General features: G+C 59.6%; 105 protein-coding genes, 4 tRNA genes and 3 pseudogenes (2 of these 112 running past the window's edge). 73 read left to right on the forward strand and 39 right to left on the reverse strand.

Annotated elements, in window-relative coordinates; all coding sequences use genetic code 11:
- The 3 genes in view from GGD40_RS18055 to GGD40_RS18065 are tightly spaced (at most 30 nt apart) and all read left to right on the forward strand, a layout consistent with a single transcriptional unit that may run on beyond the window.
- Nucleotides 1-133, forward strand: the 3' end of a protein-coding gene (locus GGD40_RS18055; RefSeq protein WP_179744435.1) for an HAD-IIIA family hydrolase. Its footprint begins 527 nt before the window's first position; 133 of the gene's 660 nt are visible here — the last part of the coding sequence; its start codon lies off the left edge, out of view; its stop codon occupies nt 131-133.
- The gene (locus tag GGD40_RS18060; protein WP_179744436.1) at nt 130-537 is read left to right on the forward strand and encodes a Rieske (2Fe-2S) protein; all 408 of its coding nucleotides are present in this window, start codon (nt 130-132) and stop codon (nt 535-537) included. The genes GGD40_RS18055 and GGD40_RS18060 overlap by 4 nt, the downstream gene beginning before the upstream one ends.
- 30 nt (nt 538-567) lie before the next feature.
- Entirely contained in the window at nt 568-1,572 is a 1,005-nt protein-coding gene (locus GGD40_RS18065; protein WP_179744437.1) for a S49 family peptidase, read from the forward strand.
- A 124-nt stretch (nt 1,573-1,696) separates the two neighbouring features.
- Here GGD40_RS18065 and GGD40_RS18070 read toward each other — a convergent pair whose 3' ends face one another.
- Nucleotides 1,697-2,416 (reverse strand): SAM-dependent methyltransferase, encoded by a 720-nt coding sequence (locus tag GGD40_RS18070; RefSeq protein ID WP_179744438.1) that lies wholly within the window; start codon nt 2,414-2,416, stop codon nt 1,697-1,699.
- Entirely contained in the window at nt 2,417-3,031 is a 615-nt protein-coding gene (locus tag GGD40_RS18075) for a Maf-like protein (protein ID WP_179744439.1), read from the reverse strand.
- Nucleotides 3,032-3,265: 234 nt separating this feature from the next.
- Between GGD40_RS18075 and GGD40_RS18080 the strand changes: the two genes are divergently transcribed.
- The 23 genes and pseudogenes from GGD40_RS18080 to GGD40_RS18190 all read left to right on the forward strand — a co-directional run bounded on the left by GGD40_RS18080 (nt 3,266) and on the right by GGD40_RS18190 (nt 25,247).
- On the forward strand, nt 3,266-3,910 hold the full coding sequence (locus GGD40_RS18080) for a DUF177 domain-containing protein (RefSeq protein ID WP_179744440.1): 645 nt from the start codon (nt 3,266-3,268) through the stop codon (nt 3,908-3,910).
- A gap of 101 nt (nt 3,911-4,011) precedes the next feature.
- Nucleotides 4,012-4,191, forward strand: coding sequence for a 50S ribosomal protein L32 (rpmF, locus tag GGD40_RS18085; protein ID WP_006051932.1), 180 nt, complete (start codon nt 4,012-4,014; stop codon nt 4,189-4,191).
- 172 nt (nt 4,192-4,363) lie between these two features.
- Nucleotides 4,364-5,470: a phosphate acyltransferase PlsX gene (plsX, locus tag GGD40_RS18090; protein WP_179703516.1), complete on the forward strand. Its 1,107-nt coding sequence runs from the start codon at nt 4,364-4,366 to the stop codon at nt 5,468-5,470.
- On the forward strand, nt 5,470-6,459 hold the full coding sequence (locus GGD40_RS18095) for a beta-ketoacyl-ACP synthase III (RefSeq protein ID WP_179703517.1): 990 nt from the start codon (nt 5,470-5,472) through the stop codon (nt 6,457-6,459). The genes plsX and GGD40_RS18095 overlap by 1 nt, the downstream gene beginning before the upstream one ends.
- Before the next feature lie 88 nt (nt 6,460-6,547).
- Nucleotides 6,548-7,483 (forward strand): ACP S-malonyltransferase, encoded by a 936-nt coding sequence (fabD, locus tag GGD40_RS18100; RefSeq protein WP_179703518.1) that lies wholly within the window; start codon nt 6,548-6,550, stop codon nt 7,481-7,483.
- A gap of 100 nt (nt 7,484-7,583) precedes the next feature.
- Nucleotides 7,584-8,333 carry a 3-oxoacyl-ACP reductase FabG gene (fabG, locus tag GGD40_RS18105; protein ID WP_179703519.1) on the forward strand — a complete coding sequence of 250 codons (750 nt, stop codon included), beginning with the start codon at nt 7,584-7,586 and terminating at the stop codon, nt 8,331-8,333.
- A 152-nt stretch (nt 8,334-8,485) separates the two neighbouring features.
- Nucleotides 8,486-8,725 carry an acyl carrier protein gene (acpP, locus tag GGD40_RS18110; RefSeq protein WP_004197638.1) on the forward strand — a complete coding sequence of 80 codons (240 nt, stop codon included), beginning with the start codon at nt 8,486-8,488 and terminating at the stop codon, nt 8,723-8,725.
- A 300-nt stretch (nt 8,726-9,025) separates the two neighbouring features.
- On the forward strand, nt 9,026-10,264 hold the full coding sequence (gene fabF, locus GGD40_RS18115) for a beta-ketoacyl-ACP synthase II (RefSeq protein ID WP_179703520.1): 1,239 nt from the start codon (nt 9,026-9,028) through the stop codon (nt 10,262-10,264).
- 69 nt (nt 10,265-10,333) lie between these two features.
- Entirely contained in the window at nt 10,334-10,765 is a 432-nt protein-coding gene (locus GGD40_RS18120) for a protein YgfX (protein WP_306456583.1), read from the forward strand.
- 102 nt (nt 10,766-10,867) lie between these two features.
- Entirely contained in the window at nt 10,868-11,467 is a 600-nt protein-coding gene (gene rpoE / locus GGD40_RS18125) for an RNA polymerase sigma factor RpoE (RefSeq protein WP_035547347.1), read from the forward strand.
- Nucleotides 11,468-11,550: 83 nt separating this feature from the next.
- Entirely contained in the window at nt 11,551-12,183 is a 633-nt protein-coding gene (locus GGD40_RS18130; RefSeq protein WP_179703522.1) for a sigma-E factor negative regulatory protein, read from the forward strand.
- A gap of 4 nt (nt 12,184-12,187) precedes the next feature.
- A complete protein-coding gene (locus tag GGD40_RS18135; RefSeq protein ID WP_179744441.1) occupies nt 12,188-13,231 on the forward strand; it encodes a MucB/RseB C-terminal domain-containing protein in 1,044 nt (347 codons plus the stop codon).
- Nucleotides 13,232-13,266: 35 nt separating this feature from the next.
- Complete coding sequence (locus GGD40_RS18140; RefSeq protein ID WP_179744442.1) at nt 13,267-14,793, forward strand: DegQ family serine endoprotease; 1,527 nt, start codon at nt 13,267-13,269, stop codon at nt 14,791-14,793.
- The gene (locus GGD40_RS18145) at nt 14,790-15,062 is read left to right on the forward strand and encodes a glutaredoxin family protein (RefSeq protein ID WP_179744443.1); all 273 of its coding nucleotides are present in this window, start codon (nt 14,790-14,792) and stop codon (nt 15,060-15,062) included. The genes GGD40_RS18140 and GGD40_RS18145 overlap by 4 nt, the downstream gene beginning before the upstream one ends.
- A 203-nt stretch (nt 15,063-15,265) precedes the next feature.
- A complete protein-coding gene (lepA, locus tag GGD40_RS18150) occupies nt 15,266-17,059 on the forward strand; it encodes a translation elongation factor 4 (protein WP_179744444.1) in 1,794 nt (597 codons plus the stop codon).
- Between the two features lie 18 nt (nt 17,060-17,077).
- Nucleotides 17,078-17,971 (forward strand): signal peptidase I, encoded by an 894-nt coding sequence (gene lepB, locus GGD40_RS18155; RefSeq protein WP_035547337.1) that lies wholly within the window; start codon nt 17,078-17,080, stop codon nt 17,969-17,971.
- Nucleotides 17,972-18,145: 174 nt separating this feature from the next.
- Nucleotides 18,146-19,267: a ribonuclease III gene (gene rnc, locus GGD40_RS18160; protein WP_179744445.1), complete on the forward strand. Its 1,122-nt coding sequence runs from the start codon at nt 18,146-18,148 to the stop codon at nt 19,265-19,267.
- 54 nt (nt 19,268-19,321) lie between these two features.
- On the forward strand, nt 19,322-20,221 hold the full coding sequence (gene era, locus GGD40_RS18165; protein ID WP_179703528.1) for a GTPase Era: 900 nt from the start codon (nt 19,322-19,324) through the stop codon (nt 20,219-20,221).
- A complete protein-coding gene (gene recO, locus GGD40_RS18170) occupies nt 20,208-21,125 on the forward strand; it encodes a DNA repair protein RecO (RefSeq protein WP_179744446.1) in 918 nt (305 codons plus the stop codon). Before era ends, recO begins: the two co-directional genes overlap by 14 nt.
- Nucleotides 21,122-21,886, forward strand: coding sequence for a pyridoxine 5'-phosphate synthase (pdxJ, locus tag GGD40_RS18175; RefSeq protein ID WP_179703530.1), 765 nt, complete (start codon nt 21,122-21,124; stop codon nt 21,884-21,886). Before recO ends, pdxJ begins: the two co-directional genes overlap by 4 nt.
- Before the next feature lie 28 nt (nt 21,887-21,914).
- Nucleotides 21,915-22,328: pseudogene (gene acpS, locus GGD40_RS18180) on the forward strand (holo-ACP synthase); the annotation flags it as partial.
- A 235-nt stretch (nt 22,329-22,563) separates the two neighbouring features.
- Nucleotides 22,564-23,601 (forward strand): beta-N-acetylhexosaminidase, encoded by a 1,038-nt coding sequence (nagZ, locus tag GGD40_RS18185; protein ID WP_179744447.1) that lies wholly within the window; start codon nt 22,564-22,566, stop codon nt 23,599-23,601.
- Between the two features lie 143 nt (nt 23,602-23,744).
- Nucleotides 23,745-25,247, forward strand: coding sequence for an IS1182 family transposase (locus tag GGD40_RS18190; RefSeq protein ID WP_179707906.1), 1,503 nt, complete (start codon nt 23,745-23,747; stop codon nt 25,245-25,247).
- A gap of 152 nt (nt 25,248-25,399) precedes the next feature.
- On the opposite strand, the gene GGD40_RS18195 is transcribed toward GGD40_RS18190, so the two are convergent.
- Both GGD40_RS18195 and GGD40_RS18200 read right to left on the reverse strand, forming a co-directional pair.
- Entirely contained in the window at nt 25,400-26,782 is a 1,383-nt protein-coding gene (locus tag GGD40_RS18195; RefSeq protein ID WP_179744448.1) for a sigma-54-dependent transcriptional regulator, read from the reverse strand.
- 219 nt (nt 26,783-27,001) lie between these two features.
- The gene (locus GGD40_RS18200) at nt 27,002-27,208 is read right to left on the reverse strand and encodes a CsbD family protein (protein WP_035547320.1); all 207 of its coding nucleotides are present in this window, start codon (nt 27,206-27,208) and stop codon (nt 27,002-27,004) included.
- Between the two features lie 356 nt (nt 27,209-27,564).
- Here GGD40_RS18200 and GGD40_RS18205 point away from each other — a divergent pair, with 356 nt between their 5' ends.
- A complete protein-coding gene (locus GGD40_RS18205; protein WP_179744449.1) occupies nt 27,565-28,947 on the forward strand; it encodes an SGNH/GDSL hydrolase family protein in 1,383 nt (460 codons plus the stop codon).
- 98 nt (nt 28,948-29,045) lie between these two features.
- Here the strand turns inward: GGD40_RS18205 and efp are convergent, their stop codons facing one another.
- Nucleotides 29,046-29,603, reverse strand: a complete 558-nt coding sequence (efp, locus tag GGD40_RS18210; RefSeq protein ID WP_035547317.1) for an elongation factor P — start codon at nt 29,601-29,603, stop codon at nt 29,046-29,048.
- A gap of 316 nt (nt 29,604-29,919) precedes the next feature.
- Nucleotides 29,920-31,113, reverse strand: coding sequence for an elongation factor P maturation arginine rhamnosyltransferase EarP (gene earP / locus GGD40_RS18215; protein WP_179744450.1), 1,194 nt, complete (start codon nt 31,111-31,113; stop codon nt 29,920-29,922).
- A 342-nt stretch (nt 31,114-31,455) separates the two neighbouring features.
- Between earP and uvrC the strand changes: the two genes are divergently transcribed.
- The 12 genes from uvrC to GGD40_RS18275 all read left to right on the forward strand — a co-directional run bounded on the left by uvrC (nt 31,456) and on the right by GGD40_RS18275 (nt 41,011).
- Nucleotides 31,456-33,801: an excinuclease ABC subunit UvrC gene (gene uvrC / locus GGD40_RS18220; protein ID WP_179744451.1), complete on the forward strand. Its 2,346-nt coding sequence runs from the start codon at nt 31,456-31,458 to the stop codon at nt 33,799-33,801.
- A gap of 155 nt (nt 33,802-33,956) precedes the next feature.
- A complete protein-coding gene (pgsA, locus tag GGD40_RS18225) occupies nt 33,957-34,550 on the forward strand; it encodes a CDP-diacylglycerol--glycerol-3-phosphate 3-phosphatidyltransferase (protein WP_111929797.1) in 594 nt (197 codons plus the stop codon).
- A gap of 162 nt (nt 34,551-34,712) precedes the next feature.
- A tRNA-Gly gene (locus GGD40_RS18230) sits at nt 34,713-34,788 on the forward strand.
- A gap of 64 nt (nt 34,789-34,852) precedes the next feature.
- Nucleotides 34,853-34,928, forward strand: a tRNA-Gly gene (locus tag GGD40_RS18235).
- Between the two features lie 122 nt (nt 34,929-35,050).
- A tRNA-Cys gene (locus GGD40_RS18240) sits at nt 35,051-35,124 on the forward strand.
- A 133-nt stretch (nt 35,125-35,257) separates the two neighbouring features.
- The gene (locus tag GGD40_RS18245; protein WP_179703536.1) at nt 35,258-35,539 is read left to right on the forward strand and encodes a hypothetical protein; all 282 of its coding nucleotides are present in this window, start codon (nt 35,258-35,260) and stop codon (nt 35,537-35,539) included.
- A gap of 90 nt (nt 35,540-35,629) precedes the next feature.
- On the forward strand, nt 35,630-36,247 hold the full coding sequence (locus GGD40_RS18250; RefSeq protein WP_179744452.1) for a hypothetical protein: 618 nt from the start codon (nt 35,630-35,632) through the stop codon (nt 36,245-36,247).
- A 248-nt stretch (nt 36,248-36,495) separates the two neighbouring features.
- The gene (locus tag GGD40_RS18255; protein ID WP_179703538.1) at nt 36,496-37,914 is read left to right on the forward strand and encodes a dienelactone hydrolase family protein; all 1,419 of its coding nucleotides are present in this window, start codon (nt 36,496-36,498) and stop codon (nt 37,912-37,914) included.
- 121 nt (nt 37,915-38,035) lie between these two features.
- On the forward strand, nt 38,036-38,434 hold the full coding sequence (locus tag GGD40_RS18260; RefSeq protein ID WP_179744453.1) for a hypothetical protein: 399 nt from the start codon (nt 38,036-38,038) through the stop codon (nt 38,432-38,434).
- 45 nt (nt 38,435-38,479) lie between these two features.
- Entirely contained in the window at nt 38,480-39,238 is a 759-nt protein-coding gene (locus GGD40_RS18265) for a TraB/GumN family protein (RefSeq protein ID WP_179744454.1), read from the forward strand.
- 205 nt (nt 39,239-39,443) lie between these two features.
- On the forward strand, nt 39,444-40,427 hold the full coding sequence (locus GGD40_RS18270) for a sensor domain-containing diguanylate cyclase (protein WP_179703541.1): 984 nt from the start codon (nt 39,444-39,446) through the stop codon (nt 40,425-40,427).
- 86 nt (nt 40,428-40,513) lie between these two features.
- Nucleotides 40,514-41,011 carry a GNAT family N-acetyltransferase gene (locus tag GGD40_RS18275; protein WP_179744455.1) on the forward strand — a complete coding sequence of 166 codons (498 nt, stop codon included), beginning with the start codon at nt 40,514-40,516 and terminating at the stop codon, nt 41,009-41,011.
- Between the two features lie 105 nt (nt 41,012-41,116).
- On the opposite strand, the gene GGD40_RS18280 is transcribed toward GGD40_RS18275, so the two are convergent.
- The 3 genes from GGD40_RS18280 to GGD40_RS18290 are packed head-to-tail and all read right to left on the reverse strand — an operon-like array spanning nt 41,117 to nt 43,207.
- A complete protein-coding gene (locus tag GGD40_RS18280; RefSeq protein ID WP_179744456.1) occupies nt 41,117-42,004 on the reverse strand; it encodes a cytochrome c oxidase assembly protein in 888 nt (295 codons plus the stop codon).
- Between the two features lie 9 nt (nt 42,005-42,013).
- Nucleotides 42,014-42,487: a copper chaperone PCu(A)C gene (locus GGD40_RS18285; RefSeq protein WP_179744457.1), complete on the reverse strand. Its 474-nt coding sequence runs from the start codon at nt 42,485-42,487 to the stop codon at nt 42,014-42,016.
- Between the two features lie 18 nt (nt 42,488-42,505).
- A complete protein-coding gene (locus GGD40_RS18290; protein WP_179744458.1) occupies nt 42,506-43,207 on the reverse strand; it encodes an SCO family protein in 702 nt (233 codons plus the stop codon).
- A 411-nt stretch (nt 43,208-43,618) separates the two neighbouring features.
- Here GGD40_RS18290 and otsB point away from each other — a divergent pair, with 411 nt between their 5' ends.
- Both otsB and otsA read left to right on the forward strand, forming a co-directional pair.
- A complete protein-coding gene (gene otsB / locus GGD40_RS18295; RefSeq protein ID WP_179744459.1) occupies nt 43,619-44,368 on the forward strand; it encodes a trehalose-phosphatase in 750 nt (249 codons plus the stop codon).
- Nucleotides 44,369-44,423: 55 nt separating this feature from the next.
- Entirely contained in the window at nt 44,424-45,881 is a 1,458-nt protein-coding gene (otsA, locus tag GGD40_RS18300; RefSeq protein WP_179703547.1) for an alpha,alpha-trehalose-phosphate synthase (UDP-forming), read from the forward strand.
- Between the two features lie 148 nt (nt 45,882-46,029).
- On the opposite strand, the gene GGD40_RS18305 is transcribed toward otsA, so the two are convergent.
- Complete coding sequence (locus GGD40_RS18305; RefSeq protein WP_179703548.1) at nt 46,030-47,865, reverse strand: ABC transporter ATP-binding protein; 1,836 nt, start codon at nt 47,863-47,865, stop codon at nt 46,030-46,032.
- A 696-nt stretch (nt 47,866-48,561) separates the two neighbouring features.
- Here GGD40_RS18305 and GGD40_RS18310 point away from each other — a divergent pair.
- The 3 genes from GGD40_RS18310 to GGD40_RS18320 all read left to right on the forward strand — a co-directional run bounded on the left by GGD40_RS18310 (nt 48,562) and on the right by GGD40_RS18320 (nt 51,401).
- Nucleotides 48,562-49,626, forward strand: a complete 1,065-nt coding sequence (locus tag GGD40_RS18310; protein ID WP_179703549.1) for a glycosyltransferase family 4 protein — start codon at nt 48,562-48,564, stop codon at nt 49,624-49,626.
- Nucleotides 49,627-49,930: 304 nt separating this feature from the next.
- Entirely contained in the window at nt 49,931-50,785 is an 855-nt protein-coding gene (locus tag GGD40_RS18315) for a hypothetical protein (RefSeq protein WP_179703550.1), read from the forward strand.
- A 151-nt stretch (nt 50,786-50,936) separates the two neighbouring features.
- Nucleotides 50,937-51,401, forward strand: a complete 465-nt coding sequence (locus GGD40_RS18320) for a DUF2214 family protein (protein WP_179703551.1) — start codon at nt 50,937-50,939, stop codon at nt 51,399-51,401.
- A gap of 107 nt (nt 51,402-51,508) precedes the next feature.
- On the opposite strand, the gene GGD40_RS18325 is transcribed toward GGD40_RS18320, so the two are convergent.
- The 4 genes and pseudogenes from GGD40_RS18325 to rnhA all read right to left on the reverse strand — a co-directional run.
- The gene (locus GGD40_RS18325) at nt 51,509-53,386 is read right to left on the reverse strand and encodes an ABC transporter ATP-binding protein (RefSeq protein WP_179744460.1); all 1,878 of its coding nucleotides are present in this window, start codon (nt 53,384-53,386) and stop codon (nt 51,509-51,511) included.
- 480 nt (nt 53,387-53,866) lie between these two features.
- Nucleotides 53,867-53,941 (reverse strand) — tRNA-Val (locus GGD40_RS18330).
- 48 nt (nt 53,942-53,989) lie between these two features.
- Nucleotides 53,990-54,724: a DNA polymerase III subunit epsilon gene (gene dnaQ, locus GGD40_RS18335; protein WP_179744461.1), complete on the reverse strand. Its 735-nt coding sequence runs from the start codon at nt 54,722-54,724 to the stop codon at nt 53,990-53,992.
- 102 nt (nt 54,725-54,826) lie between these two features.
- Nucleotides 54,827-55,228 (reverse strand): annotated as a pseudogene (gene rnhA, locus GGD40_RS18340) (ribonuclease HI); the annotation flags it as partial.
- 215 nt (nt 55,229-55,443) lie between these two features.
- On the opposite strand from rnhA, the gene GGD40_RS18345 reads away from it, so the two are divergent.
- Together GGD40_RS18345 and GGD40_RS18350 are read left to right on the forward strand one after the other, a co-directional pair.
- The gene (locus tag GGD40_RS18345) at nt 55,444-55,704 is read left to right on the forward strand and encodes a hypothetical protein (RefSeq protein ID WP_179744462.1); all 261 of its coding nucleotides are present in this window, start codon (nt 55,444-55,446) and stop codon (nt 55,702-55,704) included.
- A 315-nt stretch (nt 55,705-56,019) separates the two neighbouring features.
- Nucleotides 56,020-59,163, forward strand: coding sequence for a DEAD/DEAH box helicase (locus GGD40_RS18350; RefSeq protein WP_179744463.1), 3,144 nt, complete (start codon nt 56,020-56,022; stop codon nt 59,161-59,163).
- Between the two features lie 386 nt (nt 59,164-59,549).
- Here the strand turns inward: GGD40_RS18350 and GGD40_RS18355 are convergent, their stop codons facing one another.
- Nucleotides 59,550-59,837 (reverse strand): helix-turn-helix domain-containing protein, encoded by a 288-nt coding sequence (locus GGD40_RS18355; protein ID WP_179744464.1) that lies wholly within the window; start codon nt 59,835-59,837, stop codon nt 59,550-59,552.
- A 1,380-nt stretch (nt 59,838-61,217) separates the two neighbouring features.
- On the opposite strand from GGD40_RS18355, the gene GGD40_RS36960 reads away from it, so the two are divergent.
- The 7 genes from GGD40_RS36960 to GGD40_RS18385 all read left to right on the forward strand — a co-directional run bounded on the left by GGD40_RS36960 (nt 61,218) and on the right by GGD40_RS18385 (nt 66,197).
- Nucleotides 61,218-61,649 (forward strand): DUF6088 family protein, encoded by a 432-nt coding sequence (locus GGD40_RS36960; protein WP_221303937.1) that lies wholly within the window; start codon nt 61,218-61,220, stop codon nt 61,647-61,649.
- Between the two features lie 531 nt (nt 61,650-62,180).
- Nucleotides 62,181-63,191, forward strand: coding sequence for a hypothetical protein (locus GGD40_RS18360; RefSeq protein ID WP_179744465.1), 1,011 nt, complete (start codon nt 62,181-62,183; stop codon nt 63,189-63,191).
- A gap of 16 nt (nt 63,192-63,207) precedes the next feature.
- Entirely contained in the window at nt 63,208-63,498 is a 291-nt protein-coding gene (locus GGD40_RS18365) for a hypothetical protein (protein ID WP_373565296.1), read from the forward strand.
- Between the two features lie 262 nt (nt 63,499-63,760).
- Entirely contained in the window at nt 63,761-64,153 is a 393-nt protein-coding gene (locus GGD40_RS18370) for a hypothetical protein (protein WP_179744466.1), read from the forward strand.
- A gap of 843 nt (nt 64,154-64,996) precedes the next feature.
- Nucleotides 64,997-65,314 carry an ArsR/SmtB family transcription factor gene (locus GGD40_RS18375; protein ID WP_179744467.1) on the forward strand — a complete coding sequence of 106 codons (318 nt, stop codon included), beginning with the start codon at nt 64,997-64,999 and terminating at the stop codon, nt 65,312-65,314.
- Nucleotides 65,315-65,329: 15 nt separating this feature from the next.
- Entirely contained in the window at nt 65,330-65,764 is a 435-nt protein-coding gene (locus GGD40_RS18380; RefSeq protein ID WP_179744468.1) for a YeeE/YedE family protein, read from the forward strand.
- Between the two features lies 1 nt (nt 65,765).
- Nucleotides 65,766-66,197: a DUF6691 family protein gene (locus tag GGD40_RS18385; protein ID WP_179744469.1), complete on the forward strand. Its 432-nt coding sequence runs from the start codon at nt 65,766-65,768 to the stop codon at nt 66,195-66,197.
- Between the two features lie 157 nt (nt 66,198-66,354).
- On the opposite strand, the gene GGD40_RS18390 is transcribed toward GGD40_RS18385, so the two are convergent.
- From GGD40_RS18390 to GGD40_RS37365, 3 genes are all read right to left on the reverse strand, one after another.
- Nucleotides 66,355-66,720: a response regulator gene (locus tag GGD40_RS18390; RefSeq protein ID WP_179744470.1), complete on the reverse strand. Its 366-nt coding sequence runs from the start codon at nt 66,718-66,720 to the stop codon at nt 66,355-66,357.
- Nucleotides 66,721-66,868: 148 nt separating this feature from the next.
- Complete coding sequence (locus GGD40_RS18395) at nt 66,869-68,413, reverse strand: ATP-binding response regulator (protein ID WP_179744471.1); 1,545 nt, start codon at nt 68,411-68,413, stop codon at nt 66,869-66,871.
- 380 nt (nt 68,414-68,793) lie between these two features.
- Nucleotides 68,794-69,111, reverse strand: coding sequence for a transposase (locus GGD40_RS37365; protein WP_218900925.1), 318 nt, complete (start codon nt 69,109-69,111; stop codon nt 68,794-68,796).
- Nucleotides 69,112-69,193: 82 nt separating this feature from the next.
- Between GGD40_RS37365 and GGD40_RS18405 the strand changes: the two genes are divergently transcribed.
- Nucleotides 69,194-69,394, forward strand: a complete 201-nt coding sequence (locus GGD40_RS18405; protein WP_179742400.1) for a hypothetical protein — start codon at nt 69,194-69,196, stop codon at nt 69,392-69,394.
- On the opposite strand, the gene GGD40_RS18410 is transcribed toward GGD40_RS18405, so the two are convergent.
- The gene (locus GGD40_RS18410) at nt 69,366-69,776 is read right to left on the reverse strand and encodes a response regulator (protein WP_179744472.1); all 411 of its coding nucleotides are present in this window, start codon (nt 69,774-69,776) and stop codon (nt 69,366-69,368) included. The genes GGD40_RS18405 and GGD40_RS18410 overlap by 29 nt on opposite strands.
- A gap of 1,503 nt (nt 69,777-71,279) precedes the next feature.
- Between GGD40_RS18410 and GGD40_RS18415 the strand changes: the two genes are divergently transcribed.
- Entirely contained in the window at nt 71,280-72,041 is a 762-nt protein-coding gene (locus tag GGD40_RS18415) for a YoaK family protein (RefSeq protein WP_179744473.1), read from the forward strand.
- A 400-nt stretch (nt 72,042-72,441) separates the two neighbouring features.
- Here GGD40_RS18415 and GGD40_RS18420 read toward each other — a convergent pair whose 3' ends face one another.
- On the reverse strand, nt 72,442-72,765 hold the full coding sequence (locus GGD40_RS18420; protein WP_179744474.1) for a DUF4148 domain-containing protein: 324 nt from the start codon (nt 72,763-72,765) through the stop codon (nt 72,442-72,444).
- Between the two features lie 472 nt (nt 72,766-73,237).
- Nucleotides 73,238-74,014 (reverse strand): annotated as a pseudogene (locus tag GGD40_RS18425) (MBL fold metallo-hydrolase); the annotation flags it as partial.
- 93 nt (nt 74,015-74,107) lie between these two features.
- On the opposite strand from GGD40_RS18425, the gene GGD40_RS36965 reads away from it, so the two are divergent.
- A complete protein-coding gene (locus tag GGD40_RS36965) occupies nt 74,108-74,263 on the forward strand; it encodes an arsenic metallochaperone ArsD family protein (RefSeq protein ID WP_257030426.1) in 156 nt (51 codons plus the stop codon).
- Nucleotides 74,264-74,327: 64 nt separating this feature from the next.
- Here the strand turns inward: GGD40_RS36965 and GGD40_RS18435 are convergent, their stop codons facing one another.
- Entirely contained in the window at nt 74,328-74,624 is a 297-nt protein-coding gene (locus GGD40_RS18435) for a DUF4148 domain-containing protein (protein ID WP_179744475.1), read from the reverse strand.
- Nucleotides 74,625-75,468: 844 nt separating this feature from the next.
- On the opposite strand from GGD40_RS18435, the gene GGD40_RS18440 reads away from it, so the two are divergent.
- The 3 genes from GGD40_RS18440 (at nt 75,469) to GGD40_RS18450 (ending at nt 78,270) form a co-directional block, all read left to right on the forward strand.
- The gene (locus GGD40_RS18440) at nt 75,469-76,017 is read left to right on the forward strand and encodes a cytochrome b (protein ID WP_179744476.1); all 549 of its coding nucleotides are present in this window, start codon (nt 75,469-75,471) and stop codon (nt 76,015-76,017) included.
- A gap of 190 nt (nt 76,018-76,207) precedes the next feature.
- Nucleotides 76,208-76,870 (forward strand): response regulator, encoded by a 663-nt coding sequence (locus tag GGD40_RS18445; protein ID WP_179744477.1) that lies wholly within the window; start codon nt 76,208-76,210, stop codon nt 76,868-76,870.
- Between the two features lie 50 nt (nt 76,871-76,920).
- A complete protein-coding gene (locus GGD40_RS18450) occupies nt 76,921-78,270 on the forward strand; it encodes an ATP-binding protein (protein ID WP_218900927.1) in 1,350 nt (449 codons plus the stop codon).
- Nucleotides 78,271-79,277: 1,007 nt separating this feature from the next.
- Here the strand turns inward: GGD40_RS18450 and GGD40_RS36970 are convergent.
- A complete protein-coding gene (locus GGD40_RS36970) occupies nt 79,278-79,514 on the reverse strand; it encodes a hypothetical protein (RefSeq protein ID WP_257030427.1) in 237 nt (78 codons plus the stop codon).
- A 53-nt stretch (nt 79,515-79,567) separates the two neighbouring features.
- Entirely contained in the window at nt 79,568-79,879 is a 312-nt protein-coding gene (locus GGD40_RS18455) for a hypothetical protein (RefSeq protein ID WP_179744479.1), read from the reverse strand.
- A 456-nt stretch (nt 79,880-80,335) separates the two neighbouring features.
- Between GGD40_RS18455 and GGD40_RS18460 the strand changes: the two genes are divergently transcribed.
- Nucleotides 80,336-81,697 carry an alkaline phosphatase family protein gene (locus GGD40_RS18460; RefSeq protein WP_257030428.1) on the forward strand — a complete coding sequence of 454 codons (1,362 nt, stop codon included), beginning with the start codon at nt 80,336-80,338 and terminating at the stop codon, nt 81,695-81,697.
- Between the two features lie 508 nt (nt 81,698-82,205).
- Here the strand turns inward: GGD40_RS18460 and GGD40_RS18465 are convergent.
- Entirely contained in the window at nt 82,206-82,619 is a 414-nt protein-coding gene (locus GGD40_RS18465) for a helix-turn-helix domain-containing protein (protein WP_373565297.1), read from the reverse strand.
- A 176-nt stretch (nt 82,620-82,795) separates the two neighbouring features.
- Between GGD40_RS18465 and GGD40_RS18470 the strand changes: the two genes are divergently transcribed.
- The gene (locus tag GGD40_RS18470; RefSeq protein ID WP_179744480.1) at nt 82,796-83,038 is read left to right on the forward strand and encodes a hypothetical protein; all 243 of its coding nucleotides are present in this window, start codon (nt 82,796-82,798) and stop codon (nt 83,036-83,038) included.
- A 393-nt stretch (nt 83,039-83,431) separates the two neighbouring features.
- Here GGD40_RS18470 and GGD40_RS18475 read toward each other — a convergent pair whose 3' ends face one another.
- Together GGD40_RS18475 and GGD40_RS18480 are read right to left on the reverse strand one after the other, a co-directional pair.
- Nucleotides 83,432-84,265, reverse strand: a complete 834-nt coding sequence (locus GGD40_RS18475; RefSeq protein ID WP_306456595.1) for a plasmid partitioning protein RepB C-terminal domain-containing protein — start codon at nt 84,263-84,265, stop codon at nt 83,432-83,434.
- A 94-nt stretch (nt 84,266-84,359) separates the two neighbouring features.
- Nucleotides 84,360-85,949 (reverse strand): recombinase family protein, encoded by a 1,590-nt coding sequence (locus GGD40_RS18480; RefSeq protein WP_257030429.1) that lies wholly within the window; start codon nt 85,947-85,949, stop codon nt 84,360-84,362.
- Nucleotides 85,950-86,189: 240 nt separating this feature from the next.
- Between GGD40_RS18480 and GGD40_RS18485 the strand changes: the two genes are divergently transcribed.
- Nucleotides 86,190-86,327 carry a hypothetical protein gene (locus GGD40_RS18485; protein WP_179744483.1) on the forward strand — a complete coding sequence of 46 codons (138 nt, stop codon included), beginning with the start codon at nt 86,190-86,192 and terminating at the stop codon, nt 86,325-86,327.
- A gap of 1,012 nt (nt 86,328-87,339) precedes the next feature.
- Complete coding sequence (locus GGD40_RS18490; protein ID WP_373565339.1) at nt 87,340-88,344, forward strand: peptidoglycan-binding domain-containing protein; 1,005 nt, start codon at nt 87,340-87,342, stop codon at nt 88,342-88,344.
- Nucleotides 88,345-89,512: 1,168 nt separating this feature from the next.
- On the opposite strand, the gene GGD40_RS18495 is transcribed toward GGD40_RS18490, so the two are convergent.
- The gene (locus GGD40_RS18495) at nt 89,513-90,820 is read right to left on the reverse strand and encodes a hypothetical protein (protein ID WP_179744485.1); all 1,308 of its coding nucleotides are present in this window, start codon (nt 90,818-90,820) and stop codon (nt 89,513-89,515) included.
- Between the two features lie 647 nt (nt 90,821-91,467).
- On the opposite strand from GGD40_RS18495, the gene GGD40_RS18500 reads away from it, so the two are divergent.
- From GGD40_RS18500 to GGD40_RS18520, 5 genes are all read left to right on the forward strand, one after another.
- On the forward strand, nt 91,468-92,337 hold the full coding sequence (locus GGD40_RS18500; protein WP_179744486.1) for a hypothetical protein: 870 nt from the start codon (nt 91,468-91,470) through the stop codon (nt 92,335-92,337).
- Nucleotides 92,338-92,446: 109 nt separating this feature from the next.
- On the forward strand, nt 92,447-92,749 hold the full coding sequence (locus GGD40_RS18505) for a hypothetical protein (RefSeq protein ID WP_179744487.1): 303 nt from the start codon (nt 92,447-92,449) through the stop codon (nt 92,747-92,749).
- Between the two features lie 6 nt (nt 92,750-92,755).
- Nucleotides 92,756-92,908, forward strand: a complete 153-nt coding sequence (locus tag GGD40_RS18510; RefSeq protein ID WP_179744488.1) for a hypothetical protein — start codon at nt 92,756-92,758, stop codon at nt 92,906-92,908.
- 479 nt (nt 92,909-93,387) lie between these two features.
- Entirely contained in the window at nt 93,388-93,693 is a 306-nt protein-coding gene (locus tag GGD40_RS18515) for a hypothetical protein (protein WP_179744489.1), read from the forward strand.
- Between the two features lie 411 nt (nt 93,694-94,104).
- Nucleotides 94,105-94,404, forward strand: a complete 300-nt coding sequence (locus GGD40_RS18520) for a hypothetical protein (RefSeq protein WP_179744490.1) — start codon at nt 94,105-94,107, stop codon at nt 94,402-94,404.
- Between the two features lie 277 nt (nt 94,405-94,681).
- Here the strand turns inward: GGD40_RS18520 and GGD40_RS18525 are convergent, their stop codons facing one another.
- A complete protein-coding gene (locus GGD40_RS18525) occupies nt 94,682-95,788 on the reverse strand; it encodes an IS5 family transposase (RefSeq protein ID WP_373565298.1) in 1,107 nt (368 codons plus the stop codon).
- Here GGD40_RS18525 and GGD40_RS18530 point away from each other — a divergent pair.
- The gene (locus GGD40_RS18530; RefSeq protein ID WP_179744492.1) at nt 95,742-96,665 is read left to right on the forward strand and encodes a hypothetical protein; all 924 of its coding nucleotides are present in this window, start codon (nt 95,742-95,744) and stop codon (nt 96,663-96,665) included. The two genes, GGD40_RS18525 and GGD40_RS18530, sit on opposite strands and share 47 nt — an antisense overlap.
- Before the next feature lie 39 nt (nt 96,666-96,704).
- Here GGD40_RS18530 and GGD40_RS37370 read toward each other — a convergent pair whose 3' ends face one another.
- The 6 genes from GGD40_RS37370 to GGD40_RS18560 form a co-directional block, all read right to left on the reverse strand.
- Complete coding sequence (locus GGD40_RS37370) at nt 96,705-96,890, reverse strand: pirin-like C-terminal cupin domain-containing protein (RefSeq protein WP_179744493.1); 186 nt, start codon at nt 96,888-96,890, stop codon at nt 96,705-96,707.
- Nucleotides 96,891-97,866: 976 nt separating this feature from the next.
- Entirely contained in the window at nt 97,867-99,339 is a 1,473-nt protein-coding gene (locus GGD40_RS18540) for a hypothetical protein (RefSeq protein ID WP_179744494.1), read from the reverse strand.
- 542 nt (nt 99,340-99,881) lie between these two features.
- Nucleotides 99,882-100,058, reverse strand: a complete 177-nt coding sequence (locus GGD40_RS18545) for a hypothetical protein (protein WP_179744495.1) — start codon at nt 100,056-100,058, stop codon at nt 99,882-99,884.
- A gap of 528 nt (nt 100,059-100,586) precedes the next feature.
- A complete protein-coding gene (locus GGD40_RS18550; RefSeq protein WP_257030430.1) occupies nt 100,587-100,853 on the reverse strand; it encodes an SMODS domain-containing nucleotidyltransferase in 267 nt (88 codons plus the stop codon).
- A 15-nt stretch (nt 100,854-100,868) separates the two neighbouring features.
- Nucleotides 100,869-102,176: a nucleotide-binding domain-containing protein gene (locus tag GGD40_RS18555; protein WP_179744496.1), complete on the reverse strand. Its 1,308-nt coding sequence runs from the start codon at nt 102,174-102,176 to the stop codon at nt 100,869-100,871.
- On the reverse strand, nt 102,173-102,793 hold the full coding sequence (locus GGD40_RS18560; RefSeq protein ID WP_179744497.1) for an SLATT domain-containing protein: 621 nt from the start codon (nt 102,791-102,793) through the stop codon (nt 102,173-102,175). The genes GGD40_RS18555 and GGD40_RS18560 overlap by 4 nt, the downstream gene beginning before the upstream one ends.
- A gap of 1,044 nt (nt 102,794-103,837) precedes the next feature.
- On the opposite strand from GGD40_RS18560, the gene GGD40_RS18565 reads away from it, so the two are divergent.
- Nucleotides 103,838-104,425 carry a hypothetical protein gene (locus GGD40_RS18565; RefSeq protein WP_179744498.1) on the forward strand — a complete coding sequence of 196 codons (588 nt, stop codon included), beginning with the start codon at nt 103,838-103,840 and terminating at the stop codon, nt 104,423-104,425.
- Nucleotides 104,403-105,623, forward strand: a complete 1,221-nt coding sequence (locus GGD40_RS18570; protein WP_179744499.1) for a hypothetical protein — start codon at nt 104,403-104,405, stop codon at nt 105,621-105,623. Before GGD40_RS18565 ends, GGD40_RS18570 begins: the two co-directional genes overlap by 23 nt.
- A gap of 178 nt (nt 105,624-105,801) precedes the next feature.
- On the opposite strand, the gene GGD40_RS18575 is transcribed toward GGD40_RS18570, so the two are convergent.
- On the reverse strand, nt 105,802-106,164 hold the full coding sequence (locus tag GGD40_RS18575; protein WP_179744500.1) for a hypothetical protein: 363 nt from the start codon (nt 106,162-106,164) through the stop codon (nt 105,802-105,804).
- A gap of 99 nt (nt 106,165-106,263) precedes the next feature.
- Nucleotides 106,264-110,124 (reverse strand): hypothetical protein, encoded by a 3,861-nt coding sequence (locus GGD40_RS18580; RefSeq protein WP_179744501.1) that lies wholly within the window; start codon nt 110,122-110,124, stop codon nt 106,264-106,266.
- A gap of 252 nt (nt 110,125-110,376) precedes the next feature.
- On the opposite strand from GGD40_RS18580, the gene GGD40_RS18585 reads away from it, so the two are divergent.
- Complete coding sequence (locus tag GGD40_RS18585; protein ID WP_179744502.1) at nt 110,377-111,267, forward strand: hypothetical protein; 891 nt, start codon at nt 110,377-110,379, stop codon at nt 111,265-111,267.
- A 167-nt stretch (nt 111,268-111,434) separates the two neighbouring features.
- Entirely contained in the window at nt 111,435-112,097 is a 663-nt protein-coding gene (locus GGD40_RS18590; protein WP_179744503.1) for a ribonuclease HI, read from the forward strand.
- Nucleotides 112,098-112,124: 27 nt separating this feature from the next.
- On the opposite strand, the gene GGD40_RS18595 is transcribed toward GGD40_RS18590, so the two are convergent.
- Both GGD40_RS18595 and GGD40_RS18600 read right to left on the reverse strand, forming a co-directional pair.
- Nucleotides 112,125-112,622 (reverse strand): hypothetical protein, encoded by a 498-nt coding sequence (locus GGD40_RS18595; protein ID WP_179744504.1) that lies wholly within the window; start codon nt 112,620-112,622, stop codon nt 112,125-112,127.
- Nucleotides 112,619-114,487, reverse strand: partial view of a hypothetical protein gene (locus GGD40_RS18600; protein WP_179744505.1) — the 3' portion only. It continues 183 nt past the right edge of the window; the window shows 1,869 of its 2,052 coding nt (coding positions 184-2,052); its start codon lies off the right edge, out of view; it ends in the stop codon at nt 112,619-112,621. The genes GGD40_RS18595 and GGD40_RS18600 overlap by 4 nt, the downstream gene beginning before the upstream one ends.

The following is a 114,487-nucleotide window of genomic DNA, read 5'->3' on the forward strand; positions in this document are numbered from 1 at the left end:
GATCAACGCGGGCGTCGCCGGTATCGGTGTCACCTATGGCGCGCATCCTGCGGCCTCGCTGACTGCGCTGGAGCCGAAGTTCGTCGCGTCGAGCGTGGGCGCGCTGTCCGGCTGGCTGCGAAAGAACGCATGAGTACGGTCGGCACCGAAGCAGACGCGGCGGAGGCAGTGCGCATCTGCGCGTCCGAGGAACTGGTCGACGGCGGCATGGGCGTGCGGCGTGCCGCCAAACTGGGCGGTGGCGACGTCGTGGTGTTTTTCGTTCGCTATGATGGCCGGGCGTACGGCTACCTGAACCGCTGCGCGCATGTGCCGATGGAGCTCGACTGGGCCGAAGGGCAGTTCTTCGAATCGTCGGGTTTATACTTGATGTGCGCTACGCACGGCGCGATTTACGCGCCTGATACCGGCAAATGCATGGGTGGTCCGTGCCGCGGCGGCAGATTGCGCGCCGTTCAGGTGGACGAATACGATACGCCGGAAGGCCGTGCCGTGTTCTGGCTGCCCGACGGCGAACTGCGTCCGGCCGCACCCTGACTTTCCTCTTCGACCTTTCCACTGCACCGCATGTCCGACAATTTGACTCCTGAGCCGAAGGAACCGTCCCTGACAGGCAGCCCCCGATCGCCTGCCGATGAACCCGGCTGGGAACGCGCGGCGCTCGAACGCATCGCGCTGGCGGCGATCAACGAACAACGCGCGGCGCGCCGCTGGAAAATCTTTTTCCGGTTCGTGTTTCTGATCGTGCTGCTGCTGGTGATCTGGGGCGCGATCGATTTCTCCGGCGACAAGGTTGCGACCACTGGGCGTCACACGGCGGTGGTGGCGCTTGACGGCGAAATCTCGGCCGATACCAACGCGAATGCGGAAGATATCAACACGGCGCTGGAAAGTGCGTTCGACGACGCCGGCACGGCGGGCGTGATCCTGCGCTGCAATAGCCCGGGTGGCAGCCCGGTGCAGGCGGGCATTATCTACAACGAGATTCGTCGGTTGCGCGCTAAATATCCGTCGATTCCGCTGTACGTGGTGGTCGGCGACATGTGTGCGTCGGGTGGTTATTACGCTGCCGCGGCCGCCGACAAGATTTACGTCGACAAGGCAAGCATTGTCGGTTCGATCGGCGTGTTGATGGATAGCTTTGGTTTCACCGGTCTGATGGACAAGCTGGGGGTTCAGCGGCGCCTGCACACATCGGGTGAGAACAAGGGTTTTTTCGATCCGTTCTCACCGGAAACGCCGAAGATGGACGAACATGCGCAAGACATGCTCGATCAGATTCACGCGCAATTCATCGACGCGGTGCGCCAGGGGCGCGGCAAGCGCCTGCATGAAACGCCGGATATGTTCTCGGGGCTGTTCTGGACCGGGCAAAAAAGCGTGGAGCTAGGTCTGGCGGATGGTTTCGGCGACGCCGATTACGTCGCCCGCGATCTCTTCAAGGCGCCGGATATCGTCGACTACACGGTGAAAGAGAGCATTACGGACCGGGTTGCGCGCAAGTTCGGCGCGGCGGTGGGCAGCGGTGCGGTGCATGCCATGGCGCTTGGCGGGAAGATGAGCCTGCGCTGATCGGCCGTGTGTAGCGCGTAACGATGCAATGTGAAAAGCCCCGCACGATCGAATGACGATCGTGCGGGGCTTTTTCTTTGTGCCGCGTTTTTGCGGTGAGCGTTGCCGCTTTATCGGTCGCCGATCAAACGGCCAGAATCAGAAAAATAGCCGGCCGCTTGTGCAAATCGAGCGCCGGCTTCTTCTTCCAGTCGGCCACGCTACGACTGGCAATGGTTTCCGTCTCCAGCGTCAGATCGACCGCCACGCAAACCAGCGTGGACGGCGCGCACGTCGCGAGCAACGTGTCCAGCAAGGCGCGATTCCGATACGGCGTCTCGATAAAAATCTGCGTCTGCTTGCCCTTGCGCGACTGCTGCTCCAGGTCACGCAGACGTTTGGCGCGCTCAACGGCGTCGACCGGCAGATAGCCGTGAAACGCAAAACTCTGACCATTGAGCCCCGACGCCATCAGCGCCAGCAAAATCGAACTGGGTCCGACGAACGGCACCACTTTGACGCCGCGTTCATGCGCGCGCCGCACCAGCAGTGCGCCGGGATCCGCGACCGCCGGGCAGCCGGCCTCGGAGACGAGACCCGCGTCGGTGCCGGCCAGCAGCGGCGCGAGCAGCTTGTCGATCTCGCCGGCCGGCGTGTTGACGTTCAGTTCGCGAATCTCGATGTCCTGGATCGGCCGTTCGGTGCCGACCTTTTTCAGGAAAGCGCGAGTCGTTTTCGCGTTTTCGCCGATGTAATACTGAAGCGCCGCCGCGCGAGCCCTGACGGGTGCGGGCAGGACGGCGTCGAGCGCGTCGGCGTCGCCTTCCCCCAAGGTGTTCGGAATCAGGTATAGCGTGCCGCTCATTTATGCCCCCAGAAGTGGATAGCCCGCTGCGAGCAACATGCGCGACAGTGCAATCAATGGCAAGCCGACGAGCGCGGTAGGGTCGTCGGAGTGGATGGCCGCGAGCAAGGCAATGCCGAGCCCTTCGGATTTGGCGCTGCCGGCGACGTCGTACGGCGTTTCGGCGTGCAGATACGCTTCCAGCGAAGCGTCCGGCAAGTCGCGGAATTGCACGCGGGTGATAACGTCGAGCGCTTGCGCCTTGCCCGAGCGGTTGTCGAACAGGCACAGCGCGCTATGAAACAGCACTTCGCGGCCGCGCATCGCCTGTAATTGGGCGAGCGCCTTGTCGTGCGTGCCGGGCTTGCCGATCTGCAGGCCGTCGTAAGTGGCGACCTGGTCGGAGCCGATCACGAGCGCGGCGTCATTCGCGCCGAGCTTGTCGGCCACCGCGCGAGCCTTGGCTTCGGCGAGCCGCAGCGCGGTGACTTCGGGCGTTTCGCCGGCGAGCGGCGTCTCGTCGATGGCGGGCACGACGACGTCGAACGGCACGCGCAGGCGCTCGAGCAACTCGCGACGGTACGGCGAGCTCGACGCCAGAATCAGGCGTGGCGGGCGGTTGAGGGAGTTTGACATGGTCAATCAGCGGCTAGGGAGGGGGGCGTACGGGGTTGCGCGAAATATGCGCAGGTACGGGCTTAAGTGTTTGACTCGAAAAGACAAAACGGATATGATTTCCGGCTTTTCATCGGTGTGCTTGCGCTACGTGGGTCTGGGCGCGTACAACTTGTGTGTACGAATCTCCAAGACTTACTGGCTGTTTGCGAACCGATTTACCCCGGCGAAATCCTTGCCGACGCAGGAGCGCACATGACTCAACATCCTGGCAACCCTGCTGGTCTGTCCGACCCGCACGATCTCGATCTGTTCGAATTTGCGCGGAGTGGGCGTCAGGCCGCGGGTGTCGTGCGCGTCTCGCAACTGCCGCGCATGTTAAACGAAGTCCCGGCAGAAGCGCCAGACCGCGACACCGCGTTCACCTGGCAAGCCGAAGGCACGACGCAGCCGGAATTGCAGGACGACGGCGCCGAGGGTCCGCAGCCTTATTTGAGGTTAGCGATTCACGGCGCCGCTTGGCTCGACTGTCAGCGGTGCATGACGCCGTATTTGCAGGCATTCGACGTCGACGCAACTTATCGGATCGTCAACACTGAGGCGGAAGCCGAAGAGTTTCCGCTCGACGAGGATGAAGTCGAAGTGATCGTGGGTTCGCGCCAGTTCGATCTCATCGACTTGATCGAAGACGAGTTGCTGCTTTCGTTGCCGGTCGTGCCCAAGCACGAAGTCTGTCCTGAAGTGCACGAGAGCCTCGTCTCTGGTGTGGCCGGAGCAGAAGGCGAGGGCGACGAAGCCGAGTCGGACGAAGCTGGCGAGGGCGATGAGCCCGAGCGGCCCAATCCGTTCGCGGCGCTCGAAAGTCTCAAGCGCGGTGAGCCGGACGACAAGAAGCACTAAACAGTTGCGTGGTTGCGCGATGCGGGCGCATTGGCCATTCGGCCAGTGGCGGAGACCCGATCGGGCTGTGTTAGAATTCGGAAAATTTTTAGGAGTTAGTCATGGCAGTTCAGCAAAACAAGAAGTCGCCGTCGAAGCGCGGCATGCACCGTTCGCACGATTTCCTGACGGCAGCGCCGCTGGCCGTGGAGCCGAGCACGGGCGAAGTGCATCTGCGTCACCACGTTAGCCCGAACGGCTACTATCGCGGCAAGAAAGTCGTCAAGACGAAGAACGACTAATCGTTTCACTGCGTTGCGCCCTTTGGCGTTTCGCGTGGCGATCGGCTCGCTTGACATTTTCCCGGCTCGGCAAAAAGGCGGCATTCAACTGCCGCTTTTTTGCGTCGGTCGCACCTGGCGCTTTAGTGCTTTCTGCGATCCCATGCAGGGCGCCTGAAATTCGTCGCATTCCATGACAGTAAAGCTCACGATAGATTGCATGGGAGGCGACCACGGCCCGTCCGTGACCGTTCCCGCTGCCGTTAACTTCGTTCGTTCGCATCCCGACGCGCAACTGCTGCTCGTTGGCATTGAAGGTGCGATTCGTGCGCAGTTGAAGAAGTTGAAGGCGCAAGACCTGCCGGCGCTGACCGTCGTCCCCGCTTCCGAGATCGTCGCCATGGACGATTCGGTTGAAGTCGCGCTGCGCAAGAAAAAAGATTCGTCCATGCGCGTTGCGCTGAACCGCGTCAAGGAAGGCGAGGCGCAAGCCTGCATTTCTGCCGGCAACACCGGCGCGCTGATGGCGGTATCGCGCTACGTGCTGAAAACGCTGTCGGGCATTGAACGCCCGGCCATCGCGTTTGCCATGCCGAATCCCGACGGCTATACGACCATGCTCGACCTGGGCGCTAACGTCGACTGCGAACCGCAGCATCTGCTGCAGTTCGCGGAGATGGGGCACGCCCTCGTGTCGGCGCTCGAAGGCAAGGAGCGGCCCACCATCGGGCTGCTCAACATCGGCGAAGAAGTCATCAAGGGCAACGACACCATCAAGCGTGCCGGCGAACTGTTGCGCGCGAGTACACTCAACTTTCACGGTAACGTGGAAGGCAACGACATCTTCAAGGGCACGGTCGACGTGATCGTCTGCGATGGTTTCGTGGGTAACGTCGCGTTGAAGACGTCGGAAGGCCTCGCGCAGATGCTGAATGACATCATCAAGGAAGAGTTCGGCCGTTCGTGGCTCACCAAGCTGATGGCAGTGCTCGCTTTGCCGGTATTGATGCGTTTCAAGAAGCGTGTGGACCACCGGCAATACAATGGCGCCGCGCTGCTCGGCCTGCGTGGCCTTGTGATAAAAAGTCACGGGTCGGCGGACGCCTACGGGTTTGAGTGGGCTATCAAACGCGGGTATGATGCCGTCAAAAACGGCGTGCTGGAACGCCTTGCGCGAGCAATGGAAGAGAACGCGAGTTCTCTCGAACAGGCAGCGCGCGACGCGAGTGGTGCGGGTCACGCAAGCCCGATCGCAGGCCAGCCGGCCGAGCCCTACGCTGCGCAATCCTCGAAGGCATAATGGCTCAATCGACAATTTATTCCCGCGTGCTGGGCACCGGCAGCTACCTGCCGCCCGGGCGCGTCACCAATCAGGATCTGGCCGAACGTCTCGCCCGCCAGGGCGTCGAGACCAGTGACGAATGGATCGTCGCCCGTACGGGCATCCATGCGCGTCATTTCGCCGAGCCCGATGTCGCGACCAGCGACCTGGCGCTGATCGCCGCACAGCGCGCGATCGAAGCGGCGGACGTCGATCCGCAAACCATCGACCTGATCATCGTCGCCACCTCCACGCCTGACTTCGTGTTTCCGAGCACGGCGTGTCTGTTGCAGAACAAGCTCGGCATCAAGAACCACGGCGCGGCGTTCGACGTGCAAGCGGTCTGTTCCGGCTTCGCCTATGCGGTCGCCACGGCGGACAGCTTCATTCGCAGTGGCCAGCATCGCACAGCACTCGTGATCGGCGCGGAGACTTTCTCGCGCATTCTCGATTTCAAGGACCGCACCACCTGCGTGCTGTTCGGCGATGGCGCCGGCGCGGTGATCCTGCAGGCCTCCGACGAACCAGGCGTGCTGGCTAGTGCCCTGCACGCCGACGGCAGCCATTCGAACATTCTCTGCACGCCGGGTAATGTGAACGGCGGCGTGATCGAAGGCAGCGCGTTTCTGCACATGGACGGCCAGGCAGTGTTCAAGCTCGCCGTCAACGTGCTCGAAAAGGTCGCGGTCGAGGCGCTCGCCAAGGCGAATCTGTCGGCCGAGCAGATCGACTGGTTGATTCCGCACCAGGCCAATATCCGCATCATGCAAAGTACTTGCCGCAAGCTCGGCTTGCCGCAGGAGCGCATGGTCGTCACGGTGGGCGAGCACGGCAATACGTCGGCTGCGTCCATTCCGCTCGCATTCGACGTCGCGGTGCGCGACGGCCGCATCAAGCGCGGCCAGAACGTGCTGATCGAAGGCGTCGGCGGCGGCTTCACGTGGGGCGCGTCGGTCATCCGCTACTGATAGCGGCGCCCGAGCGCGCCGGTGCGATATCGTTCGATGTCCGCGCCGCGCGCCACCCACATCTGACTCAATCGATTTTGGGGACGTTATGAAATTTGCGTTCGTTTTTCCTGGGCAGGGTTCGCAGACGGTCGGCATGCTCAACGCATTCGCCGATCACGCGATCGTGCGCGAGACGGTTCAGGAAGCCTCCGACGCGCTCAATCAGGACCTCGGCAAGCTGATCGCCGAAGGCCCGGTCGAAGATCTGAATCTCACCACCAACACCCAGCCGGTCATGCTGACCGCCGCTTACGCGATTTATCGCGCGTGGCAGCAGGCGGGCGGCCCGCAGCCGGCCATCGTCGCCGGTCATAGCCTCGGCGAATATACGGCGCTGGTTGCGGCCGGTGCGCTCGCGTTTCGTGACGCCGTGCCGCTCGTGCGCTTCCGCGCGCAAGCCATGCAAACCGCGGTGCCGGTCGGCGAAGGTGGCATGGCCGCGATTCTCGGCCTCGACGACGATACGGTGCGCGCGGTGTGCGCCGAAGCGTCGGTTGCGGGTGTCGTCGAAGCGGTCAATTTCAACGCGCCGTCGCAAGTCGTGATCGCGGGCCACAAGGCGGCGGTCGAGAAGGCCTGCGAAGTCGCCAAGGCGAAGGGCGCCAAGCGTGCGTTGCCGCTGCCGGTGTCGGCGCCGTTCCACTCGTCGCTGCTCAAGCCGGCTTCGGACCAACTGCGCGAGTATCTGGCCAGCGTCAACGTGCTGGTGCCGGCGATTCCGGTCATCAATAACGTCGACGTCGCCGTCGTCAACGAACCGGCTCAGATCAAAGACGCGCTGGTGCGCCAGGCAGCGGGTGCGGTGCGCTGGGTCGAAAGCGTGCAGGCTATCGCGGCTCAGGGCGTCACGCATGTGATCGAATGCGGTCCTGGCAAGGTCCTTGCGGGTTTGACCAAGCGTATCGACGGCAATCTGATCGCCGCTTCGGTGTTCGATCCGGCTTCGCTCGAAGAAACGCTCAAGCTCGTGACGGCCGGCTGAACGCCGCTTCGCAGCGTGTCCGGCAACGGGCGTCGAAGCGTGGCATCGGGACACTGCATCAGCAATCAATCAGCCCTCCGAAGGGCATTCGGACTGACAGATGGAAAAGACTCTCGACAAGCAGATCGCAATCGTGACGGGCGCATCGCGCGGCATCGGCCGTGCGATCGCGATGGAACTGGCGCGCCAGGGCGCGACGGTCATCGGCACGGCGACTAGCGAAAGCGGCGCGGCCGCGATCACCGAGGCGTTTAGCGCGGCCGGCGTGAACGGTCGCGGCGCGGTGCTCAACGTCAACGACGCGGCCGCGGCCGAAGCGTTGATCGACGGCACGGTGAAGGAGTTCGGCGCGCTGCACGTGCTGGTGAACAACGCCGGCATCACGCAGGACCAACTGGCCATGCGTATGAAGGATGACGATTGGGACGCGGTGGTCGACACTAACCTCAAGTCGGTCTTCCGTTTGTCGCGCGCGGTGCTACGCCCCATGATGAAGGCGCGGGGTGGCCGCATCATCAACATCACGTCGGTGGTCGGCTCGGCCGGCAACCCGGGGCAGGTCAACTACGCGGCCGCGAAAGCGGGCGTGGCGGGCATGACGCGCGCGCTGGCACGCGAGATCGGCAGCCGCGGTATCACCGTGAATTGCGTCGCGCCGGGCTTCATCGATACCGACATGACCAAGACCTTGCCGGAAGAGCAGCAAACGGCGCTGAAGACGCAAATTCCGCTCGGCCGTCTGGGTAGCCCGGAAGATATCGCGCACGCCGTTGCCTTCCTGGCGTCGCCGCAAGCGGGTTATATCACCGGCACGACGTTGCATGTGAACGGCGGAATGTACATGTCGTAACCAAATTCGGTTACTATCCGCGCCTTGATGCGTTTGCAAAAGCGTAAGGCGCATGCCTTGACAGCAACCCGATGCGCCGCTTTTTTGCCGGGTCAAACCTGATAAAATGCGCGCACCTGTATTTTTGAACTTCTTTTCCCTTTGGAGGGGTAATGGACAATATCGAACAGCGCGTCAAGAAGATCGTCGCAGAACAACTGGGCGTTGCAGAAGCTGAGATCAAGAACGAAGCTTCGTTCGTGAACGACCTCGGCGCCGACTCGCTCGACACCGTTGAACTCGTGATGGCCCTCGAAGACGAATTCGGCATGGAAATTCCGGATGAAGAAGCCGAGAAGATCACTACCGTTCAGCAAGCGATCGACTACGCTCGCGCGAACGTCAAGGCCTAAGGTCATTCGCGCCTGCGTTTCTGCGTTGGTGGCGTATGACGCCCTGCCGTGTCGGTTGCCGACGCCAGCAGGGTTGGCGCTTTTTGCCGTGCAGGAGCCAGCGATGTTGACAGCGCAACTTTTCGCGCGATTGGCGACTTTCAAGAAAACACCGGGCCGCCCCAAGTTTTCTTGCGTTCCCTTCGGGGGGCTGGTGCGAAGCACCAGATTCGGGGGCGGTTAACAGCCACAGGGCATACAGGGCAAGTTCCTGTGGCCGCTGTGGCTTTTGCTTTTGTCATCTATGAAAAAGGGGTTACCGTGAGCCGCCGTCGTGTTGTTGTTACAGGCCTGGGGCTGATTTCGCCTGTTGGCAATAATGTTGCCGACGGCTGGGCCAATCTGGTCGCCGGCAAGTCGGGTATTGCCAATATCACGAAGTTCGATGCGTCGAACTTCTCGACTCGTTTCGCCGGCGAGGTGAAGGGCTTCAATATCGAGGACTACATCCCCGGTAAGGAGGCGCGCCATATGGATACGTTCATCCATTACGGCGTGGCTGCAGGCATCCAGGCGATGCAGGACAGCGGCCTCGAAGTCACCGACGAGAATTCGGAGCGTATCGGCGTGGTGGTCGGTTCGGGCATTGGCGGTCTGCCGATGATCGAAGCCACGCAAACGGAATATGCGAATCGCGGCCCGCGCCGTATTTCGCCGTTCTTCGTGCCGGCGTCGATCATCAACATGATCTCCGGCCATCTGTCGATCAAGTTCGGCATCAAGGGTCCGAATCTGGCGATCGTCACTGCGTGTACCACGGGTCTGCACTGTATCGGCGAGGCTTCGCGCCTGATCGAATACGGTGACGCCGACGTGATGATCGCGGGCGGCGCGGAATCCACCGTGTCGCCGCTGGGTATCGGCGGCTTTGCGGCGGCGCGCGCGCTGTCGCAACGCAATGACGATCCGGCAACGGCGAGCCGTCCGTGGGACAAGGATCGCGACGGTTTCGTGCTGGGTGAGGGCGCCGGCGTGATGGTGCTCGAAGAGTACGAACATGCGAAGGCGCGCGGCGCGAAGATTTACGCCGAAGTCAGCGGCTATGGGATGAGCGGCGACGCCTATCACATGACCGCACCGCTGGAAGACGGTGATGGCGCACGCCGCTGCATGCTGGCCGCGTTGAAGAACGCGGGCATCAATGCCGATCAGGTGAATTACCTGAACGCGCACGGCACCTCCACGCCGCTCGGCGACCTGGCTGAAACGACCGGCATCAAGCGCGCTTTCGGCGATCACGCCAAAGACATGGTCGTGAACTCGACCAAGTCGATGACGGGTCACCTGTTGGGCGGCGCCGGCGGTCTGGAGTCGGTGTTCACCGTGCTGGCCGTGCATCATCAGGTGTCGCCGCCGACGATCAACATCTTCAATCAGGATCCGGCCTGCGATCTGGACTACTGCGCCAACACCGCGCGGGAAATGAAGATCGACGTCGCGCTGAAGAACTCGTTCGGGTTCGGCGGCACGAACGGCACGCTGGTTTTCAAGCGCACGTGATCGTCTGATCGTTTGGTGATACGCCAGTCGACACCGCCGGTTCGTCCGGCGGTTTCCCCCGAATCGGCTATGCCTGACGGAGCGCCGCAACGGATTACGTTGCGGCGCTCTTTTGTTATGCGCGTTGCGTTGGGGGCGTTCATTCTGACTGCGGTGTGGGCTGTTTATGCGTGCGGTGCATCGCATCTCGGCTCAGCGAAGGCCATGCCGTTGACGCTCGCCGTGTGCGCGCTGCTCATCTTTCGGGCGATCAAACACGAGCGGGCGCAGCCCATCGCGCTGAAAATCGGGCCGGGCGGGCTGTCCGTCTGGGACCGCGCTGGGAGTTTGTCCGCGCAAGGGCGTATTGCCGGTTGTGCGCACTGGAGCGACCGCCTGCTGGTTCTGGCGCTCGCCCCGGAGCAGGGGCGCGTACGCACGTTACTGCTGGCCGCCGACGCTCTCCCGCCCTCTGTCTTCCGCGAACTGGCGGTGCTGGGCCGGCGTGCCGCGGGCGCCTGACTGTAACGACTGTAACCGCTGTTACCGGAGTAACGTCCCATGGTTGATGGGGACGCTACAATGGTCCCCCGCCATGCGCCCTAAAGTTAACGGATTTATCAGGTGAGCGAAAAAGAAATTGATCAGGTGCTGGTCGAGCGCGTCCAGAAGGGCGACAAGGCCGCGTTCGAGCTTCTGGTCACCAAATACCACCGCAAGATTCTCCGGCTGATCTCGCGCCTCGTGCGGGACCCCGCCGAAGTGGAAGACGTTGCCCAGGACGCCTTTATCAAGGCGTATCGGGCATTGCCGCAGTTTCGCGGCGATTCGGCCTTTTATACGTGGTTGTACCGAATTGCGGTCAACACGGCAAAGAACTACCTTGCGACCCAAGGGCGGCGCGCGCCGACATCGACCGAAGCAGATGCTGAAGAAGCTGAAACTTTCTCGGACGCGGACCAACTAAGGGATATCAACACGCCCGAGTCGATGTTGATGAGCAAGCAGATCGCTGAGACGGTCAATGCTGCGATGGCGGTTTTACCGGAAGAGTTGCGCACCGCCATTACTCTTCGTGAAATTGAAGGTTTGAGTTACGAGGAAATCGCTGAGATGATGGGTTGCCCAATTGGCACAGTCAGATCACGAATTTTCCGCGCTCGCGAAGCCATTGCGGCAAAATTGCGTCCGTTGCTTGACACACCTGAAGGCAAGCGCTGGTAAACACCAGCCGGGCCGTACGGGGCAAGGGTGCAATATCTGGATTAGTGGTGTCACTACGGGGTATTCGTAAGATGGGGAGCATCATGGGGTCGGTCTCGGTGCAATCGCAAGCTAGCTCGCGCGGCGAGCGTCTGTCCGCTTTTGTCGATGGTGAGTTGTTCGGCGAAGAGCATCTGAATCTGAACGCGTTTCTTTCCGGGCTAAATAGCGAGGATCGCACCGCGTGGTCGAGCTATCACCTGATCGGCGACGCATTGCGTTCCGACGATCTGGCGGTCAGCCCGGCGACGAGCAGCGCGTTCCTCAGCGGTTTCGCCGCGCGTCTCGACAGCGAGCCGCACGTGCTCGCGCCCGCTGCCATGCCGGTTGCGCGCCGTTTGCTGGCGCTGCGCCGTCGTGTGGTGCCTGCCTTTGCGGTGGCGGCGGCCGCCGCTACGTTGACGTGGATCGTCGTGCCCCAACTGCAAGGCGTGCCGGGCGGTTCGGGCGCGGGGCAGTTCGCGTCGGTCCAGTCGCATGGCGACTCGCTGCAACGCGTGGCCATGGCTTCGGTGCCGGCCGCGACGGTTCAGCCGATCGCGCAAGACGCCAATATCATTCGCGACGCCAGTCTCGACCAGTATCTGGAAGCTCACCAGCAATTCGCGCAACAACCGGTCATGCCGGGCTCGATGCCGCTGATTCGCGCTGCCGCAGTTTCTACGCAAGGCCAATAGTTTGATGCAGACTCCGCGGTTGAATAAAACGACTATCTGGGGGCGGCTGCCGGCATTTCTGTTCTGCGCAGCCGTATTGTTGTCCGCTACACCGCGGGTCTTTGCACAAACCGACGATCCGCTCGTCGCCCGTCGCACGGCCGCGGATCTGCTCGATCGCATCCATCAGGCCGCCCAGCAGCAAAACTACGAGGGCGCGTTCGTCTATCAGCGCGGCAATTACGTGCAGACGTCGCGGATCGCGCATTACGCGACCCGCAATGACGGCGAATTCGAGCAGCTCGAAAGCCTCGACGGCAAGCCGCGCAAAATGCTGCGCCATAACGAAGACCTCTACACGTTCGTGCCGGAACGGCATCTGTGCGTGGTCGAGAAGCGTCAGAACAAAGACTCGTTCCCGGCGCTGCTGGCTGTCAGCGGCGAACAGGTGCTGTCGGTGTATGAGCCGAAGCTGCTGGGCGACGACCGCGTCGCGGGCGTCGACAGTCAGGTGATCGAGCTTGATCCTAAAGACGCCTATCGCTTTGCGTACAAGCTGTGGGCCGACAAGAAGACCGGCCTGTTGCTGCGCGCGCAGACCCTCGACCCGAACGGGCAGGTGCTCGAACAACTATCGTTCTCGCAGATTCGCATCGGCGTGCCGATGGATAAGGCCGGGATCGTCAACGGCATTCGTAATCTGGCTGGGTGGACCGTGGTGCGTCCGCCAGTCGAGCCGGTCGACATGGCCGCGCAAGGCTGGCAGATCACGCCGACGGTGCCGGGCTTCCGCAAGATTCGTGAATTGCGCCGCCCCATGGCCGCACGCGACGCGGGCCAGCCGACCATTCCGGTGGATCAGGCGGTTTTCTCCGACGGCCTCGCGGCCATTTCGGTGTTCGTCGAGCCGGTTGAGAACAACACGCGCAAGGAAGGCGCGGGCAGTAGCGGCGCCACCCATGTACTGGTGAAGCGCCGTGGCGACTTCTGGATTACTCTGCTTGGTGAAGTGCCCCAGACCACATTGCAGCAATTTGCGTCTGCCATAGAATACAAAGCTCCGAAGTAATCCTCCGAATCCTGAATCCCTCGGCTTGCTACGATATGACGACTTTCTCGGTGCGCAAATTCCTCGCGGCCGCGGTAGTGGCGGCGTGTTTGCCGCTCATGCCGCACACGGCGTCGGCGGCTCCTGCCGCGGCCAATCTGCCCGACTTCACTGATCTCGTCGACAAGGTCGGTCCGGCGGTCGTCAACATTCGCACGACCACGCGCGTGTCCAATAGCAGCGGCGCCCGCGGCGGTTTGCCGCCGGGTATGGACGACGGCGATATGTCGGAGTTCTTCCGCCGCTTCTTCGGCATTCCGTTGCCGCAGTCCCCGCAGTCCCCGCAATCGCCGGGTTCGCCGCGCGGTGGCGATAACGGTGGTAGCGGCGGGAGCCAGGACACGCCGGATAACACCGATCCGGAACAGAACAGCGGCGTCGGCTCGGGCTTCATCCTGTCGGCGGACGGCTATGTGATGACCAACGCGCACGTCGTCGACGACGCGGACACCATCTACGTCACGCTTACCGACAAGCGCGAATTCAAGGCCAAGCTGATCGGCGTGGACGATCGGACCGACGTCGCCGTCGTCAAGATCAGCGCCGCCAATTTGCCGACCATCACGATCGGCGATTCGAACAAGGTTCGCGTCGGCGAGTGGGTCGTCGCGATCGGCTCGCCGTTCGGTCTCGAGAACACGGTGACGGCCGGTATCGTCAGCGCCAAGGGGCGCGATACGGGCGACTATCTGCCGTTCATCCAGACCGACGTGGCTGTCAATCCGGGCAACTCGGGCGGTCCGCTGATCAACATGCAAGGCGAAGTGATCGGCATCAACTCGCAGATCTACAGCCGTACTGGCGGTTTCATGGGCATTTCGTTCGCGATTCCGATCGACGAGGCGATGCGCGTGGCCGACCAGTTGAAAACGTCGGGCAAGGTGGTGCGCGGCCGGATCGCGGTGGCGATCGGTGAAGTGACCAAAGACGTGGCCGATTCGCTCGGACTGCCGAAGGCGCAGGGCGCGCTGGTCAGCAGTGTCGAGCCGGGCGGCCCAGCGGACAAGGCGGGCGTGCAGCCGGGCGACATCATCCTGAAGTTCAACGGCCATTCGGTGGATACGGCAACGGATCTGCCGCGCATGGTCGGCGATACGAAGCCGGGCACCAAATCGACGATCACGATCTGGCGCAAGGGTCAGACGCGCGACCTGCCGGTCACGATCGCCGAAATGCAGCCGGACAAGACCACCAAGGCGGATCAGAAGAAGCCGCAGCCGCCTAAACAGCGCGCGACCAACGTGCTGGGTCTGGCCGTCAGCGATATCCCGGCCGACCAGTTGAAGTCGCTGAAGCTGCACAACGGCGTGCAGGTCGATGCGGCTGACGGTCCGGCCGCGCGCGTCGGCCTGCAGAAGGGCGACATCGTTCTGCGGGTGGGCGATACGGACATCACGAGCGCGAAGCAGTTCGACGATCTGAGCGCGCACCTCGATCCGTCGAAGATGGTCGCGCTGCTGGTTCGTCGCGGCGAGAACACTCAGTTCGTGCCGGTCCGTCCCCGAAGCAGCACCCAGAAATGACGAAGGCGGCGCTACTCACGCTCTACGGGCGCGCGTGGTGCCACCTGTGCGACGACATGCGCGTCGCGCTCGAGCCGTTCCTGGCCGAGTTCGGGGCGCAGGTGGAAGTCGTTGATGTTGACAGCGATCCGGTGCTGGAAGCGCGTTACAACGAACTGGTGCCGGTTCTGCTCTGCGATGGCGTCGAACTGTGCCACTATCACCTCGACGTCACACGGGTTCGCGAGGCGCTGGCCGCAAGAATCACGCGCACGGCAGCGACCCCCTGAGTTCGCTCAGGGCTTCAAACAGGGCGCCAACGGGCGCCATTCACACCAGGCTTCACGTCTCTCTCAAGCCGTCTTTTCCGCCCGGACCTCGCAAGATGCGCCGGGCGATAGCCTTTTCGGCTAAAATAGATAGGTTTTTCACCTACTTACAAGGCGTGCTCCGCTATTGTCCGAGCGCGCCTTTTTCGCTTGATCGGTACTGAATGGATCATATTCGTAACTTCTCGATCATTGCGCACATCGACCATGGCAAGTCGACGCTCGCCGATCGCATCATCCAGATTTGCGGCGGCCTGTCCGACCGCGAGATGGAATCCCAAGTGCTCGACTCGATGGATCTCGAGCGCGAGCGCGGCATTACCATCAAGGCACAAACCGCCGCACTGACTTACAAGGCACGTGACGGTCAGGTCTATAACCTGAACATGATCGACACGCCGGGCCACGTCGACTTCTCGTATGAAGTCAGCCGCTCGCTGTCCGCGTGCGAAGGCGCGCTGCTGGTCGTCGACGCGAGCCAGGGCGTGGAGGCGCAGACCGTCGCCAACTGCTACACGGCAATCGAACTCGGCGTCGACGTGATTCCGGTGTTGAACAAGATCGACTTGCCGGCCGCGAACCCCGAAAACGCGATCGCTGAGATCGAAGACGTGATCGGGATCGACGCGACGGACGCCACGCATTGCAGCGCAAAGACCGGTCTCGGCGTCGAAGACGTGCTCGAAGCGTTGATCCTGAAAGTGCCGGCGCCCAAGGGCGATCCGGAAGCGCCGCTGCAGGCGCTGATCATCGACTCGTGGTTCGACAACTACGTCGGCGTCGTGATGCTGGTGCGTATCGTCAACGGCACGCTGCGTCCGAAAGACAAGATCCGCATGATGGCGACCGGCGCGCAGTACCCGGTCGAGCATATCGGCGTGTTCACACCGAAGTCGAAGAATCTCGAATCGTTGTCGGCCGGGCAGGTGGGCTTCATCATCGCCGGCATCAAGGAATTGGCCGCGGCGAAGGTGGGCGACACCGTCACGCTGGTGAACCGTCCGGCGGCTGAAGCGCTGCCCGGTTTCAAGGAAGTGAAGCCGCAGGTGTTCGCCGGCCTCTATCCGGTCGAAGCCAACCAGTACGACGCGCTGCGCGACTCGCTCGAAAAGCTCAAGCTGAACGACGCGTCGCTGCAGTACGAGCCGGAAGTGTCACAGGCGCTCGGTTTCGGTTTCCGTTGCGGCTTCCTCGGGCTGCTGCATATGGAGATCGTGCAGGAACGTCTCGAGCGTGAGTTCGACATGGACCTGATCACCACGGCGCCGACGGTGGTGTACGAAGTCCTGCAACGCGACAACACGATCCTGATGGTCGAAAATCCGGCCAAGATGCCGGAGCCGTCCAAGATCGAAGAAGTGCGCGAGCCGATCGTCACCGTGAATCTGTACATGCCGCAAGACTACGTCGGCTCGGTGATCACGCTGTGCACGCAAAAGCGCGGCAATCAGATCAACATGCAATACCACGGCCGTCAGGTTCAGCTCACGTACGAAATCCCGATGGGCGAAGTCGTGCTCGATTTCTTCGATCGTCTGAAGTCGATTTCGCGCGGCTATGCGTCGATGGATTACGAGTTCAAGGAATACCGCGCGGCGGATGTCGTGAAGGTCGACATGCTGATCAACGGCGACAAGGTGGACGCGCTGTCGGTCATCGTGCACCGTTCGCAAAGCCAGTATCGCGGCCGCGAAGTGGCGGCGAAAATGCGCGAGCTGATTCCGCGGCAAATGTACGACGTGGCAATTCAGGCCACCATCGGCGCGAACATTATTGCGCGCGAAAACATTAAAGCGTTGCGTAAGAACGTGCTGGCAAAATGCTACGGCGGCGATATCTCCCGTAAGAAGAAGCTGCTGGAAAAGCAAAAGGCAGGCAAGAAGCGAATGAAGCAGGTGGGCTCGGTCGAGATTCCGCAAGAAGCTTTCCTCGCGATTCTGCGTGTCGAAGACAAATAAGACGAACAACGGAACTCTATGAATTTTGCGCTGATTCTTTTTGTGCTCGTCATCTTGACGGGCGTCGCATGGGTCGCAGACAAACTGGTTTTCCTGCCGCAACGGCGCCGCGCGGCGGAGGCCGTGGTCGCCGAGTTCGACCGCCAGCAGGCACGCGTCGGCGAGCGTTTCGCCGACGAAAACGCGGCGCAAACGCGCGCCCGTCTGCGTGACGACAAGCTGCGTCAGCCGTGGTGGCTCGAGTATTCGGCGAGCTTCTTCCCGGTGATCCTGGTGGTGTTCGTGGTGCGCTCGTTCGTGGTCGAGCCATTCAAGATTCCGTCGGGTTCGATGGTGCCGACGCTGCTGGTGGGCGACTTCATCCTCGTCAATAAATTCGAATACGGCATTCGCCTGCCGATCACCAACACGAAGATCACCGAAGGCCGTCCGCTCGAACGCGGCGACGTGGTGGTGTTCCGCTATCCGAAAGACGAATCGGTCGACTACATCAAGCGCGTGATCGGCCTGCCGGGCGACACGATCGCTTATCAAGACAAGCAGTTGACGATCAACGGCAAGCCGGTGCCGGAAACGGCGCTGCCCGATTACCTCGACGACGAACGCATGGGCTATGCGAAGCAGTTCGAAGAAGATCTGGGCGGCCGCAAGAACGCGATTCTGAACAATCCCGCGGTGCCGCCGTTCATCGTCGGTGCGGAAGATTATCCGTATCGCGATAACTGCACGTACAACGCACGCGGCGTGATCTGCAAGGTGCCGCCAGGTAATTACTTCATGATGGGCGACAACCGCGACAACAGCGCGGACAGCCGGTACTGGGGTTTTGCGCCGGACAAGAATGTCGTCGGCCGCGCGTTTTTCATCTGGATGAATTTCAGCAATCTGAAACGCATCGGCTCATTCCACTGAGTTCGCCTGCAGCGATTGCACAGCACGCCGCGCGCGTGACCCCACTGAGGTCAGGTTAGTCGCGGCGTGTTATCACGCTACTTTAAGAACACGCGGTAACGTCGCTTCACCACGCTTTTTCCGCAGGCCGCCCCGCGTTTTCGCCGGGTCTGGCGCCCGCGTTATACTCTGCCCATGCCCCTATCTCCGTTGGAAAGCCGTCTGCGCTACGAATTTCGCAATGCGGAATTGTTGCGCCAGGCTTTAACGCACCGCAGTCATAGCTCCACGCATAACGAACGGCTCGAGTTTCTCGGCGATTCCGTCCTAAATTGCGCGGTGGCTGCGCTTTTGTTCCAACGTTTCAGCAAATTGGACGAAGGCGATCTGTCGCGCGTTCGTGCCAATCTGGTCAAACAGCAGTCGCTTTACGAAATTGCTCAGGCCCTGAATATCTCCGAAGGCCTCCGGCTGGGCGAAGGCGAGTTGCGCAGCGGCGGCTTCCGCCGGCCCTCGATCCTCGCTGACACGCTCGAAGCAGTGCTGGGGGCGGTGTTCCTCGACGGTGGCTTTGACGCCGCCCAGACGGTCATCAAGCGCCTTTACGTGCCGATTCTGGATCACATCGACCCGCGCACGCTCGGCAAAGATTCCAAAACGCTGCTGCAGGAGTACCTGCAAGGTCACAAGATCGCACTGCCCACCTACACGGTGGTCGCAACGCATGGTGCGGCGCACAATCAGCAATTCGAAGTCGAATGTACGGTGCCCAAGCTGGACGTGAAGGTGTCCGGTTCCGGCGCGAGCCGCCGCGCGGCCGAGCAGGCGGCGGCCAAGAAGGCGCTTGACGAAGTGATGGCCGCGGCGCCGGCTGTGGTCGCCAAGCCGAAGCGCTCGAAGAGCGCTCGCGCGGCAAAGAACGCTGAGCCGGAGATCGTGCCTGGCGTGACCGGCGTGCAGGCCGCGCTGGATTTGCGCAGTCCGGACCGTAAGAGTGAACGCGGCCTCGGTCGAGGCGAGATTCGTGCGGCGTTCGCAGCGGAATCCGCCGCGGAACGGGCAGCGTCGACCGTTGCGGCCGCGCCTCTCGCAGTGATTCGTGCCTCGCACGTCGAATACAGCGGGCAGGACCGGACTGAACGCGCCGACAAAGCCGACAAAGCGGATAAAGCGGAACGGGCGGATAAAGCCCAAGCCCCGGCCCACTCAGCTACACCCGGTGCAGCCGCCGCCACTCCGAGCGCACCGGCATCTACCGAACACGAACCCGGCGTAGCCGACGCGGTGCATACCCGCGTCGCCGATGCGGGCCATTGATTGCCGTCGGCGCGCCGATCCCGCGCGCCGATCTGAACTAGCCGTAGCCTGAATATGAACGCTCCCACACCCACTGGTTTTCGTTGCGGCATGGTCGCGATCGTCGGCCGTCCGAACGTCGGTAAATCCACGCTGATGAACGCGCTGGTCGGCCAGAAAGTCAGTATCACGTCACGCAAGGCGCAGACCACGCGCCATCGCATCACAGGCATTCATACGCTGGACGATGCGCAGTACATTTTCGTCGACACGCCCGGTTTCCAGACCAAGCACAGCGGCGCCCTGAACCGTTCGCTGAATCGCGCGGTGACGTCCACGCTGACCTCGGTGGATGCGATCCTGTTCGTGATCGAAGCCGGCCGTTTCGGTCCCGACGACCAGAAGGTGCTCGACCTGATCCCGCCGTCGGTGCCGACGCTGCTGATCGCGAACAAGCTCGATCGCGTGTCCGATAAAGCCTCGCTGTTCCCGTTCATGCAGGAGATCAGCGCGCTGCACAAGTTCGCCGAGATCGTGCCGCTGTCGGCCAAGCACGTCGACGACGTCAAGCGTCTGATGGCGACGGTCAAACCGTTCCTGCCGGAAGGCCAGCCGATCTATGGCGAAGACGACCTGACCGATCGCAGCGAGCGCTTCCTCGCGGCCGAAATCCTGCGTGAAAAAGTGTTCCGCTGGACCGGCGACGAGTTGCCGTACACCAGCACCGTGCTGATCGAGAAGTTTGAAACCGAAGGCCGTCTGCGCCGCATCTTCGCGACCATCATGGTCGACCGCGATACGCACAAGGCCATGATCATCGGCCAGAAGGGCGCGAAGCTGAAGCAGATCAGCACCGAAGCGCGCCTCGACATGGAACGGTTGTTCGACGGCCCGGTGTATCTGGAAACCTTCATCAAGGTGAAGAGCGGCTGGGCCGACAACGAAGCCGGACTTCGCGCGTATGGGTACGAATGACGCGTGGATGACGCTGAATTCCGCGGGCGAGCCGGACGATTCGGAGCCGGCCGCACCCGCACGCGAGCCCGCGAGGCCCGCGCGTAGCACCAGAAAATCTTCCAGTAAAAGCAGCCAGGGCAGCGAGGGCGAACCGCACAAGGCGGCGAGCTCTTCGCCGGCGCGCCGTGCGCCGCGCACCTCCGCATCCGACTACCGGATCTCGGAACAACCCGCCTTCGTTCTACATAGCTATCCGTACAGCGAGACCAGTCTGATCATCGACGTGCTGTCGCGCGATCACGGCCGTCTCGCGCTGGTCGCGAAGGGCGCGAAGCGTCCGCACTCGGCGTTGCGCGGCGTCTTGCAGACGTTTCAGCCGCTCGCGCTGTCGTGGTCCGGCAAATCCGAAGTGCGCACGCTGACCGGCGCCGAGTGGGTCGGCGGCATGTTGCCGTTGTGCGGCGGCGCGCTGCTGTGCGGCTTCTACGTCAACGAACTGCTGGTCAAGTTCTGCGCGCGCGAAGACCCGCATCCGCAACTGTTCCATCACTACGTTGTCACCATGACGCGTCTCGCGCACGACGAACCGCCCGTGCAGGTGCTGCGTTCGTTCGAGCGCGTGCTGCTGCGCGAAACCGGTTACGCGATGGCGCTGAATCGCACCGTCGCGCGTAAAGCCGTGGTGGCCGAAGGCCGCTACGTGTTCGATCCGGAGCGCGGCGTGCGCGAAGCCTCCGACGATCTGCCCGCGCAGTGGCCCGTGGTTTCAGGGCAGACCTTGCTCGACATGGAGCAGGACGATTACCATCGTGCGCAGACCGTGGCGCAAAGCAAAACGCTGATGCGCTTTCTGCTCAACACTTACCTTGGCGGCACGCCGCTCGCGACGCGCCAGATCCTGATCGACTTGCAGAACTTATGAGCTTCTTTCTTACGTCGCCGAACGTCATTGACCTGGGCGTGAATATCGATCACGTCGCCACGCTGCGCAACGCGCGCGGCACGTCCTATCCCGATCCGATCCGTGCCGCGTTGATGGCCGAAGAGGCGGGCGCCGACGTCATCACGCTGCATCTGCGTGAAGACCGCCGCCATATCGTCGACGCCGACGTGCGCAAGCTGCGTCCGCTGCTGAAAACGCGCATGAACCTCGAATGCGCGGTCACCCAGGAGATGCTCGACATCGCCTGTGAAGTGCAGCCGCACGACACCTGCCTCGTGCCCGAAAAGCGCGAGGAACTGACCACGGAAGGCGGCCTCGACGTCGCCGGCCAGTTCGAAGCGGTGCGTGCCGCGTGCAAGCAGCTCGCGGAAGTGAACTCGCGGGTGTCGCTCTTCATCGACCCGGACGAAACGCAGATTCGCGCGGCGCACGAAGCCGGCGCGCCGGTGATCGAACTGCACACCGGCCGTTACGCGGAAGCGCACGATCCCGCCGAACAGCAGCGCGAATTCGAGCGCGTGGTTCGCGCGGTGGAATTCGGCGCGACGCTCGGCATCAAGGTGAACGCGGGCCACGGCCTGCACTACACGAACGTGCAACAGATCGCGGCGATCGAAGGCATCGACGAATTGAATATCGGCCACTCGATCGTGGCGCATGCGATCTTCGCCGGCTGGGACAACGCGGTGCGCGAGATGAAGGCGATCATGGTCGCCGCGCGTCTCGGCGCGCGCGCGTAATGCGGCAGATTCGGCGACGGCACCGCACATGACGATCTACGGCATCGGCACGGATATCGTTCAGGTTAGCCGCGTGGCTGCGGTCATGACGCGCACCAACGGCCGCTTTGCCGAGAAGGTGCTGGGGCCGGACGAACTGCGCGTTTATCACGCGCGTCAGGCCCGGTCGGCGGCGCGCGGTCTCGCGTTTCTCGCCACGCGGTTCTCGGCGAAAGAAGCGTTCTCGAAAGCGATTGGCCTGGGTATGCGTTGGCCGATGACCTGGCGTGCGCTGCAAACGCTCAACAAGCCGAGCGGCGAGCCGATGGTGGTGGCCTCCGGCGAGCTGGCCGAATGGCTCGACGCGCGCGGCATCACGGCGCGCGTGACGATCAGCGACGAGCGGGATTACGCGGTGTCGTTCGTGATTGCGGAAACCGGGCAGGAGAGCGGGACGATGCAAACGGAAACGCAAGCGGCACCGGCTGCTCAAACGCAAGTGCAGACGCAACCGCAACCGCCAACTCAAACCCAACCGCCAACTCAAACCCAACCGCCAACTCAAACCCAACCGCCCCCGTCGACCCCAACGCCGGACGCTCCGCACGCTCCCGCCACCGACGAATAAAAATTACTTTGAACGCGGCCTGCATGGGCCGCGTCTCTCTTTGTCTCAAGCTTTTTTCTAGCGGAATTCGATGAAAACCACTCCCGGACCGGTGATGCTCGACGTGGTCGGCAAAACGCTGAACGACGACGACAAGCGCCGCCTTGCCCATCCGATGACAGGTGGCGTGATCCTGTTCGCGCGCCACTACGAGAGCCGCGCGCAGTTGCTCGCGCTGACCGCCGCGATCCGCGACGTGAGCCCGGATCTGCTGATCGCCGTCGACCACGAAGGCGGCCGCGTCCAGCGCTTTCGCACCGACGGCTTCACCGTATTGCCGTCGATGGGCAAGCTCGGCACGTTGTGGGACAGCGACGTGCTGCATGCCACCAAGGTCACGACCGCAGTCGGTTATATCCTCGCGGCGGAGCTGCGTGCGTGCGACATCGACATGAGCTTCACGCCCGTGCTCGATCTGAACTACGGGCAGTCGCAGGTGATCGGCGATCGCTCGTTTCATCGCGATCCGCGCGTGGTGACGCTGCTGGCCAAGAGCCTCAACCACGGCCTCGCGCTCGCCGGCATGAGCAATTGCGGCAAGCATTTTCCGGGGCACGGTTTCGCGCAAGCGGATTCGCACGTCGCGATGCCGGTCGACGACCGTTCGCTCGAAGACATCCTGCGCGACGACGTGGCGCCGTACGACTGGCTCGATTTGTCGCTGGGATCGGTGCTGCCCGCGCACGTGGTGTATCCGCAGGTCGATTCAAAGCCGGCGGGGTTTTCTCGCGTGTGGCTGCAGGATATTCTGCGTAACAAGCTGCGCTTCGAGGGCGCGATTTTCAGCGACGATCTGTCGATGGAAGCCGCGCGCCAGGGCGGCACGCTGACCGAAGGCGCCACGGCCGCATTGCAGGCCGGTTGCGACATGGTGCTGATCTGCAATCAGCCCGATGAAGCGGAGAAGGTGCTGGACGCGCTGCGCTTCACGCCGGCGAAGGAATCGCAGCAGCGCCTGAAGCGCATGCGGCCGCGCGGCAAGGCGCTGAAGTGGAGCAAGCTGGTCGCCGAGCCGCAGTATCTGCAAGCGCAGGCGTTGTTGCGCAGTGCGTTTGCCGGATCGGCTTGAGGTCGGTTCGCGCGGGGCATCGACTGCCTGAGCATTAGCAGCGCGATAAAGAAAACGGCGCCTTCAATTGAAGGCGCCGCAGACTGCTGACAAAGTACCCCCAAAGCCTGGCCTTGCGTCGGGCTTTGTCGTTTAATTGGGGCATGCTGAAGACACCGACGCCCATGCAGCACGAACTCGAGATGGTGACGCTCGAGGAACTCGTGCCGAAGGACCACCTGCTGCGCCAGATCGACGCGGCGGTGGATTTCGAATTCATCCGTGAGAAGGTGGCGCACCTGTATTGCGCGGACAACGGGCGCCCAGCGCTCGATCCGGTGGTGATGTTCAAATTGCTGTTCATCGGCTACCTGTTCGGGGTACGCAGTGAGCGCCAGCTCATGCGCGAGGTGCAGGTCAACGTGGCCTACCGGTGGTTTGCACGCTTTCGGCTCACGGACCGGGTGCCTGACGCCTCGACGTTCTCGCAGAACCGGCGACGGCGCTTCACCGACACGACGGTCTACCAGGAGATCTTCGACGCAATCGTGCAGCAGGCGATCGGGCGCGGCATGGTCGAGGGACGGGTGCTCTACACCGACAGCACCCACCTGAAGGCGAACGCCAACAAGCGCAAGTTTGATCTGGTGCAGCTCGAACAGGCGCCTTCGGCTTATCTGGCGGCGCTGGACGCTGCGGTCGATGCGGACCGGGCAGCGCACGATAAGAAGCCGCTGCGGCGCGACGAACGCAAAGGCCCCGACGACGATGAGGGCTCGAGGTCGGCTGCCACACCGGAGCGCAAGGAAACGAAGGTCAGCCGCACCGACCCGGACAGCGGCTACATGGTGCGCGACGACAAGCCCACGGGCTTCTTCTACCTGGATCACCGCACGGTCGATGCGCGCTATTCAATCGTCACCGACACGCATGTGACACCCGCCTCGGTGCACGACAGCCAGCCGTATCTGGCGCGGCTGGACCGGCAGCGCGAACGCTTTGGCTTCCAGGTGCAGGCGGTGGGGCTGGATGCGGGCTACTTCACGCCGGCAATCTGCCAGGGGCTGGAGGATCGCGGCATTGAGGGCGTGATGGGCTACCGCACGCCGAATCACAAGCCCGGGTTCTTCTACAAACGCGAGTTCAGATACAGCCGGTATCGCGAGGAATACACGTGCCCACGCGGGCAGGTACTGCGCTACAGCACGACAAACCGCGCGGGCTATCAGGAGTTCAGGTCCGATCCGTCGCGCTGCGGCACCTGTGAGGCGCGCGGCCAATGCACGACGAGCGCAAACCATGTGAAGGTGGTCATCCGGCACGTATGGGAGCGCGCGAAGGAGCGCGTCGATGCGCGTCGCCTGACCGACTGGGGCAAGGCGATCTACAAACGGCGCAAGGAAACGGTGGAGCGCAGCTTCGCGGATGCCAAGCAGCTGCATGGGCATCGCTACGCGAGGATGCGCGGGCTGCGCAAGGTGGCCGAGCAGTGCCTGCTCGGCGCTGCGGCGCAGAACATCAAGAAGATCGCGCTGCTGGTGGCACGCCTGCGGGCGTGTTTATGCGTGCGCCAGCGGCCCGGCAATCGCCTGCAGTGGCTCATCGCTGCACTTCTGGCCCGTTTCAACCGCCACGTCGTGCTTCACTGCCAGATTTGCTTTGCCTGAAAAACAAAACCCCACGCTCCGAAAAACGTGGGGTTGGTCAGCAGTCTGCGGCGCCTTCAATTGAAGGCGCCGTTTTTTCATGAACCTCGGCGGCCTGAAACGTGAAACGCGCAGCAGGCAACGACCGCCTCGCGCGTCGCCCAACCCAAACCTCAATTCAACCGCATCCGCTGCAACTTGTTGTACAGCGTCTTCGGACTGATCCCCAGCAGCGACGCCGCACGGTGCCGCGTCCCGCCGACCGCATCGAGTGTCGCGCGAATCAGCATTTCCTCGACGTCCGCGAGCGGTGTGCCGACGGTCACCTGCACGCGGCTGCCGTTCAGATCGCGGCCATTGGCCGAGCCGGCTTCGTCGGCGCGCAGCGATTCCACCACGTCGCCCGACGCGTGATACGCGCGCCGCGCCCGTTCCTGCAACTCACGCACGTTGCCCGGCCATTCGTACGCGAGACATTCGCGGATGAAGTTCGGCCCGACCTGCTTGGCGGCTTCCGCCGTCCCGCGTGCGGCCGCTTCGTGGTTCAGTTCGTCGACGATCGCCTGAGCGATCAGCGCCGGATCTTCGCCGCGCTCCCGCAGCGGCGGCAGGGTGACGGCCGCGGCTTCGAGACGCAGCGCCAGGTCTTCGTGCAGGCTGCCGTCGGCCACCGCTGCGCGCGGCGCTTTGCGCGTCGAGGCGATCAGCCGGAAATCCGTCACGACCTGATGCGTACCGCCGACCCGCATGAAGGTCTGCGAGTCGAGCGCGCGCAGCAGCGCTTCCTGCTGGGCGCGCGGCAATTCAGCAATTTCGTCGATGAACAGCGTGCCGCCGCTCGCCTGTTCGAACAGGCCCGGCTCCCGCTGCTCCGCGCCGTTGAATGCACCGCGCTCATGACCGAACAACACGCTATCCAGCGAGCGATGCGCCGCCGCGCTGGCCGCGGTCCGGCAATCGAACGTGATGAACGGGCCTTTGCGGCGCCGGCTCATGTCGTGCATCGTGCGCGCCGCGACCTGCTTGCCGGTGCCGGCTTCGCCGGAAATCAGCACAGCGGCCTCGGTCGGGGCGATATGTTCGATCGTGTCGTACACGTGCTGGATCGCCCCGCTGCGACCGAGCATCGCGCCGAAACGGCCGAGCTGCCGCAGCGAAGCGCGCAGCGTCTGGACCTCTTCGGTCAACTCGTAGGGCCGCGGAATCCGCGCCAGCAGGCTGCGCAAGCGCGGAATGTTGACCGGCTTGAGCAGATAGTCCCAGATGCCGTGCCGCAAACCTTCGATCGCGCTTTCCACCGTCGCGTTGCCGGTCATCACGATCACCGGCAACGCGCCGCCGGGCGGATGCGCGGGCAGATGCTGCAACACGTCGAGCCCGCTGCCGTCCGGCAGATTCAGGTCGACCAGCACGACATCGGGAATGAAGCGTGTCAACGCCGCCCGCGCTTCGGCGATGGTGGTCGCGGTGTCGACGGAAAAGCCGTCGGCCGCGAGGATGGCGGACAGGCCTGACAGGCTATTGGGATCGTCTTCAACAATCAGGGCGTGTGGCATGGCGAGCGCAATTTTTAAATGGATGGAATACCGATGCATCGCGCCGGGATACGGGCGCGCAGCATGGGCGCGATAGCTGGCCGGTACTGCCGGTCGAATGGGGCGGCGATTCCACTCACATTCGACTCACGTAGTTCTGGTCCTTGGTTTGATCTGAGCCGGCCTGTTTCGACGCGGATGCGCGTCGATAGACCGCCTGTACTTCCTTCACTCGGCCTGTCAAAAATGCCGATTACTGTCGAAGAAACGGCGCACTTCCAATTCCGCCTGTTCACGCGTCTTGCCGTAACGTTCCTGGATCAGCCCGGCGAGTTTGTCGGCACGGCCTTCGGCCTTGGTCAATTCGTCGTCCGTCAATTCGCCCCATGCGGTCTTGGCTTTGCCCAGCATCTGCTTCCACTTGCCTTCAGCGATGTCGTTATTCATGTCGCCTCTCCGGAGTTGAAGAAAATAAAGTCGTACTGGCCTCTCTCGAAGATAAGCAGGGACTGTGCCAAAGGCGTTTGCTCAGCTTTATCAAGGATTTGTCGGATGCAAGCTGAGTCAATTCGCGTCTCGACCAGGCAATTTTAGACAGGCTGCCGGTAAAGTTTTCCTAACCATACACGGCGGCGCAAAAAAGAAAAAGCGCCTAAATTCAGCCGCCATGGCAAGGCTAATTTTTCTTCATGGCGGGTGATCCGGGCGACGTCCCGCGACTGACGGTCTCTTCGCAACGAATGGCGCGTGCCGCTACGCGTTGCTTTGAATCGATTTATCCGCCACAACCGAAGGAGCAGTCCATGATTTGCCAATGTGTCGCATCGCTGGGTCGCCGGATCACCAACACGGCCGTGTGTGCCGCACTGCCGTTCGCGGCCGCCGGCGCAAACGCCGCGGCCGAGCCGGTCTCTTTCCCGACGCCTACCGGCGACATGACGCTATCGCCGTCCGGTCCCCTTGCTGTGCCCGTCCCGCAGTCGCGCGCCATGCCGGTTGAGTCCCCGTCGGCCTTACGCCGGGGCAACGACACGTACACCTATCTGCGCTGCTGGTATCGCAGCAGCGCAGATCCGCTCGAGCCCAACGCGAGCTATGAATGGGCGCTCGATCCGAGCGGCGGTGACTGGTATCGGGTGCCTGGTTTCTGGCGGGCGGACGGCGTGACGCAATGGAAGAACATGTTCTACAGCGTAAGGACGCAAGACACCCTCAACGACGTGTGCCGTAAGACGCTAAACGCGCGGGGTATCCGGGCGGAACTCACGCAGGCGGTGGCGGCCAACAACACGTTGTCGTTCAACTTCACGATCTGGAGTATCGACAGCGCGTGGCAGGAGCCGCGCATCAACAAGCTGATCGTATTCGGCGACAGCCTGTCGGATACGCAAAACACCTTCAATGCAAGCCAGTGGACGCTGCCGAATCGCGCAAGCTGGCATGCGGGACGTTTCAGCAACGGGCCCGTCTGGCCCGAGTATCTGGCCGGCGTGTTGCACCTGCCGATGTATAACTGGTCAGCCGGAGGGGCCGCGACCAATCAGCACTTCGTCGTGCCCGGCCTCGTGCAGCAGGTCGAGTCATGGCGCGACTATATGAAGTTCGCGCCGGACTATCGACCGGGTAACACACTGTTCGCGGTGCTCGCCGGCGGCAACGATCTGGTCAGTTACGGCCGCACGCCCGAACAGGCGGCGAATGCCATGCGCGACAGCCTGGAGCAGCTCGCCGCGGCCGATGCGAGGCGCATCTTGCTCGTCACACTCCCTGACGTATCCCGTGCGCCGGTCGTCGTCGCGCGTGGCGACGCAGTGCGGGTGGCCGCCGAGGTTCAGGATTACAACCGGAGGCTGGTCGAGGTGGCAGCGGCGTTGCGCCTGCGATACGGCGCGACGCTTCAGCTCGAGATATTCGATGCCAATGCGATCTTCGACGACTTGCTGCGCCATCCCGAACAATACGGACTCGACGATACGACGCACTCGTGCCTCGACATTCCGAATCCGTCCGCACTCACTTACCTGAGCGCGCAGATCCCACGCGCGATCTGTGACGACCCGGCGCGCTTCCTGTTCTGGGACGCGCTGCATCCGACGACCGCGACGCACGCGCTGCTGGCACAACGTATCGCATCGTTCGTGCGGGAGCGATTTGGAAACGGAGAGCTTCAGGTTGCCGCACAATAAAAAACGACCCGATCGCTTGCGCGGTCGGGTCGTTTTTGCCATTTGCTCCACGACGCCGGCAGGGCGCCGGCGCGCGACTCAAACGGGCGGCCAGGCGCTTACGCGCGGCTGCGGTATTCGTGCGTACGCGTGTCGATTTCGATCTTGTCGCCGATGCTGCAGAAGAGCGGCACTTGCAGTTCGAAACCCGTGGTCAGCTTGGCGTTCTTCAACACCTTGCCCGACGACGTGTCGCCCTTGACGGCCGGTTCCGTGTAGATGATTTCGCGAACCAGCGTAGTCGGCAGTTCGACCGAGATCGCCTTCTCGTTGTAGAACACGACTTCGCAAGCCATGCCGTCTTCGAGGTAATGGAGGGCGTCGCCCATCATTTCGCCTTCGACTTCGAACTGGTTGTAGTCGGCGTCCATGAACACGTACATCGGGTCAGCGAAGTACGAGTAGGTGACTTCCTTGCGTTCCAGCACGACGACGTCGAACTTGTCGTCGGCCTTGTACACGCTTTCCATGCCTGCGCCGGTCAGCAGGTTCTTGAACTTCATCTTGACGACGGCGGAGTTGCGGCCCGATTTGTTGTATTCGGCCTTCTGCACAACCATTGCGTCTGCGCCGATCATCACGACGTTGCCGGTGCGGAGTTCCTGTGCGGTCTTCATAAAACTGTCCTGTACGAAATGAGTAGCTTCAACTAGTGCTCAACGGCATACGGCGCAAGCGGCTTCGGCGCTTCTCTCACTGCGTGCCGCGCCGCATGGGAGCGGTACGGCGGGAAGCTAGTGCATGAAGCGTGGCCAGTATGCCGCGAGGATTCGCGGGAGGCTGCATGATCTGCCGCCTCGATATGCTTGCGTCCGTTACCTTGCTTTTACCCTGTGCGGGCGTGTACACGAGTGGCGCCGATTCGCAACCTACCTTGCAACCTGCTTTGCTGCGATCGGGCCGCGCTTGCGTCGTCGGCCGTTGGATAACCGCTCATTTTAACTGAGTTTTTGCGAACAAGGCCAGATTTCCAGCGAGGTCGCCTACTTCGGCCAGTTCGACCGCCCAGTCGGCCGCGCGCTGCTTCAGCGCCGGGAGGTGGCGCCGGAACGCCGCCCAGTCCGGCTGTCCCGCGCCGTTCCACGCGTGCCAGAAGCGCGCCAGCGCGTCGCGGGCGTCGGCGGGCAGCGTGCGGGCGTAGTGGGCGAGCGCGGCGTCGAGCTTGGGCAAATGGGCGTCGTCGGCTTGCGGGTAGATATGCCAGACGAACGGTTTGGCCGCCCATTGGGCCCGTACGAACGAATCTTCGCCACGCACGAAATTGATGTCGCTCGCCCAGAGCAGCGCGTCGTAGCCCGGCTGGCTGGTGAACGCGAGCGCGTGTGCGCTGAGGTTGCCGCGTTCGGCGTGCTTGCCGGCGGCGAATTCGGGCAGCCCGAAAAAGCGTGCGACCGCGCCCGAGACGCGGCCTTCCGGCACCAGCAGCACAACCGGCTCGGCGTTGTCGCGCCATTGTTCGAGCAGGCCGTCGACGGCCGGGTTTTCGTACGCGAACAGCGAGACGACCGTGGCCGCGGCGGAGGGCGGCGCGCGGCCGACGGTCTGTTGCCACCATGCGGCGCGTGCCGCCTGCGAGGTTTCGAAGGCCGCGCGCGCGGCGTCGAGATGCCGTTCTTTCAGCACGCCGCCGGTGCCGGGTCCGAGTCCGGGGAAGAAGAACGTCTTGGTCAGCGGATGGCGCGGATGCGGCGACGGCCGCAAATGAAAATCCGCGACCCAGTCTTCGGCGCTCAGATATTCCAGGTTGAACCATACCGGCGCGCGTTCGCGCCGCGCCATCGCGGCGACGTAGACCGGCGGCAGTTCGCAGGCGAAGGCTTCTATCACGACGTCGGCGACGTCGAGCGTGTCACCCGCATGCGCCGGCTGATGCCAATGTTCGACGACGATGCCGCCGATCGTCTGGCGAGCGCGGTCCAGCGCCAGCGACGGGCACAGTTTCTGGAACGCATGCAGATCGTCGACGAATACGCGCACCTGCCAGCCGTGCTCGCTCGCGAGCTGACGCGCAAGACGCCAGCACACGCCGATGTCGCCGAAATTGTCGATGACCGCGCAGAAGATGTCGCAGGCGATCGCGGTGGAAGGGGCTTCGACGGGTCCGGAAGAGCGCGCAGCGGTGGACATGGTGGCCTGGGTTGCGGATGCAAAAAAGGGTGGGGTGACGTCGCGGCGCATGCAGACGCGGCTTGCGGTGAATTGCCTTGGCGCGTTACTTGGCGCTTTGCCGTGGCGCGTTCCCCGGCGCTTTGCCGAGTATTGCACCGGCGAGTTGCCGAGGCGCCGCCAGACAACGCCCCGGCGCATTTCCGCCGCGCTACCGGATTCGCGGCAGCCGGTTCGAACGGGCGTGGAATGCTCTAAACTGGCGATTCTAAAGCACCCGTCCACGACTGCGCACACCGGTTTTGCTCCGGCGCACGGCGCGAGGCGAGGCCCCGCGAGACAGTCCCACCCAACCGATTCTGCATGACCGAACCTGAAGCAACCGACGTCTTCGAGCCGAAAAAAGTGCTCGCCCAACTGCCGCATCTGCCCGGCGTGTATCGCTATTACGATACGCACGGCGCGGTGCTTTACGTGGGCAAGGCGCGCGATCTCAAGAAGCGCGTGTCGAGCTACTTCACGAAGACGCTGCTGTCGCCGCGCATCGCGATGATGGTGACGCGCATCGCGCGGATCGAAACGACAGTCACGCGTTCCGAGGCCGAGGCGCTGCTGCTCGAGAACAACCTGATCAAGGCGCTCGCGCCGCGCTACAACATTCTGTTTCGCGACGACAAGTCGTATCCGTACCTCAAGCTGACCGGTCACAAATTTCCGCGCATGGCGTACTACCGTGGCTCGGTGGATCGCAAGAACCAGTACTTCGGGCCGTTTCCGAGTGCGTGGGCGGTGCGCGAGAGCATTCAGATCCTGCAGCGCGTGTTCCAGTTGCGCACCTGCGAAGACTCGGTGTTCAACAACCGCACGCGGCCGTGCCTGCTGCATCAGATCGGCCGTTGCACCGCGCCGTGCGTCGCGGCGATCAGCGAAGAAGACTATGCGCACGACGTCGCCAACGCGTCGCGCTTTCTGCTCGGTCGTCAGGGCGAAGTGATGAACGAGCTCGAGGGCAAGATGCATGCGTTCGCGAGCGAGCTGAAGTTCGAGCAGGCCGCGGCGGTGCGCAACCAGATGAGTTCGCTGTCGACGGTGTTGCATCAGCAGGCGATCGAAGTCGGCAGCGATAGCGACGTGGATATTCTCGCGGTGGTCGCGCTGGGCGGCCGGGTCTGCGTGAATCTCGCGATGGTGCGTGGCGGCCGGCATCTCGGCGACAAGGCGTATTTCCCGGCGCATGTGGAAAGCGCGTTGACGGTGGATGAGGGCGGCCTCGAAGAAGGCGCTGAGGGCGTTGCGGTGCTGGCGGGCGTGGCAATGAGCGTCGCTGTCTCGGACGCAGCGGACAACGTGAGCGGCGAGACGGAAGCGTCCGACGTGGATGGCGATGCGCTCGCGATCGCGGCAGCGCTGTCGGTGGAAGACGATGATGAGGCGGCGTTAGACGCCGACGCCGACGCCGAACAAGACAACGACGCCCAGAACGCCGGCTCTGACGCCGAAGCACAACCCGCGAAACCGCGCAAAGGCCGCGCGTCCGGCGGGATCGAAGCCGAGGTCCTCGAGGCGTTCATCGCCCAGCATTACCTCGGCAATCGCGTGCCGCCGGTGCTGGTGGTCAGCCACGCGCCGGCCAACCGCGAACTGGTCGACGTGCTGATCGAGCAGGCCGGCCACAAGGTCACCGTGCTGCGTCAGCCGCAAGGCCAGCGACGCGCGTGGCTCGCAATGGCCGAGCAGAACGCGCGGCTCGCGCTGGCGCGCCTGCTCTCCGAACAAGGCTCGCAGCAGGCTCGCACACGCGCGCTGACCGACACGCTCGGCATGGAGTGCGACGATCTCGCGCATCTGCGGATCGAATGCTTCGACATCAGCCATACGATGGGCGAGGCGACGCAGGCATCGTGTGTGGTGTATCACCATCACAAGATGCAGTCGTCCGAGTACCGCCGCTACAACATTACCGGCATCACCCCCGGCGACGACTACGCGGCCATGCGCCAGGTGCTCACGCGCCGCTACGAGAAGATGGTCGCGCAAGCCGCCGCGAATGCCGGCGAGAGCGCTGCTGCGGGTGATGTCGCGAATGATGTAGCGAGCGACACGTCGAGCGACGCCGCCAATGCCACCGACGAGGCCGTCGATTTGCCGGTCGATACGGCCAACGGCGTTGCCTCTGGGCCGGTCTCCGACCCGGCACTCGCGCCGGAAACGACCGGGCCCACGCTCGCGTCCGAAACCTCCGAACCAGCGCCCACGGGCGGCATTCTGCCGACCATCGTGCTGATCGACGGCGGCAAGGGTCAGGTTGAAATCGCGCGCCAGGTGTTCTCCGAGCTGGGCCTGGACATCGGCATGCTGGTCGGCGTCGCGAAGGGCGAAGGACGCAAGGTCGGCCTCGAAACGCTGATTTTCGCCGACGACCGCGCGCCGCTCGAACTTGGCAAGGAAAGCGCCGCGCTGATGCTGGTCGCGCAGATTCGCGACGAAGCGCACCGTTTCGCGATCACCGGCATGCGCGCGAAGCGCGCCAAAACTCGCCAGACCTCGCGGCTCGAAGAACTCGAAGGGGTCGGCGCGAAGCGGCGTCAACGGTTGCTCGCGCGCTTTGGCGGACTGCGTGGCGTGGTCGCGGCGAGCGTCGAGGATCTGGCGAGCGTCGAAGGGATTTCGCAGGCGCTCGCCGAGCAGATCTATCGGCAATTGCACTGATTGCATTGATGACGGTAGCGCGGCCAAGCCCGCTCACCGGCTGCGACCCAGCGCCCAGGCGGCGCGCCGTGCCATGGCCCGTGCGCCGCTTTGCTTGTGGCAGGCCTTGTGACACGGCACAATTGCATCTCCCTTGCCCGACGCTGCGCCTGCCCATGCCGTTTAATTTCCCGATTTTCCTGACCTGGCTGCGGATCGTCCTGATTCCGCTCGTCGTCGGTGTGTTCTATTTGCCCGACATGATGATGAGCCCCGCGCACCGCAATCTGGCGGCCGCGACGATCTTCATTCTGGCCGCGCTGACCGATTGGTTCGACGGCTTCCTGGCGCGCAAGTGGAATCAGACCTCGGCGTTCGGTGCGTTTCTCGATCCGGTCGCCGACAAGCTGATGGTGACCGCGGCGCTGCTGGTGCTGGTGCAACTCACGCGGATCGATTCGGCGATTGCGCTGGTGATCGTCGGGCGCGAGATCGCGATTTCGGCGCTGCGCGAGTGGATGGCGCAGATCGGCGCGTCGAAGAGCGTGGCGGTGAACTCGCTCGGCAAGTTCAAAACCGTGTGTCAGATGGTCGCGATTCCCATGCTGCTGTTCTACGGCCCGTTGCCGTTCGGTGGTGGCGTGGTGGTCGATACGCGCGTGTGGGGCCTGTGGCTGATCTATCTTGCCGCGTTCCTGACCATCTGGTCGATGCTCTATTACATGAAGCTCGCGTGGCCTCAGATCCGCGAACGCGGCGGGGCGGCATGAGTGAAATCTGTTCAGTAAAAGACATTCGCAAAAGGGGTTGACACGTTTCAGTCGATTCTCCATAATCTCGTTTCTCCGATGCACGCAGTTCGAGGCAGCAACGGAAGTAGCAGAGCAGTTACAGGCAGTATTGATGTAGTAGCACGGCAATAGCAGCACAAAGCGGGAGTAGCTCAGTTGGTAGAGCGCAACCTTGCCAAGGTTGAGGTCGCGAGTTCGAGCCTCGTCTCCCGCTCCAAATTTTTGAAGCAATGCGTTGTTTGGCGAAGTGAGAAATGCAGCGCGTTGTGAAGCAGTTCAATGCGGGAGTAGCTCAGTTGGTAGAGCGCAACCTTGCCAAGGTTGAGGTCGCGAGTTCGAGCCTCGTCTCCCGCTCCATACATAAGGGGAAGCAAGGCTTCCCTTTTTGTTTGATGGGCTGAAGGTTTCAGCCTCACCGGTTGTGCCGGTGGCCCACCAGACAAACCTGCGAATCTGCAGCTAGATTCCAGTCCGCTTGCGGCGCGATAGCAAAGCGGTTATGCAGCGGCCTGCAAAGCCGTTTAGGCCGGTTCGACTCCGGCTCGCGCCTCCAGAAGTTGATGTAAAGAAAAGCCCCGACTTGTCGGGGCTTTTCTTTTTGGCGCGTCTTTTTCCACGTGTGGTAATGGATTGTTGAAAGTGGTACACAGCCGTCTTCGATCGCTCAGAAAGTGCGCAGGAAATCCGTGGGTTCAGCAGTCGAATTGGATCAGACCGGCCGCTTGACCGAGGCGGCCAGCGCCACTGAAATGCTGCCTTCCTCCGCCGCGCAAACGCTGCGCATCCTTGCAGTCGGCGATAGTCATACCTGTGTGTGGGATGGAGAAGACCGGTTGTTGGGTGTCGGTATCTCCCGCAGCAAGATGTTCGCGGGACTCGATATGCTTCACTTGGGGCCGGTGCCTTCGAATCCACCGGAAAAGCTGCTGTTTATCGCAAGCCATCCAACCGTCGGCTCGGTGGAGTAGCGGAATCACGCCGCGCGGATTCTCAATGAAACGCTTGGTGTCCTCGCGACCGGGTGCCAGAACATTGCGCATGTCGATCTGTACAGCGGCTTGACCGACCTCTTTGGAAGAACGCGTGCCGAGCATTTTTACGACGGCATCCATCTCGCCGGTTCTTTTCTCGCAACCGCGGCCGACAAACTGCGCGCGGCATCGTCGCTCGGACGACGGGCGCTGGCCGATACGGCATTGACTAGCGTGGTCACGGTCGGATCCGAATGCCGGTTGCGCAATATCGCGACAGGCCTGCCGTACCATGTCAGCAGTATCTACGGATTTCAACCTCAACCGTTCCTCGCCGAACCTTCCGGCAGCCTAAGTTTCCACGACGAGGCGCCGGCCATCGAATTCGACCTGCATAGCGCCTATTGGATCGAAGGGATCGTCGTTCACAACTCGGTCGCAGGGCCGGACCGGGCGCGCTCGCTGGCGGTATCGCTGTCTAACGATCGCGTCGACTACCAGCCGGTATTCGCTCCCGACCAGGCGGCGTGGCCGGTGTTCGGCGCTTGGCAGGACGCACTGACCATTGAGATCGACGCCACCGCTCCGCAGCGATTCGTGAAGCTTCATCTGCGTGAAAAAACCTACTTTCATCTGGATTGCGTTCAGGTTTACGTCAGAAGCTTTTTGTCGGATACGGATTCGCGTGGTGATACACGACGGTAGCGCAAACGCAAAAATTGCCATGGCGCGGATGGATAAGAGCGCCGCGGCCATGAATCGAGAACGAAGCTCAAATCCACGACGGGTCGCGGAAACTCGCCCGCCTATTTCAACAATATTTTGAAACATTACGACTTGTTGTAAATCCAGTAATTCGGTGAATTGAATTGCAGGTGGGGCAAGCTTCGGGTAATTTTTTGCCTCGGTATTGGAAGCATATGTTTCCGTTATTCAAGATAAATAGAAAGAAAATGACACGGACACCACAGCGAATTCTGTTTTTCGTGCTGGCGCTGATGCTCTCGACGCTGACCCGCGCGGCATTCGCCGACGACGCGGCCGATGCGTCGAGGGAACCCGAAGCGCCGCTCAACGAGCGCGTGCTGAGTGTGCCGGGCGATCCCGAGCGGCCGGACACATTGCAGGTGACGGTGTTCACGCCGAGCGGTCCTGGCCCTTTCCCGCTTGCGGTGATGAACCACGGGTCGACGTCGAGCGAACCGCCCGCACAGCAACCGCGTTATCACATCTCGTTCTCTGCTTACTATTTTCTGTCGCGCGGCTACGCCGTCGTCATGCCGATGATGCGCGGCTACGCCGGTTCCCGCGGGACACTAAGCAAGTACGGCTGCGATGAGGTCATGACCGGTCTCGACGCAGCGCGAGACATCCGCGCCGTCATCGACTACATGAGGCAGCAGCCCGGTATCGACGGTTCACGCATCGTGGTGGCGGGGCAGAGCTTCGGTGGATGGAACACGCTCGCGCTAGGCGCGCTCAAGGTGCCCAACGTGCGAGGCTTGATCAGCTTCGCCGGCGGCATGAGAGAGTCGGATTGCGACAGTCAGGATTCAAGTCTGATCGACGCCGCCGGTCAGCTTGGCGCTCAGACCAGCATCCCCTCCATCTGGTTTTTTGGTGACAACGATCGCATCTTTCCCGTCGCCACCTGGCGCGGCATGTACAAGCAATACACCGCCGCCGGCGGCCGTGCCGAACTGGTCGCCTACGGTCCATTCGAGACGGACTCGCACAACATGCTGGGCTCCGGCGCGGCGCTGTCGATCTGGGTGCCGAAGGTCGATGCTTTTCTTGCGAGCATCGGTCTTCCGAACAGCCCGATTTATCCGCAGTACATGCCTGGCCCGCTTCCTCCTCCGAGTCATTACGCAAGTCTCGACGACGTGAAGGCGTTGCCGTATCTCGGCGATCAGGGCAGTGACTACTACAGGAGTTTCCTGGCCAAGCCGCTGCCGCGCGCGTTTGCTATTGGGCAAGGCTCCGCGTCGTCGTACTCGGGCGGCTTCGATCCACGAGCTCAGGCGTTGAAGGCCTGTCAGCAGCGCGGCCGGAATTGCCAGCTTTACGCGGTCGACAACGAGATCGTTTGGGTGCGGCCGACGAAGGAGCCGCCGCCCACGCAATTCGCCGTCCTCGAAGACGAAAAGGCGGTGCCCTATGTGAACGAGGGTGGCCGCGCCGGGTATGAGAAATTTCTTGCGATGCGCAGGCCGCGTGCCTTTGCCGTTTCGCCCGACGGGGGCTGGGACGCCGCCTCGCTCGGCGCCGACCCGCTGGCCTATGCGCTGAACGCGTGCAACAGGCTCCATCACGATTGCCGGCTCTACGCGGTGGATGGCGATGTCGTCTGGGCTGGCGCCCATCCGTGAACGGAGAGTGAGTTCGCCGCCCGAGGGGCGGTGCGGCGGGGCGATATCCGATGGCGAACCCGTTCACATTCGGGGCTTTTTTGCGGATACTTCGCTACTTCGAAACCTGCCAGGCGCGTCCATGCAAGGCCCCCAACGCCGCTCCCTCCAACTGCGCGTAATCTACGCGCTCTGCCTTTGCGGCGCCACCTGGACGCATCTGCAAGTCGCGCTGACTCACGGTCTCTGGTGGGACTACGGCGGCGCCGCGCCGCTCACGCGCGTCTACTGGACCTCGCTGCTGTTCATCGACCCGTTGACCGCGCTGTTGCTGCTCGTCGCGCCGGTCGCTGGACTCGTACTCTGCGTCGCCGTCATCGCAACGGATGTAGCGCACAATTCGTGGTTCGCGCTGCATCATCCGATCCGGATCGACCTGTATCTGTCGCAGATCGTCTTTCTGCTGTTTGTCCTGTCCACCGTCCGGAGCGCCTGGCGCGGCGCCATCCGCGCGCGTCCAGCGCTGTCCGCCGTCGATTGAGGCGTGCTCGCCGGCGGCGTTATCGACCGTCCACACCGAGGTTGCATGTATCTACAACTCACCGGCACCCAGCTGCGTCTGCTCGGCTCGATGCATCTTTTTCCCGCGACGAGCCGCCGTACCCCGCCCTGGATCGCCGAGGCCTACGACTGGGCCGAAACGCTCGTGTTCGAGTCCGACGCGCCGACCATCCTGCCGTTCCTGAAGGCCGCCACACAAGCCGGCGCCGATCGTCTGCGACCGCTGCTAGTCGACGACACATGGCAGCGGCTCAACGCCGTCTGGCCCACCGAAGGCCCGCTCGCACCGCTCGCCGAGCTACGTCCGTGGGCTGCGATGATCGTCGCGCCGACGCTGTTCCAGCAAGTGGTTGAAGGCGTCGAGCCGCGTCTGTTGCGCTCGGCGCTGACCCAAGGCAAACCGTATCGCTACCTGGAAACCTCGCAGGAGGTGGCGACGTCGCTCGATTCGATTCCGCTCGACGCGATCGCCGCGGCGCTTGACCTGCTGATGGCCGATCTCACCGAACCGCAGCGCACGCTCGAGAGGATGCATGCCGCGTGGATCAACGGCGATTTGCCGGCCGTGCAACAGATCGCCGTCGAATCGCCGATGTTCAATCTGCCTGGCATACGCGAGGCGATCCTCGACGCGCGCAATCGCGCGTGGGCAGCGCATCTGACGGCGCTGATCGAGCGACCGGAGCGCACCTTGGTGGTGGTCGGCGCGCTGCATCTGTGCGGCCCCGGCAACCTGATCGAATGTCTCGCGCGGCCTGTCGATCCGGTGCTGGACGGAGCCTGATAAAAACCGCGCCAGGTCATGCCAGGTCATACCACGACGGGCTTTACGCTGCGTGCAACCCCGCTACGAGCTTAACGGGGCGGAACTCCGCCCCCCGGGTTTAAATCCCACTGAAAACCTGACCGCAAAGGTTTGCCCCGAAGTTTGCCGCTATACACTGAGTGCCAGTAACCGCAGCCAACCCAACGGCCATAGGAAACACGACATGCATGTCCCACCGACGCCCAGCAATGAAAGCGCCCGTCTCGACACCTTGCGTGCGCTGCATATCCTCGACACTTCGCCCGAAGAGCGGTTCGACCGCCTGACGCGGCTCGCCAAGCGGCTGTTCGGTGTGCCGATCGCGCTCGTGAGCCTCGTCGACGCCGACCGCCAATGGTTCAAGTCCTGCGTCGGCCTGACGGCCAGTGAGACATCGCGCGACATCTCGTTCTGCGGTCACGCGATTCTCGGCGACGAAATCATGCTGGTGCCCGATGCGTTGGCCGACGCGCGTTTTCACGACAACCCGCTAGTCATCGACAACCCGAATATCCGTTTCTATGCCGGCTGTCCGCTGACGGTGCCCAACGGCAGCAAGCTCGGCACGCTCTGTCTGATCGACGTCAAGCCGCGCGGTCTCGACGAAGAGGAGCGCGAACTGCTGCGCGATCTGGCGCGCATGGCGGAGCAGGAACTGGCCGCCGTGCAGCTCGCCACGCTCGACGACCTGACGCTGCTGTCTAACCGGCGGGGTTTCGAAGCGCTCGCGCAACATGCGCTGAACGTCTGCAAGCGGCTGGAGAAACCGGCGTCGCTGCTGTTCTTCGACCTGAACGACTTCAAGCAGATCAACGACACCCACGGCCACGCCGAGGGCGATCGCGCACTGACCACGTTCGCCGACGTGCTGCGCACGGCGCTGCGTGAGAGCGACGTGATCGGGCGCTTGGGCGGCGACGAATTCGTTGCATTGCTGACCGATTCGAGCAGCGCCGAAACGCACGAAGTCACGCAACGTCTCCAGCATCTGCTGGACGCGCGCAATGCCGAAGAGAAGCGCGGCTATCAGATCCGTTTCAGCGTCGGGCAGATTCAGTACGAGCCCGCGCGGCATGCGTCGATTGCTGAATTGCTGGCGGCCGCGGATGCGGCGATGTATAGCCACAAACAGGCGTCGAAGGCACGCGCCGCGCAGCAGCGCATCTGAGCGCGCGATAGCGTGGGGCTGCCGCGCGCGGCATAATCGTGGGTCGCCGCGGCGCCTGGCCGCCGGTTCTTTTTCGAAGCGCTTCCATGACCGAACCGCAACACACCGCCGCCACGCGGCGGGCACAACTCGAATGGCGCTGGAAAGCGTTCAGCGACCTCAGCAGCGCCGAAGTCTATGCGATGCTGGCGGCGCGTAGCGCGGTGTTCGTCGTCGAGCAGAATTGCCTGTATGGCGACATCGACGGGCTCGATCTGGACGCGTGGCACCTGTTTGCGTTCGGTCCCGGCGAAGAGCGTTATCCGCCGTTGGCGGGTTATCTGCGTGTGCTGCTGCCCGAGGCTGAAGACAGCGATATCCGCATCGGCCGCGTGCTGACCACGGTGCCGTTCCGCGGTATCGGTCTGGGCAAAGCGATGCTCGAGCGCTCGCTCGAGCACATCCGCGCGCAGTGGCCCGGCACGCCGATTCGCCTGCATGCGCAAGCGCATCTGCAAGGCTTCTACAGCGCGTTCGGCTTTACGCCGGTGTCGGACATTCACGACGAAGACGACATTCCACACGTGTGGATGCGCTCGCGCTGAAGCGAAGGCGGCGCGTTCGGCGGACTAAGCTCGCCGGTTAGCGAGCTAGCTGGCTAGCTTGCGCCGCGCAGCCGCCGTCAAACCCCAGCAGTTCGTCCAGTCTCACTACTGACTACCGCTCGCCGACGCCGACGCGCCCGGCGGCGTCGACCCCTGTGCCACCGTTACGCGACGTTCATTGCGCAACCGTCCACGCGCCGACAGCCGCATCCAGTGACGCAACGCGATCAGCGCGCCGATCACGCTCATCATCGAACCCGGAATCCACAGCAGCAGCCCGCCGATCTGCTGATCGCGCATCGGGCTCAACCAGGTGAACGCGCGACCGCAGATCGAATAGATCGGATACAGCTCGCGCGGCGTAAAGAAGATGAACGCGCCGAGCATGATCTGCGGCGGAATCGCGGCGATCACCACGAGAACGCGCTTGCCCGGCGACAGCCGCGCCGGCGGCGCCGGACGCGGATCGAGCACGAGCCACCAGAACAGCAGGCCGTCGATCACCATGCTCCAGTTCATCACGCGATAAAGCCGCCAGTCGAGCATCGCGACGAAATGAACCGGCGACATCAACCAGAAGTAAATCAGCCCGACGAACAGCGTGACCGCGACCACCGGATGCATCACGACGTCGAGCGTCCGGCGCACCAGCGGCGTCGCCAGCGCGGGCCGCACGAAACGTTGCCGCCAGCGGAACGGAATCCCCGCACGCAACGCGGCGCCCGGATACGACAGCGCGATGAAGAACGGCCCGAGATGATGCAGCACCAGATGCTGCGCGCGATGCATGAAGAACTCATGCTCGAAGAAATAATCGAGCCGAGTATGCAGCGCGACGTACAACGCCACCAGCCCGAACCAGAACGACAGACGCCGGCGGATCGACACCTTCGCCTTGTGCGCGCCGCGCACGAACAGGATCGCCGGAATCAGCAGCGCGATCACGACGGTCGGCGAAAACTCCCATGGATCGAGCCAGTAGAGCAGATTCATCGCAGCGTGCTAGTTGGTTTGGGCGGGCGACTTGACGGCAAACGGCGTGTCGAGCGTTTCGCCGTCGGAGAACTTCAGCGTCAGATGCACCGTGTCGCCCGGCGCGACCTTGTGCTTCGCATTTTCGAGCATCACGTGATAGCCGCCGGGCGAGATCGCGACCTGGCCGTGCGCCGGCACCGTCAGTTTGTCGACCATCACCATTTTCTGCGACGAACCGTTCGACACGGTCTGATGCAGCATCGCGTCGCCGTAATCGGCGCTCGAAATATCGACGAGATCCACGGGTTTATCGCTCGCGTTGACCAGCGTCGCGTAGCCGGCGGCGGGCAGGTTGTTCGGCAACCAGCGGACCCAGGCGTTCTTCACGCTGATTGCCCGTGCGTCGGCACCGGCGGCTTGCGCGACGGGAGCGAAGGCGAAACCGAGCGTGAGCGTGAGGGCGGCGGCTAACGAGGCGGATGGTTTGAACTTGATCGACATGAATGATCTCGGGAAAAGTCAGGAACGGTCGTCGACGATACGGCGCAGGTCCTGCGCGATCGCGTCGGGGGTGTCGTGATCGGTGGCGAGCAGGCGCGCGTGGCCTTGCTGGTCGAACACGTAGACGGCGGAGCTGTGGGTCACTTCATAGCCGCCGTTGGGATCGCGCTTTTCCATCTGATACGCGACCCGGTAGCGCTTGGCGAGCGACTCGATCTGCCAGTCGGTGCCGGTCAGCCCTTCGGCATGCTTCGCGTCGAATGCGCCGACGTAGTCGCGCAAGGCCTGCGGCGTGTCGCGCGCGGGATCGACGGTGATGAACAGAATGCGCACCTTCTGCGCATCGGGCCCGAGTTTGGCGAGCACCTGCATCAGGCGGCCCATCGTTTCAGGGCAGACGTCCGGACAATGCGTGTAGCCGAAGTAGACGAGCGAGGTGCGGCCTTTGAACGACTCGCCGGTCACGGGACGGCCGTCGTCGCCGGTGAGCTTGAAATCGAGGTCCGGCAGATGGCCGGTCACATCGGTCAGTTGCCATGTTTCGGCGCGATGCGTGCAACCGGCCAGCGACGTGAGCGCGCCGGCGGCAAGCACGACACTCAGCGCGAGCCGTCGCGCGAACCGGGGCTGAAGGCGCGGCGCATGGGCCGGTGGCGACTGTCGGGAGGAGAGGATCGGGAACAAAGCAGGGTTCAATGACTCGATTGAAGAGCGGCGCATGATGTGCCTGTTGAGCGGCGCGCGGCGTCGTCTGCAAGATGGGTTGGCCGGTTGTCTCCGGGGCTGCCTCTGAACGGCGCCGCTCGATCCACACACAGTGCGCGTGGCCCGTCATGGCGCGCACAACAGCGTGGCGGCGGCCATGATCCGCGTGGCAGCGACTGTATCGCAAAATCATCGTCGACGCCGCGCACCGCCCGCGGGCGCGCCGTTTGCGAGGCAATTTGACGCAGCCGGCTGAAAGCTCGCTGAAGCCGGAATGTTCGGCTTTTGAACGCGATCGGCTGACACCTTGGGGCGCGCCGCCCGGCTGGGCTTGTGTCCTGGCTTACTTTCTCGAAAAATTGACCGATGCGCGGTAAGATGCGCACACTTTTCCGGCCGCAAAAGGCTGAAAGGCAAAACACTCCGATGCAAGCACTTCCGGCTGTTCTGTCTCCGAGCGAGACGGCATTTTTCTTCGATTTCGATGGCACGCTGGTCGAACTCGCGCCCACGCCGGATGGCGTGCTGGTGGAGCCCCGCGTGATCACGCTACTCGCCGAGCTGCGCAGTCTGACGAACGGCGCGGTCGCGATCGTGTCGGGGCGCGGCATCGACAGTATCGACGGCTTTCTCGGCATGCCCGATCTGCCGATTGCCGGTTTGCACGGCGCCGAACGGCGCGACGCGAACGGCGACACGCAGCGGATCGGCTTCCACGACGAGCGGTTGCTGCGCATGGAGCAGGTGCTCGCGCAGGTCGTCAACGAGCATCCCGGCATGCTGCTCGAGATCAAGGGCGCGGCGCTCGCGCTGCACTACCGCAATGCGCCGGACCGCGAGCCGGTTGCGCGCGAGGCGACCGAGCGGCTGGTGGCCGATTACCCCGGCGCCTACGTGCTGCAGCCGGGCAAGATGGTCTACGAAATCAAACCGAAAGACGTCGACAAGGGCCGCGCGATGCGCGCGTTTCTCGACGAACCGCCGTTCGTCGGCCGCCGGCCGGTGTTCGCCGGTGACGACCTGACCGACGAGAAAGGCTTCGCCGTCGTCAACGAGCGCGCCGGGCTGTCGATCAAGGTCGGCGCGGGCGAGACGCTGGCGCACACGCGCATCGACTCGGTGCCGGTGCTGCTTGACTGGCTCGCCGTTATCGTCACGGCGGCTCGCGCAGCATGAGAGCCGCGCCGCATCGTTTGAAAAACTCAACGTATTGCTTCGGGAATCGCGCTTCATGAGTCGACTGATCATCGTATCGAACCGGGTTGCGCCGATCTCGGAGGGCGGTCCGGCGGCGGGCGGTCTGGCCGTCGGCGTGTACGACGCGCTGAAGGAAACCGGCGGCATGTGGTTCGGCTGGAGCGGCGACGTGCTCAGCTCGGGCCAGCCGCAGATCAAGGTCGAAGAGCGCGGTCCGGTGACTTTCGCGACCATCGCGCTGATGCGGCGCGACTACGATCAGTACTATCGCGGCTTCTCGAACGCGACGCTGTGGCCGGCGTTTCACTACCGCGCTGACCTGGTGCAGTACGACCGGCATGATTTCGAAGGGTACTGCCGCGTCAACGCGTGGCTCGCGCAGCAACTCGTGCCGCTGCTGCGCGACGACGACGTGATCTGGGTGCACGACTATCACCTGATCCCGTTCGCGCAGGCGCTGCGCGCGGCCGGCGTGAAGAACCGCATCGGCTTCTTTCTGCATATTCCGTTTCCGGCTTCGCAGGTGTTGCTGGCGGTGCCGCCGCATCGCGAACTGGTCGAAGCGCTCTGTTCGTTCGACCTGCTCGGCTTCCAGACGGCGCCGGATCTGCGCGCGTTCTGCGATTACATCGTCAACGAGGCGAACGGTTCGGTCGATGTATCGGCTAGCGGTCCGTCGACGATTCATGCGTTCGGCCGCACACTGCGCGCGGCGGCTTATCCGATCGGCGTCTATCCGGACGAGATCGCCGAACTTGCGAAAGCGGGCGAGCGCGGCAAACCGGTACGCACGATGAAAGCGACGCTGCATTCGCGCAAGCTGATCATGAGCGTGGACCGGCTCGATTATTCGAAGGGGCTGGTCGAGCGGTTTCGCGCATTCGAGCGGCTGCTCGAACACCACACCGGGCAACGGAACAAGGTGTCGTTCCTGCAGATCGCGCCGCCGACGCGCGCCGACCTCCACGCGTATCAGGACATTCGGCTGCAACTGGAAGGCGAGTCGGGGCGGATCAACGGACGTTTCGCCGAACTCGACTGGACGCCGATTCTGTACATCCACAAACAGTACGAGCGCTCGGTGCTGGCCGCGCTATTCCGTACCGCGCACGTCGGCTATGTGACGCCGCTGCGCGACGGCATGAACCTCGTCGCCAAGGAATACGTGTCGGCGCAGGATCCGGAGAATCCGGGCGTGCTGGTGCTGTCGCGTTTCGCGGGCGCCGCGCAGGAGTTGGACGGCGCGCTGATCGTCAATCCGGTCGATATCGACGGTATGGCCGAGGCGCTGGCGAGAGCGCTCGAGATGCCGCTCGCCGAGCGTCAGGCGCGTCATCGCGACATGATGGTGCAGTTGCGCGAGAACAATGTGTCGGTGTGGCGCGATAACTTCATGCGCGATCTGCAGGGTGTGGATGGTGCGAAGCGCACCGGTAATGGGAAGAAGCGCGCCGCGACGGGGAAGAAGGCGGCGAGTGCTTTGGCTGGATAGGGTGCTTTCAGTGGCGCCTGGTTTGAGGCGTGTGGTGTAAAAAAAGCCGCTCGAATGTTGAGCGGCTTTTTTATCGGCGGGCTGCGGTGAAGGTGAGGGTGACGTCTGCGACCAGGTTTGACGCCTGGTAGCTTCAGCGCGCGTGGCTTCAAACCACGTGCTGTTCGTCCACCTTCTTACCGCCGACATGCAGCGTCGTGCCCTTGCCATATTGCTTCGCGAGCAGATCGCGATACAGGCCCGGACGTTGGCGCAGCTCTTCGGGACTGCCGTCGTCGATCACCTTGCCGGCGCTCATCACGATGATCCGGTCGAAGTTGTTCAGCGTGGACAGCCGGTGCGCGATCGCGACCACGGTGCGGCCCACCATCAGCCGGTCGAGCGCTTTCTGGATCGCCTCTTCCGATGCGCTGTCGAGCGCCGACGTCGCTTCGTCGAGCAGCAGGATCGGCGCGTTCTTCAGGATGGCCCGCGCAATCGCGATCCGTTGACGCTGCCCGCCGGACAGCTTCACGCCACGGTCGCCGACGATCGTGTCGTAGCCTTCCGGCATCGCTTCGATGAAGTCGGCGCAACGCGCTTCGCGCGCGGCCGCCAGCACTTCTTCGCGCGTCGCCTCGGGGCGGCCATAAGCAATGTTCTCGTACACCGAGCGATGGAACAGCGAAATATCCTGCGGCACCAGCGCGATCGCGTGGCGCAAGCTGTCCTGGGAAATCGTGGCGATGTCCTGACCGTCGATCTTGATCGCGCCGCCTTGGGTTTCATAGAACCGTTGCAGCAGCGCCAGCACGGTGGATTTGCCCGCGCCCGATTTGCCGATCAGACCGACTCGTTGACCCGGCTGGATATGCAGATCGAAGTGATCGAGAATCGGCCGGCGGCGCGGATAGGCGAACGTCACGCCTTCGAACGCGATGCGGCCGCCTTGCGGCACGAGTTCGGACGCGCCGTCGCGGTCCGGCATGCCGTGCGGTTCGAGCAGCGTGCGCACCGCTTCCGCCAGACGCGCGACATGCTGCGTCACGTCGACCAGCGCCACGGCCAGATCGCGCGTGCCGTGCAGAATCGTGAAGCCGAGCGAACTGACGAGCACGATGTCGCCCGAGGTCGCCTTGCCCTGATCCCACAGCCACAGCGCCCAGCCCAGCAAGCCCGCCGACAGCAGCGCGGTGATCACCGCGTGCAGCAGGCGCAGCTTTTCCAGATACAGCAGGCTCTGCTGGCGGGCGTCCATCTCCGCCTTGACCGTCGCGCCGAATCGTTGCTGCTCGCGAAACGTCATGCCGAAGGCGCGCACGAGACCCATGTTGCTGATCACGTCGACCAGCTCGCCGTCCACCGAAGCCGCCTTGGTCGCGAAATGGTGATGCCGCGCCGAGCCGCGCCCAGCCAGTTTGTACAGCACGACCGACAGAATCGCCGAGCACAGCATCAGGCCGCCCGCCATCAGCGGATTCACCGCGGTGATCATGACGATCGCGCCGAGCACCGCGATGCACGGCGGCAGCACGTTCCAAGCGGTGGTGTTCTCGGCGGTGTAGACCGCGTTCGAGGTGGCCGTGATGCGGCTGGCGAGCATGCCGGGCTGCTTCTCGGCGTAATAGCTAGGCGAGTGGCCGCTCAGATACTGGAACAGATCGCGCCGCAGATCGCCCGTCACGGCGACGAACGTATGCGCGGCGACCCAGCCGCCGACCCGCCACAACAGGTTGTCCGCGGCGATCAGGCCGACCAGGATCGCGAACGCGCCCCACAGCGGACCCGGATGGTGCCGGCCTTCGCCGAGCACGTCGATCAGATGTTTGATCGCGTATTGCGAAGCGAGCGCACAGCCCACGGCCGCAAACACGCTGCACAGGACGATCGCGTGCGCGAGCGGATGGCGGCGGATAAAGCGGAAGAGAAACGCAAGCGGCCGGTGCGCAAAGCTCGCGAGCTTTGCGTTTTCGGCGTTACGCTGGGCAATGGTTAAATGTTCCAATTGATCGTGAGTAGGTCGATGTGAGTCGGGTTGTGCATGCAATGCGCGGGCCAGACGGAAAAAACTGTTGCCGCGAGGCCGATGCTTCGCATTGTAAACATGCAAAAGCGATTGCGCCCTGTGTATCCGGGCGTTGACGCGACTGATTTCGCGATAGACCTCCGCAACCTACTGGTGCTCGACCCCGAGAACCGCTCAGTGGTTCACGCAAGTTGCGGAAAATTTCGAGATATAATTACAAATTGCATTCAACCGCGCTGCGGCATTTCTTCAACGCTTGCCGGCAAAGTTGACGCAGAGCCTCGCGGGGCCGGTCAGTCGGTTTATCCCGCAAACCAGTTGCCACTGTAGAACTGTCATAGAAAACAAGGGTTTGCAAAGTGTTTCGCGTGTGTAACAACGTAAAGACTTTGAAATGTTGTGGTGCAGCGAGATGCCCGGCATCGATAATGCATGCTTCGTAGGCCCATGAAATATCTGACAGTTTGTCAACGTAGCGGGTGCGGGTGCGTTTACCGGCACAGGCGCAGACGGTGACCCACTGGTCTGGGCTCACTACCCCAAGCGATCCATCGCAGGATTTCTCGAAAGAATCAGGCCCGCGCCGGCGATCCCGGCCAGACTGCCCTGGCGAGCAAGCGAGTCGCTTTTAACAAACGCAGTATCTTTGCCTGATTTTTTACGAGGACTTTCATTATGCGAATCGCTCAAATCGCTCCGTTGCACGAGGCGGTTCCTCCCAAGCTGTACGGCGGGACGGAACGCGTGGTGTCCTACCTGACTGAAGCGCTGGTCGAGCAGGGCCACGACGTCACGCTCTTTGCGAGCGGCGATTCCATCACCTCGGCAAAGCTCGAAGCCTTCTGGCCGCAGGCGCTGCGCCTCGACCCGACGATCCGCGACGTGATGGCGCCGCACATGCTGCTGCTCGAAGAAGTGCGCCGCCGCGCGGACGAATTCGACGTGCTGCATTTCCACATCGACTATTACCCGTTCTCGTTGTTCGCGCGTCAGCCGGTGCCGTTCCTGACCACGCTGCACGGCCGTCTGGATCTGCCGGAACTGCAGCCGGTCTTCAACACGTTCAGCGACGTGCCGGTGGTGTCGATTTCGGACAACCAGCGTATTCCGCTGCAACAGGCTAACTGGTTGCAAACCGTGTATCACGGCCTGCCGGAAAACGTGCTCACGCCGATCCCCGACGTTGAGCCGGGCTACCTCGCTTTCCTCGGCCGCGTTTCGCCGGAGAAGGGCCTCGACCGCGCGATCCGCATCGCCGGCCAGGCAGGCATGAAGCTCAAGGTCGCCGCCAAGATCGACAAGGCCGACCGTGCCTATTACGAAGAAGTGATCAAGCCGCTGATGGCGCTCCCGCACGTCGAGTACATCGGCGAAATCGGCGAGACCGAAAAGCGTGAGTTCCTCGGCAACGCGCATGCACTGGTGTTCCCGATCGACTGGCCGGAGCCCTTCGGTCTGGTCATGATCGAAGCGATGGCATGCGGCACGCCGGTGATCGCGTTCAATCGCGGTTCGGTGCCGGAAGTGATCGAGAACGGCGTGTCGGGCTTTGTCGTCGAAGACGAAATCAGCGCGGTCGCGGCGGTCAAGCGCCTGCACACGCTGCCGCGCGCCAACGTGCGCAAGGCGTTCGAATCGCGCTTCTCGTCGAAGGTCATGGCGAAGAACTACGTCGCCACGTACGAAGAACTGCTGCGTCAGAAGCATCGCTCGGTGCTGCGCGAAGTCAACGCCAGCTAATGGCTGGCGGGCGGCCCGCGGTGACTCGCGGGTAGCCGATTAATGCCTGGCAGATAAGGCATCGGCAAGGCGCTCGTCATCCAGACAGACCGGCCGCCAGCGTGCTTCAGGCACGCCGAAGCCACCCACAACGCCTCGCGCGCTAACCGCTCGCGGGGCGTTGTTGCATGCGCGCCGCGTTTTTTGCGACAAGCGGTGGAAAGTGGGGTTTTCGGGGCGGTAAGAATGAGCCACTCTCCGTAATATCCCTATAATGGCCGTGCCGCAAATTTGGCTGCGGCGCCGCCGACGACAGGAGGATGCCTTGGCGAGAACGAAAGAGACGCGTGCGAACGCGGCGCCTGGCGCCGGAACGATTTTCGCGTTGCGCGCCGTCGGTCTCGTGCTGCTGGCTCGCTGGCTTTTTTCGATGGCGCAGATGGACCTGGGCGCGTCGTTGTCGGCGATGGTGTCGTCGCCATGGGCGTGTATCAACCTGGTGTTCCTGTTCCTGCTGATCTTTCTGCCCGGTGCGCGCGCCGTGGCCGAGCGACCGCTTCATCCGTTGCCGCAATGGCTGCGGCAAGCAGTGCGTCTGTTCGCTTTCCTCGGTTTGCTGTTTGCGGTCTGGTCGGTCGGGGCATTTGCGGCGAGCGCCGGCTGGCGGCGCGCGGCGCAAGCGGTGGCTTCCACCAACGGCTGGCTGCTCGTCGCGCCGGCGCTGTATGCGGCGGTGGTGTGGATCTGCCGGCCGCGCGCGTTGTGGCGAACCAATATCGCCGCGCGCCGTTTCGCGATTGGCCGCTACGCGGTCGCGCTCGATCCGGCCACACGCACCGTGATCGTGTGGGCTGAGCGTCGCAAGGTCGGTCAGTACGACGCGCGCGAATTGTCCGTGCGCTGGGCGCTGGGGCAGGACGCCCGCGTAACGCCTACGCCTACGCCGGTGGTGGCCTTCAGTGCAGCCGGCGACCCGGGCGGATCGGCTGCGTCGCTTGGATCGGCCGCCGCTCCTGCGATGACGCGTGGCATTTTTGGCCGTCGGCCGAAGATCGAATTGCTGTGGGATTCGCCGGCCGCCGCGGGTCACAACCGGCAAACCGTATTCCGCGCCGCGTTGACCACCGAAGGCGACCGGGTCGCCGCGCGAGCACTCGACACTTCCTTGCGGCAGGTTTGATCCCGTAAGCTTTGTGCAGTCGGCCACACCCGTGGCCAGCGTGCGCATCGTAAAGTCAGCATTAGTCGATAATGAAGTCATGCCGCCCGGCGCTTCACGACGGGCGAGTCAGACGTACAACGATCGTATTGCGTCTTTTCCAGGAGTCGCCATGCTGGTTCGCTGGTTGCTTGCCGCCCTTCATCTGCTCGCTTATGGTTTTGCGCTCGCGTCGATTCTCCGGCGCACGTGGGCGTTGCGCCGCGCCGCCGTGCCCGCTGCCTTGCGCTCCGTGTTCCGCGCCGATACGCGCTGGGGCATTTCTGCGCTGGTGTTGATCGTGACTGGCTTGATGCGCGCTTTCGGCGGTTACGAGAAGGGCGCCGACTACTACCTCCACGAGCCGCTCTTCCACGTGAAGATGACGCTGCTGGTGGTGATTCTTATCCTCGAAGTGCCTTCCATGCTTGCATTGCTACGTTGGCGCGCGGCAGTCAGGAACGGCGTGCCGCCGGATCTGCGCAAGGCGCGTTCGTATGCACGCTACAGCGTGATTCAGACGGTGCTGCTGGTGTTGATGGTGTTTGCGGCGACCGGCATGGCGCGCGGTATTGGCTTGCCGGCGGGCGTGGTGTGAGGCAAGGGGAGGCGAGGTGATTTGATGTGATGGGTGTAGGTGGAACGCCAGAATAAAGCGCCGGTTAGCGACGGCTTCTGCCTGACGTCCCACCCATTTGCTGCAGTTTACTTCCCGACCAGCAAGCTGGAATCATCGGTTCGGCTGGCCCTGCTGCCGGCGCCGTCCAGCATGATGTCCGACTCGCCCAGACCCTTGATCAACTCCAGCGCCTGGCGTTCGAACAGCCGCCGGTACAGGCCGTTCTCGAGCCTGATCAGCGTTTCGTGACTGCCTTCCTCGATGACCTTCCCCTTGTCCAGCACGAGCAACCGATCGAGCGCCCGCACGGTAGACAGACGATGCGCGACCACCAGCGTGGTGCGGCCCGTCATCAGCCGCTCCATGGCGCGCTGGATCAGCACTTCGCTTTCGCTGTCGAGGCTCGACGTCGCTTCGTCCAGAATCAGGATCGGCGCGTCGGCGAGAAACGCGCGTGCAATTGCCACCCGCTGACGTTCACCCCCCGACAGCTTGACACCCCGTTCACCGACCAGCGTGTCGTAGCCGTTCGGCAGCTCGGCGATGAAGTCGTGCGCGCTCGCGAGCCGCGCGGCCCGCTCGATCTCGGCGCGACTCGCACCAGGCCGTGCATACGCGATGTTCTCCGCCAGCGACCGGTGGAACAGCACCGGCTCCTGCTGAACGATCGCGATCTGGCCACGCAACGACGCTTGCCGCACCTCGGCGATATCCTGACCGTCGATCGTGATCCGGCCGCCCGAAATGTCATAGAGCCGCTGGATCAGCTTGATGAAGGTCGTCTTCCCCGAGCCCGAATGCCCGACCAGTCCGATGCGTTCGCCCGGCGCGATGCGCACGGAGAAGTTGTCGTACAGCGGCCGGCCGCTCGCGCCGTAGTGGAAGGTGACGTGCTCGAAGCGGATCTCGCCCTTGCCGATCGCGATCGAACCCGCGCCGGGATGGTCTTCGATACCGAGCGGCTGGCTGTCCAGCGAGACCAGTTCTTCCATGTCGTTGACCGAGCGCTGCAGATTGCGGATGTGCATGCCGACCTCGCGCAGATAGCCCTGCAGCATGAAGAACATGGTCAGCGCGAACGTGATGTCGCCGACACCTGCCTCGCCGCGCGCCCACAGCAGCAGCGCGACGCCGAGAATCGCCGCCTGGATCGCCACCAGCATGCCGCCCTGCACGCCGCCGTTGATCGTGCCGCGCATCCACGTGCGGCGCGTGCGATGACGCCACTTGTCGATCACGCGCGCCAGCAGCGCTTCCTCGCGGTCTTCCGCGCCGAACGCTTTCACCACGCCGTTGCAACTGACCGCGTCGGCGAGCGCACCGCCCATGCGCGTGTCCCACGCATTCGCGAGACGCGCGGCCGGCGCGACGAAGCCGAGCGACAGCGCCACGGTCACCGCGATGTACAGCACCGAGCCGATGCCGACCACCGCGCCCATCATCGGCCAGCGCCAGCCGAGCAGGAAGGTGGCGCCCATCAGCATCACCAGGGACGGTAACAGCGCGATCAACAGCGTGTCGTTGAGCAGGTCGAGCGCCCACATGCCGCGGGTGATCTTGCGCACCGTGGAACCGGCGAAGCTGTTGGCGTGCCAGTCGGTCGAAAAGCGCTGCACGCGATGAAACGCATTCGCCGCGATCTCGCTCATCATTCTCAGCGACAGCCGGATGATGTTGAAGTACACGCCTTGCCGCAGCAGCGTGGCGCCGAGACCCAGCGCCGCGAGCACGCAGAAGGCCGTGACCGCCGCTTGCCACGCGAGCGCGTCGCGCGCCGAGCCGGACGCGATGGCGTCGACGAGGCGCCCGGCGAACAGCGGCGTGAGCACGTCGGCCAATGCCGAGAGCAGCACCAGAACCGTTATGACGCAGACGCGCCAAGGCTGCTTCGCCCAGTGAAGGAAGGTAAAGCCGAGGACGTCCTTGAAGGCTTGTCCACGAAAGTCGAGTTTCTTTTTAGTCATTGCCACAACCCGATGGCGCGCGAGCGCACCGGGGTTCCAGTCAGAAGCGAAAGGAAGAGACAGTTAATCCGCGTCGGTTCGAATCGAACCCAACCGAACCGGCAACGGGACTACGGACTGTCTGGAAATTGCGCGGAGTGCCTGTTCAGGCCAAACCGCGTAAGCGATGTCGCGGCGACCGTTACGGTCGCGAGAACGCTCGCGAAACCATGGCAAGGAAAGCGAGATGCATGCTGAACATGTGACGCCTCCCTGAGGTTGGTGAGGTGGAGAAAGAAGAGCGGGCGATTGCCCGAAAACCAACTATATCAGCAGTATTTGGCCGCCGCAATCGTACGAAGATTCGGTGTTGACGGCAAAGTCCTGCAATGCGAGTGCTTCAAAATAGCGTCTCGTTCGAACCCGAGAGACCAATTGAAAAAGGGCTTACGCATTGCTGCGTAAGCCCTTTTATCTTCGGTGATCGACACACCAAAATTCTGGTGGGTAGTACTGGGATCGAACCAGTGACCCCTGCCGTGTGAAGGCAGTGCTCTACCGCTGAGCTAACCACCCGAAGAGAGCCGAATTATGTCAGGGATCTTAAGGCTCGTCTAGTACTTTTTAAGCGGTTTGCTCATCCGCGGCCGGTGTCGGTTCGAGGCGCCAAACGCTCGTGCCTTTGACCGCTTTGTCGAGACCGTCGAGCACCGCCTGGTGTGCGGCGAGTTCGTCGTCGCTGGCGGCGACCACGACCAGATCGAGCGATTCGAACGCGACGCGCGGCGCATTCGCGTCGCCACCGCCGTGCGAGTCGCCGAGCATGTCGATGACGAGGCTCTCCTGGCCGCGCGTCATCGCCAGATAGACTTCCGCGAGCAGTTCCGAGTCGAGCAGCGCGCCGTGCAGCGTACGGTGCGCGTTGCTGACGCCGAAGCGGTCGCACAGCGCATCGAGCGAATTGCGCTTGCCGGGGAACATCTGCTTGGCGCGCGCCAAGGTGTCGATGATCTCGCCGCAATACGTTCTGACCGGCGGCAATCCCAGCAACGCGAACTCGGCATCCAGAAAGCCGATGTCGAACGGCGCGTTGTGAATGATCAGTTCCGCGTCCTGAATGAAGTCGCGAATCTGATCGGCGATCTCGGCGAACTTCGGCTTGTCGCTGAGGAACTCGGTGGTCAGTCCGTGCACGGCCAGCGCGCCCGGATCGCTGTCGCGTTCCGGGTTGATGTAGAAGTGCAGGTTGTTGCCCGTCAACCGGCGGTTCACCATTTCGACGCAGCCGAGTTCGAGAATCCGGTCGCCGGTGCGCGCATTCAGGCCGGTGGTTTCGGTATCGAGGATGAGTTGACGCATGTCGGTTTAGCCTGCTTCAGAATTCAAAAAAATTGCCGCGAAAATAATCAGGCGGGAAGGGCGCACGTGCGCTCAGCAAGCACGCAAGCATCGCAGCCGTCGTCACGCCTGCGTGAGCGACGCGACGCCGCGATTGGCCAGTTGATCGGCCCGCTCGTTTTCCGGATGCCCATTGTGCCCGCGCACCCAGCGCCATTCGATTTCGTGTTGCGCGACGAGCGCGTCGAGCCGTTTCCACAGATCGGCGTTCTTCACCGGCTGCTTGGCGGCGGTGATCCAGCCTTTCTTCTTCCAGCCGTGAATCCACTCGCTGATGCCTTTCTGCACGTACTGCGAGTCGGTGTGGACGACCGCTTTGCACGGGCGCTTCAGCGCTTCGAGCGCGCCGATCACGCCCATCAGTTCCATGCGGTTGTTGGTGGTGTTGGGCTCGCCGCCGAACAGTTCTTTTTCCTGGTCGCCGAAGCGCAGCAGCGCGCCCCAGCCGCCGGGGCCGGGATTTCCGGTTCTGTTACTTCATGTTGTTCATGTTCACGCTTGCTCACATTCGTGATTATAGCTTGGGCGGTCTCTTGCCTGCGGGCAAAAGACCGCGTCTATCAAACGTGCTCGTTTGATAGACGAGTGCATGAGAAATATTTTCCCTTCCCTCACCGATGGTTTGACGGGGCGTGATATGGCACTATTATTGAGAAGTTGCTTATGCGAGAGTGTTCCCCATGGATTCCAAACTTGCTGCAAAAACGGGTGTCTTGGTTGAAACACCTAAGGATGAGCGGTGTCTTTCATACTTGGTGTCGAAAAAAGGGGAGGATGCGGTTTGCGACGCTGTTGCACAGTTGGCCGGCAATAGAAAACCCTACGTTTCGAATATAGCGAGAATCTTGGGAGTCGAATTTCCCGACAGCGTTCAGCTGACGCCTCAGGAAGAAGGCCGCGCGAGATTGCGTGATATCAAGGCGATTCTCACAAAGAAGTGAATGGGAGTCCCGCTGCATGGAGTCCCCATCGCTGTTCCTTAGTTTTTGTTTGCGCTCTCGCCCCCAGTGACGCATCGTCATTTCAACTTGGCGTATCCTCTCGATTGCCTGAATCGCCGATAAGCGCGACAGGTGAAAATAAAGATATTCGAGAGGGGGCAACGGGTGCCAGACAAAACGCAAGTCTCAATTCCAGCAGTCCATGAAATTCACGCAAAGATTGAAGGTAACCCGGTAATTCAGCTTGCGAGAGACGTCGTCAGGAGCGACGCCTTCGTGGCGGCCCCAGAGGGGCGAGCCCAGAATTATGTCCTCTTGGATGACATCGCTGGCGAGAGGCTCGCCGTGGCAACCAAGACAATTGCTGTCCCACCAGGTGTAGACCGCGTACTGGTTATTCGAGACGCGACAGTGTTGCCGGAAACATCCGCGGACTGGGACTTGGCGGTACGCCCAACTCGGTGGTCTTATCCACCCGTATTTGACCTCGGCGCGGAATCTATCGAATCCAGCATTAGTCGGACACGCCAAGTTGTCGACAGCTGGAACAGCTCTTTCCAGTTCAAAGAGGAGTGGACAGACGACGAAGGCGTGATTCACCCGGGCCTTCGGCCACCACAGATGGGCGCCCTTTACGCGGCGCTCGCGCATTGGCGAGTTTCAACGAAGCCGGCGACTGTGGTCATGCCGACCGGCACAGGCAAGACCGACACAATGCTTGCGCTGTTGGTCGCTCAGCGCATTAGACGTCTGTTGGTTCTGGTCCCAAGCGACGCGCTTCGCGAGCAGGTAAGCGGGAAATTCGTGAATCTTGGCTGGCTCAAGAAACTGGGATTGCTCGGCGACGAAGGCCTATATCCGGTCGTCGGCCTCCTAAAAAAGATGTCGAAAGACCGCGACTCGCTTAATTTGATGCTGAATCGGTGCAATGTGGTTGTCGCGACCATGAGTATCGCCGCAAATAGCCGCTCGGAATTGCGTGCCGCTATCGCGCAGTGGGCAACTCACGTCTTCATCGACGAGGCTCATCATGTTTCCGCAACTACCTGGGCCGCGTTTCGCAAGGAATTCGGCGAAAAACCGGTTCTGCAGTTCACTGCGACGCCGTTCAGGTCAGACGGCAAGCTCGTCGACGGCAAAGTAATTTTCAACTATCCGCTGAGTCGGGCCCAAGCGGAGAAGTATTTCAAACCCATTCGGTTTCGCCCGGTTGTTGAATACAACGACGACGTCGCCGATATGCGCATCATGGAGGAAGCGGTGGCGGCGCTACGTAGCGACGTGGAGGCAAACCTCGACCACGTACTGATGGCCCGTGTCCGTTCGATTCCACGGGCCATCGAGGTATATCGTCTTTACAAGCAGCACGCACCAGACCTCAATCCACAGATAGTACATAGCGAACAGACGGATATCGAAAAGCTCGCGAGTCTGCGAGCACTGCGTGGCCGAACGAGCAGGATTATCGTGGCCGTCGACATGCTCGGCGAAGGCTTTGACCTGCCACAACTCAAGGTCGCAGCGCTGCATGACATGCACAAGAGCCTTGCTATTACGTTGCAGTTTACGGGCCGTTTCACCCGGAGTTCCGCAACTAACATCGGGGACGCTACAGTTGTCGCCAACATCGCGGATGTGGACGTTGCCGAGAACTTGCAGGCGCTTTACGCCGAGGATGCGGAGTGGGGTGAGCTCTTGCGCGTATTAAGCGAAGGGGCAACTGAGGCGGAAGTGCGGCGGTCGGAATTTCTCGGTGGATTTGGTGAGCTAGCTCCCAAGGTGGCATTGCAAAACATCTTTCCCAAGATGAGTGCAGTCGTCTATCAGACCGAGGGCACCTGGACTCCCGATAACATTGCCAAAGCTATCAAGCCCGCACGGATGTACGCGGGTCCATTCACGAACGTTGCTGAGAAAGTAGTTGTCTTTGTCACGAAGGACCTGGAGCAAGTTCCTTGGGGCGATGTACGAGACCTTAAAAACACGACGTGGAATGTCTTTATCCTCCATTGGAGCGAAGAGCAGCGGCTGCTCTTTATTAACAGTTCTGACAATTCTTCGGTTCACGAAGAGCTTGCACGTGCGGTTTGTGGACTTAATGCGACTCTCATCCGAGGCGAGCAGATATTCAAGTCCCTACACGGCGTTTCCCGATTCCTAATCATGAATCTCGGACTGCGCCACCTGATAAGTAAGACTGTGCAGTTCTCGATGCACAGCGGCTCAGATGTTGGCGCTGCACTCACGCTGGCGTTGCGCCAAAACAGAGCAAAGTCGAACCTGTTTGGACGGGGATATGAGCGGGGCGCGCGTGTTACGGTTGGCTGCTCCCAGAAAGGACGTCTTTGGTCGCATCGTGTTGCCTACGATTTGTCCAAGTGGGTCGATTGGTGCCACGAGGTCGGAGCAAAGCTGACAAATCCCGATATTTCCACCGAAGACATCTTCAAGAATGTCGTGATACCTGAGGTCGTGTCGGCGAGACCTGACGCAGTGCCGTTGGCTGTCGACTGGAGCGAAGAGATGCTGCATCGCCGCGAGGATTCGGTTGACATCGAAATCGCTGGCATAACCAGCAAGTTGTTTGAAGTAGAACTTCAGCCCGATACAGTCGCTTCGGAAGGCCCATTAAGAATCCGAGTGAGAACGCCGGATGCTGAGTCGGTTTACGAGATACGCTTTGCCGCTAATGACGTTTCCTACGTTCTGGTAGAAGGAAGTGCGGTCTACGTAGCAGCGGGGCGAAAACGCGAGTCGCTAGAAATCTGGTGGCGGGCGGAGCCTCCGACGGTCTACTTCTCCGACGGCTCTTCGCTCATATTCAACGAAGCCTACAAACTGCCGGCAACCGAGCGACGTGTGTCTTTCGCCCGTGAGGAACTTGTCTCGTGGGACTGGAACGGCATCAACATAAGGAAGGAATCGCAAGGTCCCACTAAGGCGCCGGACTCGATACAGCGGCGCGTCATAGACCGGCTGCTTGCGGTCAGCGGAGAAAACCGGTTTGACATCATCTTTGACGACGACGGCTCGGGAGAAATGGCCGACGTTGTCGCAGTAAATGTCCAAAACGGGCGAATCGAGGTTTGCTTCTATCACTGCAAATATTCGCTGCAAGATAATCCGGGTGCCCGCATCGATGACCTGTACGTCGTTTGTGGACAGGCACAGCGCAGTGTGTTTTGGAAGGGAGAGCCTGAGCGACTGTTCAGGCATTTACAGCTTCGTGAGGTCAAACGACAACGAACCGGCAGAACCCGATTCGAGCGAGGCGACCTTGCGACGCTCGCAACCGTAAGCCGGTCGCTGCGAGCGAATCGTCTCGCTCTGAAGATTTTTGTCGTTCAGCCGGGTGTAAAGGTAGACGAAGTAAGCCCGGCGCAACTCGAGCTTCTTGGTGTCACCGAGTTATATCTGCGCGAGACCTACGACTGCGAATTCGAATTTGTGGGCAGCTAGTTGCAGAAGGACCGCATCCTCGCGATTGTCGTAGCCTCGTGTTGATGCCTGTAGGCAGGCTAAAAGCGGTTGCCTACAGGCTGAATGAAATCAGCCGCCGCATCTCCGTCGTACCGTTACCTTGACGCCACCGAGCTCGCCGACGTGCTCGGCCTTTCCCTGCGCACAATCACCCTGCGAGCAAAACACCGACCCTGGCTGTTACCACCGTGCGCCGAACTTTACGACCGCGAACTTCTTCGCTGGCGACAGGATGTTGTCGCGTTATGGGTTCAGCCGTGCCACCCAGTGCGTTGACTCTTCAGCTTCTATCTTTCCGCTGGCTTCGAACTTTTGTCGTCTGGTGGCACGAGGGTTTTCCCACCCGGAGAATGGCCCGGAGCTCTTTAGGTCGACTTTCTAGAGGGTCGCCGCCCCAATTTTAGGGTCGTCGGCGGCCCATCGTGCTCGGAAAGCAAATCAGTCAACTCGACCTCGAGCGCAACAGCTATCGCCACCACGGTATCGAGCGTTGGGTTGATTATTTGTCGTTCGAGCTGACTGACGTAGGTACGATGAAACCCCGCTCGTTCGCTAAGTTCTTCCTGAGAAATGCTGTGCTTCGCCCGGAACGACTTTAGGTGGTCCGAGAGGCGTTTGCGAGCAGCTTTTTGTGCTTTTTCGAGCTTGTCCATGTTGGACGAAGCATCGCCGATTACAGCTTACTAATCTACAGATTGAAAATCTACTGTTTTATAATCTACTGTGTTTACATCTCATCATGGCCTGGCTAAACTGAGCTGCATCGACGCCCGGCAACGGCTTGGTCCTCCGGACATCTGACGTTAGCTCGCGTCGACCTCTTCAACGAACGTCCAAAGGAAAGTCTTGGATGGTCAAGATTTCGTCAAAGGAGTGCGCTGAGGGCGTCGGTCCGTACGGGGTGTTGCTATGGTCTCCGCGTAAGGCAGTTGAATAATGGTCGTGCATGTAGTCCCCACCTTAGCGTCGCAGAGAGTAGAGCTTTTTGACTGGCGCATCCTGCGAACGGCTGCTGGGTCCTGTCATTTCGTGGGTTGCAGGACAACACACGGACGGGGACGGGTGAGTTCCGCAATCAAATTGTTTAACCCTACAGGCCAGTTTGGCCTTACGCGCTCGGACACTCTTTACGTCCTTGAGGGGCCCAGCTCGTTTTCCTTGGCCGCGCAGGCTGTGTGGCTGCAGTGGTGCGCTAAGAATGAGGTGGAGAGCTGGGTTGACGTCACTGACAAATGGATTTCGAAGACGGTAGCCGAAGACCACGCTTCGTCACCGAACCCGGACGCAAACGTCAAGTGAGACCCCGCATCATGACGTCACCGGCATAGGCACGCTGGCGATACTGAGGGAAGCTGCGACCAATTGGTTGCGAAGCAACAGGAGTAGTGATGTCGGTTTATGCGGTAGACCACACAACTTTTCGGCAGGGCGAGGACATCGCTATTTGCGTGTGTGTCGGTCGGTTCGGCTCTAATTTACGGTGGGAGCAAGAGTTGTACACCCGTTGCATACAGCACGGCGGCGCTCCAGACATATGGGCTGACGCGTATCACGCATTGCACCGCTATGAAAGCGCTCAGCTCATATCAGACGCTGGTCCGGTAGCGACAGTCAGGCATGAAGGAGCGACGAAGCGAACCCGGGTAGTGAACGTCACTTGCTTGATTGAGCGCGCGCGAGGGTGTGTGCAAGATGCTGCCGCGCGCTTTACTGTGTCCGTTGACTCCGTAGGGCGGGTACGCGGAGAAGCGGTTGCGACTGGCCAGCCAGCAGCCAAAATCGCGCGCATGCGCGTCGACCCATCGCATTCGGCTTCAGAAATCGGTCTCGCCGTGCTGCTTCATCTGGCTAGTAGGGAGCACCACTCAGCAGTCGCGGACCTCATGCATCGAATGCGGCGCGGCGACAAACAATAGGGCCTTGTCTTCTATGGGCTGGTGTCGGATTGTGCTTTGGAAATCGGTCCAGCGCTGAGAAATACCGGCACTGGTTGTTACGTCAATCAGGTGCCGTACAAGCAAGTCAAGAACACGATGAAACTTGAAGCGCGCGTGCTGCGTTCAATCGCCAGGCGCCACAGCATCGTGATACTGCGCTCAGAGCTGGCGCGATTGGGTAGCCCCGCGCAGCTTAGTCGCGTGCTGGCGAAGCTCGTCCGCACGGGAGCGTTAGTGCGAGTCAGTCAGGGCGTATATGCGAAAACGAAAGTAAACAAGTTCACCGGGAAACTGGCGCCAGCCGCTCCTTTCGAAACAATCGCGGCGGAAACGCTTCGAAAGCTACGAATCGAGGTGACGCACGGGACGCTGGCAGCCGAGTACGACCAAGGTCTCACAACGCAAATTCCTATGCTTCCAATTGTAAGCACGGGACGTCGGCGTATAAGTCGAAAAATACAAGTCGGTCGAAAAATCTTGCTGTATGAGCGACCGCCTGCGCGGGCGCGTAAGGGGACGATGCGATGACTGCATGCGACGTGGGAAATGTTTGAAAATGCGGACCCGCAACGGGAGGCGCTCGTGCAGACAGAAGTGGCCGTGTACCTGGGCGACTGTACTGGCGCCACCTTGCTCGTTGTTTGCGACGGAACATCGGTCGAATCAGAAGGGACGATATGGCAGCGTGCCGCAGATGCGCTCGTGAATCCGTCACCTCGGGGCCCTTACCCTGTGTCCGACCGTTTTACGATGTTCGTGCATGAAGCGCGTCTTGAGCCGGGCTGGGGTGACGTTGCGCTAGTTTCGATTTGCATCGACGCCATGTGCAGGGAATCGCTCGTCCATGTGAGCGTGCAAAGTAAGCAATCGCTGGCCGAACTTGCGCCCATCTCATTTACTGTAGGAGATGACGTAGTCACGATAGCTCGCGCGGTGCTGAGGGCACTTTCATGACCAGGTCTTTGCCGCAAACGTGGCGCGAAAATTCGCCGTTACTCGCTGTACCTTTGAGCGCGGCCGTCGTCGGCTACCTAATCGGTCGACTGCTCAGGGGGCGGGATGGCTGATACCGGATGGGATATCGCCATGCGGCGAATCGACGCCAAATATGATTTGCCCCAATTCGTGGCTTCATCGCTTGTGCGAAAAATGGCTGCGAACGACTTCCGACTGCCGGCGGAAGACCGTGCCAAGTATCAGATGCTCCCCGACGAGGTCGTATCGCGCATCGAAAAGATTGTGCGCGAAGCTTACCTAGACGCGGGAGAAGATGTTGGCGGCGCTGCTCTGCGCGAGCACCTTTGGCAGCAAGCCAGACTTGCTCGCCGCGCAATGATTGCAACTGGAGACCTGATAACTCCAGCTGACTTCAGAAGGCAAATCGGCGTGTCTGAAACGCAACTTGCAGCGCTCATCGCCGACGGTAGTGTGTTCATCGTGGAGGTCGACGGAGATTCATACATTCCCGCGCTACTCGCCCATACAGCACACAATCGGGAACGTCTGCAGACAATCTGCCGAATCATTGTGCCCGCTCCCCCGATGAGCCGACTCGATTTTTTGACGTCGCAGCAAGGCAGTTTGAGCGAACGCCGCCCGTTCGAGATGCTCGACGATGCCCGTGACTTCAGTCTGCTCCGAAGAACAGCTGCTGCATGGGCTGCCGAGTGGTCGCGCACGTCAGTAAAAATATACGAAGGCGTGCACGAGACTGAGCCGGGCGACGTTCCGCCGATATACACGGCGAGCGCAGAAATTGACCCGCGCCGACCACTTTGGGAGCGGGCATCGGAGGCGCTTCACTTACACGGATATCAATGGCCGCTCGGCCCATATCCTGACGTCCGAAGCTTCACCCTCTTCGTTGAGCGGCGAACAGCTGGAGATGCTATGCCGACGCCTGATGCTTGCGTGCAAATTGTAGTCCATGGCGAAGATATCGGCATCCGCATTGTCGCTGCGCCCGGCACGACGCTTATGTCAAGTACGACTCGTGCAGGAAATCACAAAAGTCTTATTGATATTGCGAAGCGAGTCATTGCTCATCTCATCCATGCGAAACGTACCTGACGACTTCCCTCGAGACGTGACACCGGCTTCGCTCGCCGGCGCACAGCCGAAGCTCGCCGGCCGTCTCATTGAAGGCAGGTTTCTAGTCGGCCAGACCGACGAGGAGCGCTACGAGCGATGGGACGTGTGTGAAGACCTAGCGCAGCAGCTTGTCGCCAAGGCTCAGAACGACGCAGCCAAATTTCCGCAGAATTCGCACGATGTGACGCTGCGGCGCATAAGACGCGCTATCGAAGGCAAAGGATGGATGACGGTCGTCGAATGTGATTGGTTGATGGTGCGCTTGCAGACGTTACTGGGCTGGTAGCAATCATTTGAAAACGGGCTCGAAGGTGCATCGACTTTTTGCCAGCGTGGACCGATAGCTTGCGTGTTTGACTACGCCAGCACTCCCCCTGTTTCCATCAGGATAGACGTCAACCAGGCCATGACCGCCACGAAGGTGCGACGATGCTTGAAGTTGAGCATGCTCGTGTTGTAGCGAGCGGCTTCTCCTCGACATTCGGCCATTCGTGGTGAGCTTACAGACGACGTTTTAGTCGCTGCCATCAAAGTGCTGGAGGTTGCTTATGCCACTTGAAATATCGTTTTACGATGGCGAGTATTACGGCGACCGCCCTGCGCCAACGCACTTGTGCAGTATTGAAGGCAGCGTTGTGCCCGATGACCGGCCGCCCTTTGATACTCTGGAAGAGGCCTTAAGGCTGCTCGAGATGTGTGCCGACAAATACAGCACGCCTCGTCCGCGCGACACGTGCTTCTCGGTGTTTATTGGTCGCAAAATTGGCGATACGCTTAAGCCGCTGGCACGGCTTTACGTGTATGCCCGTGATGGGTTTGCAAGTGCAGGGGTAGTTGGCTTGGGCCCTAGATGGGACACCGAGCCTGTCTTGTACTCGCCGGATGACGATGTCGTGACGATTGTGCTCAAAGTTTTCGCCAAGCTTTACGACCAGCGTTAGCTGTCTACGCTTGCGCAGTCGCGAGTCAGTTCAGTGCGACGCGCCGTAAAGGTCGCCCCAGACGACCGCCGCTGCGACTACCGACGCGTTGTTCGGCACGTTTGGCGTCTCTTTCGTTTTGTGCCGAAGATACTTTGAAATCAACCCGTTGTGGATGCTTCGATGCAATGGCTATTGCTCGCAGGGTGTTCGCGGCCGGGCTGCCTCAGTGAGCAGCGCTAAATTCAGCCAAAGTCCCTGAGCAGTCCCGCAATCCCCAAGTCTTCATCGATTTGGTTCCCAATGCAGGCCTCTTGATGTAAGGCGCACGGAAGCGCGCCGCTCAGCCATCGAACGACTTCGTCAGGTTGGTTTCAGGCATGTGTACTGGGGATTTTTAGCATCCTTCGTGTCGCGGCATTCGTCCGTGATTTCACCCACCCCGACCGGAACGCGGACGCTTTCCGGCAGACCTTGCCGCGAGAGTGAAATCGGCCCCGTATCCATGGCGTTGTAGCGAGACAGCAGGTTGACGGCGGTCAGTGCGATGAAACCAGGAACGCGGAAGGGGCGTGCGTTTTAGCAGCCGCGTCAAGTGTTGCTACCGGTACTACATGCACGCCCGTAGGTCAGATGCCCCCAGTCCTGAAAAATTTTCAGGCTTTTCCTGGCCGCGCTTTGGCGCAGAAGTACCGGTGTGCCGTCGTCTCTCCCCATTGCTCATGGCGACATGACAAGTAGATGGGGCAAATAGAAGGTTGGATGCCGGGATGAATTGCGACCCTCCTGGACTGCGAAGTCATTCTGCTCACAAACAATATATATTTATATATAATAAAGGTATGTGAAATATAGGATGGCAAAATGAGGAAAAAGGCAAGTCCAATTGACCTGTCGGAGATGCAGGCCTCGGCGAAGAAGGCCTGTGCGCTGCTGAAGGTGCTGGCTAATCCTGACCGGTTGTTGCTGATGTGCCAGTTATCCCAAGGCGAGTTGTGCGTGAGCGACCTGGAAGAGCAGTTGGGCATACGTCAGCCCACACTCTCCCAGCAGCTCGGCGTGCTTCGCGACAACGAGCTCGTGCAAACACGCCGGGAGGGCAAAAGCATCTTCTATTCCATCGCGAGCATGGAAGCGATTGCAGTCATGAACGTGCTGTACGACCAGTTTTGCGCCCAATGAAGATGAGAGGGGACCATGTCGATTGATATCGCGAGTTTCACGCCGGGCCTGTCACTGACTGGCGGCATGGTGATTGGCGGCGCAGCTGCTGTGCTGGTTCTCTTCAACGGGCGTATCGCCGGCATCAGCGGCATTCTCGGTGGCCTCCTCAACATGCCACAGAAAGACGCGGGATGGCGTGTCGGCTTCATTGCGGGGCTTGTCGGGGCTCCCGTCCTGGCAGGCTTGCTGGGTCACCCGATAGCGCCTGATATCCACGCTGGGTGGAGCGAAATACTTGTTGCCGGCTTTCTGGTCGGCATCGGCACGCGTTACGCGAGCGGTTGCACAAGCGGGCACGGTGTCTGTGGCATCTCGCGAGGGTCCGTCCGGTCGCTTGTTGCGACGGCGACATTCATGGCAAGCGGTTCTCTGACCGTGTTCGTGTCCAGACATCTGCTGGGAGGTTGACATGGGTTTGCTCACAGCCTTGCTTTCAGGGCTTCTGTTTGGCGTTGGCCTGATGGTGTCCGGCATGGCCAATCCGGCGAAGGTGCTCGGATTTCTCGACATCGCGGGGCGATGGGACCCGTCACTTGCATTCGTGATGGTCGGGGCGATAGCCATCGGCTCGTTTGCATTCCTGTTTGCAAAACGCCGCAAGAAATCCCTGCTGGGTTTGCCCATGCAGATTCCCGCCAGCACCAACGTGACGTTGAGACTCGTACTGGGAAGCGCTGCGTTCGGCGTCGGCTGGGGGCTTGCAGGGTTCTGCCCGGGACCCGCGCTGGTCGCACTGGGCGCTGGCTTTCCGAAGGCGTGGGGATTTGTGGCCGCGATGCTCGCCGGCATGATTGTGTTCGAGTTAATTGAGCGCGCGAAGCTGGGTTGGCAGCAAGCGTGAGGGGCTGCGAGGGCTCTCTTGGACGCGGACCAAGGGACGGCGCGATATCAACAACCGCAGGGTAACAGGCGCGAATCGTACGTGCTGGCAACCCGCAGTTCGTACTGGGCATGCTTACGGCAAACAAGTGGAGCCTGTTTGCTAGCTAAATTCGCTGTCATCGGTCTTCAATCAGCCGGATGATGTCTTCCAGTGTGACCGGCTTCGTTACGTGCAAGTCAAAGCCTGCGGCTTTTGCCTGTTGAACATCTGATGTGCTGCCCGAGCCGCTTAACGCAATCAATCGGGTTCCGGCAAGCGACGGGCTTCCTCTCAATTTCGCCGCCAGTTGACGGCCGCTCATCTTTGGCATGCGCTCATCAATCAAAGCGACGTCCGGGATAAATGACTCAACAACCTTCAGCGCTGTGGCACCGTCGCAGGCCAGGCGGACTTCGTAACCTTCGAGTTCCAGTAACATCGACAAAGCTTCGACGACATCCAACTGGTCGTCAACAAGCAGGATTCTTTTTTGAATAGACATGGTGACTTTTCGAACCGGAGGACATGGATTGATTCTGGTGCAGTTGACAACGGTACGGTTTCGCGGTTTGCCAAGGTGTCCGGATGCCTTGTATGAGCCAACCTGGACCAGGCAATCGACGCCCCGACGATGACTACGTTCATTCAAATTATCGCAATACAACGCTTGCGAGCAAAGTGACCAGCTTACTCGACTCAACCGGTTTTCCGATATGGCCGTCGAAGCCCGCTGCGTGGGCGCGAAGTCTGTCCTCTTCGCGAGCGAATGCAGTCAGTGCAAACGCCGGTGTCTTTATCCCGTTGTTGCGGAGTGAGGCAACAAACTGGTATCCGTCTTCATCAGGCATGCTGATGTCAGAGAAAATTGCATCGACCGTGTGGCGCGCAAGAATCTCACGTGCATCTTGGGCTGACGCAGCCGCATAAACCGTAAGATTCTCATGCCGGAGGATTAGAGAAAGTGCCTCCAGTGAATCTACGTCATCGTCAACCAGAAGGACTGACAAGTTGCCTGAGGACACGCTAACGCTGTCTGTGCCGACAGATGCGTCATCCGGCGGCATCGCAGATACGATTGTTGGCAACGTGACCGTGAATCTGGAACCGAGCCCGGGGCCGTCGCTTTCCGCAATGATAGTGCCTCCGTGCATCACGACCAACTTGCGCGCAATCGCCAGTCCGAGCCCCAGGCCGCCATGCCTGCGTGTCGTGGACCCATCGACCTGTTCGAACGCGGTGAATATCCTGTCGAGAAAAGGCGCAGGGATTCCTTCTCCGGTATCCGCCACACAGACCTTGACCTCGTTGTTTTCTTCCCAGACTGATACTGTGACTGTGCCGCTCGGGGCTGTGTACCTCAGGGCGTTGCTGAGGATGTTGCCAAATACCTGACGCAGGCGCTGCCTGTCACCCGAGACAAAAGCCGTCGCGCCCAGGCGGCGAACAATGTTTATATTCCTGTGTGCGGCGAGTGGCTCGATTGCCTGAAGTTCGACTTCAAGAACGTGCGCGGGCAAGACGTCTTCCCGGTGTATCTCGAGCTTGCCGGCGGCGATGCGACCGGTATCAAGTAAATCATCGACGAGGCGTGTCTGTGATGCGATATTGCGCCGGATAACCGCGATGCAATGGCTGACGAAAGCGGGCTCACCGACGCGCCGTTCGAGCAGCTCTGTCCACATCTGTATAGCGGTTAAGGGTGTGCGGAGTTCATGAGACACAGTTGCAATGAACGTGTCCTTCAGCGCATTGGCAAGTTCGGCATCGCGTCGCAGCAACTGCTCGTGCTCGAGCAGCCGGTTACGCTCCCGCTCAAGGCGTTTCTGGGCCGAAATGTCGATAGTGATACCGTCGAAGCGAACCGGCTGGCCCGCGTCATCGTAGCGGGGGCGGCCTTTGGCTCTTATCCACCGGATTTCACCCGCCGGTGAAAGTGCCCGGTACTCGATGTCGTAACCGGTACCGTCGAAAACGGCGGCTTCTACGGCAGCGCGCGTGCGTTCACGGTCATCCGGATGCAGCCTTGAATAGAACAGTTCAAAATCGACCTCAGCGTCCGGATGCACCCAGAAATGTTCGGCGCATTTCGCGTTCCAGTAAATTTGCTTCATCGGAACGGGCACATAGAACGTACCAATCTCGGCGGCTTCAATGGCAAGCGCCAGCCGCTCATTGAGCTCTGTTGCTGATTCCAATGACGAATCTGTACCCGGTGCTGGCATCTTCTTTTCTACCCCTTGAGGGTGCGCTCGTTCAGTCTTGCTTGCTCCGCCGAAGCATGTGTTTTTTAGCCTGTTGGCTGGTCTCGACCAATCCGCAGACGCCGAGGTCGCGAGACGTGACGCGAGCCATGTACGTTCAGTACGACGATGCTGGGTCCGTAGTGTTCGTTGCGGCGACCGCAGCCTTTCCTCCATTTCGGGAAGAATGATGCACGTGCTCGATATTTACAAGCTGCCGCGGCTCTGGTGACATCACGTCGTCGCCTGAGGTCTGCATGAGCACCGAGCGCTTCCGGTAGCCGATGGCAGCAATGGCGTGTATGCAGGCATTGGTGACTTATATAGCCAGACTGCTACGCGGTCGGACATCCGCCCGGCGTAGCCGGCTTTTGAGAGCGTGACTTTGCCGTCTCGGCTTCCAGTCCGTAGATTTTGAGAACCTGGTCAAGGACACCCGCGCGCTTCCATTGCAGTTGCTTGATATAACACGTCTGCTCCGGCGGAAAGGACGCCGGCAGATGGTGCCATTTTTCGCCGTTGACGTGGACCCAGAGCACTGCGTCAAGAATTTGCCTGGCTGGCCGGGCAGGACGTCCGAATCGGGGAATTGCATCTTCCGGGAACAGGTGAGCAACCCGGGACCAGTCTTCATCGCTTAAAGGAACGTTCATAGCCGTAGTCTGAGGTCATATTGCAGATTTTACGGAGCGCCTTCCCTCCCGTTCAAATCGATTGCATAGCGCCTGGAACGGGATGGCCTACTTGTCAGGAGATACGCAGGGGCATCGAAAACGGATGCGCTTAAATTTTGCACAGGCCGGTCACAGCTACTTGATGGACGCCACGGAAGAGCCGTCTGCTGCGGCAGTCGTCAACAGTTTGCAGGACATCAGTGTGCGTGCCGGAAGCCTCAAACCGGCGTTGGCTATCCGCCTTGGCGACGCTTACCGTTGATGAGCTGAAGCCTTATGCGGCGGGCCTTCTGCTCGTCTTCGCATAGCTGTCTTGCTGTGGTCAGAAAGAGTTCGAGCGAGCACGGTTTCCGAAGAAAAGCGTTCCAGAGAGCGTCGTCGGGCAGCGCATGGACAGAACTGTGAACGACGATTGGAAGGCTTGCCAAGCGGGGCTGCAGTCGCATCTGACGACACAACTCTGCTCCGCCCATAACAGGCATTGTCCAGTCAGTAATCACAAGGTGCGGGAGATGCTCTGCGAGACTTGCAAGCGCTGCGCGACCGTTGTGCGCACATCTGACGTCGTATCCCTCAGACTCCAAGATAAGCGACCAGGCGGTGCTGACATCAGGCTCATCGTCTACAAGAAGTATCGAGTACATTTCGCAAATCTTTAACTAGCCCGACGCATCTTTTATCGGCTGAACAGCCTGGTTCCGCAAGCGGTTCAGCCCCCCGAACCCTTCCGGTCAGCCGGTTGCCGGCTACCTCAGGGCAATATTGCAATCAAATGTAATTTCTTACTGCAAAAGTGTTCCGTAGCTTGGTGAGCCTGCTTGTCAGCCGACGCGGGAATCTTGGTCAAAGAAATTCAGGCTCGTTGAAGCATTTATCGTACCGGGAATAGGGGTCGATGAGACGGCAGCGCCGCACGTGTGCCGGCGCTGTCGGTTCACTTCTCACCCCAAGTCAGCTCGCGTTTGCGCTTGACAGGATATTTCGCAGCGTCACATGCCATCATCTTTGGTGCGACGAATAGCGAAAAGTGGAGACCTAACAACGGGCAACTATCGCTCGCACCGGCGGGAGGCTCGACAAAGCCGACTCACGCTGCTGTTGTCATGTCCCTTGATTTATCAAGACTGCCCGCTTGATTTGGGGCGACGGAATCAAGCTTTCGGCTGCCTGCACGGCTGGAAGATAGCTCTGCCAGCGAATGGACAAAAAATAGCCCGCACCGTGCGGGCTGAACCATATCGGCGGGGACATGGAGGAGACGTTGAGAGATGCTACCGCGAAAGTATCGGACACAAATATTGCCGACTTGATTGCGACGCCCGTCAGAAAGCAGGTTTGGGATATGTCGGCAGGTCGGGTCCCTCACTACAGAGTGCCTGGTTGCATTTCGCGGGGAATGAAGGCGTCGCCGTGTGGACGCTACAGGCATCACAGACGGAGAAGGTGAGGCCGCTGCATATAATTCCGACAGCCTAATCGGTTTGGACTGCATATTAAAATGAATTATGTCTCACTTACTGTTGTCTGGCGACGGCTGCGGACTTTTTCTTGCGTTACGGATACAGGGCGGTGAATCGGAGCAGCGCATCCGCTGAACTGCTGGCAAGTACTCAGTTTGCACAGTTGTGCCCGGCGAGCGCGGGATGCATGAAGAAGACGCTGTAAAGTCGGAGGCGGCTTTGCTTCGCAACCAGCTTCGGCGTAGACGTCGAGGCGCACCGGGCGTGCACGTTCATCGCATGAAGAACGACATACCGACGAAATGCGAGCTTACGCCTGCTTGTCTTTTCACGGCTTATACTTTCGCAGCTTCGCCCGCTAGATAAACGAGCACCGTCCCTGATGACGGTAACCCCTGTTGCGGACCAGAGGCAGGCTGCGCAGTTAAAACCGCAGGTAACGCGACACACGTGAATCAATCGGATTTGAAAATCCCGTTTATTGCTGGCTATGTCCACTTGGCCACATCGACTGAATGTTTTGCCTGCCACGGACCTTGGTTTAGGGAGGCGCGTTCTCAGGCTCTTCTGATGCGCGAGAGCGAGCCGTCCGATGCGGACCGGATGACTGATAGACTGGCGTGTACGTTGCCCCACGCGCGTTCCAAGCGTCTTGGGGTGTCGTTGTCTTGAGAGCGGGTCGAAATCATGCCGATAAACTATCTCCGAACCTTCACTTCGCCCACACGCAGCGACAGCTCAAACCGGCGGCTCGGATGCGCGCTGGCTTTTGTAGCTGGCGCTGCCAATGCCGGTGGATTTCTTGCCGTTGGTCAGTACACCTCCCATATGTCTGGAATCGTATCGTCGTTTGCGGACAATCTGATTCTCGGTCAAGTAGCGCTCGTAGCTTCCGCAGCAGGGTCGGTTGCCGCATTTCTTCTGGGTGCCGCGAGCTCGGCAATTCTAATCAACTGGGGACGCCAGCATGGCGTACAGAGCGTCTACGCAACGCCTTTGCTGCTGGAGGCCATTCTGCTACTGTGTTTTGGCTTGTTGGGAGCGAACCTCGAAACCCACCGCGTTTTTTATATGCCGCTGACAGTGGCACTGCTTTGCTTCGTGATGGGTCTGCAGAACGCGATGATAACGAAGATTTCGAAGGCCGAAATCCGGACTACTCACGTGACAGGCTTGGTGACCGATATCGGCATTGAACTGGGCAAGAGCTTGTACTGGAATCGTGGCATGCCGCTGACATCCTCTCAATACGTCCGGGCTGACCGACGTAAGCTTGCGCTACTGACTTCCTTGCTCTGCTCGTTTTTAGCCGGCGGTGTTGCAGGCGCGTTTGGTTTCAAGCAATTCGGCTTCATCGCTACAGTGCCACTGGCTGCGGTGCTCCTTGTGTTCACCGGGGTGCCTGTCGGTGACGACCTGACGACCTTGCGACGCCGCAGACGCCTCTGATTTAGCTGTCCATCTGCTTACGTGACCGATGGTGACGACCCAGTTCAGGGTTGTCCGTCTTGTCGCATTCGCCTCTTTTCAAACGACACGGGAGCACGAGCTCGTCATAGACACTATGTGTTCCGTCGTGGGCGTCTATAGTTGAAGAATGGGGAGTCTGGTTCGACTGGCTCGCGAGCAGGCGCTTTCTTACCGGCTAACGGAAAAGTGGCGGTTTGAGCACGATGATGGCGAGAATGACTGCGCTTTCCCACAGCGCACCCTGAGCACATTGTGCGCGCACCACGAAAGGCAAACATTGCAGGCGTGCAGTGAGTCGGACCGTCGGTCCGAGAATTGGGCACGGCCCGTCGTCAAATCTGCACGCGCAGAGCGCAGCCATCAGACGAGCCGGTCTGCATCAGTGGTGTGCGTACAGGGAGGGTCGAGTGGTAGGAGCGGAAGTGCGTTGGCCCCACTGCGCCGCACCGCTTGTGACTCCGCCCACTCCTTGCGTGGCGGTCTGCATTGACGGATTTCCTGCCGCGATGCGTGCTTCGGCAGCCTGAATGTCGGCGGGATAGGTAGCGTTGTCGCGTTTCGCCGGATTGTATCCGGCTTTCTCCAACTGCACGAGTTCGGCGCGCACCTCTGCTCGGGTGACCGGTGCGTTCGACTGCTGAGCAAAAGAAGCGAAAGGTGTTGCCAGCACGGCGGCTATAACGACGGCTTGAAGTGATTTCATGATTCGTACCTCCACAGTTTCTACCGTTGCGAACAGCCCTGTTCACGACCGGTAAGTGCAGAATAAGGTATGCATGCTTAAGCCGAGATGAAGCGATTGGCAGACGTTTGTGACCGCGTCGGTCTCTTCAGGCTGCGCAACGTCTTGCTTTTTTGCAGGCGTTGTTGCGGTCCAGGTCTGTCCGCCATGCGCCAGAGCAATAACTACGGTCCCATGCATCCGGGGGGGCAGCGCCGGCCGGGATGTTCCGAGAGTGGGGCGCATCCGACGGGACACGTGGGTTTTTCCGACCTGAGGACACTTCTTTGCAATTTTGATTCGTATTGCTTCGTGCAGTGGCCGGCGTAGCCAGGTAAACCCAGTGGCGTTGATTCCGCTCCAGCGAGCAATCAACCCATCGCACCGAAGTGGCTTGCTTAGCTCAGATTGAGCACTCAGGCCACTGATAAGCCGATGCTGCATAGCGCTCAAGTTAGAGTGCGTTTAAGGGAATCTTCAAGTAGCGAATGCCGTTTTCCTCGCAAGGTGGAAAATCACCGGCCCGTATATTCACCTGCACAGATGGCAGGATAAGAACAGGCATCGCTAGCGTTGCGTCGCGTGCCTCGCGCATGCTGACGAACTGGTCTTCCGTTACGCCGTCATGCACATGGATGTTATGCGCACGCTGCGCGAGCACCGTGGTTTCCCATTCGGGTTGCCGGCCCTCGGGTGGATAGTCGTGACACGTGAAAAGCCGGGTGTCGCCGGGCAGGTCCAGCAGCTTTCGAATCGACCGGTATAGCGTGTGTGCATTGCCGCGGGGGAAGTCGCAACGCGCGGTGCCGACATCCGGCATGAACGGCGTGTCTCCGACGAACACCACATTCCCAATCTGATAAGCAGTGTCGGCAGGGGTATGGCCCGGCAAATACAGCGCTTTTGCTGTCAGGCCACCGATGGAGAATGCCTCGTCTTCGCGGAAAAGATGGTCGAACTGGGAACCGTCTACGTGGAATCCGGGCTCGAGATTGAAGAGGCTCTTGAAAACCCCCTGAACGGTGCGAATGTGCTCTCCAATCGCAATCCTGCCGCCAAGCTCGCCGCGCAAATAATGCGCTGCGGACAGGTGGTCCGCATGCGCGTGTGTTTCCAGAATCCATTGCACCCTCAGGCCGCGCTGGCGAACGTACTCGATGACCTTGTCTGCATTCGTCGTCGAAGTACGTCCTGCCTTGGGGTCGTAGTCTAGAACGGGGTCAATGACCGACCGAGGTCAATGACATGGCGTTCAGGGAGGCGAGCGCGATGGAGTGGACGCGGCTGCGCTCTAACCGGACAGGCAGAATTCGAGGAAATAACGATGAGCAATCGTGAAGTGTTTGAGCCGGCCGTGTGCTGTGCGACCGGCCTATGCGGCGTCGACGTGGACCCGACCTCTGTTCAGTTCAGCGACCATTTACAGGCGGTATCGGCGGCGCCCACCTCTGCGTCTAAAAAAACGCCGCCGATACTCTGACGGCTTAACACGGGAATATTCTGGGGTGCTCGCGGGGAAAACCCAGGCATCAGTTTCCTGCAGGTTAATGATGAGAAAATAGTGAAGGCTTCGCAGCCGTGGGCGGAGTGACGGTTTGTGATGAACCGCCGACAGTTGGGCCGTACCCTGAGATGTCGAATGCAGTTGCCGTCCTCGACGACGCTGGAACTGTCTTCGGGTATTGCGAATTTGATTGATGCAACAGGCCGTCCCGTTCGGCAGTGACGAGTTGGGCGCGTACTTCAGCACGCGTCAAAGGGCCGTTCGTTTGCTGAGCGAATGACAGTGCCGGAATGGCGAGGATGGATGCGACGATGATGGCAGACATGAGCGATTTCATTTGATGTTTCTCCAAAAAAGACTTGGTCGTCCCGTAGGCACGGGTGCATGTCGTTGTCTGAACGACAAAATTGGTGGGAGAACTTCTCTCAAAACCTGTAAGTGCCTCGTTTTCAGACGGAGCGGTGCGCAATGTTCCCTTGTGGACCCTCCGACGGAGCAACCGCCTATCGAGATGTTTGTCTAGCCGCCAGTCTTGACGGCAGATGGTCGGCGGGCACTGACGGTTCGTCGAGTACTTGCGTTCAGAATATGCAGCTATCCTTAACTCGTCCTTAACGCGACGTTGGCGTTGGACTGACGCTAACGTATCGTGTTATGCCGAACGGATAACACATACGATATTGGCTGCAGTGCCGTCTGCCTGCGAGGCGGTTCCTACACCTTCGTGTTTGCGCTGATAGATTCTGGCGACATGAGCGCGCACGATGCACGGTGCCTTCTCCGCATCGAACCCCAACGAGGTGAGCGCTATCTCAGCGCGCCAGACGATGTCGGCGCATTGCGAAAAGCAAGGTGATTTCCGTTGCGAACGATTGTTAATCGCGTGGCAACTTGCCTTTCCCGACCCGTTAAGTATCCCTTAAGCAGAATTCGTGCAGCATTCTTAGGGCGTAACGTCACTTGAATGGAAAGGACGAATGGCATTCCGTTGCTCGGTGCTGTGGAAATAATCAACGAGTCGGCTACCTCAAGCTCTGGTGGCTAACTTTTCAGGCGGTTCAGCGGAGGTGTATTTCCATTCACCGTACGATTGCCATTCGGTCGTGTGTTCGAGCAAGAATCATTCGCCGTTTGAACGTCGGATGTAGCACCTTCTTTTTCCAGTTCTCTTTCAGCCAAAAATGAATACTCAAAACACAGCGAGCTTTCGCGACACGCCGGCCCGCTATGACGCGGTTTCGCGGGCATTTCATTGGCTAAGTTTGCTGCTTTTGGTGGCACAGTTCAGCCTTGGATGGTTAATGCCGGACGCTGATTCGGTCAAGGCCTCGACTGGTTTGGTCGCCTGGCATGTTGGCGTCGGGACGTCGCTACTGGCCGTATTCACTGTAAGACTTTTATGGGCGGCAATGCGTCGCGCGCCGGGCCCGGTCGACCAGCATGGCGCGCTTCAGTTTCTGGCAGGGGCGGTTCACGTTTCGATGTATTTGCTTCTGTTGCTCGTTCCCCTGCTCGGGTGGCTGAACGCAGGCGGCCGAGGCTGGACGGTAAGGTTGGCCGGCGTATGGTACATACCACAGCTTGCGATGCCAGACTCATGGGGGGCGTCCATTGGCGAGTGGCACAGCGCAAGCGTAACGGTCCTTCTAATCCTGATTGGGTTGCACGTGTTCGCTGTTCTTGTGCATCAAATCGGTTTCAGAGACAGCCTGCTCCGACGCATGTTGTAGCCGGTTCGCAACTGGCGCAAGATACTGACTGACGCACCGTCTAGGTACCCTTTCTGCGGCCGGCTGTCGAGTCCCAGGTGAGTTTTTTGCGTTCAGGAGTGTTGAGGCGAACAGATGCTGCTCCCCCGACGTCTGCATAAGAAATCCTTAAGCTTGCATGGCGCACACTCCGCAGTTAAGGAGACCACGTATGCGCCTACTAATCGTCGAAGACGACATCATGATTGCCGAGAGCGTTCTCGAAGCATTGAGAGGCCTCGGTCACGCAGTTGACTGGGCGGATGATGGGCGAGCGGGCGAACTGGCACTAGGAAATGACGTGTATGACCTTGTCCTACTGGACCTCGGGCTGCCAAAGCAGGACGGCCTGACCGTTCTGAGAGGTTATCGCGCGAGCGGCGGAACCGCTGCAGTCATCGTTATGACGGCGCAGAATGCTGTGACTGACCGAATCTCGGGACTGGATGCTGGCGCAGATGACTATCTCATCAAGCCATTTGATTTGAATGAACTGGCTGCTCGGGTGCGTGCGCTGCTCCGGCGACGCGCCGGGCAATCCCGACCCGTCTACGTTCACGGCGCGCTCAGACTGAATGAGGTCTCGCACGAGGTCACACTTCGTGGCGCAGCAATCCCATTGGTCGCCCGCGAATTCAGTTTGTTGCGCGCGCTTATCGAAGAGCCGAGCAAGGTATACAGTAAAAAAGAGCTGGAAGAAAAGCTCTACGGTTGGAACGAGGAGGTAGAGAGCAATACCATCGAGGTACATGTCCACAATCTCAGAAAAAAGCTGGGTGCTGAGCAGATTGTGACTATCCGAGGCATCGGCTATCGACTGGCGGGGACCGCGTGAGGTCCGTGCGCACACAACTCCTGGTTGGTCTGATTCTAGTACTCGGCGCCATGAGCGCTCTTGCGGGCTACGGTATCTTCCGAAGCGCGCTGGAAGAGGCAAACGAGCTTTTCGACTATGAACTGCGCTCTGTTGCTATTTCATTGCCGCAGTCGGTGGCCGATACAGAATTAGCGAATAGAGAATCCGGCGATTTCGAGGGACTGCAGGATGACCGTGTTGTCATCCAGATTTGGGACGCGTCGAACGTCTTGACCTATGATTCCCTCCCGAGTGCAAAGCTGCCCCGCCAGCATGCGGGATTTCAGTCCATCGAAGTGGATGGGCGTCACTATCGAGTTTTTGGCCTACAGCAGGCTTCACGATTTGTTCAAGTTGGGCAACCCCTGTCCGTCCGTGACGAGTCGGCCTTGGCGCAGGCATCGAGGACGCTTTGGCCATTATTGGCGATACTGCCACTCGAAATCGCCCTCGTGTTGCTGGTTGTGAAGCGGGCGTTGCGGCCTGTCAACCTCATATCCAGGTCCTTGGCAGCGCGGTCGATTGAAACGTTGGCACCTCTCGATATGGCTAATGCCACACCGACGGAAATCGAGCCTCTGGTTGACGCATTGAATGACCTCCTGGTACGTCTCGACAGGGCATTGCATGCGCAGCGCGTTTTCGTTGCGGACGCGGCCCATGAGCTTCGAACTCCTTTGACGGCACTGAAGCTACAGATTCAGGTGGCGCGACGGGACCACACGAAACCGAGCGATGAAGACCTCCTGCGCAAACTGGAGGATAGGGTGAATCGCGCAATTCACCTTGTTCAGCAGTTACTTGCTCTTGCCAGGGAGGATGCCGAGGCCAGCGTGCGCGCCGGAAACGCGGACCTTCGCCGTGTGGCTACCCAGGTAATCAGCGACCTTTCCGTACTCGCAGAGCACAAAGGAATTGACCTGGGTCTGGAATGTACGGGTCTTGTGGTGACGGAATGCCCGATTGTGGTGATTGGAGACGAAACCTCGTTGGAAACGATGGTCACAAATCTGGTCGACAATGCCATCCGATACACGTCGCCTGGCGGCCAGGTTGATGTTCGACTTTGCACGAGCGCGGCCGAAGTAACGTTGGAGGTTGTCGACAACGGACCAGGAATACCGGCGGCCGACCTTGGGCGTGTGTTGGACCGGTTTTATCGGGCAGGAAATGCAAGTGGACAAGGTAGCGGGCTGGGGTTGGCCATCGCAGCAAAAGTGGCGGCGAAGCATCAGGCTGAATTTTCCGTGAGCAATCGAACCGATAGGCAAGGGCTAAAGGTTTCTGTTAGTGGCCTGCGTCGTGCTCTTGCGGGCAATCCTGGCGCGGCGCGCTTCTCAGGTGCGCGCCTTGAACCGAATTGGCACACGCAAACGTGATGCTTACAAGTAGCGATGCAGCTGTCGTCCTATGCTTGCCTGATTGGATGCTGCCTAATTAAACTGGTCGGACTGGCATTTTACGTCGGCGCAGAATGGCCGTGCCCTTCAAGCTCGTCGCCGTGCATCACGGTAGAGTACTATCGGTGATGTGGTGTTTGCATGCAAGTCCGTTCCAGTCGCGGAGCAGACAAAGCTCTGAGCTGCTGGGAGTACATTTTCGCTTTTCTTGACCAGATGGGCGTGTGGCAACCAGTCGAAGCTTTCGTTGTCGCATAAGCTGCCCTTAAGGAGAAGTTGTTAGTCTGAGGGGCAGATAGAGCTAAGAAAACGCGGTTGTGTTCGATGACGCTCTAGATTATTTCTTTATCAAACCATTTCGTTTTCTCGACCACGCAGGTGGTTAGCATAGCTAGCCAAATTTGGCACGGCAACGTGTCGAGCGGAAGCAGCAATGCAAATCCACCTTTTTCGACCTGGGAGCGATTCCGGGTCTCCTTTTATACCTGGCAATAGCGGCGCCTCATCCAAAAGATTCGGGAGGTAATGTCAGCCCACGGCCTGACGACAGCCGACATCGAAGCTCACATTTTCAACAGGAAGCGTGGGCCGAAGCTCGGTGCCAAATCTGTGGTCGTCGCGAAGGCTTCTGCGGCGAAATAGCAGGACCCGAAGAAAGGCGCTACATGGTCCAGACACGGACGCGCGCCGCGTTGGATTGAAAAGGGCAGTTACCAAGAAAGCCGCGGTCAAGAAAGTTGCAACGACAAAGACTGCGCCGACGAAGAAGGTTGCGGCGAAGAAAGTGGTTGCGGAGAAGGCCGTGAGCGCGAACGTGCCGGCTAAGAAGGCACCGGCGAAAAATGCGCCGCGCCAGAGCGTGGTCGTGCCCGCTACTGTGGCCGCAGTCGAGTCTGGCGCAGAGTTGACGACCTAAACATAGTTGTCAGGTGCCCGGTGGACCAGCAATTTTCTGGTTCCACCGGGTACACCACGCCGACGATGTCTTATTGCGCCTGTGCTGCCTGATGCTGCGCGGCCTGCTGTTGAGCGTGTTGCTTCGCAAGGTGCCTGCCGACCATGCAGCCACCGACCGCACCAACGACAGCGTGGTGCCCCGCATAATGCCCAGCGACCCCGCCTACCACCGCGCCCTTGAGGCAGCCTGCGGCATGTGCAGTGCCTGCTGTGGCGAAGGCCAGCGTCGTTGCAATCAAGGCGATTCTTATTGGACCAGCTTTCATTCGAAGTTAACCTGAGGTTGGATTCTTCGGATGTGGCGCCTTCCGGCGTCGTTTCAATACCCGCGCCAATCACGACGCTCGCGCCACTCGTGCTCACGCCATTCCTGGCGGCGCCATTCACGTTCACGCCACTCGCGACGTTCGCGCCATTCACGGGCTCGCCAGTCTTCGTCACCACCGTACCTGACGGCGACAGGTGCGGGAGCATATACGACGGGAGGCGGCGGTGCATACACCGGCTCCGCCGGCACATATACGGCTCCGGGGATGCCCAATCCGATGGCGACGTCGACGTGTGCCGATGCTGCTGTTGATGCTGCCAGCACTGCTAGACCGAGCGCTGCGCCGAGAATCTTCTTATTCATCTTCGCTACTCCTCGCACATTGAGTGCAATGTCAATGACTACGGCTCGGAGTGTAAGGAGCGAGGTCAGACACATGTGAAACGGCGGTGCGAGATTCGTAACATGGGGTTACTCCTGAAGGCGTATCGCGTGGACGGTCCGCCTTCAGGACCTGCAGCCGCGCCGTGTGGCACGTGCACAGGGTAGCGCTATCACGCGACTGAACTTGAACAGTCATGTAGCGTGAGCTAGCCTTAACGTCTAGCCGGAAGCAAGCCTTTGGTATTGAGTTTTGTCGGAGGTGCAAGGCCCCTGTAGCGAACGTTTGGCCTATCCGGTCCTGGCTGGCGCTGGCAGGACAAGGGTTAGAAACAGGTTTGTGTCAGGAGCCCCCCGTGCCGCCCTCCCGGTGATTCCTTCGGGCTGGGACAGTTGCAGGTGGCTTCGTCGCCCTGATGCCGTTATGTCGGAGACAACATGTCCGTTGACAACATTAAAACCATCGTCATAGTCATGATGGAGAACAGGTCTTTCGACCACGTTCTTGGCTACCTGAGTCTCCATGGGACGGATGTCAACGGCCTTTCGGCCGACCCTACCTGGCAGCAGAATTTCACGAACTTCTACGACGGCGAAACGTATGCCATACATGCGCTTTCTCCGTCGACTCAACTAATCCCCGACCCTCCGCATGACCGCACGCCGATTTCGATGCAAATCAATACATCGTGCGCAAATGGAGGCTGCCCAGAACTGGGCGGGTTCGTCGCGAGCTACGCGGCACGAAACCCGCCGCCAGCCGACCTGTCGATGGTGATGGGCTACTACACGGCCGATGCGTTACCTACTTACGACTTCTTCGCAAAGAATTTCACGGTTTGCGATAGCTGGTTTGCTCCGCTTCCGACGGGAACCCAGGCAAATCGCCTGATGGCCATGGCCGGAGAGAGTGCAATTAGCGACAATGTTTCTGGTTTCCTTCCCGAACAGTCCCTGGTGTACGACTGGCTGACCACGCACGGCGCAAGCTGGTGCGTCTATCAGTCTGGAGGATTTTTTCCGTTCTTTAGCTTGATGCCCAAGTGGTTACCGGAGATAGTCACCTCGCTCGCGTTGCCGCTTGAGGTCAATGGAGGCAGATTCAGGCGGTATTCGCGCTTCAAGGCCGACTGGGCGAACAGTGGCAACTTGCCCCAAGTCGTTTTCATCGAGCCGGAATACACGGACGGGCCGCACCTCGTACCGAATGATGACCATTCGCCTACTGGCGTTGCACCGGGTCAAGCGTTCCTTGCCGATATTTATCAAACGATTTCGGCGTCTGACCGGTGGAATGAGACGCTGATGATTGTCACGTACGACGAGCATGGAGGATTTTTCGACCATGTCAGTCCACTGGATATTCCAACCGATGTCGCCGGCTATCAGTTTCAAACTACTGGACTGCGGGTGCCCGCATTCCTGATTTCACCTTATGTGGCGCCTGGGGGTGTCTTCTCCGGCGACTTGGACCATACCTCGTTACTTCAACTGCTCGCGGATAAGTTCAACGCCGGTGGCACGTACTCCGCTCCGGTCAGCGCACGCACACAACTTTCGAAACTCAGCTCTGCCCTTTCTGAAACGAAAACGCCCGGCACCACACCGAAGCTAAACGCCCTTGTACCGATGAACTCATCTGTACCGCCTCTCGTCTCACCACCGACCGGCACCTCGGCATGTGCACAAGCCTTTCGTAGCGTCGCGCTTAAGGTCGAGCAGGACCATCCAGAGTTGTTGTCTTCGCCGAACTGGAGCGACCTCGCGGGATTTATCGCGACGTACAAGGGTGGGTCTTGAATCGATGCCAAGTCTTTGACCGATTCGGTCCTGTTGCAGGGCTCCTGCAGAGCCATTCAGCATGATTCTGTTCGCAGATGTGGATTTTCATCGGCTCGGCGCTCACGGTAAAGGCGGGCTCGGAATCTGCCCGCGGTCCGGATTCGGAGCGCCGGTTTTATTCCGGCCCACTGCGCAATGGGTTCGTTCCGCCAGGTGTCGTCGAACGTGGCGGATAGACCGGATATTTTGTAACCACTGATTCCGCCGATGGCTCGCTTGAATGCACATCGCGCCGTGGCTATACGCAGATAACAAAATAAGGCGTCGACCGAGCGGACAAGAAAAGGTGAGTCTCTCGCGAATCGAGTTGAGCCTCGAAGCTGCTGCGTAAATCCGGGGGCATTGACTTCCCGCAAGTTGGGAGGTGTTGTGGGCCGAGGGATTTGCTGCCGAGACGAAAGTTGGCCGCACCAACGCGGCATCTGCTCCGGACTTCACTCTATGCGCCTGGCTGGCAGCTTTTGCACTAGCGGGTGGATTTCGACAGTCGATGACCTAAACCCATGTTGGTCACTATTTGCCATGTGTAGACTCTCGAATACGTGACTCCGTATCGGCTCGCCACCAGTTCACGCACCCTCCCGTTTGTCCATGCATCAGTCGGGAAACCGTGAATTTGGGCCGAACCCAAAAGAGCCTTTTCAATCCATTTCAACGCCGTTTCGTCCAGCGCGGAAGGGCGACCACCGATACTCATCTCCCTGAGCGCATCAAGACCACCTTCGTCGATGATTTCCTTGTACCGCCGAACCGTTGCGACACCCATCTGCATCTTCTCAGCTACCTTGGCGACAGACGCTCCTTTTGCTAGCATTTTTCCTGCGGTCATGCGTCGCACGACGCTTGGAAGTTTGTCCCGGGCAGTCACGTTCTCTTGCACGAGCTAGATTCCTTGAAAATAACCGTGGTCTTGCAGCACGGAAAGCTTGCAATTACCTGGCCCTACAAGCCTAGCCGGCCTTATGTATCCGGTGGGCATGAGGTGTTCGCCGGATTATGGCAGGAGGCCGGTCCGCAATCTAGAATGGATACTGGTTGCAATACTTCGAGGCCGCCATGACTGATATTGCAGTTTCCAAGGTGGTACCCGGTAGCGAATCGCCGGAGCTTCTCGACGCGGCCTGTAATCACGTCCGGGAGATGACACATGCACGATGCGCCGTCGTCGTTGTCATTGACGGCGAGTCCGGGTCCGGCTACTCCGTCGTCGGCCCGCTGGATGCGCAGGTGCTGTTGCCTGACATCTTGCGGAAGGTCGCGGATTCCCTTCGGGGCCAGTTAAGCGGTCACTTGCAATGAGCACGATGACCAATCCGCTTAACCTGGACCTTCGGGCACGTGCCGAACTGCTTGCGTATCTCGTGGCATCCCATCTCCTGGCGAGACAGATGACAGGCGATTGGTTGTCGTCCGACCACGTTGTGGAATCGACCGCGATATGGCTTAGGAGGAACGGTGGTGGGGCCGATGTCTTGCAGCGAGTAATGCTTTCGACGCGTGCGCTTGAGGTTGCCCAGCACCTCGAAGGCACATCGGTAGCGGAAGTCACGCCCCAGGTGGTTCGCATGTTATTTTGTGAGAATCTGCGCCTCGATTTCCGGTCACCGACGGCGCGAGAAATATACGACCTATGTCTGACGCGGCTGCTAAGCACGCGTTGGTTTGAATAGTCGATTGCGGTTGCGCGCCAGGCTACTTGCCACGTTTCTTGCGGGCCCCCGCTGCACCACCAGATAGAGCGTAAGGTAGCTTCATCGGGCGGGCCGCCTCAATGGCAAAGTCCGACTTGCTCGCCAGGCGGGCAAGCGCGATGGCGCACCTCGGATGATGTGATTCGAGCCAGGACACAATCACCTCGTTGTTCATCCAATTCCGGACGAAACTGGCTGTGAGCGCAAGATAGACCAGGTCGGCTTCGTAGCGCGACCGCTTTTCTGCGGCCTCAACCTGCATTTGAGCGAGCTCCCGCTCCATCCTACCCAGTCGGTTCGCGCAATCGGGATGAGACTGTCGGCCGCGAGCATCGTCGGTTCGCTCGTTGGCGGGCGTGGCCGCCAGCAAAGCGCGCGCGAAATCGCCACTGAGATTGTCCACCGCGACCATAGTCCGGACAGCGGCAACCTGACGCGCCGGGACCATTTTTTCAAGCGCAGCAACTGTTCTCCTCGGCAACGTTAGCCCAGCGACCAGGGCAGCAGCACCCTCACAAAGTCCTGGCACGCTCTGGAGCCCGCCTGTTGCCTTGCTTGAACGGCATATGAACCGTCCAGGTCGAGCTTGTGTCATCGGCGTTGCTCCATGAGACGTTGATGAACGAGCTTCGGTATCCTGGTAAGCCCCTGAGCTCGCAGCAGCGCCACAAAGGCCGGGTCCGAGAGGAGCTCCATCAGGGCCTTGGTCGTCGAAGCCATTTCTCCGCAGATTACGTCCATACATCTGATTGCGGTGCGTTGCCGCGCACGTTCCAGCTTGAGCACCCGCTTGGCTTTCGTCTCTGGGGTCGCGCGCACACTGGACGCACCGCATTTGCGTTGAGGCCGTTTCGAAATTGATGGGCAATCGAGGGGAGGCGCGGTCGGTTCAGCATCAGAAGAGCCGAGCTTCGCCGGGCGAAGGCGAGTCACAGCAAACTCCCGGCGGCTACCGTGCTCGCCAATACTTCGAGAGGAATGCTCTCGGCGATGTCAAGCAGCGACTTCAGGTCCGGTTGCCGATATGCGTCGAAATGTGTGTGGCCGTGTCGGTAAACAACGGTGTAGGCACCTGGAACGAGACTTCCACGCGGGAAAATATGAAAGTCGAGCAGTTCCCTACTTGCGCGCTCTATGCGGGCATATATCAGGAAATCTACAGGGAAACAGTCCGGCCAGCGAGCAACCCAGTACGGCTCATGGCCGCCGATAAGCCATGGGCTGCGCGCAACGAGCTTCAGTCTCAACGAGCCATCGACGCTAAGCGTGTCGGTGTGCTTCTCGTATCGCACCTCATGGTTTCGACATTGCAGCGCTTGAATAGTGACCTCCGCGACCCGCTTCTCCATGACGCGCTCGACAAAGCGATTCTCGGACCGAACGGGGTCCAGGTTCGGTGTGTAGCCTATTGTCTTGTACGCCTCGTTGAGGCTTCCAAACTCGCGCATCACCTGCTCCACGGAAGGCCCGCTACGGTAGTGCTTTAACGTCGCCTGGCTGAGTTTGCCGGCGCGTTTGATGACCTTATATAGGCCGTCAGTAATCTCGGCTCTCGTGGGTCTGCGCCGGGCTCGCTCCATTTTTTGCTGCACGGTGGCGAAGATGCGTTTGTCGACAACAGGCTTGAACGCATTCGGCACGCGTATCCAGTCCTGCTCAGGGACCCGCTCCCATGGGCCGGCCAATTTCGAAGTGGTGCGACTGTAGACGTTACTGCCGATGTACGCCTCATTGTGGAGGATTTTGCGAATGTTCTGGCCTTGCCACGGCCGAGCCCAACCATTGCAAATTCCGAAATCATTGAGACGTCGCGCGATTGCGGTCGCTGAAATTGGCTGCGCTGCGTACCACTCGAAGATTTTTCGAACTACCGCAGCTTCGTTGCCGGCCGCCGGCGCCACAATAACCCGGTCGGTCTGGATACTCTTATATTCGTATCGTTCAAGGGGATGCCTGACGTGCCGGTCGCCATCAACAAGGATGCGGCGCAGCCCATAACCGGGTGGCCCTCCTGCATGGAAGCCGCGCCGTACGTTGAGGCAGAGGCCCAGGAAAACCTTGCGCGACATTTCGCGGCTGAACTCGCCGGCCATCGCCCGTTTCAGCGCCTTTAGCACCGAGGCAGCGGGGCTTCCATCGTTTTGAAAAGGCTCGGCAACGTAGATGACGTTCACGCCTGCCCGGCGGCACGCATACTCGTAGAAGGCTGCTTCGTCGACGTCCTGGAATCGTCCCCATCGGCTCACGTCATATACGAGCACGGTGCTGAATCTGCGCGCCGGACTTTCGACGTCCAATAGCAACTGTATAAGTGCCGGACGCTCTCGCAGGGTCAAACCGCTGATGCCCGCATCCTCGTAATCGCGAACGATGCGGAAGCGATGAGTGGCCGCGTAGTCGGCGATGGCTTGCCGCTGGAAAACTGGTGAATATTCCTGACGGTCGGTCGACATGCGGATGTACTGCGCGGCGCGAAAGGGCACAGCGGGGTTTGCTCGACGAGTCCGCGCGGAAGGCATGTGACATGTCCAACGACAGCACAGGTCAGTAGTAGTGCGTTTGAGCGAGAAGTCAAGGCAAGTCGAAGTCGGCTTCTGAAATACGCTGCCCCAGTTTTTAGCGATTGCCCAACCGCAGGACCGTTGCGGGCCTTAGATACGCGGCTACGCTCTGGGCAGCTTAAAGCCAGTCCTCGCAGCCTTGCGAATCATTCCTCTCCGTGACTCTGGAACATCTCATGGGCAATCGTCGAGGATGGCGTGAAGATTCGTGTGCCGCGGCCGCAGTTCCAAGAGTCTGACGCGACAGGCTGCAACTGGAACATGACTTACTTCGGCAACGCAGTCGGCTTCGAGCGCAACATCGGGGGTGTGCTCAAGGCCGCGCGTGCGGAATGAGAGGTTGCATCTTAGCTGGTCCGCTTGGCTTCGAATCTTGACTTCAAACTCAAGGTCCGGCTAAAGATAGCGTTGAGCATGTCGTTATATCAAGGGACCGATGCCAAAAGCGGGATTCCGAGAAAGCTCAACAATGTCAAACGTACAACTCGGCCGTCAAGGCCTCCGCCTGCTAGAGAACCTCCGGCATCTGTTTGTCGGTAATCACGTTGATGCAAATGGCATTAAAGCAACCGCCGAGACTATAGACAGTTATTTAGTCAGCGCCTTCGTTACCTGGCGCTTTGAACACGACATCACGACATCTACGTCGAAGGGGAATGCTGCGATTGCCGGCGGACATTTCGATTACCGTTCCAATGATTACCAGAATCACCTTCAAAAGCTTTGTCAGCAGGCTGTGCGCAACCGAGACATCCGGGGGTCGTTCATGCAGCGGGTCGATGCCGCTCGTTCGACATCGCTGGAATGGTCAACTACCTCTCGAGTCGTCCACGACTTCGGCTCGTACTCCGTCTTCAGGCAATGCAGCGGATGTCGCGGTAGCGGTAAAGTCTCTTGCAGCGGTTGTTCTGGGGGCGGCAAGCGAAGTTGTGGAGGATGCGGGGGCATCGGCTGGCGAAGTCGTGTCGTTACTCATACGCGGTGGAACGGTCGTCAGAATGAAACCTATTCTCAAACTGTAAGAGATACCTGCGGCTCTTGCGGAGGAGGAGGGCGAGTTGTCTGCACATACTGCGGTGGGTCGGGACGTCAGACATGCGGCGCATGTGCAGGGAACGGGTTCTTCACCGATATATCACGAGTTCAAGCCATCGCAAGACCTCGGTGGAGCGTTCCAACTCACACCGGCCTCGCGTCGGAGCTTCTTGTGAGAGCGCTTGTTGCCCGAGGACCTGCGGCTGCGAGCGCGCTCGTCCCGTTTGACCTTGCGGAAACGGGCTATAACCAGAACGACAACTGGGTCGTCCGGTACGAGGGGACCGCAGAGGTAGTGGAGCTCGGATTGGACGTGGTTGAGAGCAACTACATCGTAGCAGCCGTTGGTGCGAACGTGATTCCGATTACGACGCCCCCGGTCTTCGACCAACTATTGCAGCCGGAACTTAAATCAATCAACGGGTTGTACACCGTAAAAGGTAACCCTTCTAAGCTTAAACGCGAAGCGAAGAATCTCTTTACCATGTTTCGAGGCGTGCCGGTACTCGATAGCTGTCTGCAGGCAGTAGCTAGGCTGGGGAAAGGCGGGCGCTCCGAGCCTGGCTCGGCTATCACTGTCGTGGCTCAAGGATTCATATCGCCTGATGCAGCGAAATCGATTGGCGATGCGATGCTGCACGTGCTTGACAGGGTGTCTCCTGCGAATTCTCGAACGGCATGGGTGGTTGTCGGTGCGGTTCCTGTCTTTGGGGCATTTTTCGCCACCGCTAACAGCTTCAACGCGTTATCGCCCACCGCACATTGGTCGGCATTGATACCCCTAGCATCTGCGATGATGGGGTCGGTCCTGGCGGTGCTTCTGGTTTCACCCGCAGCATGGCTCCTCAGTGCGTTTGTCAGCCACCTGATGCGACTGAGGGTCCCACCGGAGTATCGACAGCGAGGTCGCAACTGGGCTCCTTTGAAGAAAGCATGTGGGTTGTCGCTCACTTCGTCTTTTGTAGGGGCGCTCTACGGTTTCGCCGGAGCAATGCACTGGGTGCCAAGCGTACGCGATTCGGCCGAACCCATAGTCACATATGCTATCGCGCACACTGCGCCTGGAACTGAGGTTAGCCAATACCTGACCCGACTCGTGACCTTCCAGACGAACGTGTCTCCGACAAGCGCTATGACAGAAAGCGAGACGGTGCGTGACGTGCAGCGCTATCTGATTGTGCATAATTATTTGCACGGCTTGCCGGACGGGAATATGGGGCCGCGCACAGTCTCTGCAATTGCCAAGTATGAGCGGCGTGAGCATCTGAATTCATGGATACCGGCTTCCGAACTTCTTGCGTACATGAGGCGGCACTGAACTGTTGAGCCCTAAGTCAGGCTGGCGGTAGGGGGCATTATGAGCCGCGTTAAGGCAGGCAGACGCTGCCAATGTAGCATCGGGGCAGTTTCGGCATTTTCGATTCGAGTCTCTTATGGTGGAGGTGGCGCCATATAGACCATCTGACGGCAGCTATTCAGGTCGTCGGCCTGAAGGTCTGCCGCTTAGCTCCGATGGCGCCCCGCGTGCTAGATTGACTCAGGAGTACCATTTGGGCCAAGTCCGAACCCGCCGCCGTCGTTGTCATCATCTGTACGAGCTGGCGCCGCCTCCATGACTCTCGGGGCCATCTTCGCCGGAGCGGCAGGCGCCAACGCCTTGCCTGCAGCTGCTGCCGGTGCCGGCTTGGCGCCGCGATTCGTTTTCGTTTTCGATTTGAAGAGCGCCTCAGGGTCTCCACCGGGCCCTGGGCCGAAGTCGCCGGGCGCGGTCGCACCCACACCTTCGACGGGCATACAGGCAGACTCGGGTTCGCCAGAAGGCCCCGGCCCAAAGTCGTTGATGGTTTGTGTCGCCCCGGCCAGCCCCCGAGGTTTGGCCACGTTGCCACTCGAGCCTGCCGCTGAACGCTTGCTCGTTGCAGGGCGTACAGGCGCCTTACGCATAGAGGCAGTACTCGCGGCTTTTGAAATGCTTTTGCCAGCGGTCAGCTTGTCTTGCTCGGCGGTCTCGGGCGCTGCCGACAACTTTCTCTTTGCCTCGGTCCGAGCGGGAGCAGGACTGCGGGAGGCAGGTTTGACCTTCGCAGGTGGTGATGGCCTCGATGTGGCAGCCGCTCCGCTCACTTGAGTTTTGGATGACTCAACTGGCTTTGCTGGAGCTTTCGAGAATGCCCGTGCGGTTGACTTTGCGGATACCTCAGGACCGGCCTTCGTCCGTGGGACGGATTTCGCCGTCTTGGTAGGCGTTGCCAGCTTCGTTGGTTTTTCCGCAGCAGGCTTGGCTTTTGACGGCGCTGTCTCCTTTGGTGCTGGAGCAGCCTTCGCACGCGACGCGGGCGTGGCCATCACAGTCGACTTCGCCTTGGCTCTAGATACCGTGCCTTTGGCCGTGCCGGATGTTTTGGCCGCCTTCGCGGGCTTTCTCAGGTTCGTTGGCATCGCATCCTCCGTGCAGCATCAGCTGTGTCTAGTGGGCAATAGTCCTTTCAGGTACCGGCGGAAGATGCAGCACCAGCCGCATTCGCGCCGGCCGCGGGTGGCTTGGGTTTGGAGGCTCCGCCTCCAGCGAAGAGTTCGAAGCCCCTGTATCCAATCACAACTGGCGATGCGAAGCGTCTGCTCATGATGACGCCAGTCCCATGTCCGTTGACAATCGAAATCTGTACGCCGGGAAACTGAAGAGGCGCAGTGTTATCGTTGCCCATTTGTTTGGCGAACTGGTTGAGCTGGGCAAGAAAGGCGGTGGCTTCGGCAATCGTTGGAGTCGATGCGGGTATCGCAGCATCGGCCGCCGGCTGATTTCCGGGCTTCGGTGCGCCGCTAGCCTCCGGCGCGCTCGCCGTTTTGGTGCCGCTTGCGGCCCCAGGGTTCAGGAATTTGTCAAATGCGCTCATTACTTTGGACTGGCTTGAACCGGCTGCGTAGTTCAGACCGACTGCAGCGGTACCGCCTGTCTCGCTGCTGTAGGTGATGCTCACATCGATGGCACGCGCTGCGTAGACCTCCGATACAACTTCAAGCGCCGGTGCAGCGCCGTTGGCGCAGAAGTTAGGGGAGTTGGCATCGAAGAGCTGCTTCACTGCGGCGATATCTCCCACGCCGCTCCTCTGTTCCAAGGCAAATTCAGTCCAAAGGTCAGAGTCCGGCAATCCGTAGGACTCGGTTTGTGGGACGGACACAGAAATATTCTGCGCGGAGTCGTAGCTTAGACCGGCTTGCGCCAAAACGGACGGGAACGGAATCAGAGCCGAGGCCTGCGCCTTGGTGACTGAAACCGAGAAGAACTCTGGCATCGATACTGGCATGAGCGCCTTAAGCTGGTTCCCTTCGAAGATACCAGCGGTTCTCACCGGTGGCGCGGGCAAAGCCTTAGGCGCTGCTGCCGGCGCTCTCGCTACCGGGGCTTTCACCTTCTTTTTAGGCGCCGCCGGGGCTGCCGCGGCCGCAACGTCGGAGGAGGCGGCTGCGGCTGGAGTGCTTACCGCTTGAGGAGCGGAGGCAAAAGGAATTACAGGCATTTGCACACGAGTCAGATAATACTTCGATAGCAACCCGGGCACTGCCGGTTTGCCGGCGGCGGCTGGCTGGTCGACGATGTTCATAAGCCTGCCAAGGAACATCGATTTGTGATTGCGTCGAGGCGGCTGTTCGATGGTCGACGGATTTGGCGCTGGAGGCGTGTCGGCGCTGATGTTGCAAACCATGTACAGGTCGCCAACCTGTACGTCTGCGCGAGGCGGGAACACGGGGAATATAGCGAACTGCCGCATCTGGTCGGACCACTGGTCGGACACGGTGTTCCGGGAGTTAAATCCCGGCTGCGCACAGCCCGCAAGAATGGAAGCCCCTGCCACGCCGACCTTAAGATGCCACCGCACGGTTGCTATCATTATCGCTCTCGCTCGAAGCAATACCGCGAAATTGTAGGAGACTGAGCAACAATGGATATGAGGTTTACTTCGGATAATGAAATAATTTTTGAATTTATGCGAATGCTTAATGGACTAGGCGTGGCAAGACACTTTCGGGAAAAAAGCCGCGAGCAACTGACCCACGCCAAAACAAAAATTCTTTCTCGGCGCGGTAATTGAAACAAGGCAGTTTGTGTGTGGGGTGAAATGAAAATACGGTAACCCCAGGAAGCCAGACCAGTGTTCGAGAATGGAAAGAGTCAGGTCCGGGAAGTCGTCTTTTCCTGTTTCAGGAAAACCCGCGTGTCACTGCGACTGGAGAAGGGTGGCAAATTTCCAAAGGTATTTTTTGCTTTAGAGGTCTACGGCCCTCTGCATCGGGAAAGAACCGCGTAGGCGTACTGCTTTGAACGTGGTAGCTTGAATGACGGTGGCGCATGGTATCTGCGGTCGTTTCGGTTCTTGTATTCATCGTTTTCTGGACTCAGGCCTGCGCGGTATATTCGCCGGCCTCGTTTCGGGGCAATCGAATGGCAGAATCTGAGCAACAGACTAAAGCAGCGGGACAGACAGGTGCCGGGCAAGACAGTACGCCAGCGGATAAGCCGTCGAAGCTAATCGCCTTCTTACCGGTGGCCCCAAAGTTGGGCTGGCTCATTTTCGCAATCTGTGCCTTCATCGCTCTATATCCTGGAATCCACGACGCGTTCCCCCGACTGCTAGAGCGGGTCCATTCCGTCAAACTTCCAGGTGATATCGAGTTCGCGTTCCAGGAGCTTGGTGAATCCGCAGAACATGCCTCTTCAGAGACGGCGGCCATGCTGACGGGAAGTGAGCTCAGTTCCCTTCAAAAGCGCGCGACGCTTCTACTACCAGCTCTGCAAGGTGTTCGCATTCTCTGGTTGGACAGCTATCCAGATGGCAACAGGGTCGAGGTCAAGCTATTCACCGCGCTGGGGCTGAAAGTCGATTATGTGAACTCGTTCGAGGATGCTTACGCCCACCTTCGGCGAGGACAATATGGCATCCTGATTACGAGCATCCGCGTGCCCGACCCTAGCTCGACCACGGGGTCCAACATATGTGGCGGTCAAGAGTTCCTCGACACGGTTTGTAGGGTGCCGTACGCTTCTAGCCGCGCGCCGGCCATCATCTATTCTTATGGTTTTTCGCAGGCTGAGGGTGTGCCACCGAGCGTATACGGCGTAGCCCGTAGCAGGGCGCAGCTCGTGCAGTTGGTCCTCGACATTGTCGAAAGAGGATTCCCTCAGGCAGAGTGTGCCAAAAGGTCTAACGACGCCGACCCTGAGCTCAAACCGACAAATTGTCCGGCGCGCAAAACGGGCACCGCCGCGCCGGGAGCTAAGTCCAAGGCAGCGGCCTCCCGGGGGCGCAATTAGTTCGTATCCATCGAATAAAGACACACAGGCCTCGCGTGGTGAGTTGCCACCGGTGCCACGCCCCCGGTCTTCATATGGTCCGGACGAGAGTGCATCAAATTCAGGTCCTTTGAAGCCAAATCTGTTCTGGCTGGTTCAGCTGATAGTTAGCCTTGCAATTGAGTGGTCGTTGGTGGTGTGCCTGCGCCGCAGTATCGCTCTCCTGGCGTTGACGATGGTTGCAAAACTCGTCGTCAGCGCGGTGTACTTATTGCTCTTTGTGCGCCACTCGCGCTGGCCACTTCCGCTTTGTGGTATCGGTGCAATAGAGTTATTTTCATATGTGTTACCGGAAAACGTCGAACGGCTGGGCTTTGCTTGCGAGTTTGAGGTCAACCAACCGAACCACGTAATGTGTTCGGTCAGGTCATGAACGACGATGGATAAACAATACAAACGCAGTATCAGCCGGCGCTTGCGCGTGGCCCTGCTGGCGGCAATTGCCGTCGGTTCAGCATCCGCATTAGCGGCGAGCTTCGACAGCGGTCATATGCGTCTGCCTGACGAAAAGGCGGTAGGGACGCAATCATGAAGCGACGCTAGAGCCGTGAGAGGCCCTCAACAGAATCAGGTCACGGGTCGAGACGATGCCAACACTGGTTTAACTCCTCAAGCTCGTCTTCAGGTATCGGTCTGACATCGATGCCACAATCGGTCAGCACTATGACTAGGTTTTCGCGACGCAAAACCGCGGACGCGTCTGCTTTCCTCAATGCATCACAAGCCGTAAAGAAGACCGTCCGGAGATGGACGGGACTATCCCGTATTGCGGGACTTTACTGTCGCAAATGGCTTTTACGCCGGGACGCTTAGGCGAATCGCTCATGCTCAACCTACACAAGCACCTCGAAGCATAGCCCGACACCTCACCTGACTGGCCGACATTGCCTGGCCACCTCTCCTTGAAGCTTGGCCCTAGCGGGCTTTTTACGTTTTGCGGTTTACCCTGATACGGCTAAAGTCGACGGCACGCCTAATCTTGAGGATGGCCAGGCACTTGGAGGAGGTAACGTGGCGCTGCCCAGAAACCTGCAACGTTTCAGAAAGCAGCTGGAAAAGTCGCTTGAAGCGGGCGAGCGACTGACCCGCTATGACCGTGCGCTCATTGCCGACCTGACGAAACTTGACGAACAGCTTGGTGATGGCACAGCTCTACCCGCACTCGCGCGCCTGGCGAACGACCCGATTTTCCGTTCCTCGTCCGCACGTTCACTAGGCCCACGAACTGAGGTTGGACCGCTACCGGTCAAGCGACATCAGAACCCCGTCGAGGGAATCTCGGTGTGTCCGACCTGCGGTCGTCCGCTGCACCCCTGAGGCGAACCCTGCGCGGTCAGCGCCCTACGGCCCCCTGCATTGAACGAAGGAGATGCGACCATGCTTCCACCCGAACTTGACAAGCTTCACAATGAGCTCGTGGCCAGCGCGGGACCGACCGTGAATGTCGACCGCGTAGCGTTGCTGAATGAACTCCTGCGTCTAGGCCCACAGCTTGATGGCGCCGTCCGTAACGGATTCTTACCCCCGGATATTTTCCTGTTTGAAGTGGGACCGCTTCCCGTCAAACATTGCCCGCATTGTGGAAAGGCCATCCCATGAGCGAGCCGCCTGACGCCTCCGCCAACGAGCCGCTCGACGGGGACGTTGCGCCGGACCCGGGCGACCCTCCAGCATCCACATTGAACGCTTCGCCCGACACGCATCTTCCTTACGAGGGCGACGCAGCGCGTGAATCCGACCAGGCGGCCGCTGGAAGGGAACAGGTCATCCTCCCGGACCCGGGAGCGCAGCAGCACCAGAAGCGCCGCGCTGCAAGCGACGACCGCGGGGGACCGCTTATGGGTCGCCGCACACCTGTCAGCTACGTCTCCGGTCTATACAGCCCGCGTCAAGGAAAGCGAAAAACAACGCCACCTGCCGCCGGCACGACAGCGCAAGCTCGTGCTGCCCGTACGCATCGCGCCATCGACGTCGGCGCAATTCATGACCGTAACGATGCAGGTGATGCTGGTGACATCGGGCAAATGACAATGCCAATTCAAGGCGCACCCGCAATATGCGCCTTCGTGGTCCAGGAGCATCCGACAAAGCGTTCGCGGCTTCTATTTTCGCCCAATCCCAACTTCAGAGGGCGCACCATTCCCCTAGCAGGCTGTTGAAAAGCGCCCCGTCATGAAGACGGGAGCAGTGTTCACGAGGCTTCCAAATGCGATGTGCTGCTGAATTGCGGGTTCGCACGGTGGTTTTTGTAGGCAATGCGCGTGCGCGCAGGCGGCGCGCCGTGCATTCGCCATGCCGTGGCGGCTCATCGCGTCGCTCCTTGCGGCACCACACCTGGCATTCGCGCCATGCGGGTCAGATTGCTCGCAACCATCGTCAGCTTGAAGTGCTGGTCGACTCGCCGGATGCCGCGATAGACCGTCTGCCGGATCCGACCGACGGTTTTACCCCAGCCGAAGTGCTCCTCGATACGCTTGCGGATGATCTGACTGGTCCGGTAGCCCGCATGCCGCGAAGTGCGCCCGTCGATTGCGCTGCCGCCCGAACGCTCATCGTTGCGCGCGACATGCGGTGTCACGTTGCGAGCGCGGCAATCGTTCACGAAGTCACGGGTGTCATACGCCTTGTCGGCACCGACTGTCTTCGCATGAGCGCCTGGCACGCAATCGAGCAATCGCAACGCGCTGGCCCGCTCGGCGAAACCATCCGCGTGACTAACCACGGCACCGACCACCAGCCCTGAGCGATTCTCCATCAGGATGTGCCCGTGGTAGCACAGGATGGCCGGGCTTTTGTGGCTCTTCTTGAACAATCGCGCCTCCGGATCAGTAGTCGACTCGTGCGTGGCATTGCTACGTCGCTCGCCTCTCCAGTCAGTATCGGCGTTGCGGCCACCGCCGGCGGGCGGACCATCCTCCGGGCCGTCCTTGCGGCGGAAGCTCTTGTGACTGGCCCACGCCTGAATCAGCGTGCCGTCCACCGAGAAATGGTCCCTCGACAACAAGCCCCGTTTGTCCGCCAGGCTCATGACTTCGGTGAAGAACGCTTCCACGACTTCATGCTCCAGCAACCGGTCTCGGTTCTTCGAGAACACCGAGTGGTCCCACACGGCGTCCTCAATCGCCAGCCCGACGAACCAGCGGAACAGCAGGTTGTAGCGCATCTGCTCCATCAGCATGCGCTCGCTGCGCACCGAGTAGAACACCTGCAACAGCAGCGCTCGCATCAGCTTCTCAGGTGCAATCGAGGCACGGCCAGTGTCCGCGTAGATGACGCTGAACAGCCCGTTGAGCCGTTTCAACGCATCATTCACCAGCACCCGGATCGGTCGCAACGGGTGATCTGCCGGGACGAAGTCCTCCAGCTTGACCGTCGTGAACAGGGTTTCCTGCATCTCATCCATTCCGCGCATCGCATCCGCTGCCAAAGATCATGAACACGATATCCATAACGCCCGTCCCTCAAACCCCGCTTACACGGGACCAAAATTCAACAGCCTGCTAGAGCAGGGTGAGTTACAACGAGCCTTCGACGTTACCCTGAACGTCGTACGCGCCGCCACCCACGACGAAGGCACCTTCCGCGACGATTTTGAACGCCTGCTGAACTACGCGCTGGTTATCTTTGGCGACAGCCCCGCGATGATGAGTTACGGCACAAAGTGGCTGGCGGACTTCCGGCAGGAGGTCCTTGACCGCGAGGGGCCTGCCATCAAGGACAAATATCTCCGGGACCTCGCCCGCGTGGCCTCGGTTGCGAGCGGCGGGCTACTTTTCATCGGTGTGGTCGTCCAACTGATAACCACGGTTTATCTTCGCGAGCTGGCGCCGTCCACGACCAACACGACCATCGCTCTGTCCGACAAGGTATCGTTCGACCTCTACACGGCACCCTTTCACATCGGCGTGGTACTGGCGGCCACCATGTGGGGTATCTGGTTGTCACGTTTCTGGAGTTGCTCGACGCTGGAATTCACGCAACTCAACATTATCGAAGCAGACATGCTCAAGCCATGGTCCCGCTTTCTCGGCTACGGTGTGACGGCCTTTTTTGCGATGCTGATTCTCCTCTCCGGCGTCGTCAGCTTCAATCTTGGTACGTTTTCCGCATTGCATGTTGGCGACAACATCGTGGTTGCACTCGTCGTAGGACTGGCACTTGGATTTCTTGACAAGGCGCTACCGGATTTCATCCGACGTCCGCTGGAGGCGGCCATGTCCGGCCAGCAGAAAAAGCCCGCGGCACACGCCGGCGCCGCGCACTCAGTTGAACATCACGACAGCACCTGAAGATGCGGCGGAACGTTCGTGGCACTGCCTTGATGCGGCTTACGTTGTTGCCACACTGAATTTCCTTGAATGGTAGTCGGCAACAGTCCGGTTCAGGTCTTCTGACGTGTTCATGACGAACGGACCGCACGCGACGATGGGCTCGTCAATCGGTTCAGCATGTCGAAACAGGACACGAGGAGTGTCATCGGCCACGTGCTCCAGCGTGAGGGTTCGGCTTGCCATTGGATACTGGCTCCCTCATTTGGTGCTGGTGGTCTCGGCGACACGTGACTAGAAATTGCGCCGACCGGTCGCAGTTGGGAATTGCGAAGCAGATGTGTAAGGGCCGCATCAGGTAGCGCGAATTGTGGTTCGACTCTGTGCCGCGGCGTGAGCGGCAGCCCGGAACCCGTTACAAGGCATGTGTCGGGCGCGTTAAGCCGCTCCTTCACGTTAATCGGCTGCAGTACGCTCATCCTAGGATATCGCAGGTGCCCTGGCTCAGACGGGAAAGAGGACTTGGAACAGCAAAAGATGGGGCGGGGGGCGACATGCTTGAGGCGCGGAAACCGTGAAGATGGCAAGGCGAGTTCTCGTGACCTTGCCCTCTCAGTTACGACTTGGCGGAGAGACATAAACCTGCGCCAGCCGGCGCGTCAACCGCTTAATCCGAGTTCCCTTCACCGCCCATCGTCCCCCTGTTTAGCAGACTGCCAGCTCCCAGCAGGGTTGCATAACCGACGTCACCACCGACGCGGAGGTGGCGGCACGAGACGCGCAGATTCCTGACGCCAGTTTCGTTCGGTTGCGCCGAACGATGGACCGCGTTGCTTGCGCGCAATCGCTGCTGGAATCAATGAGGGTGGAGAGCGTGGGGGGCGAAAGGCGGTCAGGCGGCGCGGAGCGCGGCAAGATGGCAAAGTGCGCCGAAGCGAGGGTGCGAATGCGGATGGGGGATGCGGTGGAGTTGCTGGCAAGGGAGGTGCGGCCGGAAGACTTTCCAGTCGGGACGGTGGCGAGGCTATGAGCATTCACATTGAATGCTAAGAACGAGGTGATGGTTTTAAATAATCGCATAACATCTAGAGCCAGAGGGCGAACTGCCCGCAGGCCCCCGACGCGCGACAGGGGCGGACCATAAGCCTCGCTGAAATTGAACGCGTAACTGAGGGCTTGGGGGTTGATGCCAGCGAACCATCTCTATCCAGCTGGCATAGGCCTAAACCGTTGCCGTCTTTGTTAAAAACTTAATATCCACAAAATCGCGCCAAGCTTCGAGCGCGACGTCTAAGTCACCTACAATTTTTTCGCCAAGGTCTTTCGACACCGTCAAAATAATCTTTCCATCGTCACAAGATAGTCCCACATCAATTCCCTGCACAGGCGAACGTGTACGCGAATCGTAAACAAAGTAGCGGTCCCAGTCTTGAATACAATCAACCAAGATACCAAGGTAGGTAAGTGGCTCTTCTTGTAGCGACAATTTACCGCCCACTACGCCAGGACTCCACGCCCCCTTCCGTTGCTGAATATTGTGCAGCGCTGCAGAGGCAGACGCCCAAATCAGTCCTTTCCACCAATACTCATAGTCGTATCTGACTGCGACGTCTCCTTCTCGAACCTCTAATCGAGTGGCGGTAGACTTCGCAGAGTACTCGCTATTGTCGTCATTTAATTTATCAAAATTCGCAAAAAGGTTATAAAAGAATGTTGCGATTTTAAGCTGTAGCAAGCCACTACAGACGCCATGGTCCAATACTCGAATATCGAAACCAGGCATTCCTTTCGTAACGTATTGTAAGAACGCTTTCTCGAGTTTTGTGATACGGTGCGCCGCATCCTCTTGACCAAACTCATTGAAATGCGCTCTCCACAAATCGAACGCGTCGCTAGGAAGTCGAAGTTCTTTGGGTTTCTTTCGCTGACGTTGGCCTCTGGCCGTCACGCGCAGCTCTTCCGAAACCCTGCTCGATAAGTTATCTAAGGACCCAAGTGAGCGCAAATAAATCGCAATTCGAGACAAGGATGCTTCTCGAGGTAACTCGGGCATCTCAATAAGTTCACGTAATTTTTTTTGCGAATGCGTCGAAGTCTCGCCCGTTTCAATCCAAAACGCCATGTTGAAATATTCATCAGCAGTTTTCAACCCAATTTCTGCCTGGGCACTTTGGTTTCCAGTTTCCATGTTCGTTATCGAACCTTCAAATAGGTAGCCGATGTCATGAAGTAAACTGGTGTATTGCCAGGCATGGCCGAAGAACTGTTCATATGAAAATTTCTCTGGAGCTTCAGAATCCCATTCTCGCTTCTCGATGGCACCATTGATTGCAGTCTTGATTCCTTGCGAGTGAGCGTAAAAGAACCATCCCAGAAGCCAGTTGTTAAGTGTGTGTGCTGTATGGTCACGCTGCTTCTGATAATCCATGCCGCGCGTCGCCTCTCGCTTCCAAACACCTTCCCGAAACATTTCGAAGTCCTCGAGGTCTGCGATTTTCAATATTCGATGGGTACAGTCCAACGCTTTATTTACCCTGACCTGGTCCATCGTCGAACGTAAGAATAGCTGCAGTTCATCTTGAAGAGTGGGAAGCGGTTCTTGCTCTTCATTTTTCTTTTCCAGAGCTACATAGTCGGCCAAGCCTGTTCCGCTCTTTCCCACAAAATCAAGTAGCGTTTCGATTGCGTTAGGCATAGTGTGTATTGAGCCGAAATTCCAAAATATAAATTGGATGGGTCGAATCTATCGCCCATGGCGAACCTTCCACATGCAAAAGTCCCCTCTTCGCCGCCTGACAGCTTGGAATCCACGCATTGAATGCCGCGTTCACTTTCGGTCGCTTCGCAAGTGAGTCAATAATTCCCACCCCTTGGGACGACGCGTGGGTTACCACGAATGCATGATGTGCCACGACCCTTTGTCTTAACAATTCACAGTTGGCTGTTACTAGCACGGCAGGTTGACTTTCAAGTCTTCGTTGCAATATTGAACCCAGGGCTGCGACTGAGTGCACCCGACATTTTTTCACCTCAACCTTGATGTCTCCGACCACAGTTTCGAGCGTTTGTCGAAGTGTCTCGTGGTCAGGCGGCCGCCAGCCTCGACGACGCGCTCCGAATATACGCATAGCAACCGGCTTTGACGTTGGGATACCCCACAACGACAAAGTTACGGCCGCCGAATACACGGCGCAGAAGTTCGACCTAATCTGTTGCTTTATAAACGCGCCACGCGCGTCAGTGCTTGGCAAGCGCTGCTCCGAAGCCGCCGATACCCATGGCCCTTTTCGCCGCAACTTTCTTTGCAGGCGCAGCTTTTTTAGCAGCGACCTTCTTGGCCGGCGCGGCTTTTTTAGCAGGAGCAGCCTTCTTCGCCGCGACTTTTTTTACGGCCGCTTTTTTTGCAACTGTCATGGTCGTCCTTAGTTTGCGAATAACACTACCTACGGGAGAGGTATCCTCATGGGCCCAAAATTGAAGCGTTAGAACTCTCGCCACCGATGCAACTGCGCTTTTCTCCTGCAAGAATAATGGACGAAAAAGTGTGCTAATACAATCCTACCCGCGGTTCTCACTTCTGCGCACTTTATCCGCATCGGCGAGCGCCCGCGAAGACAAAAAACCGGTCGTGATTCCAGCCAAATTCAAACGGGTCGGGGGCGAGAGATGCTTCGATGCATCGCAATCTCTCAGCATCCACCTCTTCTCACACGGTTCGCTGAAGACAGGCAGTACTCGAATTCCTTGACGTGCCGGCAGAAGCGATGCAGCCGCCCTGTCTAGTCGTCAACGCCAAGATATTCGCGCGAAAGCCCGAAGCCGGCAAACGAGAATGGCTAGAATTATGCGCCTTGAGTTGTTTCGCGAGAATTTTGGAGATTGTCGTCGAACGTGAGCTTCACGAGATGGTGTACGTGTTGCGGATTGCATTCTTGACATGTGCTAGCAAGGCCGATTGCCCGTTTCCGACATGTCCATGAAATCGTTCATAGAGTACGTACGGCAGCTCGTACAGTAGGTCAACGGTATTGCGGTATTTCGGCCGTACGACCCGACGTAGAACCTATATGCAGTCTTCGAGTCGAGTCCACGCAGGTCGGCGTTTAGTCGACCGACGATGCGCCCCGTTCTGTACGCGACTGAAGAGTGCTTGTCGCTGCTAATCCGAAGCGATTTGCAAAAGTCCGAAAACCACTCCCCGACACCCATAGCCGATGCTCCTGATTACTCGATAGGAACGCTTAGCCGGTCGCGAGCTACGCAGACGTCGTTCTTGATGATGTAGCACTCAACGTAATGGTCGCCGTGAAAGTTCGCAGTCTCTTTTCGCTCGCGACATCCTTCGTCGCGAAGAATTTTTCCGCGAACCTGCGAGCGACGGATGGCCTCCGGACCCACGTTGCGAACCTTCCACTTGACTTCGTAGGGCTCGGCGACATCGCATCTAAGAATGTGAAAGCGCAACGACATGCCATGTTTGAGCCATGGGAAGTGCTGCATTACCGAGCGCAGGAGGCCGCGGTCACTGTTGCCCGAAAACTCGCAACCGATTTCTAGATTCCTGCGGATATCGACTGGATACTTGTCTTCGATGAACTCTTCAGCACCCTCGCCGGCATCCTTGACAACAGTAATGGTTTCGCTTGCAAAGGCGCGCGGAATTTTTATTTCAAGCGGAAAGTCGCGTCCGAAGACCTCGCGCCAGAGCTTCGCACGCTTTCGTTCGGCATCCGCATCGCGGGCTTCGATGCATGTCAATGCCGCCTTCTTCGCCTTTCGGTGGAAGTTTCCCTTACTGTGAATATGTGCCTGACTGCCTGGCGCACGCCAGTAATCTTTCTGTTCGAGGTCGGCCAGGAAGGTGAAGAGCGCGGCGAAGAGTGAAGGATACGAGCCATAAGACTTATCGTCGTAGTCCTTGGAGTTCTCGAAAAAGCGATAGCAGAGGGTGTCGATGAGAATGCCGCTCATCGGTGCGCCATGTTCGTTCTTCCACGAACGCAGCATTTTGCACGCGTGCTTGTAGATGCGGTTCGTACGAGTGTTCATGGCATGCATCGCAGCCATTTCCTGCTGTGGGCGCGTTAGCTTCCAGTCGCCGCCGTCGTTTGTGTCCGGATGAAGATAGTCGTTTGTCTCTTTCCGATAGAAAGCTGGCAGCACTTCGACCTTGAACTTGGCAAACTGCACCACAACGACTTGGCCGTCACCTTTGATTTCAGTGTTGACGTAGCGGACCTTGAGTGAATCGCGAACTACCTGAAGAAGCTGGGAGGGACCATTGCCTTCCCGACGCCGGTGTCGCTCATAGAGTTCCCAAGGCAACTCAAACAGCATGTCGAGGTCGCTGACGCCATGAATCGCGGTGTGGCGCCCGTATGACCCAACTTGGAGGGAATGAGCGTTGTTCGAATCCGCGTTGTAGAAGTTTTTGTTGAGACGGGTGGTAATGTTCTGGTAGGACGTCGAGATGTCGCCGGCATTGCCCACAGAGATGTTTTTTCGGAACTGCTCGAAGAGGGCGTAGCTCATGTCTTGCAAGGCTGCGAGTTGAAAACAATCGAGATGATGGCGGGGTGCAAGTAGAGCACAGCGGCCAAGGCAAGCAAAATCACGAGCGTTACCCACGCACCGAACGGTACCTTGTCGCGGAAAAGGCTGAAGTTAAGTTCATCGTCAATCCAGCCAATCTGGTGCTGCCAAAAAAACTTCACATGGGCATGCCAGTGCGCAAGGAAAATCTGCTTCGATACGGACGCGCCGGCTGCAGCGTCAACGATTTCCATGCGCCTCTCGGCGAAAACCGTGACGTCGGCGTCAACAGACTGAGCCTTTACCTCGGCATATAGGTCCCTTAGCTGGTTGTAGGACCGGGTCAACGATACGCCGGCGTCGTCGTATTTCTGCTTGTCGGAGTTATAAAACGTGACGTAAAGCGTGAGAGCAGAAGCAATAACAAGCGTGGCCGATATGCCTGCCGCTGCGAGCGCAGGGAAAATGAGCGCATACACGCCGATGATGAAGGCGATGACGTTAATCCAACCGGGTGCTTTTTCGACGATGTCCAACGTCGAGAAGTGAAGCTTCGCACCAAACCCGATGTTGTAGCCGCTCTCAGCAAGCAATCGGAGCAAGTCATTCTTCTTCATCTTTCGTCCGAATCCTGCGCCCCGACTGGCGCGTCTCTCATGGGTTTTCTTTATCTTGGTGACGTGCTCTGGGAAGTCTTAAGTGCGGAAGGGTCTCAGCAAAGTTGGTCATCTTTGCCGACCGCAGCAATTTACCGGTTGATACTACTGCAATGCTATAAACATTGACAGTCTTTTGGGGGCGGCGAAAACGTGATGATAGTTGATGCGAAATGAATATTGCTTCCATACGGAGCTAGGAGCTATCGTAGATGTCTGGCGGTTCGTGCAATAGGTTTGTAAAGGTTCTAAAACCATTTTCCTATGTCCAGATGTCGGGTCGGCCGACGCACCAAGGACATTGGGAATGAAACTGAAAAAATGATACGAACGCAGCAACAGCGCGTGTGGCAGTGGCAGAGACGACTGTCCAGTCCATCACCCATGCCAACCACCACGAACGGCGGTCCAAGCCCGGAATAAACGTGTCCTCGGTCTTGCCTGACATGTCTTTGACGGCAATTCACCCCGGCAGGGGAGGTATTAGCCAAGATGTGACGGACCTCTCACTACTTCTTGGCACCACGGACGTCTGGTAGCGAGCTGACGCGAGACATCGTACATCCACCGGGAGCTCGGTCCAAGTTAGGCGGCAATGGTGCGCTCCGGAAAGGTCCCGTCAAAACGACCGCCTGCTAGCACAGCGTGGTACTTCGTCTGGGAGGCGACTTGTGTTGGAAATGACGTATCCATCGCGCATCTACTATCCGGTCGCGATGATGAACTAGCCGTTGAGCCGATAGGTGACCGCTCGCGTGAACAAAGGCGAGCCGTCAAAGCGCATCTGGGCCGCAGACGAGCTGGTTCTGGCAGATGTCCGAAAGACGCAACGCGTCGTACGCCAAAGCCGAAATTTTGCAAGCTACAACGCCAAGATGCCTTTTATCCCCGCTTGTCCTATTCTAAATCCGGCGGAGAGGTCCGGAATGGTCACGTTAATTCGTATGATGAAAAAGAAGAATGCCCGAGAAATCGGTTTTGCTACGCACTCCACAGGTGGCCCGTATGAGTGAGCCAAGCACCGCTCAGCAAGGTATTGCGACTGCACTCAAAGAGCAGTTGCTGCTTGTTTCGTCGCTAGTGCTTTTTGCCGGTATCGTCACAACCGACACTTACTACTCGGCCTTTGGCCTCCGGTACCAATTTCTAGACATCGCGCCGGAGCACTTGCTCTACCGAGGGGTACGGGCTCTGACAGACAGTATCGCGTTAGCGATTGCCTATTTTGTTGCGATTTTCTGGCTAGCCGGCGGAGCGTCTGCTTCAAAGCGACTGCTGGGAAGATGGCAGGATTGGGTGGAGTTAATCACATATCTTGTTTTGGTCGGTCTCGCTACAACCGCATATTTCGCTGCTATCGGAGAAGGTCGACTACAAGCAGAGCGAGACATATCGATTGCGACCACGACCTTGCCAACGGTTGAAGAAATCAAGGGCGAAAAAGATGTGGAGTTACCGTTCGTCGGATATCGAGTGTTGCTGGCAGGTAAAGACATGATTGCGATGTTCAAGCCTACGGCCAACGCAACAGAGGTTCCCTTCGTGCACATTTTAAAAAGAGACGATGTCCATGAACTTGTCCTCGCGCGCTAGTTACCTGGTGGCTTGTCTTGCCGCCTGTTCTGTAACGCCTGCATCTGCTGACACGCTGACGCTTGCGGATTCCGTCGTCTACGGCCGGGTGAGCCGAATGGGACCGAAGAGCATCCAGTTTATGAACGGATGCATGAAAGATTCGGTAAAGGAGTTTCCCGTCGACTCGATTCGCCGTATCGAAATCAATGGCTCGTGCCTCCCGAAACCGCCAAAACCATACAGTGCCGGCGGTGCCCTGTGCGACAAGTCCAAACTTCTATACCGCGTTGAGTTCAATGACTCACGGCCACCTGCATATGCATCTCAAGTTGAATTCGCTAATGCGCGAGTTCACTTCGTGGACCCAGATGGTTTGCAGGTACACCACGATAACCTCAAAAAGGTTGCGGCGATTAGCCGGCAATTGGTCTGTGATTCGGCGATTCCTGCGCAGGAGAAACAGCCTCCGAGTGTCTGCACTGAGCCAGTACAGTGGGCCGTAAACTTCAGTTACGAGCCTGTCATGGGAAACCGTATTTTCACGCAAGGGTTCTCGTTCTATCTGGTCGATGACGACGGGCACCCAATTGCGACGGGCGATGAGATTTCGGATACAGTCAGAAAGTCGTTTCAGATTGCGCTTACATGGTGGACGAGCGCTATCTATGACCGCAAAGCTACTTTATCGCCGGACGCACGGGCTGCAATCGAGAAGATGGTGTCCCATAGCGAAAGCGGCGGCTACGTTTTGCTCACTCCTCCACAGGTGATACAGAAAGGTTGCCCGGACGGCGCCACATTCGTCGTTCGGTACGCGAAAAAGTCAGACGCCCCGTTCCGTGACGCGTCAGACGGGTCAATAAAAGCGGCTCGCGCCGAGGTAGAAGGCCGGACGCTTCTTGTAAACGGCGTCGACTACCCGTGCTGGAAGGCCGAGCCAAAAAAAGTGATAGCACTCCCACCCGACACTATGAGCAAATCGGAGTGCTTCAATCTGGTTCCCGTAATGACACACGAACTGGGACACGCGTTCGGCCTAGAGGGCCACAAGGACGACCCAAACGCGCCGTCCGTCATGGACTCCGTGATACGAATGGAAGCACCCTATCCAACTGCTGCCGATGCAGATTCGCTTGTTACCGTGCTTACGAAGCCTATCCAAGGCATGCTGCCTGGGCGCATCGATGCAGACGGACGTGGAGTGCGCCTCAAATAGACCTCAAAAACTGCGTTTGTATGGGACGCTACGACTGCATGGATGGGCCACCACAGCGCGACCACTGACAGCCAAGCAGTCCCGCTGCAGACCAAGGTGAACGTCGGCATATCCCCAGTCGCAGTCACGATAGCGTTTGGATGAGGGGAGGGCTTTCGAGCAGAAAGATGTGGATGCGCTAAAAGCAGCGCTTGGTGCAAAGACGCATTTCTATTTCGAAGGATTCGAGCGCGGCATCAATGCTTTGTTTCGCCTCTCCGTCGACGACCTCATTGGTAGCGAGTATGTCCGGTTGCGAGGGACGGTAGACGACGCCATTCAGGTTCGAAACAAGATATTTCACGGCCAGCTTACCGACCGCTGCTTGCAGCGGGAGGACCTGATGGAAATAGTTGACGGCGTCAGGCGATGGTGTGAGTTGCTTGCTACGACGGCCGAAAGGGAAATTGGATACGACGGTTTCGGTAGATATTCGTTTCGGAAGGGGCGGCCGAATCTCACGGACGGTTATAGGCTTCGGCTGGACAGTATCGAACAACATAAGCAATTCCTGCATGCTCACGTTCGGCGGCGTTGAAGCCACCGCCTCCGGTTCATGGCTACTGCAGTCGTTCGACCATGCAGCGGGCCAACAGTCCCGTCAGCATTGCAGGAAGTCAGAAGTCAAAAGATGACCTCGCTCGTCGATGAGCAGCTCTCTTCGAACGTTTCCAGTCTCTCGCAGTAGCCAGTGTCCATTCTCGCTAAGCATCGGGCCGTCGCTGCCGACCAGTGGCTTTAGCATCACGAGCAGTTCGTCGCGTGCGTAGTTACGTAGCATGTTTGCAACTGAGCGGATGTTATCGAGGTTCAGAGGCGCAGCAAGTACCCTCTGGATGAACAGCACGTGGAGTTGGGTGAATGCCGGGTCGCTCACGGTGCGCAACTGGTAGAAGAGTTCATCCTGCTTGACGAGTTTCGACGATGCAAGACGTAGAAGTCTATCTGGCGGCACCAGATTCAGCGCGTCGGCGAACACTTTCGGTAACATGGGTGCGAGGATTGAGCTATCAATCATCATGTCATAGAGCGGCGCATGGAATCCAATCAAACTCGCCATGCCATCGAGGATAGCTTTTGCTTTCTCTTCATCGCCAGCGAGTGGGCCGAGAACTGTGGCCACCGCTACGTCAGGCAAGAGTTTTATTGCGGCTGGTGAGTGATGTTCGTCCCAATCCTGAACGAACTGGGCTGCGATGTACCAGATTTCGAATGGTAGCGGTCCTTCTGGACCCGCCACCGAGAAACCTTGGCCAGTCTCCTTCATCCACTCAATGTACGATTTAAGAAACCGGTACCCCAAGTAATGGCCGAAAATGGTCGGTTTGCTCAGACACTGTCGGACCAACGCGAGCAGTCCGGCGGGTCTCACGCGCGCGAGCGCCTCAATAAGACTCTCACCGACTTTGGGTGTGATTCCTTTGTCGCGTCCATCCGGATGAATCAGCCTGGACATAAGCTCGTCCGCTAGCGACGCTGGCGGGTTCACCAGAAACCGCATAGCTTCCAGTGCATGGATGCGTTGGTGGCCTCCCAAAGCCGCAGGCACATGTTTCAGAAGCTCCGGCAGGATGTTCGCGCCATACCGTGCAATCAGAACTCGCCAGCCAGTCTCGTGGTACCCATTGGCTATCCATTGATAGGCGGTCGCATCGTCAACCTCGAGGCTGAGGGTTTCGGCTAAACGATGGTGCTGCTTCGTCCCGGGCACGGCGAAAGCCACCTTCTGAAATTTCGCCGTCCAGTCGGCGCCTAGTTGGGGGATGACCATGCCCAATACCTCTTGGGCGTTGGTGGACATTGATGGAAAGCGCGCGAGCAGTTCTTCGAACACCTGCGAATTTCCGCACGAGACAAGCACGCGATTTATTTGCCACCAGCCTACGAACGACCCTTCAGGGTTTTTGGGATAGTTCGCGGCCAGCCAGTGTGCCAGTTCAACGTTCACGCCACGGTCGCTAATGAAGCGCAGGTACTCCGGGGTTTTCTCGATGAGAGGCTGGAGATGTTCACTGCCCCATTTCGGGGTGACCCCGCCACACGCCATCGCTGTAGCGACCGCAAGTTTGGCGTCTAGCCGATTGTCGTGAAACATCTGCTCAAGCCATGTCAGCCATCGGGCATCGCCCTTGGCTGCGATTGATTCGATAACCGTGATGACGCCCGCAGGCGGCTTCGACTTCGCGAGACCGAGCCAGCTATCTAGGGCAGCTTTGCAGTCGAAGAGGATTGAGGGGTCGAGCGCCTTCGTGAGCGCCGGAACGTGTAGTCGTCCGGCGGAAACTTCGCTGATTACGTCGAGCGCTTTTCGTACCAAGGATGGCTTGCCTGAGAGTAGGGCCGCGGTGGCCGCACGACAGCGCACAGGTAGGTGCGGATTCAAGAACATCGCCGCGACTTCTGCCAGGAAGGTAGTGTCCATCGTCGCCTGTCCGCGGCTGGAATCGAGGGCCGCAGCCAGTACGGCATCTTTGCTAACCGTCTTCGAAATCATGTCGAGCGAGACGCATTCGCCTGATTCTAGTGCGAGACTGATGCTCTCACGCGTATCCAGGCTGATGACTGCCTCTTCGATTCGGGCCGTGCGGAATAGACCAACGCCGGACAGCCAACTCCAATAGAGGTCGTGGACCGGGATGGCAAGACGGTCTCGTTCTGTGACAGTACCAAGCTTCTTCAGAACTGCGAGCGGATTGGGAAAACCTTTGGCCGTTGCCGCCTTTTGCAGTGTGGCCCGGAGGGCGTTGTATGACCGCTCACCCAAGAGGGAAACGGAAGCTACAGAGTCTGACAGCACATCTTCAAACTGTTCCGGCAAGCTCTTTGATACGTGTTGATGGAATCGGGCAATCAGTTCACCCTGACTCGCGAGCGCGCCCCCGAGCAGCAGATAGAGAGACAACATCAGCGGAATGCGAAGAAGGTCCGCAAGGTCATCATTGAGCGCGTTGTCGGCAGGAAAGGCTTCATTTGCCGCGCGGCGAACGACTTCGGGGGAAAGTGGTTCGAGCGACCACCGCCGGAAAGAAGTGTTATTCGAGTCGGCAGCGCGGGCACATGCGACGACGCGCGTGTCTACAAGCTTGCGGAGGAGGATATCGCGCTCGGTCCCATCCTCACCGGTCGCAAACTCTGACCAGCCGTCAATGAAGACGCGGACGCGTGAATCGCGCAGGACCGCTTCCGGGCTGCAGCCCGGAAGCATGTCGCTCAGTTGCTGAAGCACCTCCTTGGCGGTGCGCAGCCCGCCCACAGAAAGGAGCAACGGTATTGGCGAATCGTTTGCTTCGTGCGATGTACCCAGCAGTTGCTCTGCACTGCGCCAGAGGACGTGGCTTTTGCCAGAACCAGGTGCTGCGTAGATTAAGTGGTGGAGTTCCGACTGGTCTAGTAGGTCGGTGGGCTGCAACCGGACTTGCTCATTTGAGTCAGGTGACGCATCGGTAATCCATCGGTCTGTACAGGAAAGCAGTTGCAGCGTCTCACGCACCGCAGGCGAAGTTCCGGGAAAGAGCTGCACCAGGGACGGCGGATTATTGTGGTCGTGAAGTTTTTTCGCTGTTGCCCAGAGGACAGGTTTTTCGACGAGGGGTGGGCTGACATGGCCAGGCGACGCCGCCTGTGGTTTGAGGGCAGCAGCGAGGAGGTCCGAGAACGGCTGCGAGGCAACCGCGTAGGCCGTTGCTTCGCGGAAAGTACTCTCAAACTTTGGGTAGTCGAGCCGGCGCTCGCCCTTGTGAATTGCCGTCTGAAGAACCACGCCGAGCAGGACGTCGTACGCTTGCCTTGCCGCGCTAGGATGCGCTTGAACGGTTTCCCGGATTTCCACCAGACGTTCGCGGCTCCTTTCCTCGATTTCTTGCCATGAGAGTGCGCCGCACGCGAATACAAGGCGTTCGACCAAGCGCTCCATGAATTCCTTCGGGCTGCAACTCTGAAGGAATAGACCTAGGGTTCCTTCGGGAAAACGCATCCGAAGCGCCCCCAGCAGGTCGGCCGGGTCGTCGAGGTCGCCACTGGCGAGCCGTTGCCAGAACTCGAGCGCTGGAATTCCACATGGAAGAGGTTCCTTGTTTTCTTTGCCGATGGGTGAGGTGGTTAGGAACGTCACCCGCACCCGACGTCCGGGGTTGGCCTCCTGCAAAGAGAAAAGAGATTCAATCGTTTTCAGGACGTCGGCTGAGTTCAGCGTGACAGACTTGGATTCGCTGGTTTCCTTAGCTTGGGTTGCATGCAATATCTGCTCAAGCCGGTCGGGAGAAGAGAGCAGCTCAGCATAGTCCTCTGCGACCTCGAGGTGCAGTTCGCCGTCCGATTCGAGCCGAATCCACGCCGCTAGCGATAGATGGAGCTGATAGATGTAGCCCCGCAGCGAAGCTGAGGCCTGTCTCGCCGCGTCAGCTTTTCCGACCGCCCATTGTGTGGGTCCGGGGCCGAATTTCGTAATCTTGTCGTCCGCCATTTCTTCCGATGTGCTTCGTCTGCTCGAGTTGGATTGAGGCCAGCATTGCGCACTAGGTGCGGCCATCCTTGCCTACATAGTATCTAATGTAGCCACTTCAGCGCACCGACGCGCTGCAGCTAGCAAATCCGAGAACTCGTTTGGCGTCGCGCGCCCAACTTAAGAGGATTCAAACGACGTGCGAAACGCCGTATGCTCATAAGCCCACACGTTCAGGCGTGCTTTTTCCCGTTCACTGTTTGGAATGCTTTTATGGCAACCTATGTAGTCGACCAGAACCGGATGCGGAAGCCGGAATTGCAGACCCTCATCACCCAGGAGCCCGACGCGCGCTTTGTCATTCCTGACGTGGCATTCGTGGAGATGAGTAAGAACGAGACCCACTGGAAAGACACAATGCGGAGTTCGCTGGTCCCGTTGCGGCCAGCGGTGCAGCGGACGGTGCTGTCCTTGTCCGTGGGCGAAGCAATGTCGATTGAGCTGGCATCGGGCCGCGCCATCGATGCAGAGGCCCTGCTGCCAGAGAAGTTCGCCCATTTTGTACAAGAGTTGGTGGTCGAGCTTGATGAAGCCCGTACGGGCAACGCGCTTTCGACGCTGGGCGCCAGATTTGCGAACGCGCGCGCCGCGTTGGGGGCCCATGAACTGGATGCCGAGGGCCGGAAAGCAACTATCGAGGGAATCGAGAAGTCGTTGCGCAGAGACCTCAAGCCGGAGGTATTGAAAGCCTTGCGTAGCAATCAGTTTGACCCAGATTTCCGTCTCGCCTTCATCCAGTCATACGTTCAGCAGTTGCTTTTTCCGGAGGAGATGGAAAAAGCTGGAATGTCCGAAACTGACGCGACGGCCTTCAAGGCTGAACAGCCAATGGTACTGCGCTATTGGTATTTGCTCACGCGGCACGCCGTTGACTGGATGACTTCTGGCGGTCTGTCCGGCATAAAAGCGACCAAGGAACTGAATCATCTTCTGGACATGGATTACGCGGCAATCGCATCGTACTTCGATGGTTTGTTGTCTGAAGACGAGGCGGCAATGGCGGCCTACAACGACCTCAGGCAGATGCTGGATACTAGCGAGGAGGATGCAGTCGCAGCATATAAGTCAGTGTTCGACCAGGTTTTTCCTGACCACACTACCTAAGTCAGCGCAGATGGACCCTCGCTTCATGGTCAGAGGGCGTCTCACAGGCGCCCTTACTACCGAACCTTGCCGGCATTGGACAGCGGACCTGCTAGACTTGTCGACCCGGTGAGGCTCTCCGACTGGATGAGGGTTCGGGCCAAGCCAGCAAAACACCGTACGGAACTATGCAAAGCACCAAAAATGGCGACTCGCCGAAGCGCACCACCGACATCGTGAACGCTGCCCTCACGTGGTATCAGATGCCAAATGGCATCACTGAACGAGCGCTCCGCGCGGCCGTAGGGGCACTGCTGCGTGAGCGTAGTGGGGAAGTGTCACCTGCACCGAAAGGTCCGTCTGACCTGTTTTCGGACGAGGACACGGCGCCCCAAGCGACCGGCGTGATGGCTCCGCCAACTATTGCGGGCGAGTTTGAGGTTTACTCGGATGGCTCAGCACTTCGCAACCCAGGGCCTTCTGGATGCGGATGGGTCGTGTTGAGCGGCAAGAAGGTCGTGTACGAGGGTTTTGAGTCCATAGGTCATGGAACCAATCAGATTGCAGAAATCCGTGCGGCAGCCCATGGCTTGAACGATTTGCCCGCTGGGTCGACGGTAGATGTACACACCGACTCGCTCTACGTTGTCAAAACGATGAAAGGCGAGTTCAAGAAGAAGGCCAACCTTGAGCACTGGGCTTTCATCGACGAAGCAGTTCGTCGGCACAAGCAAGTTCGTTTTCATCACGTCCGCGGACACGCTGGCCATGACATGAACGAGCGCGCGGACGTGCTCGCAAACAAGGGCGCGGCGATATCCAAGAAGCGGCTTGCGGGAAGCGGTAACTGAAGCAGGACGCTCGATGGCGGGCGCAATTTAGCGCTTCCGCCCGCTTGAGCCGATGGTCTTGGCGGCGTTGGGGTTCTTCCTTGCGCGCGCCAGCACCGTAGAAGCACTAGACCAATCGACTTTATCTGTCGATTTCACTTTGTATCTGTGTTCAAGGTAGTCGACGTAACAGGCCATCTCGGCCAGTTGTGCCTTCAGTTCGTTTACCTCGTCCTTGAGCTCTCCGTTTGCTTTCCGGTATTCCCGATTCGCTGTTTCAACGCTCGGGACCTCGCGGGGAACCGAGGCCTTGGCTCCTAGTTTTTCCTCTGCGTAGCGTCGGACTTCCTCGTGATTGACATAGTTAGTGCGGCTACGTCCCGCTTCGCGCGCCAATGTCAGTTTGTTCACGCGCAGCTTGCCGACTTGCAGCAGCTCCGCGTTGGCGGGGTCCCGAGGCTGATGCTTCTTAAGGCGTTCGTACGCGTCTTTGAAGTCTTGTAGTATCGCGTCGACCGACCCTCCAAGCGGTTGCCCATCTTTCATGCTATTGACGCTCCGTGAATTTTTTGGATGACACCTTCGCAACGGACGAGCCGGTGTCCCACAATGAAATCGATGTCTTTGAGCCCTTTTCGGTTGTTCTGCTTCTTCGTCACCAGAAGCTCGTCTCGTCGCGCTAGCCAGAAAGGAAGGTGCTGCGGCAGAACCAACTGGTTCTTGCATTGGCCACAAGACGAATAGGCGCTAAGACCGTCAAGTGCGGGCGCTGTGGCGAATATCTTATAGGATGGACCCTTCAGATTGCATCGGGCAAACTCTGGCCGGAACAGACATGCGCCCCACGGTAGTCCCCATGCCCAAGTGTTATCGCGTTCCAGCGTAGAGCGCAAAAACGCTTGGCACCCTTTTCCATCGTGAGGGTCGACATGACGCGACATCTCCGATGCAATATCAGGAATCTCTTCCATCAGGCCGCCAGCTGCTTTTGCGCCCTCGTGCGTAGCTGCATAGAGGAGTTCAGCGGCCAGTTCAATCGCTGCGTCTCGAATTAACCACAACAGCTCTCTATCTTCGCCAGTGTAGTGGCGCTGCGTCATCGCAATACTGATGTGTTGCAAGTGACGGGAGATTGCGGGGAGAAGAGTACTGTCGACCCGGATGCAAAAGCGCGCGAAAGACTTGCGCCACTGGTGTGTCGTAATCTCCCAGTTCGCGAATTCTGGTGGCACCTTAACGTATGTCCGCACCCACTCTTTCTGCCCCTCACGCACGGCGCCGGCGGAAATCGGGGTGATATCTTCACCTCGAAGTGCAACGCCGACTCGATTTCTGAACCCAACTATCAGGCTATCGCTGCCTGCCATTTCACGCCATGGCGCGAATAGCCGGTCAAGAGCCACGACGGCCTTTATAGGTATCGGCAGATAGTCGGAGCCAAGCGGGCGACTTCCAGCTAGCCATCGCCCCGGTCTTGGCGGCGTCTTGTCCTTGAAAACTGTTCCGACGATGAAGAAGAGTTCTTCAAGTCCTGACTTCGAGCGCTCGACCTTGACGCAATCGGGTAGTCCTGTTTCTTGGTCGTGGGCAGTTACCTTAAGGCCGCAGACCTCTGAAACACGCATTCCTACGGTCCCTTGGATGCCTATGGTGCAGCAGTTCCGGGATGCCTGAAGAACGTCCCTCGTTGTATGACCGATATTGAGTTTTGCCTCTTGGCCTCGGCGACTCGCATTGTGTGCGAAATGACGCGTCACATAAATCGGCTCTGCAAACCCCGCGAACCACGGCTCGCCAGTGTCTTCGTCAGGCGAGAACACTAGCTCGTTAAGGACACGTCTGCGGCGGTTGTTGTTAGTCGCCTCGCATCCTCCATATGGCGTGATGTACGCGTCCACAGTCGCTTGTATCTCGGGTATCTGGCGGTCTAACCACTCCACGACCTTGTTCATTGCTGGAATGTAGACTTCATCTGGAACGGCGGGATAGAAACCGACTTCCTTATCGCAAATCTGCCGGGCCATCGCATATGTCGACTCTCCACCGTAAGGGACGCCCGCGACTGGAGGCAGTCCAGCATCAATAAGGGCTGCATTTTGGTAGTACAGCATGGCGGGGAAAGCAAGCACGCAAAATGCCGACTGAATAGTGATAGATGCGTCTCCCTGACCGCGACATTTGGTCAACCCTATCCATTGCGCATACTCTTCGTACGCAAATTCATCAAGGCACGAAAGGTCTCGATAGCCAAACATCGTCATCCAACGAACGAACTGACGCATCTGTGCCGTAATTTGGCCGACAGAACCGGCGCGTCTGCCTCGGCCGTTGTCGCGCTTGCGAAAGATTGAATTGATGCACGCCTGTACGGAAGCGTACAAGACGCTCCATTGCGGAGCAGAGAAGTAGCT

This window comes from Paraburkholderia bryophila (assembly GCF_013409255.1).
In the GTDB taxonomy this organism is placed as follows: Bacteria; Pseudomonadota; Gammaproteobacteria; order Burkholderiales; family Burkholderiaceae; genus Paraburkholderia.

Bases quoted from the DNA above. Each gene is read 5' to 3' on its own strand.
- GGD40_RS18405 (WP_179742400.1), top strand. From the start codon at position 69,194: ATGGCCTACTTGTCAGGAGATACGCAGGGGCATCGAAAACGGATGCGC.
- GGD40_RS18540 (WP_179744494.1), bottom strand. From the start codon at position 99,339: ATGCCTAACGCAATCGAAACGCTACTTGATTTTGTGGGAAAGAGCGGA.
- GGD40_RS37370 (WP_179744493.1), bottom strand. From the start codon at position 96,890: ATGGCAAGCCGAACCCTCACGCTGGAGCACGTGGCCGATGACACTCCT.
- fabG (WP_179703519.1), top strand. From the start codon at position 7,584: ATGGAAAAGACTCTCGACAAGCAGATCGCAATCGTGACGGGCGCATCG.
- GGD40_RS18585 (WP_179744502.1), top strand. From the start codon at position 110,377: ATGGCAACCTATGTAGTCGACCAGAACCGGATGCGGAAGCCGGAATTG.
- GGD40_RS18260 (WP_179744453.1), top strand. From the start codon at position 38,036: ATGCAAGGCCCCCAACGCCGCTCCCTCCAACTGCGCGTAATCTACGCG.
- GGD40_RS18205 (WP_179744449.1), top strand. From the start codon at position 27,565: ATGATTTGCCAATGTGTCGCATCGCTGGGTCGCCGGATCACCAACACG.
- GGD40_RS37365 (WP_218900925.1), bottom strand. From the start codon at position 69,111: ATGAACGTTCCTTTAAGCGATGAAGACTGGTCCCGGGTTGCTCACCTG.
- fabD (WP_179703518.1), top strand. From the start codon at position 6,548: ATGAAATTTGCGTTCGTTTTTCCTGGGCAGGGTTCGCAGACGGTCGGC.
- pgsA (WP_111929797.1), top strand. From the start codon at position 33,957: ATGCCGTTTAATTTCCCGATTTTCCTGACCTGGCTGCGGATCGTCCTG.
- earP (WP_179744450.1), bottom strand. From the start codon at position 31,113: ATGTCCACCGCTGCGCGCTCTTCCGGACCCGTCGAAGCCCCTTCCACC.
- GGD40_RS18525 (WP_373565298.1), bottom strand. From the start codon at position 95,788: ATGCGCGGAATGGATGAGATGCAGGAAACCCTGTTCACGACGGTCAAG.
- GGD40_RS18575 (WP_179744500.1), bottom strand. From the start codon at position 106,164: ATGTTGTTCGATACTGTCCAGCCGAAGCCTATAACCGTCCGTGAGATT.
- dnaQ (WP_179744461.1), bottom strand. From the start codon at position 54,724: ATGCGTCAACTCATCCTCGATACCGAAACCACCGGCCTGAATGCGCGC.
- GGD40_RS18275 (WP_179744455.1), top strand. From the start codon at position 40,514: ATGACCGAACCGCAACACACCGCCGCCACGCGGCGGGCACAACTCGAA.
- GGD40_RS18255 (WP_179703538.1), top strand. From the start codon at position 36,496: ATGACACGGACACCACAGCGAATTCTGTTTTTCGTGCTGGCGCTGATG.
- GGD40_RS18290 (WP_179744458.1), bottom strand. From the start codon at position 43,207: ATGCGCCGCTCTTCAATCGAGTCATTGAACCCTGCTTTGTTCCCGATC.
- uvrC (WP_179744451.1), top strand. From the start codon at position 31,456: ATGACCGAACCTGAAGCAACCGACGTCTTCGAGCCGAAAAAAGTGCTC.
- GGD40_RS18370 (WP_179744466.1), top strand. From the start codon at position 63,761: ATGCCACTTGAAATATCGTTTTACGATGGCGAGTATTACGGCGACCGC.
- GGD40_RS18475 (WP_306456595.1), bottom strand. From the start codon at position 84,265: ATGCGGTGCGTCCAGTGTGCGCGCGACCCCAGAGACGAAAGCCAAGCG.
- GGD40_RS18545 (WP_179744495.1), bottom strand. From the start codon at position 100,058: ATGACAGTTGCAAAAAAAGCGGCCGTAAAAAAAGTCGCGGCGAAGAAG.
- recO (WP_179744446.1), top strand. From the start codon at position 20,208: ATGGGTACGAATGACGCGTGGATGACGCTGAATTCCGCGGGCGAGCCG.
- GGD40_RS18130 (WP_179703522.1), top strand. From the start codon at position 11,551: ATGGGGTCGGTCTCGGTGCAATCGCAAGCTAGCTCGCGCGGCGAGCGT.
- GGD40_RS18555 (WP_179744496.1), bottom strand. From the start codon at position 102,176: ATGAGCTACGCCCTCTTCGAGCAGTTCCGAAAAAACATCTCTGTGGGC.
- GGD40_RS18460 (WP_257030428.1), top strand. From the start codon at position 80,336: ATGTCCGTTGACAACATTAAAACCATCGTCATAGTCATGATGGAGAAC.
- GGD40_RS18385 (WP_179744469.1), top strand. From the start codon at position 65,766: ATGGGTTTGCTCACAGCCTTGCTTTCAGGGCTTCTGTTTGGCGTTGGC.
- GGD40_RS18135 (WP_179744441.1), top strand. From the start codon at position 12,188: ATGCAGACTCCGCGGTTGAATAAAACGACTATCTGGGGGCGGCTGCCG.
- lepA (WP_179744444.1), top strand. From the start codon at position 15,266: ATGGATCATATTCGTAACTTCTCGATCATTGCGCACATCGACCATGGC.
- GGD40_RS18360 (WP_179744465.1), top strand. From the start codon at position 62,181: ATGGCTGATACCGGATGGGATATCGCCATGCGGCGAATCGACGCCAAA.
- GGD40_RS18190 (WP_179707906.1), top strand. From the start codon at position 23,745: ATGCTGAAGACACCGACGCCCATGCAGCACGAACTCGAGATGGTGACG.
- plsX (WP_179703516.1), top strand. From the start codon at position 4,364: ATGACAGTAAAGCTCACGATAGATTGCATGGGAGGCGACCACGGCCCG.
- GGD40_RS18145 (WP_179744443.1), top strand. From the start codon at position 14,790: ATGACGAAGGCGGCGCTACTCACGCTCTACGGGCGCGCGTGGTGCCAC.
- GGD40_RS18380 (WP_179744468.1), top strand. From the start codon at position 65,330: ATGTCGATTGATATCGCGAGTTTCACGCCGGGCCTGTCACTGACTGGC.
- GGD40_RS36960 (WP_221303937.1), top strand. From the start codon at position 61,218: ATGAAACTTGAAGCGCGCGTGCTGCGTTCAATCGCCAGGCGCCACAGC.
- GGD40_RS18500 (WP_179744486.1), top strand. From the start codon at position 91,468: ATGGCAGAATCTGAGCAACAGACTAAAGCAGCGGGACAGACAGGTGCC.
- GGD40_RS18390 (WP_179744470.1), bottom strand. From the start codon at position 66,720: ATGTCTATTCAAAAAAGAATCCTGCTTGTTGACGACCAGTTGGATGTC.
- GGD40_RS18200 (WP_035547320.1), bottom strand. From the start codon at position 27,208: ATGAATAACGACATCGCTGAAGGCAAGTGGAAGCAGATGCTGGGCAAA.
- otsA (WP_179703547.1), top strand. From the start codon at position 44,424: ATGAGTCGACTGATCATCGTATCGAACCGGGTTGCGCCGATCTCGGAG.
- GGD40_RS18325 (WP_179744460.1), bottom strand. From the start codon at position 53,386: ATGACTAAAAAGAAACTCGACTTTCGTGGACAAGCCTTCAAGGACGTC.
- GGD40_RS18355 (WP_179744464.1), bottom strand. From the start codon at position 59,837: ATGGACAAGCTCGAAAAAGCACAAAAAGCTGCTCGCAAACGCCTCTCG.
- GGD40_RS18420 (WP_179744474.1), bottom strand. From the start codon at position 72,765: ATGAAATCACTTCAAGCCGTCGTTATAGCCGCCGTGCTGGCAACACCT.
- GGD40_RS18510 (WP_179744488.1), top strand. From the start codon at position 92,756: ATGGATAAACAATACAAACGCAGTATCAGCCGGCGCTTGCGCGTGGCC.
- GGD40_RS18595 (WP_179744504.1), bottom strand. From the start codon at position 112,622: ATGAAAGATGGGCAACCGCTTGGAGGGTCGGTCGACGCGATACTACAA.
- GGD40_RS18095 (WP_179703517.1), top strand. From the start codon at position 5,470: ATGGCTCAATCGACAATTTATTCCCGCGTGCTGGGCACCGGCAGCTAC.
- GGD40_RS18435 (WP_179744475.1), bottom strand. From the start codon at position 74,624: ATGAAATCGCTCATGTCTGCCATCATCGTCGCATCCATCCTCGCCATT.
- GGD40_RS18065 (WP_179744437.1), top strand. From the start codon at position 568: ATGTCCGACAATTTGACTCCTGAGCCGAAGGAACCGTCCCTGACAGGC.
- GGD40_RS18450 (WP_218900927.1), top strand. From the start codon at position 76,921: ATGAGCGCTCTTGCGGGCTACGGTATCTTCCGAAGCGCGCTGGAAGAG.
- GGD40_RS18455 (WP_179744479.1), bottom strand. From the start codon at position 79,879: ATGAATAAGAAGATTCTCGGCGCAGCGCTCGGTCTAGCAGTGCTGGCA.
- GGD40_RS18415 (WP_179744473.1), top strand. From the start codon at position 71,280: ATGCCGATAAACTATCTCCGAACCTTCACTTCGCCCACACGCAGCGAC.
- GGD40_RS18550 (WP_257030430.1), bottom strand. From the start codon at position 100,853: ATGGGTGTCGGGGAGTGGTTTTCGGACTTTTGCAAATCGCTTCGGATT.
- GGD40_RS18345 (WP_179744462.1), top strand. From the start codon at position 55,444: ATGGATTCCAAACTTGCTGCAAAAACGGGTGTCTTGGTTGAAACACCT.
- pdxJ (WP_179703530.1), top strand. From the start codon at position 21,122: ATGAGCTTCTTTCTTACGTCGCCGAACGTCATTGACCTGGGCGTGAAT.
- GGD40_RS18320 (WP_179703551.1), top strand. From the start codon at position 50,937: ATGCTGGTTCGCTGGTTGCTTGCCGCCCTTCATCTGCTCGCTTATGGT.
- GGD40_RS18580 (WP_179744501.1), bottom strand. From the start codon at position 110,124: ATGGCGGACGACAAGATTACGAAATTCGGCCCCGGACCCACACAATGG.
- GGD40_RS18440 (WP_179744476.1), top strand. From the start codon at position 75,469: ATGAATACTCAAAACACAGCGAGCTTTCGCGACACGCCGGCCCGCTAT.
- GGD40_RS18120 (WP_306456583.1), top strand. From the start codon at position 10,334: ATGCCTGACGGAGCGCCGCAACGGATTACGTTGCGGCGCTCTTTTGTT.
- GGD40_RS18410 (WP_179744472.1), bottom strand. From the start codon at position 69,776: ATGTACTCGATACTTCTTGTAGACGATGAGCCTGATGTCAGCACCGCC.
- efp (WP_035547317.1), bottom strand. From the start codon at position 29,603: ATGAAGACCGCACAGGAACTCCGCACCGGCAACGTCGTGATGATCGGC.
- GGD40_RS18265 (WP_179744454.1), top strand. From the start codon at position 38,480: ATGTATCTACAACTCACCGGCACCCAGCTGCGTCTGCTCGGCTCGATG.
- GGD40_RS18310 (WP_179703549.1), top strand. From the start codon at position 48,562: ATGCGAATCGCTCAAATCGCTCCGTTGCACGAGGCGGTTCCTCCCAAG.
- GGD40_RS18270 (WP_179703541.1), top strand. From the start codon at position 39,444: ATGCATGTCCCACCGACGCCCAGCAATGAAAGCGCCCGTCTCGACACC.
- GGD40_RS18195 (WP_179744448.1), bottom strand. From the start codon at position 26,782: ATGCCACACGCCCTGATTGTTGAAGACGATCCCAATAGCCTGTCAGGC.
- lepB (WP_035547337.1), top strand. From the start codon at position 17,078: ATGAATTTTGCGCTGATTCTTTTTGTGCTCGTCATCTTGACGGGCGTC.
- GGD40_RS18470 (WP_179744480.1), top strand. From the start codon at position 82,796: ATGACTGATATTGCAGTTTCCAAGGTGGTACCCGGTAGCGAATCGCCG.
- nagZ (WP_179744447.1), top strand. From the start codon at position 22,564: ATGAAAACCACTCCCGGACCGGTGATGCTCGACGTGGTCGGCAAAACG.
- GGD40_RS18075 (WP_179744439.1), bottom strand. From the start codon at position 3,031: ATGTCAAACTCCCTCAACCGCCCGCCACGCCTGATTCTGGCGTCGAGC.
- otsB (WP_179744459.1), top strand. From the start codon at position 43,619: ATGCAAGCACTTCCGGCTGTTCTGTCTCCGAGCGAGACGGCATTTTTC.
- GGD40_RS18280 (WP_179744456.1), bottom strand. From the start codon at position 42,004: ATGAATCTGCTCTACTGGCTCGATCCATGGGAGTTTTCGCCGACCGTC.
- era (WP_179703528.1), top strand. From the start codon at position 19,322: ATGAACGCTCCCACACCCACTGGTTTTCGTTGCGGCATGGTCGCGATC.
- GGD40_RS18445 (WP_179744477.1), top strand. From the start codon at position 76,208: ATGCGCCTACTAATCGTCGAAGACGACATCATGATTGCCGAGAGCGTT.
- GGD40_RS18060 (WP_179744436.1), top strand. From the start codon at position 130: ATGAGTACGGTCGGCACCGAAGCAGACGCGGCGGAGGCAGTGCGCATC.
- GGD40_RS18570 (WP_179744499.1), top strand. From the start codon at position 104,403: ATGAACTTGTCCTCGCGCGCTAGTTACCTGGTGGCTTGTCTTGCCGCC.
- GGD40_RS36965 (WP_257030426.1), top strand. From the start codon at position 74,108: ATGAGCAATCGTGAAGTGTTTGAGCCGGCCGTGTGCTGTGCGACCGGC.
- GGD40_RS18565 (WP_179744498.1), top strand. From the start codon at position 103,838: ATGAGTGAGCCAAGCACCGCTCAGCAAGGTATTGCGACTGCACTCAAA.
- GGD40_RS36970 (WP_257030427.1), bottom strand. From the start codon at position 79,514: ATGAAAGCTGGTCCAATAAGAATCGCCTTGATTGCAACGACGCTGGCC.
- GGD40_RS18080 (WP_179744440.1), top strand. From the start codon at position 3,266: ATGACTCAACATCCTGGCAACCCTGCTGGTCTGTCCGACCCGCACGAT.
- GGD40_RS18480 (WP_257030429.1), bottom strand. From the start codon at position 85,949: ATGCCTTCCGCGCGGACTCGTCGAGCAAACCCCGCTGTGCCCTTTCGC.
- GGD40_RS18560 (WP_179744497.1), bottom strand. From the start codon at position 102,793: ATGAAGAAGAATGACTTGCTCCGATTGCTTGCTGAGAGCGGCTACAAC.
- acpP (WP_004197638.1), top strand. From the start codon at position 8,486: ATGGACAATATCGAACAGCGCGTCAAGAAGATCGTCGCAGAACAACTG.
- GGD40_RS18590 (WP_179744503.1), top strand. From the start codon at position 111,435: ATGCAAAGCACCAAAAATGGCGACTCGCCGAAGCGCACCACCGACATC.
- GGD40_RS18140 (WP_179744442.1), top strand. From the start codon at position 13,267: ATGACGACTTTCTCGGTGCGCAAATTCCTCGCGGCCGCGGTAGTGGCG.
- GGD40_RS18375 (WP_179744467.1), top strand. From the start codon at position 64,997: ATGAGGAAAAAGGCAAGTCCAATTGACCTGTCGGAGATGCAGGCCTCG.
- GGD40_RS18285 (WP_179744457.1), bottom strand. From the start codon at position 42,487: ATGTCGATCAAGTTCAAACCATCCGCCTCGTTAGCCGCCGCCCTCACG.
- rnc (WP_179744445.1), top strand. From the start codon at position 18,146: ATGCCCCTATCTCCGTTGGAAAGCCGTCTGCGCTACGAATTTCGCAAT.
- rpmF (WP_006051932.1), top strand. From the start codon at position 4,012: ATGGCAGTTCAGCAAAACAAGAAGTCGCCGTCGAAGCGCGGCATGCAC.
- GGD40_RS18070 (WP_179744438.1), bottom strand. From the start codon at position 2,416: ATGAGCGGCACGCTATACCTGATTCCGAACACCTTGGGGGAAGGCGAC.